Source organism: Mycobacterium hippophais (genome assembly GCF_027529605.1).
In the GTDB taxonomy this organism is placed as follows: Bacteria; Actinomycetota; Actinomycetes; order Mycobacteriales; family Mycobacteriaceae; genus Mycobacterium; species Mycobacterium arseniciresistens.
This window is the reverse complement of the sequence record NZ_JAPZPY010000005.1, coordinates 226944-319503: the sequence shown is the minus strand read 5'-3', so window position 1 is coordinate 319503 and position 92560 is coordinate 226944. Positions and strand designations below refer to the sequence as shown.

Below are 92560 nucleotides of genomic sequence, written 5' to 3'. Positions count from 1 at the left end.
ACTTCGGGCGCGGCGCAGCAGGGCGCGGCGCACCGGCGGCCACGCGACGAGCCGCTTCCGGCGACGCGGGCCTGGCAGCGGCGGGCGGCCGATTCGCCACCACGGTCCGGGTGACCGGCGCGGACGCGGGGAGCTGCGCGGCCGCGGGTGCGCCGGAGGCGGGGGCCGGAGCGACCGGAGCGGCCGGCGCGACGGGAGCCGTCGCCGCGGCGGGAGCGGTGCCTGCGCCGCCGCTACCCGAGGTGAACACCAGACCGGTGGCGGCAATCGCTGCGAAGCATGCGGCCCCGGCGAACAGCACCGCCGGCCGCCGGTACCACGCCATCGGCTCGGCCTCGACGGCGTCGTGACCGGAGTGGTCGAACAGCACATCGGGTCGCGCCATCCCGGTGTCGAACGGCTCCCGGTACATGCCGTGTTCGTCGGTGACGTCCTCGGCGACGGGTGTCGCCGCCGACCACGCCAGCGGGGCCACCGCCGCGGCCGAGACGGTGGCCATCCCGGTGGCGGTGGCCGCTACCGGCGCCGCGGCGGCCAGCACCGTGGCGGGCTCGCGGTCCGCAGCGCGGCGGGCCACCAGTGCGGCGCCGATCGCCGCGGCCAGCTCGGGGCGCGGCATCGTCGTCACCGGCAGCCGCAGTTCCTCGGAGAGTCGTTGCGTCACAAGCGGTATCCGGGCACCGCCGCCGACCGTCGCGACGGCGGCCAGTTGGGCCGGCGCCACCCGGTTGCGCTGCAGCAGGTCGAACACTGCCGCCATCAGGTGGTCGACCGGTTCGCGCATCAGCGACTCGACCTCCGCACGGGTCAGCCGCAGCGCCGCGTGCGGACCGGTCAGGCCCGTTGCGGTGTCGAAGGAAAGCCGCTCCTTGGCCAGCCGGCACTCGTCGCGCAGCGCGGTCAGCGAGGCGACCGCCGACGTGCCGGACTCCTCGGCGTCGATGTCGGCGAGCACGTGCGTCAGCACCGCCCGATCGATCGCGTCGCCGCCGAACTCGTCGCAGCGGACGCTGCTGCCGACCGGCGCGAAGCCCGCGCCGGCGTCGGCAACCGTCACCGTCGTGCCGGTGGCGCCGACGTCACACAGCAGCACCAGGCCGCGGGCGGGCAGGCCGGGCCGTGACTGCAGCGCCGTCAGCGCCGCGACGGCGTCGGACACCACGATGGCGTGCGGCATCCGGGCCTGCACGGCGTCCACCGCGGTGGCCGGCCAGTATGCGGGCACCGCTAGGCCGGTGACGTCGGCCCGGCCCGCCGACCGGACGAGCGCCGTCAGCGCAGTCACGGTCAGGTCCTCACCGCGGTGCGTGGATCCGTCGGGGGCGACGATGGGAACGGGATCGCCGACGCGCTCCACGAACGCCGACAGCACCAGGCCGCGTTCGTCGAGCGCAGCGTTCTCACCCGGCAGGCCCACCTCCGGCGGCCGGTGCCCGAACAGGGTCAGCACCGACCGGCGGACGACCGGGCGGTCGGCGGGCCCGGTCAGCGGCACGGCGACGAGGTTCGTGACGCCGACGGACAATCCCAGCAAGCTGCGCATACCTTCTATGTCGCCGCAGGGCCGCGATTCGTTAGGCGGGTGCGACGGCCGATCTCACGGGCTCAGCGGCCGCGCGCGGCGAACTCGGCGACCATGGCCTCGGCGCTGCGCACCGCGGCCCGGCAGGCCCTGGTGGTGAAGGGGTCGTTGAGGGGGTGATCGGCTCGGCGGCGCCAGCGCTGGGCGGCGGCGAATGCGGCCCGCGGGCCGTCGTAGGGGGTGTCGGGCTGCAGGCCCAGCCTGCTCGCGGCGTCGGTGCCCGACCCGCCGATGATGCGCCGCAGCGAGGCGATCTCGTCTTCGTTCAAGGTGGTTGGCCGCGAACGCAGTTGGCTCAGCAGCCGGAGTTCCTCGAAGGCGTGGGTGTCGGCGAGCAGCGGGTCGATGTCGGCGACGATGTAGGGCGTCGCGTAGATCGGGTGCTGCTCGACGAACCGGCGCAGTGACAGCAGCGCGGTGTGCGCCTTGAGCAGGTCGGAACGCTGGGCGAACTGCTGGTCGATGACGTCGCGCAACGCGACGAGACCGCTGCGCTCGAGCAGTTCGTCGGCCAGCGCCACCGAGTCGGTGACACCGGCCCGCAGCACCGCGATCGAGATCCGCACCCCGAACATCCCGAACCGGTTCAGCAACGCCGCGCGGGTGGCGGCGTCGACCGGCAGCGAGGAGTCCTCGCGCACGAAACGGTCCACCGACAGCATCGCCTTGGCCAGCTCGGCCGCGTCGACTCCGGCCAGCTTCTCCAGCGCCACGAACTCGCTCTGCCGCAGGGTCCGCGCGGTCAGTGCGAGCAGCCCGGACACGGGCACCACCGCCTGGCAGATGCCGGTCTTGTCCATCTCGGCGGTGAACCGACTGGCGACGTCCTTGGCCGACATCATCGCGTCGATGCGGCCCGCGCCGATCTCGTCGGCCCGCGACGCCACCCCGATCACACCGAGCGCGCCCGAGGAGCCGCCGACCAGCTCGCCGATCTGCTTGAGCAGCGCGATGTCGGCGGCGTTCAACGTGCGCAGCAGGAACACCACGGCGTCGACCCGCGGCACGCCGTCGTCGGGCACCAGCAGCCGCAGCGTGCGCTGCGAGACGTCGCGCGACAACGACGACGTCCCAGGGGTGTCGATGATCGTGGTGTCGATCAGTTCGGCGGCCGGCCACTCGACGTCGAGGTCCACCACGTCCTCGGGGTCGAGGCGGGCGAAGTCGAACGTCAGGCCCCGGTGGTCCGGCGAGCCCTGCGCGCCGCGGCCGATCGGCACGTTCGAACGCCGGCCGCCGCGATGGTTCGCGGTCACCTTCGGAGTGGGCCCGTGCCGGAACCAGGTGACGATCCGGGTGGCCTCGGTGGCGTCGGTGGGCGCGATGTCCTCCCCCACGAGCGCGTTGACCAGCGTGGATTTGCCCGCCTTCAACGTCCCGGCCAGGGCGATGCGGATCGGCTGAATGAGCCTGCGGCCGATCCGGTCGAGTTCGTTGTGCACGTCGGGACGGTCGCGGTACGCCGGATCGGCCCGGTAGGCGCTGATGGTGCCGCCCAGGATCGTCCGCACCTGATCGCTCGTGCTCATGTCGGCTGTCCAGCTTAGGCACCCGGCCGCCGCGCAGTGCAGGCGCGCGGCGATCGGGACGTTGCACACGCACAGACGCGGGGAAACACCTGATTTCAGCGGGTCGCCGCAGGAATAGCGTCGACTGCGATTCCGTCCGGCGGCGAGAGGGGCGACAGCCATGCGAACGACCCTGTGGTTCGCCGTCCTGGCAGTGGCGGCGTGCGGCGGTTGCGGCGGCGACGATTCGTCCAGGTCCGGAGCGACGCGGCCCCCGGCGTCGTCGCAGGAGCCGCCGTCGCAGCCCGGTGCGATTCCTGCCGGTGGGCTGTTCAGCGCGCCGCAGCCGTGGACCGCCGACGTCTCGGGACTGGCGCCGTCGGAGCGCAGCGGTGCGATCCTCTCGACGCTGACGCAGCTGGGCGGCTGGGGGAACGGGAACGTGCTGCAGACCGGCTTCTCCCTGCCGGTCTTCGCCGCCGACGCCACCACCCCGCGGATGCCCGTCGCCGGCACCGACGACTACTGCTTCGGTGGCCCGGACTGTGACGCCGTGCCCGCGGAGATGCCGGTGCCCGAGGACGCCAACATCGAGGGGTCGACCGACCTGACCTGTGACATCAGCGGCGAGACCGACGGCCAGGGCGACTGTCACCTGCTGGTCGTCGAATCCGACGAACGACGGCTCTATGAGGTGTACCAGGGCTCCAGCGACGGTGAGACACTTACGGCGACAGGGCTTTTCACGTGGAACCTGGACCAGGAGTACCCACCGGACCTGCGCGGCGCGCAGTGCACCAGCGCCGATGCCGCCGGTCTGCCGATCGCCGCGCTCACCCCGACGGCCGACGAGGTGGCCGCGGGTTCGGTCGTCCATGCGCTGCGCTTCATCCTGCCGAACGACCGGATGAAGGAAGGGGTCTACGTCGCGCCGGCCACTCATGCGGGTGGGCCGGAGAGCACCGAACCCGACGCCCCGCCCTACGGTGTGCGCTTCCGGCTGAAGCCCGACGTCGACGAATCGGGCTACTCCGACGGCGAACGGGTGATCCTGGCGGCGCTCAAGAAGCACGGCATGGTGCTCTCCGACGGCGGGGAGATCGCGCTGACCTTCGCCGACGACCGCACCGCCGGCGCCAGGTGGGCCGACCTCGGGGTGGACGCGCAATCGTTTCGCGGGCTGAGCGTCGACGACTTCGAGGTGGTGGACCTCGGGCCGGAGATACCGCTGACCTACGCCTGCGCGCGAACGCCCTGAGTAGCGGGAATCGGTGCGACGCTGAGTTTCTCGCAGTGGTCGAGGACCTGCCGCAGGATGTTGCGCCGGCGTTCGAGCTCCTTGACGCGGGCGTTGCGCTCGGTCTCCTCCATCTTGGCGGCGGCGAGCGTGGCCTGCAGTGACTCGTTGAGGGACCGGGTGGTCTGGTTGGCGATCTCCCGGTAGTGGTCGCGCAGCTGGCGCTGGATCCCCTTGAGCCGGTCACGCGATTCCTTGCCGACGACGAACGAAACGTCGTCGACGAATTTGCGCATGTTGATCTTGGCGTCGTTGCGGATCCGGAGCATGCGGTTCTCCATCTCCTCCTTGTAGGCCTTACGGCCGATCAGCGCGCCGGCGCCCAACGACAGCGGGTTGAGCATGCCGAGGCCGGCGAAGGAGGTGAGCATGCCGAACATCAGCACACCGCCGAATGATCCCCGCAGGCCGGAGACCACGCGGTCGCCGGCGCGGATCGGTTTGGCCTCCAAAGACGCCAGCGATTTGAATTCGCCGAAGCCGGCGCCCATGTCGCGTGCGTCGATGGTCGGCATCTTGATCGCGTCCAAACCGGCTTCCATGAACGTCCTGGCCACCTCGGCGGCGAGTGCCTCGGATCGCTGGTAGGCCCACACGAAGTTGTCACCGACGGCGGTGGCGACGGCGTTCTCCAGTTCGGACCCGATCTCCGCCCACTGCACGCTCGGGTCGCAGGAGTCGATGACCGACTCGGTGTACGCCACGATGTTGCGGAACCGGCCCCTCAGGTCGTGGTCGACGTCGGCGGTCAGGTCGTTGATGCCGTCGTTGAGCACCTGCTGCCACAGCGCCGTCTGCTGCAGCGCGTCCTGGGCCTCCTGCTTGCGCCGTTCCAGCTCCTCGGTCAGCCGGTCGCGGGCCTGCGGATCGTTGAACGCCGACAGTTCGGCGTCCAACCCCATCGCCAGATGCTCGGCGGCGGCGCGGATCTCACTCACCACATGGTCGCGCACCCGGTCGCTCTCGCGGCTGAGCACACGGTCGGACAGGAACTTCACGATCGCCGGGAAGTTGGACTCCTCGTTGAGTTCCTTGTCGTTGAGCTGGATGGCGTGGCTGCGCAACTGCGCCGACGCGGGGATCATCGGCGTCGAGATGCCCGCCCGCCGCAGGTGCACGGAGTTGGCATCGACGATCTGCCGCCAGTGCGGGTAGAGGTCGGTCTTGGACGCCACGATCACGGCCACCGGGCAGATCTCGACGGCCTGCCGGATGAACGTCATCTCGGGTTCGGTGAACTCCTGGCTGGTGTCGCTGACCATCAGCATCGCGTCGGCGTCGGGCAGCAACCCCAGCGTCGCCGACAGGTGCGGCTGACCGTAGCCGCCGACCCCGGGGGTGTCGATGAACGCCAACCCGCCCTTGAGCAGTGGGCTCGGGGCGGTCACCTCGACGCGCAGCACCTCGCGGCCGCCGGCCTGTGGCGCGCGGCGCAGGTCGTTGCGCAGGTCCGCGGGCGGGATCTCGACCAGTTCGGGCTCTTCGCCGTCGGGGTTGGCGACCACCAGGCGCGCGGAGGCCTGCTCGCCGTAGGACACGACGGTGGCCAGCACGGTGGACTCGTCGTCGCCCACCCGCGCCACCGGCATGTTGAGCAGCGAGTTGAGCAGAAAGCTCTTGCCCTGCTTGAGCTGACCGGCGATCACCACCCGGATCTGCGGGTCGGTGATGCGAGCCTTGGCGCGGGCCAACCGGTCGACCAGGTCACCACGCTCATAGGAGTCGGCGATCCTGCTGGTGTGGTCGATGAGTTCGACGATCACCTTGACCTTGCGCGGGTCGTTCGGTTGCGTCATGGCGCCCTTCTCACTCGGTCGATCTCACGGTAACGCGCGAACTGGCGGGGACCGGTTGCGGTCCCCGCCAGTTGCGTCACGCGGTCATGTCGATCAGAACGCGTCCAGATCGGTGTTGGTGTTGGTGGTGTTGCCGGAGGCGACGTCGGTGTCGAACCCGGTGGTGTTGTCCGAGAACAGCTCGGTGTTCGTCTCGTTGCCCGATCCGATCGCGGTCTCGTTGCCCGAGCCGATGTTCGACTCGTAGCTCGAGGAGTTGTCCTCGATCGAGCTCTCGGTGGACGTGTTGACCTCGGACTGCACCGACGTGCTGGTCGAGTTGTCCTCGACGTTGTCGCTGCCGAAGTCGCCGTCGATCTGCGTTCCGGTGTTGACGTCGTTGTCGGTGATGATGATTCCGCCACCGCTGCCGCCGTCGCCGCCGACCGCGTTGCCGCCGCCGATGCCGATCAGGCTGCCGCCGCCGTCGGCGCCGCCACCGTTGCCACCGCTGGTGTCGACGTCGTTGAGCACCGGTGCGTCGTTGTCGGCGATCAGGTCGCCGCCCGCGGTCTGCGAGTTGTCCTCGACCTCGTTGTCCTTGCCGACGACGACGTTCGAGCCGGAGCCGGCGAGGATGTCGCCGTTGTTCATCGTGTTGCCGTCGCCGAGCACCGCGCCGTCACCGCTGACGATGTCGCCGTCGTTGTCGCCGCCGACCACGACGCCGCCGTTGGTGGCGGTGTTGCTGGTCTTGTCACCCAGGGTGATGTCACCGAAGCCCAGGTTGAAGGCGCCGTTCTGGGCGTTGGCGCCGGCGTTCTGATCCGGGCTGGCGATCGGCACGTTGTTGCCGCTCAGCAGGTCCGTGTCGTTACGGCTGGCGAACTCGGTGGTCGGCGCGAACGACGTCTGCGGCGAGAACGGCGAGGCGAAGTTCGAGGCCAGCTGGTGGTGATCGGCGACCGCGCGCTGCAGGCCGACAATCGGGTCTCCGCCGCCGAGGGCGTAGCCGGCCGGGGCGGCGGTGGCTGCGACCGACGCGAGCTGCGCGGCGGTCACGTTCGGCAGGCCGGCGTCACGGAGCGCGCCGTCGGGGTCGGTGACGAAGCGGGCCGCCTCGACCGGGCTGCGGAACAGATCGAGGATGAAGTCGATGAGATTCATGGAACTGCCTTTCTGTTTCTTCCCGGTGAGCCCTCGCGGGCTTGGGAGGTGGTTCCCGCCGGTCCTTCCGGCGTTCTGACGACAACGTTATGGATTCCGGGACCGCCGGGGAACGGGGTCGCCTCCCATCCCCCAAAGGTGCCGTACCGGGGTCCCCGCATCAGCCCCATTAGGGGATTAGGGGGTATCCGGGGGGCAACGGAGACACTCGCCGATCGCTCCGTGTTTTCGCTGCTCAAACGACTTCACCCGCGCGGACAGCGGTCCACGCGGGTGAAGAGGAAGTGCTGCAGAGATCAGTTGAAGAGGTCGAAACTCTGGCCGTCGGCCCCGGGCACCTGATCGTCGGAGGGCGACTGCCCCCAATCGGCGGCGAAGTCGGCCGCGCTGTCCGACGGGGCGTCGGCGAAGGCCGTGTCGAACTGCGCGGCCGGGTCGCCGAGCGCGCTGTCGAGGTCGGCCAACGACGTGTCGGCCACCTGGACGACCGGTTCGTCGACCACGTCGGAGATCACGTTGGCGCCGTCGTCGATCGCGGTGCCTGCGCCCGGATCACCGAAGGCGTCGAACGCCGCGGTGGCGGCGCCGCTCGCCCAGACGTTGCCCGCCGTCTCGGCGCCAACGGCATCGAAGCCGCTGGCCGGACCGGTCATGGACAGTGATTCGGACACCACCGGGATGAGGTTGGCGACGTCGACACTCGTCACGTCGGGCAGGTTCGCCTCGGCGAGGGCACCGGCCGGGTCGGCGGTGTAGCGTGCCGCGGCGTCGGGGTCTCGCACCAGCGACATGACGAAGTCGAGAAGCGAGTTAGCCATGACAGCCCGTCCCCCTGATGATGGTGGTGTACTCCGGCGATTCGCCGATGTCCCACGATGCTATCGGCGCAGGCCCGCCCCGGGATCGGTGCCGAACCCAGCCCCACGGCGCGGCCGTTAGGGGGCGGCACGTTAGGGGATTGACGCCACTAGGGGGATGTTCCGAGGCCTCGGGGGCCCGAGCCGCTAAGGTGAACACCGGCCGAGACAGCAGGAGTGACAGTAATGACCGACTCGTTGGGGTTGTCGATCGGAATGACCAATCTCGTCGCGGCCCGCTTCGGCCGCGACCCCGTCATGCGCCGGTCGATCCTCACCGTTTTCGACGACCGCCCGGCCGAGGTGGGGCTCGCCGCCGAGAACCCGCCCCGCACCTCCGCCGGGATGGTGCTCAGCGGGTTCGTCGACCGCGTCGGCGATCCCGTGCCCCTGGTGGCGGCCGACGGTTCGGCCCACCGCGGCGAGCAGGTGCTGGCCGAGGCGCTGGACACGATGGCCCGCACCGCGGGCGGCGGCGCCCCGGTCGCGATCGCCGTCCCCGCGCACTGGGGTCCCGCCACCGTCGGAGCCCTGCGCGGGGCGCTGCGCAACCATCCGGGTCTCGCCTCCGACGGCGCCCCGGCCGCACTCATCCCCGACTCGGTGGCCGCCCTCGCCGCCCTGCAGGCCGCACCCGGCCTTCCCGATGCGGGCGTCGTCGTGCTGTGCGACTTCGGCGGCAGCGGCACCAGCATCACGCTGGCCGACGCGTCGTCCAACCTCGACGCCGTCGGCCAGACGGTCCGCCACGCCGAATTCTCCGGCGACGGTGTGGACCAGCTGCTGCTCAACCACGTCATCACCGGTATCGCCGACGCCAATGACGCCGACCCGGCCGGCACCGCGGCGGTCGGTTCGCTGGCCCGCCTGCGTGAGGCGTGCCGGCAGGCCAAGGAGCGGTTGTCCGCCGACACCGCGACGGTGGTGCCCGCCGAATTGCCGGGTGTCCGCACCGATATCCGGGTGACGCGCGCCGAACTCGAACAGCTCATCGCCGGTGGGCTCGCCGGTGTACTGGCCGCCGTCGACGACACGTTGCGGCGCAACAACATCGCGCCCGCCGACGTGTCGGCGGTGGCCACCGTCGGCGGCGGCGCCCACATCCCGCTGGTCACCCAGCAGCTGTCGGAGCGACTGCGCGCACCCGTCGTCACCACCCCGCAGTCGCAGCTCAACATCGCGGCGGGCGCAGCGCTGGTGGCCGGCCGCGGGCTCAGCGCCGAAGCGCCCACCGGCATGGCGCCCATCGCCCCCGACGCGCCGACCGGACTGGCCCCCGCCGCCGACGCGCCGACGGGCATGGCGCCTGCGGCGTGGGTGGCGGGAGCAGCGGGACTGGCGGCCGGCGAATCCGCCTCCGACGGGGCGTCGTCGGCGACGTTCCGCGCGCTGGCGTGGTCTCAGGACGACGCCCCGACCGACGAGCCGGTGCCCTATGCCGGCGAGGACTACACCGTCGACGCCGGCACCGGCGCCGCGCGGCCTCCGATCGCGTTCGCGCCCGGCGGCGAGGAGGCGCAGTATCCGCCGGAGCCGGAACCGCTGCCCTGGTACAAGCGCCCGCCGATCCTGTTCGGGGCCGCCGCGGTGGCGGCGCTGGCGGCGATCAGCGGCCTGGCGGTGACGCTGACCAGCACCACGGGCGATTCCAGCCCGGTCACCGAGACCAGCACCACCTATTCGATGGAGCCGTCGATCGCGCCGCTGCCGCCGCCGGTCACGACGGTCACCGTCGGGCCCGACGGCCGCGCCACCACGACGGTGAGCCAGCCTCCGCCCCCTCCTCCGCCGCCGCCGAGCTCCACGACCACCACGTCGCCGACGACCACCACATCGCCGACCACGACCACGACGACGACGACCACCACCCAGCCGACGACCACGACGACGCGGCCCACCACCACCCAGCCGACGACCACGGCGCCCCCGCCGCCCACGACCACGGTGGTTCCCGATCCGCCGGACCCGCCCGATCCGCCGGAGCCGCCGACCACCGTGATCGTGCCGGGCGACGGCGCCTGACCCGCCGATGCCCAATCCGGCGCCGGACCGCCTGACCGACGTCCCGCCGGCAGCGGGCGCATTCGTCACCGCGCTGCTCGCCGACCCCACCGCGCCGGCGAAGGTGCTGGTGTCCGGTGGCATCGGTACCGGCAAGAGCGCGGTCCTCACGGCCGTGCGGACCGCGCTGCGCGAGGCGGGCCGCACGGTGCTCACCCGGCCTCCCCGTCCAGATGACCCCGCCGACGCGGCCCTCGTCGTCGACGACGCGCACCTGCTCGGCGACGCAGAACTCGACCTGCTCGCCGACCGGGCGGCCGACCCCGCGGCCACGGTGGTGGTGTCGGCGGAGTCGCGACTGCGGCATGCCGCGCTGCAGTCCCTGAGCACCGCACTCGCCAGGGAGAACCCGGTGGTCGCGCTCGGCCCGCTCGGGCCGGCCGACGTGCACCGCGCCGCAGCAGCGGCACTCGGGGTGACGCCGCCGGTACAGCTGGTGCGGGCGCTGTCCGCCGCCACCGGCGGAGTGCCGTTCCTGCTGCGCGCGGCGCTGGCGGCCGACGGGCTCACCGCGGCGGCCACCGCGCCCGGCGCGATCCGAAGAGCCGGTGCGGTCGCGCTCACCGAGCGGCTGCGCCGCATCGACGGACCGGTCCTCGACACACTGCTGGTGTCGTCGCTGAGTGCGGACCTCGGGCCCGACGACGTGGCGGCGGCGCTGCGGGTCGGCCAGGCCGAGGCGCTCGACCTCGTCGACGGCGCCCGGGCCAGCGGCCTGATCGACCCGTCGCACCACCCGGCGTTCCTGCGTTCGGTCCATCACGGCGCGGCGCAGATCGCCGGCGCGGCCCGCCATCACGACATCGAGATCTCCCTGCTCGTCACCCAGCTCGAGATGTCTACGTTGACAGCAGATCTCGCGCTGCAACTGGCTGAGCACGGGCTGCGGGACGAACGGCTGGCGGCCGCGCTGACCGAACTGGCGGGCCGGGTCCGCGGCCAACCGGCCCGCGCCGCACGGCTGTACCGGGCGGCGACCGACGCCGGCGCCACGGCGCTGGACGCCCGGCTCGCCGACGCACTGGCGCTCACCGGCGACTGCGCCACCGCGGGTCGCCTCGCCGACGAGCTGCTGGCCTCCGACAACCCTGCCGAACGGGCCGCCGCGGTGCGTGTCGCGGCGAGCATCGCCGTGCACGACGGCGGCGCCGCGCAGGCCGCCGACCTGTTCCGCTGGCTCGGCCCCTACCCGGACGCCGTCGTCAGTGCGGCGGGCGCCGTCGTCGCGGTGGCCGCGGGCGATCCGGAAACGGCGCGCACGGTGCTCAGCGCCGACAGCGTCGGGCCGCCGACGTCGACGGCCAGGGCGGCGCGCAGCCTGGCGGAGGGTCTGATGCAGTCGCTGGACCAGCCGTATGCCGTCGCGGTGGCGCGGTTGAGTCAGGCGATCACGGCCGAGCGCGGTTCGCAGGAGGTCGCGCCCGACACCCCGGCCGCGCTGGTCACGCTGGCGGCGCTGCACGGCGGTGACCCGGTGCGGGCGCGCAGCGTGATCGGCCGGGCGGTCAGGGAGGCCGACGGCGCGGAGCACGTCGACGCTGAGATCTTCGTCACGCACCGACACCGGTTGCTGGCGGGGTGGGTGCGGATGCAGGACGGCCAGCTCGGCGCCGCGTCGGCGAGTGTGGCGGACACGGTGAACGCCGCTCTGCACCGCCGCGATGCGCTGTGGTCGGCGGCGCTGCAGACGGCGGTCGCCCGGCGCAGTGGTGACAGCGGCGCCATGCAGAAGCACTGGTATGCCGCGATGGAGGTGCTCGCCGAGTACTCGGTCGACCTGTTCGCGCTGCTCCCCCTTGGTGAGCTGTGGGTGGCGGCCGCCCGGATGCGTCAGGTGGACCGGTTGGCCCATCCGATGGCCGAGGCGTTCGCGCTGCTCGAGTCGCTCGGCAACCCGGTGCTGTGGTCGACCCCGCTGCACTGGGCCGGCGTGCACGCGGGCATCCTCGCCAACGCTCCGGGTGCGGTGGCCCCGCACGGCCAGGCCCTCACCGCCGCAGCCGCCGGCAGTGCCTTCGCGAAGTCGCTGGCCATGGCGGGCCGCACCTGGCTGCGGGTGCTGGCCAACCATGTCGACGCCGCCGAGGTGACCGCGGCGGCGCGGTCGCTGTCGCAGTTCGGGCTGACCTGGGACGCCACCCGGCTGGCCGGGCAGGCGGCGCTGCAGACGCCGGACGCCCGGGTGTCGCAGGCCATGCTGCAGCTGGCCCGCGACCTCAAGCAGTCGGTCGCGGGCGGCGACGTCGAGACCGGGGCCGCCGACCTGCCGCAACCGCTGCGCACACCGTCGCCGACGCCGGCATCGACGCCCGCGTCGTCGCGGCTCTCCGACCGGGAGCGGGAAGTCGCCGAACTCCTGCTGCTCGGCATGCCGTACCGCGACATCGGCGCCCAACTGTTCATCTCGGCGAAGACCGTCGAGCATCACGTCGCGAGGATCCGGCGCCGTCTCGGCGCCGAGTCGCGCTCGGAGATGCTGTCGATGTTGCGCGCCATGCTGGCGCCGCAGGGGTAACCGACCGACTAGTTAGGTCAACCTTCGTGGCGGTGCCCAGGGGCAGGGTGTCACTATGAGCAGGCACATAGCCTAAGTTACTGACGGGTAACATTACTTAAGTTACTGTCGGGTAACTTACCTAGCCGGGGAGGCGCAGCGTGGACACGCAGATGCTGATCAGGATCATCGCCGGGGTTCTGATGATCGCCGTCGTCGGCGCGCTCGCCGTGAAGCGATTCCTGTGGCTGACGAAGCTGATCCGGTCCGGACAGCCGACGAGCGAGGCGAACAACCGCAAGGACAACCTCAAGAAGCGCATCACCACGCAGTTCGAGGAGGTGTTCGGGCAGACCCGACTGCTCAAGTGGTCGATCCCCGGCATCGCGCACTTCTTCACGATGTGGGGCTTCTTCATCCTCGGCTCGGTCTACGTCGAGGCCTTCGGCCTGCTCGTCGATCACGACTTCCACATCCCGTTCGTCGGCCGCTGGGACGCGCTGGGCTTCCTGCAGGACTTCTTCGCCGTCATGGTGCTGGTGGGCATCGCGACCTTCGCCGTGATCCGCATCGTGCGCGAACCCAAGAAGCACGGCCGCGACTCGCGCTTCTACGGCTCGCACACCGGTGGCGCCTGGCTGATCCTGTTCATGATCTTCAACGTCATCTGGACCTACGCCCTCGTTCGCGGCGCGGCGGCCGTCGTCGGCAACCTGCCCTACGGCAACGGCGCGTTCTTCTCCCAGCTCATGGGCTGGATCATGCGCCCGCTCGGCGTCACCGCCAACGAGTGGATCGAGACGATCGCCCTGCTCGGGCACATCGCCGTCATGCTGGTGTTCCTGTTGATCGTGCTGCACTCCAAGCACCTGCACATCGGCCTGGCGCCCATCAACGTCACGTTCAAGAGGATGCCCAACGGCCTGGGCCCGCTGCTGCCGGTGGAGTCCAAGGGCGAGCCGGTCGACTTCGAGGATCCCGCCGAGGACGCCGTGCTCGGCCGCGGCAAGATCGAGGACTTCACCTGGAAGGGCTTCCTCGACTTCACCACCTGCACCGAGTGCGGCCGCTGCCAGTCCCAGTGCCCCGCCTGGAACACCGGTAAGCCGCTGTCGCCCAAGCTCGTGATCATGAACCTGCGCGACCACATGTTCGCCAAGGCGCCGTACTTCCTCGACGGCAAGGAGAGCCCGCTCGAGAACACCCCGGAGGGCGGCCTCGGCGAAGAGGCCCGCGGCGAGAAGCACAGCGAGGAACACTCCCACGAGCACGTTCCCGAATCCGGCTTCGAGCGCATCCCCGCCGACTCCCCGTTGCAGGCGACCCGTCCGCTGGTCGGCACGCTCGAGCAGGGCGGCGTCATCGACCCCGACGTGCTGTGGTCGTGCACCACCTGCGGTGCGTGCGTCGAGCAGTGCCCGGTCGACATCGAGCACATCGACCACATCGTCGACATGCGCCGCTACCAGGTGATGATGGAGTCGGAGTTCCCCGGCGAGCTCGGCGTGCTGTTCAAGAACCTGGAGAACAAGGGCAACCCCTGGGGGCAGAACTCCAAGGACCGCACCAACTGGATCGACGAGGTCGACTTCGACGTCCCGGTGTTCGGCAAGGACGTCGAGACCTTCAAGGGCTTCGAGTACCTGTTCTGGGTCGGTTGCGCCGGTGCCTACGAGGACCGGGCCAAGAAGACCACCAAGGCCGTCGCCGAACTGCTCGCCACCGCGGGAGTCAAGTTCCTCGTCCTCGGCGAGGGCGAGACCTGCAACGGCGACTCGGCCCGCCGCTCCGGTAACGAGTTCCTGTTCCAGCAGCTCGCCGCGCAGAACGTCGAGACGCTCGACGGCCTGTTCGAAGGCGTTGAGCGGGTCGACCGCAAGGTCGTCGTCACCTGCCCGCACTGCTTCAACACCCTGGGCCGCGAGTATCCGCAGCTCGGCGGCAACTACACCGTGCTGCACCACACCCAGCTGCTCAACCGGCTGGTCCGCGACAAGAAGCTCGTGCCCGTGACGCCGGTCGGCGGAGGCCAGGACGTCACCTACCACGACCCCTGCTACCTCGGCAGGCACAACAAGGAGTACAGCGCCCCCCGCGAGCTGGTCGGTGCCGCCGGCGCGAAGCTCACCGAGATGCCCCGGCACGCCGACCGCGGTCTGTGCTGCGGCGCCGGCGGCGCGCGGATGTGGATGGAAGAGCACATCGGCAAGCGGGTGAACACCGAGCGCACCGAGGAGGCCATCGACACCGGCGCATCGGCGATCGCCACCGGCTGCCCGTTCTGCCGCGTGATGATCACCGACGGTGTCGACGACGTCGCCGCCGCCAGGGACATCGAGAAGGTCGAGGTGCTCGACGTCGCGCAGCTGCTGCTCGGCTCGCTCGACAAGAGCTCGGTGACGCTGCCCGAGAAGGGCACCGCTGCCAAGGAGGCCGAGGAGCGCGCCGAGATCGCCGCGAAGACCGCCGCCGAGGCGCCCGCGGTCGAGGAGGACGAGGAAGCCGAGGAGACCGGCGCAGCGGCCGAGGCCGACGACGCCGCCGAGGCCAAGCCGGTGACGGGCCTCGGCCTGGCCGGTGGCGCCAAGCGGCCCGGGGCGAAGAAGCCCGGCGGCGATGACGAAGCCAAGCCGGAGGCGAAGACCGCGGCCGCGCCGGCCAAGGGCCTGGGCCTGGCCGGTGGCGCGAAGCGGCCGGGGGCCAAGAAGACCGCCGCGGCACCCGCAGAAGCCAAGGCCGACGCACCCGCCGCCGACAAGCCGGCCGCCGCACCGGTCAAGGGCCTCGGCCTCGCCGGCGGCGCCAAGCGACCCGGCGCCAAGAAGACCGCCGCGGCACCCACGGAAGCCAAGGCCGACGCACCCGCCGCCGACAAGCCGGCCGCCGCACCGGCCAAGGGCCTGGGCCTCGCCGGCGGCGCCAAGCGACCCGGCGCCAAGAAGACCGCCGCCGCACCCACGGAAAGCCCAGCGGCCAAGGCGGAACCGGTGGCCGAGGCGCCGGCAGAGGCCGAAGCTCGTGCCGCGCAGCAGCCCGAGGTGAAGGGCCTCGGCCTCGCCGCGGGCGCCCGCCGCCCGGGGGCGAAGAAGGCGCCGGCCAAGAAGGTGTCGCCGAACGAGGGCGAGCCGACGGTCGTGCAACCGGCCAACGTCGACCCGGATCAGGTGGAGGCCGGCACCGAGCCGGACGACACCGCCGATTCGGACCGTGGACTCGCCGAGCACGAGGCCGACGCCCGGCCCGAGCCCGAGGTCAAGGGTCTGGGCATCGCCGCGGGCGCCCGCCGCCCCGGCGCGAAGAAGGCGCCCGCCAAGAAGGCTGCTCCGAGCGCCCCGGAGTCGAAGCCCGAAGCGGCGCCCGAGCCGGAACCCGAGACCGCCCCCGAGCCGACGGAACAGGCGCCGACGGACGGCGAGGACGCCCCGGCACCCTCGCCGAACGGCTCCGGCAACGGGGAGGCCCGTGTCGTCGGCGACGAGCCACCGGTCAAGGGTCTTGGCATCGCCAAGGGCGCCCGCCGCCCCGGCCGGAGGTAGCGAGACAGCGAGCGAGAATCGTTCGCGCCCAATGCACACGAGCCGTTCTTCAGCTAATTGACGGCGGGTCCCCAGCCGTTCATACGTAGGCATTTCACTTTCGTCACCGACCGTGGCGAACGTCCGGTCTCCCGACCACCTCGAGGAGTGGGATGCTGGGCAGCCCGGACGACGGCGTTCCCGTACTGCGGACACCCGCAGCGCGTTGGCGAAGCATCATCCTGCCTGTGGTCATCCTGCTGGCGGTCGGGATCGTCGCCCTGCTGCTGACGGGTCGCGGGCAGCAGACGGAGATCCAGGGCGCGGGCTCCACCCTGGCGCAGCCGCTGATCGAGCGGTCCGCGACCGCCTTTCGCGACGCCCAGGCCGCCGACGACCCCGAGCGGCCCGGCGCGACGGGCAACGACTGGGTGCTCAACGGCAACGGCATCGACTACGAGCCCGTCGGATCGATGGGCGGCATCCAGCGACTGTCCGATCCCGAAATCGACTTCGCCGTCTCCGACTACCCGTTGACGGCTGACGGACTGAAACAACTCGCCGTCACGCAGTTCCCGATCGCACTGGGCGCCATCGCGGTGGTGCACAACGTCGAGCTGCCCGATGGTCGGGACCTGCGCCTGGACGCGGGCACCCTGGCCGCCATCTATCGCGGCGAGATCACCCGCTGGAACGACCGGAAGATAGCCGCACTGAATCCCGGTGTCGCGCTGCCAGACTCGGCGGTGGCCGTGGTGCACCGCAGCGACGGGTCGGGGTCGACCAAGGGGTTCACCGGCTACCTGAGCGCAGGCAGTCCGCAGTGGAAATCCGGACCCGGCACGGGCACCCTCATCGACTGGCCGACGGGCACCGGGGCGGAACGCACCGGCGGCATGATCGAGCAGGTGCGCGACAACGCCGGGTCCATCGGCTACGTCGAGTTCGGACAGGCGCAGCGCGCGGGTCTGGACGTGGTCGCACTGGCCAACGAGTCCGGGAACTACGTTCGCCCGAGCGCGGACGCGATCCTCGCGGCGGCCTCCTCCCACGACTGGAGCGGCAAGGACGATTACGCCGCCTCGCTGGGGACATCGGGCGCCACCTCGGCGTACCCGGCCACCGTCGGCATCTACGTGCTGGTCAAGCGCGATCCGGAATTCCAGCAGCAGACCGATCGCACCCTGGGGTACCTGCGCTTCCTTCTCAACGACTTCGGCAGCGGCACCGAGGAACTCGGCTATGTCCCGATGCCGGCCGCGGCCGCGGAGTCCATCGAGGACTACGTCGCGAAGACGGTCGCCAGCCCCGCCTGAACTCACACGTCATCCGAACCCCACCACCCCCACCCTGAGCAGCGTCAAGAAGGAACATCGTGGATGTCGACATCCTCAAGGAGATCATCGCGCCCGTCGTCGGCGGGCTCGGCATATTCCTGTTGGGCCTGGAGTTCATGGAACGGGGAATCCAGTCCCTGTCGGTGAACCGGATGCGTGACCTGCTGGGCAAGATGGCGGGCAATCCGGCGAAGGGCGTGGTCGCCGGGACGCTGATCACCGGGATCATCCAGTCGTCCACCGCGATGACCGTGATGACGGTCGGGCTGGTCAACTCCGGGGTGCTGGCGCTGCGCGGCGCCATCGGCGTGATCATGGGCGCCAACATCGGCACCACGCTGGGCAACGGCTTGATCGCCCTGCCGCTCGGCCCGCTGGGTCTGCTGTTCGCGGGCATCTTCGCCTCGATCTACGTCTTCTCGAAGTCGGACAGGGCACGCGCGATCGCGTTGTGCGGCATGGGCTTTGCGCTGGTGTTCTACGGACTCAACCTGATGACCGGCGGGCTCAAGCCATTGCGCGAGATGCCGCAGGTGATGAACGTCATCTCCAGCCTGGACGCGGGGTCGTTCGTCGGCGTCGTCTCCTGTGCCCTCATCGCGGCGCTGATCACCGCGCTGATCCACTCGTCGTCGGCGACGATCGGCATCGTGATGGGCCTTGGCGCCTCCGGCGTGCTGGAGTGGAAGACCGCGATCGCCTTCGCCATCGGCGCCGACCTCGGCACCACCATCACGTCGTGGATCGCCTCGCTGAACCTGTCCAGGAACGCAAAACGAACGGCTTACGCCCACATCGCCTTCAACTTCATCGGCGTCTGCGTCGTCCTCGTCCTGTTCTTCCCGGCCATCCAGGTACTGACCTGGGTGATGGGATTCTTCGGCGGCGACCCGGGAAGCCCGGTGGTCGTGGACGGGGAGGAGACGTTCCCGCTGGTGCCCGTCGCGGTCGGGCTGTTCTCGATCTTCTTCAACATCTTCAACGTCCTCATCCTGTTCCCGTTCGTCGGCACCTTCGAGCGGGTGCTGATGCGGATCGGACACAAGGGCGACGACGTCGAAGACTACTCGTTGCCGAAGTACCTGGACCGCAAGGCGCTCGACGACTTCAACCGCGCCGTGCCCGCCATGCGCCAGGAGGTGGCCCGCGCGCTGCAGGGAAGCAGACTGTTCCTCGACACCGCCCGTGGCAAGCAGACCGTGAAGAAGACCGCCGAGCACTCCGCGGCGATCGACGCGCTCAACCGCGAGATCCGGGTGTACTCGGCGCAGCTGTTCCACGGCAACCGCACCCGCGAGCAGATGGACCTCGTCGCCAGCATGATCGAGGAGGCCGACTTCACCGGCTCGCTCACGGAGTCGCTGCACCAGATCGCCAGGCGGATCCAGCGTGAGCCGTTCAGCCCCGCCAGTCGGGAGGTGCTCGACAAGGGGCTCGACCATCTCGACAAGAAGCTGTCGATGCTCGAGGGCGTGCCCGATGTCGACGGGCTCGCCGCCGCGGCCGGAGCGACCCTGGTCGACGCCCCGGAGTTCGAGGCGATGCGGTGGACGGTGATCGACGCCGAGGACATCCCGGCCGCCGAGAAGGGGGCGTTGCTCGCACTCCTCGGGTCGATGGAACGGGCGGAGGCGTTGATCGACCGGATCGCCCAGGAACGCGCCTCGGTGGACCGCGATCAGGCCAGCGTGCTCGCCCAGGCCTGACTGTCTGTGTGATTTGTGGAGTCGTAGCCGCGCTCACCGCACCGCGCTCACCGCGGCTGCGACTCCACAAAACGCGGCTGCGCTGCTGCTTCAGCAATTTCTAATTAGCTGGACGGCAATGCGACCATGGAGGACGTGACCAGCCAACAGGTGCCTGCCGAGAAGATGTGGCACACCAGCCACACGCCGCGGCAACGGACGTTCAATCAGTCCTCGAAGCTGCAGGACGTGCTCTACGAGATCCGTGGCCCGGTACACGAGCATGCCTCCCGGCTGGAGGCCGAGGGCCATCGCATCCTCAAGCTGAACATCGGCAACCCCGCCCCGTTCGGCTTCGAGGCGCCCGACGTCATCATGCGCGACATCATCGCGGCGCTGCCGTACGCGCAGGGCTACTCCGACTCCAAGGGCATCATGCCCGCGCGCCGGGCGGTGTTCACCCGCTACGAGCTGGTCGACGGCTTCCCGCGCTTCGACGTCGACGACGTCTACCTCGGCAACGGCGTCTCCGAGCTGATCACGATGACGCTGCAGGCACTGCTCGACAACGGCGACCAGGTGCTGATCCCGGCGCCCGACTATCCGCTGTGGACGGCGTCGACCTCGCTGGCCGGCGGCACCCCGGTGCACTACATCTGCGACGAGACCCAGGGCTGGCAGCCCGACATCGCCGACCTGGAGTCCAAGATCACCGACCGCACCAAGGCGCTGGTGGTCATCAACCCGAACAACCCGACCGGGGCGGTGTACAGCCGCGAGGTCCTCGAGCAGATGGCGGACCTGGCGCGCAGGCACCAGCTGCTGCTGCTGGCCGACGAGATCTACGACAAGATCCTCTACGACGACGCCGAGCACATCGCGATGGCCTCGGTGGCGCCGGACGTGCTGACACTGACGTTCAACGGGCTGTCGAAGGCCTACCGTGTCGCCGGCTACCGGGCGGGCTGGCTGGTGATCACCGGCCCGAAGGAGCACGCGGCCAGCTTCATCGAGGGCATCAGCCTGCTCGCCAACATGCGGCTGTGCCCGAATGTTCCCGCGCAGCACGCCATCCAGGTCGCCCTCGGTGGCCATCAGAGCATCGACGACCTGGTGCTGCCGGGCGGGCGACTGCTCGAGCAGCGTGATGTGGCGTGGGAGAAGCTCAACGAGATTCCCGGTGTGTCGTGCGTGAAGCCGCGGGGCGCGCTGTACACGTTCCCGCGCCTGGACCCCGAGGTGTACGACATCGTCGACGACGAGCAGTTGGTGCTCGACCTGCTGCTGCAGGAGAAGATCCTCGTCACCCAGGGCACCGGCTTCAACTGGCCGGCACCTGACCACCTGCGCATCGTGACGCTGCCGTGGGCGCGCGACCTGGCCAACGCGATCGACCGGCTGGGCAACTTCCTGGTGAGCTACCGGCAGTGAGTCGCCAGCACCGCCCTCTACCCTGACCGGGTGACGCACTCCCATGCCCACTCCCATTCCCTGAGCGGGCCCGCCCCGCTGGGCCCACTGGCGGCGAAGATCGTCGTCGGCCTGCTGATCGCGATCGGTGTCGCGGTGCTCGCGAGCGCGGCACTGCTGTGGCCCAGCCAGCAGAAGGTCGACATCCCGCTGCCCTTCCAGAACGCCCAGGGCGGCGCGGTGACCACCGAGAGCGGCCATGTGGTGTCCACCAGCCTCGGTACCTGCGGCAGCCCGTCGGCCGGCGCCGTGCTGACCGCCGATCCGGTGCCTGCGCAGGGCGAGGGCGCCGAATGCGTGCAGACCCTGGTGTCCATCGACTCGGGGCCGAACAAGGGCGCAGACACCCTGCTGGAGTTCAGTGGCGGCCCGGGCCAGCCGAATCTGATGGCCGGTGACGACATCCGCATCAGCCGCCAGGTCGACCAGGGCGGCACCACCACCTATTCGTTCTACGACTACGAGCGGGCGTGGCCGCTGTTCGGGATGGCGGCGGTGTTCGCCCTCGTCGTGGTCGCCGTCGCCCGGTGGCGCGGACTGCGGGCGCTGATCGGCATTGTGGTGGCCTTCGGGGTCCTGGTGGTGTTCCTGCTCCCCGCACTGCGCGACGGCGCGTCGGCGATCCCGGTCTCTCTGGTGGCGTCCGCGGCGATCCTGTACGCGGTCATCTACCTGGCCCACGGCGTCAGCCTGCGCACCAGCGCGGCACTGCTGGGCACCCTGGCGTCACTGCTGCTGGCGGCGCTGTTGTCCTGGCTGGCAATCGAACTCGCGCATCTGACCGGACTGTCGGAGGACCAGAACAACGAGGTGGCCGCCTACCTGGGCAACGTGTCGATCACCGGCCTGCTGCTGGCCGGCTTCATCATCGGTTCACTCGGCGTGCTCAACGACGTGACGGTGACGCAGGCGTCCACCGTGTTCGAGCTCGCCGAACTGGAGGGCGCCACCAGGCGCAAGATCTTCGTCGGCGCGATGCGGGTCGGTCGCGATCACATCGCCAGCACCGTCTACACGCTGGTGCTGGCGTATGCAGGCAGCGCGCTGCCGCTGCTGCTGTTGTTCAGCGTCGCCAATCGCGCCCTCGGCGACGTGCTGACCAGTGAGAGTGTCGCCATCGAGATCGCCCGCTCCGCGGTCGGCGGGATCGCGCTCGCGCTGTCGGTGCCGCTGACCACCGGCATCGCGGCCGTGCTGGCGACGCCTACCGCTCCAGCAGTTCCAGCAGGTAGGCGCCGTAGCCGGACTTGAGCAGTTCGCGGCCGCGGGCGGCGAGCCCGTCGTCGTCGATCAAGCCGAGGCGCCATGCGATCTCCTCGGGCACGCTGATCTTGAGGCCCTGGCGACGCTCGATGGTGCGGACGAAATCGCCGGCGTCGAGCAGCGAGTCGAAGGTGCCGGTGTCCAGCCATGCCGTGCCGCGCGCGAGCACCTCCACCGACAGCCTGCCCTGCTCCAGGTAGGTCTGGCTGACCTCGGTGATCTCGTACTCCCCGCGCGCCGACGGCTTCAGTGACCGGGCGATGTCGATGACGTCGTTGTCGTAGAAGTACAGCCCCGGAACGGCGTAGTGGGATTTCGGGGTGGCCGGCTTCTCCTCCAGGGAGAGCACGGCGCCGTTGTCGTCGAACTCCACCACGCCGTAATCCGACGGATTGGCCACCCAGTACGCGAAGATCGCCCCGCCCTTCACCCCGGCGAACCGGCTGAGGTTGGTGCCCAGGCCTGGACCGTAGAAGATGTTGTCGCCCAACACCAGTGCCACCGAGTCGGTGCCGATGTGCGACGCACCGATCACGAAGGCCTGGGCGAGGCCGTCGGGGCGGTCCTGCACGGCGTAGCTGATGTCGATCCCGAACGCGGAGCCGTCGCCGAGCAGGCGGTGGAAGGCGGACGCATCCGCGGCGGTGGTGATCACCAGGATGTCCCGGATGCCCGCCATCATCAGGGTGGACAGCGGGTAGTAGATCATCGGCTTGTCGTACACGGGCATGAGCTGCTTGCTCGCGCCCAGCGTGATCGGTTGCAGCCTGGTGCCCGATCCACCGGCCAGGATGATGCCCTTCACACGAAGCCCTTCCTAGCCGCTCAGATCCTCTTCGGTCAGCTCGGTGGCAGCCAGCGCCGACGCCAGGTCGTCGTGCCGGAACACCGACGTGACCTTGTCGTGGACCACGCGGAACGCCGACGCCGCGGCCCCGCTGCCCTGCGCCCCCGCGACCCGCTGTTCGACGACGACCACGCCGTCGCGCACGTAGAGCTTCCCGGGTTCGGCGGTGATGCCCGCCGATCGCGCCCAGTCGAGCAGCGCGGCGTGGCCCTGACGGGCGCCGCCGGCGTCGCCCACCTCGATGTCGTCGCTCGACAGCGCGACCAGGGTGTCGAAGTCCTGCTCGTTGAGCGCGTCGTGCCAGGCCAACACCGTCGCGATCTCGGAAGTGGTCATGCTCGCACGGTAGCCTACGGCGCGGCGCCGATGAACTCGTCGACCTGGCGCCCGGGCCGTCCCGTTCAGAACTGCGTGCGCTGCAACCAGGTGTCCCACACCGCGGTCTCGCCGAACACCTGGAGGCCGAGTTCGGTGGCCGTCCGGCGCCGCGTGACGGCCAGCAACAGGTCCCGGGCCGGACCACGCAGGGCCACATCGCCTTTGCCGTGACTGTGCGACCACGAGATGCCCTCGTCGTCGTGCACGACGGTCCACTCGCCGGTGACGCCGAGGCCGACGTCAGTGGCGTGCAGGTGCATCGTCTGCCCGCGGTCGAGCGCGTCGGTGATCAGCTTCGGGTTGGCCATCAGCTCCACCCATTCGCTGATCGCGTCGGCCGCGAGGTCGGCGGGCACCTCGAAGACGCCGCCGACGGCCAGTGCCGCGTCGGCCCGGTGCACGAGCACCTCGTGCAGGCGGCGCCGGATCCACCAGCCGGCCGGCCGCGGTCCGGCGAATGTCCACACCCTGGCACTGCCCACCCGGTCCACCGCGTCGACGATCAGCTGCGCACCGCCGTTGAGCCAGTCGAGTGCTGCGTCGGGATCGGCCGGCGGCTTTCCCTCGCGTACCTCGCGCGGGTCGAGGGCGGCGCTGCGCCGGTCGGCGATGATCTGTGCAGCCCAACGGTTTCCGCGGCCGACATGCCGGAACAGCTGCGTCAGGGTCCAGTCGGGACAGGTGGGCACCGGCGTGTCGGGATCGCCGGTGGCGATCAGCGTGCCGAATCCGTCGGTCTGCTCGAGCAGGGCGGCCCGGAAGTCCACGTCACGAACTTAGCGCCGCGCGCGCCGTGCCGAGTGCGATCGGCAGAGTCGACCACCCCCGCAGCACCCTGGTGTCGCGGCGACTGCCTTCGCCGGCCAGCCGCGCGCCGGGGAATCGCTCGAAGAACGTCCGCAGGCCGACCTCCCCCTCGACCCGGGCCAGGGCGGCGCCGAGGCAGAAGTGCCTGCCACCGGAGAACGACAGGTGCCTGCCCGCGTTGTCGCGCTCGATGTCGAATCGGTGTGGATCGGTGAACACCGCCGGGTCGCGGTTCGCCCCGGCCAGGTGCAGCACGATGGTCTCGCCGCGGCGCAGCGCGGTGCCCGCCACCTCGACGTCCCTGCGCGCGGACCTTGCCGTCATCTGCACCGGCGGGTCGAGCCGCAGGATCTCCTCCACCGCGGTCGGCCACAGTTCAGGGCGGGCGGCGAGGGTGTCGAGGTGCTCCGGCGTGTCCAGCAGCAGCCGGATGCCGTTGCCCAGCAGATTCACCGTCGTCTCGAAGCCCGCGGCCAGCACCAGACCGGCCAGCGCCTCGAGTTCGGGTTCACTGAGCCGGTTCTCGGCGTCGGCGGCCGCGCTGGCCCGGATCAGCTGGCTCATGAGGTCGTCGCCGGGGTTGCGGCGCAACTCCTTCAGGTGCTCGCGCAGCCAGGTGTTGAACCCGACGATGCCCTGGTGCACCTGCCGGTACTGCTGCCAGGACAGCCCGATGTCGAGGCTGGGCGCGCCCAGTTCGCCGAAGCGCAGGATCTGCGGCCGGTCGCGTTCGTGGACGCCGAGGATGTCGCTGATGACGGCGACCGGCAGCTGGGCGCAGTAGCGCTGCACCACGTCGACGACGTCGCTGCCGGAGCCGGCCAGGTCGTCGAGCAGTGCGTCGGCCCTCTGCTGCACCGAGTCCCGCAGGGCGGCAACTGCTCTGGCCGTGAACACCGACGACACCAGCTTGCGGCACCGGGTGTGGTCGGGCGGTTCGATCGACAGCAGGGACGGCGGCTGAATCGGGTGCATCAGCCCGGTCTCGGTCTTCCTGATGATCCACTGCTGCGGTGCGGGCAGATTGCTGCCCTGCGGCACGGTGCGGAAGTCGTCGTTGCGAAGGAGATCGGTGATGACGGCATGGTCGAACGTCAGCAGTGCGGCCCTGCCGCGGATGACGGGGCCCCTCGGCCGCAGTTCGTCGGCGAAGGCGGCCGGGTCCTCCCGGACGGTCGGGTCGGCGATCAGGCGGGCCTGTGGGTCGCCGCGCCGCGCCCCGAGCGTCGACAGCCCGCGGATCACGCCGTGCAGGGCCACCCACCGGATGCGTTGTCTTAGGTCGGCGCTCATGTGTCGAGTCCGAGCACGGGTCGCAGGTCGTCCAACCGGTCGAACAGATGCCAGATGTAGGACGACGTGCCGTTCTCACGGTGGGCGTGCAGGTCGGCCAGCGCCGGGTCGTCGCGATAGCTCTCGAAGGCCTCCCGGGAGTCCCACTCGACGAGGATCAGCACCGTGCGCGGCTCGAGGTCACCGATCATCGATTCCCGGAACTTCCCGAGCGCCAGCACCCGGCCACCGTGCGCGGCCACCTCCTGCGGGGAGCGCTTGGAGTAGGCCCGGTACTCGTCGGCGTTCGCGACGTCGAACAGGTTGAGCGCGTATACCGTCATACACCCCGACGCTACGCCGCGGGCGGTTCCGCGACGCGCCGGCCCAGCGCGTAGACCCGCCAGCCGGCGCCGCGCCACCGCTCCGAATCGAGGCAATTGCGGCCGTCGACAATGACTCTCGCCCGGACGGTGGCGGCCAGCTCGGCCGGGTCGAGCTCGACGAACTCGGGCCATTCCGTGAGGACCAGCACGGCGTCGGCGCGGTCGCAGGCCTCCACCACCGACGTCGAGTAGTTCAGTGTCGGGAACACCCGCTGCGAGTTCTCCATCGCCTTGGGGTCGTAGACGTTCACCGTCGCCCCGTTGAGCTGCAACAGGCCGGCGACGTTGAGCGCCGGGGAGTCGCGCACGTCGTCGGACTCCGGCTTGAAGGCCGCACCGAGGACGGCGACGTTGGCCCCGAGCAGTGAACCGCCGCACGCGGTTGTGGCGAGTTCCACCATCCGGGTGCGGCGCCGCATGTTGATGCTGTCCACCTCGCGCAGGAACGTCAGCGCGTGGTTGGCGCCCAGTTCGCCGGCGCGGGCCATGAAGGCGCGGATGTCCTTGGGTAGGCAGCCGCCGCCGAAACCCAGGCCGGCGTTGAGGAACCGGCGCCCGATGCGCGGGTCGTAGCCCAGCGCGTCGGCCAGCAGCGTGACGTCGCCGTCGACGGCCTCGCACACCTCGGAGATGGCGTTGATGAACGAGATCTTGGTGGCCAGAAAGGCGTTGGCCGACACCTTCACCAGTTCCGCGGTCTGCAGGTCGGTGAGCAGGAACGGCACGTCGTCAGCGAGGATCGGGCCGTAGAGCTGGCGCACCGCCGCTTCGGCCCGCACCGAATCACGTTGCACGCCAAGCACGATGCGGTCAGGGTGCAGGGTGTCCTGCACGGCGAAGCCTTCGCGGAGGAACTCGGGGTTCCAGGCCACCTCGACGTCGACACCGTCGGGGGCCAGGCCGCGGGCCCGCTCGGCGAGGTCGGCGGCGGTGCCCACCGGCACGGTCGACTTGCCGACGATCACCGCGGACCGGCGCAACCGCGGCACCAGGCTGTCGATGACGGCGTGGACGTGCCGCAGGTCGGCGCCGTACTCGCCCTTCTTCTGCGGGGTGCCGACGCCGAGGAAGTGCACGTCGGCGAAATCGGCGGCCAGCTCGTAGTCGGTGGTGAACTGCAGCCGGCCGGCCGCCAGGTTCTCGTTGAGCAGTTCCGCCAGTCCGGGCTCGTAGAACGGGATGTCGCCCGCCGCCAGCTTGGCCACCTTGCCGGGGTCGATGTCGACACCGATCACCTCGTGGCCGAGTGCCGCCATCCCGGCCGCATGGGTCGCGCCGAGGTATCCGGTGCCGAATACAGTGCATCGCATACTGCCTGGATATGCCGGTGCGATGAGCTGACTGCTACGCGACACTGAGCGGCAGCCCAACATCGGGTGACGAACAGACGGTGCCCGATCAGCCCAGGGACGGGAACGGCCAGAACGGCGAACCGCCGTTGCCGCCGGAGGATCCGCGGTCAGCGCCCGAGGACCCGCGGTCGCCGTCCGAGTCGCCGTAATCACCGCGGCCACGGGATCCGCTATCCCCGTAGTCACCCCGGCTGCCCGAGTCCGAGCCGGAGCCCGGGAACGGGAACGATGGCTGCCTCGGCGTCTGCGGGTACTGCGGATATTGCGGGTACTGCGGCTGCTGAGGCGTCTGCGGCCAGTCCGAGCCACCTCTCGGCGGATCGTCGTTCTGCCACGGGGGCGTCCACGGCGGCGTCCAGGGCGACTTGGGCGGGTCGTAGACACGCGGCGGCTGGAAGACCGGGTAGCGCGGGCGCGGATAGACGACGACGGGCGGCGGCAGCGCCGCCGGCGGCGCGATCACCGGTGCGGGGGCGGCCGGCGGCGGAGCGGGAGCGGGCGGCGGGGCCGCGGGCGCCGGTGCGGGTGGCGGGGCGGCGGGCTCGACGTACACCTGCCGTGGCGGGGCCTGCTGAACGGGCGCCTGCCGCACCACCTGCACGGGAGCCTTGATGACCTCCGGCGGCGGGGCGGCGGGCGGCGCCTGCACGGGCCGGACCTCTGGGACGGGGGCCGGCGCCGCTGGGGCCTGCGTGATGCTCGGGACGATCGCGCTCTGGGCGGGGCTGGGCCGCTGATCGGCGGTCGGCCGGATGCTGACGGCCAGTGAGATGGCCAGCGCCACCACACCCACCACGAACACCGATGTCAGGGCGCTGCCGACCAGCAGGAACGGCTTACGGCTCTCGTCGGCGGGCACATCGACGTCGGCGGCGACGAAGTCCTCGGGCGTCGGCGCCGGATCGCTGGCGGGCCGCATCTGGGTGGCGGCCGCGGCGAGCCCCACGTATGCGCTGCCCGCGGTGGTGCCGTCGTCGGGATCCTGCGAGTAGGCCAGTCCGACGGTGGACGCCTCGAGGGCGGGGGCGTGCGCCGATGCGAGCGCGGCGCCGCGGGCGAGTGCCAGGGCGGATTCGTCGGGTGCGCTGACGGGCAGCGACACGATGTGCTCGAGATGCGCCTTGACCGAGGTGACGTCGACGCCCGAGCCGACCACGAACATGCCGTCCGGCGCGGAGTCCTGCGCGTCGACCGCGGCGGCCATCTCGGTGAGCACGGCCATCGCGTCGTCGCTGTGCAGGCTGCGGCTGAGCACCTTCACGACCGAGCCGTCGTCGGTCTGCACGACGGACAGGGTTGCGGTGTCCCGGTCGATGAACAGCAGGGCGGTGGTCGCGTACCCGACCGCCCGGCCGACGGCCTGGGCGAGCGAGGCGGCGGCGTGTCCCTCGGACACCAGCATGACGTCGTCGATACCGCGGGCGGTCAGCGTTTCGCGCAGAACGGACGCCTCGGCGTGATCACTCCACGTGACGCCGGTCGACTTCAGGTAGTGGCCGCCCTCGGCCGCGCTCTCCTTGGTGCCGAGCACCGCGGCGACGACCTGGTCGGCCGCGCTCGACGTTGCTGAGCCCTCGGTTGCGGTGATGTCGAAGACGTCGTGGTCGACGATCGCGCCGTCGGCCTTCTCCCCTTCGACCAGCACCATGCGGACCGTCGTAGGTGTCATCGACACACCCAGTACGATGTCCACCAGATCCTCCAAAGTGTTTGCTACGCCTGCTCGTTCGCCGTTGCGCAATCGACCGTCACGAGTCTCCAACTAGAACTTCATCGTCGCGAGCAGCGGAGTCGTTACATCTCGACCGTTAGCTGTGCGCGGTGGAGCCCTGGCCGGATCGCGACGCACCGAATGCCCGCTGACGCCGGTACTTCGACCCTACTCGGATCAACGACAACGGGACATGTTCGGTTCATTCCCCCTGTCGTTGACTCAGCGGGGATCGGGGTGCTTGATGAAGTTCTGATATGACCGCGACGGGGTGGGGCCGCGCTGGCCCTGGTACTTGGAACCGGCCTTGCTGCTGCCGTAGGGGTGCTCGGCCGGACTGGTCAGCCGCAGTAGGCAGAGCTGGCCGATCTTCATGCCCGGCCACAAGGTGATCGGCAGGTTGGCCACGTTGGACAGCTCGAGGGTGATGTGGCCGCTGAAGCCGGGGTCGATGAAGCCGGCGGTGGAGTGGGTCAGCAGCCCGAGCCGGCCGAGCGACGACTTGCCTTCGAGGCGGCCGGCCAGGTTGTCGGGCAGCGTGCAGCGCTCCAGCGTCGACCCGAGGACGAACTCACCCGGGTGGAGGACGAACGGCTCCCCCTCCTTGGGTTCGACGAGCGTGGTGAGGTCGTCCTGGCGCAGCGCCGGGTCGATGTGGGTGTAACGGGTGTTGTTGAACACCCGGAAGAGGTTGTCGAGGCGCACGTCGACGCTCGAGGGCTGGACCAGGGTGTCGTCGAACGGATCGATGCCCATCCGGCCGGCGTTGATCTCGGCGCGGATGTCGCGATCGGAAAGGAGCACTCGCCGAGCGTATCGGCCCGTGGTGCTAACCTCACTAGCCACACCGCCGATGTAGTTCAATGGCAGAACATCAGCTTCCCAAGCTGAATACGCGGGTTCGATTCCCGTCATCGGCTCCACGAAATTTCAGTTCAGCCTCCCGCGAGGTGCCGCCGATCCTCACGCGTAGACCTTGGGGCGTGAGCCCGCCATCGAGCCCGCAATGCACTGCTCGTAGAGCTCGAGGTAGGCCGAGGCCATCACCTCCGGGGCGAACCGACGTTCCGCTACCGCGCAGCAGTGGGCGGGATCGAGCCTGTCGACATCGGCGACCAGCCGAGCCAGCGCCGCCTCATCACCGAAGTCTGCGAGCAATCCCGTGCCGGGTTCGACGAGTTCGGGCAGACAGCCGCGGCGGTAACCGACCACAGGTGTGCCTAGGGCCAGCGATTCGATGACCGCGGTACCCCCGGGTTCGTCCCAGCACACCGGAAACAACGTGGCGAGCGCGGTCGAGACGAGGTGGTCACGATCATCTCCGGTCACGTTCCCGATCCACCGAACCCGGTCACCGTCGACGTATGGGGCAACCTCGTCGCGCCAGTACCGAACGTCGGCATAGCGATCGGCGTTCGGCTCGGCGCTCAGCTGCTCCGGCGTGGTGAACGGCCCGATCGGCCCCGCCAGCACCAACTCCCACCCGAATCGCTGCGCCAGGCGCGCGGCGATGTGTTGCCCCTTCCGACTGTTGATCCGCGCGACCAGAACCAGATGGCCGTTCCCGGCTGAGGCGGGCCGACGTGTGGCGTGACGTGCGAGCGGAGTGGCCAGATGGACGTGCCCGACACTGTGGTGGCGAAGCGCATCGGGCGCGCGCTGCAATTGCTCGGCGGAGACACCGTTGACGTGAAACCGATCGTGCCTGCCGAATCCACGGTAGAAGGCGCGGTGCTTCGTCAGATCCCAGTGCAGGGTGTGGAGCACGGCCGGCCGGTCGGCGCCCATGGTCGCGAGCATGCTCGGGCCCAACACCTCCATGTGGTCGTGAACCAGGTCGATGTCCGAACGGCGCCGCAATTCGGCGGCGATGCGTTGCAAATGCGCTGCGGCGACACCGACTACGTCGTTGTAGGGCTCCGCGAGGTGGGCGAACTGCGGCTCGTCGAACACGTGGATCTGTTCGTCGACGTCGGTGGTGCTCTGCCCGACGGTGGCAAGGACGACACGCACGCCGCGTCGGCGTAGCTCCGGAATGAGCGTCGCGACGATGTTCTCGATTCCGCCGTAGCCGACCGGTGGAACCGTCAGCCACGGTCCGGCATTGATCAACACCGTCGGAGTCATGGCCGCTGATTCTCAAGCGGCCAGGAACGGGCGCCGGGAGCGGTGGCGAGCAGGTCGGCAACGGCGCGGACGTCAGCCAGGGGCGGTCTCTCCTCGACAGTGACGTCGGAGACCATCAGCTGGTGATGCACGGGTGTCGCCGTGTCGTGGCGAAACTGGGTGAGCCATCCCGATGCCGGCGCGTCGGTGACGCCGCGCTGCTCGCGCTGGAGCCGCACGCTGGCGGTGTGCAAGATCTGAGCCGCCATGCGCCCCAACGCTTCGATGTCGTGGTGACGATGAGTGCGCGTGCCCAGATCGACCTGGGCGAGCGCGTCGAGTCCGACGAGGTTGAGCAGATCCACCAGCATGGCGAACTCGACGCCGTAGCCAGTCGTGAACGGGACTTGTTCCAGTACGTCTCGATAACCCCCGTACTCGCCGGCCAGGGGCTGTACGAAGCCGGCCAACCGCGGCCAGAACATGTTGATGAGGGGCCGGGCGACGAGTTCGCTGACCCGACCGCCGCCGCCGGGGACCGTGACCTGATCGGTTGTCAGCGGGCGCAGGTAGTGCGCCTTGACGAACACCACGTCCGATTCACACAGCAGCGGGCCGAGCAGTCCGACGATGAAATGCGTCGTGAAGTCGCGCAAATCCGAATCGACGAAGAGCACGATGTCGCCGGTGCTGGCAGCCAGCCCCTTCCACAGCGCATCGCCCTTGCCGTCCATTCGCGGTTGGTCGGGCAGTATCTGGTCCTGGTGGAACACCGTTGCCCCGGCCGACGCCGCCCCTGCCGCCGTCGCGTCGCTGGATCGGGAGTCGATGACGATGAGCTCGTCGACCAGACTGACGTCCTCCATGAGCCGGCGCCGTATCTGCGCGACGATTCCCCCGACGGTCTGCTCCTCGTCGCGGGCGGGCAGCACGACGCTGATTCGTCTGGCGCCTTTGGCCCGCATGACCCGCTGCAGCGTCCACGACACCCCGCGACTGGACCGCCGCGGCAGCCACTCCCATACCTCTGGGTTCACCCCGGCCGGAATGTGTTCATCTCGTTCGCGCATGACAGGCGGGTTACCGTTTACACCGACGTCAAATCCACCCCTAAGGGTGGAGTGATGCCGGTTGGCTAGGGGTAATCGGCGTCGACGCCGACCCGGGAGGCTAGCTGTGGACCGCTGCAATGTCGGATTCGTGGGCGCCGGTGGTGTTGCCGTGCGCCACGCGCACCATCTCGCTCAACTGCGGGATGTACGCATCGTCGCCGTCACAGACCCGGTGCCGGCGGCCGCACAGTCGTTCGCCGACGTGACGGGCGCCGCCGTGGTGCCTGACCTGCAGGCACTACTGAACACGTCGCCGGATGCGGTGTATGTCTGTGTTCCCCCGCATGCCCACGGCGCGATCGAGGAACAGGTGCTCGGCGCAGGCATCGCGATGTTCGTCGAGAAGCCGCTGGCGCTGGACCTGCCGACCGCCGAGCGCATCGCCGACGCGGCGCGAATGGCCGGCGTCGTCACCGCGGTCGGTCATCACTGGCGGTATTCGGCGGCCGTCGACCTGGTCCGTGAACTACTCGACGGCCGACCTGTTCGGCTCGCGGTGGGGTCATGGATCGATCGCGTGCCCCCGGTGCCCTGGTGGAGCAGGCGGGCGATGTCGGGCGGTCAGATCGTCGAGCAGGCGGCGCATGTGCTGGATTTGATTCGGCTGTTCTGCGGCGACGTCGTCGAAGTCAACGCTTACGCCAACGCCACACCGCCGGGCGTGCCGGACGCCGATGTCGACGGAGCCACCGTCGCGATCCTGAGGTTCGATTCCGGAGCGGTGGGAACCGTCGCCGCCGCATGCTGCCTGGATTGGAAGCACCGGGCGGGACTCGAACTACATGCAGACGGCCTGTCGGTCACCGTTCATGAAGACGAAATCGTCGCGAGGACGGACCGAGGAGTCGTGCGGCGCAGTCTGCACCCCGATGACGCCAAGCGGGCGGCCGATCGTGCGTTCATCGACGCCGTGCTCGACAATGGCGCGGCGCGCGGCGGGATCCTGGTGGACTACGGCGAAGCGTTGCGTACCCATGAATTGGCCTGCGCCATAGCGGCTTCGGCAAGGGACTGCCGGACGGTGAAACTCCATGACTGACCGCAGACTCACGGTCGTGGTCGAGCGCTGCGGCGTGGTCACACTGCGCGATGAACCGCCACCGCCGCCGCTGCGGGATGGCCAATTCGACGTGGAGACCGTTTTCAGTGGACTGTCGGCCGGGACGGACCTCAGTTGGGTGAAGGGCACGAACCCCGCCCTGCACCGTAAGTGGGATCCCGAGCTCGGCCTGTTCGTGCCGGGCACCTCGGAGGTGGGATATCCGGTCGAGGGTTTCGGCTACATGCAGGTCGGCCGGGTCACCGGAAGCGCGACACCTGCCGTGCAGCCAGGTGACCTCGTCGCCATGACCTACGGGCACCGCAGCGCTTACCGCGCTGACGCGCTGACCGACCGTTTCGTCACACTGCCGAGTTCACTCGATCCGGTGCTGGGCATCTATGCCTCACACATGGGACCGATCTGCGCGAACGGGCTACTCCACGCTGCTGCGGACCTTCATGGCACCGATCTTCGCGGTCTCGCCGACGGCGTACGCGGTCGCCGGATCGCTGTCACCGGGGCCGGCGTCGTGGGTCTGCTGACCGCGCTGTTCGCCCGCCTGCACGGCGCAGAATCGGTCGTCCTCGTCGAGCCGACTCCGTCACGCCGCCAGGTCGCGGCCGAGCTCGGCCTGGAGGTCGTCGATCCGCACGGCGTCGATCCGGCCGTCCTGCTGAAGAGCCGATGGCGTCACGGTGCCGGGGACCGCGGAGCCGACGTCGTATTCCAATGTCGCGGTCAAGCCAGCGCGTTGGCTCTCGCCCTTCGCATGGTGCGTCCCCAGGGCACGGTCATCGACTTGGCGTTCTACCCGGGCGGAAGCGACGAAGTTCGACTGGGCGAGGAGTTCCACCACAACGGACTGAGCCTGCGCTGCGCTCAGATCGGACGGGTGCCGCGCGGGACCAGCCACCTGTGGGACCGCGAACGCCTCAGCACCGAGACGTTGGCGCTTCTGGCCGCCCACGGCAAGGACATCGCCAGGCATGTCATCACGGACTACACGCCGTTGTCCGAAGCGCCGGAGACCCTGGTTCGACTGGCCGACAGCCGACACGGCGGACTTCAACTCGTGTTCACCTGAACGGGCGCCGCACCTCGAGCCTTACCCCACGGATAGGAAATTGTTGCCGTCCCGCGGTGAACTCTGGCCTCCCGTCGATTACGGAGCCAACCCCGGTTCCGCGACCATTTCTTCATGGCTACAGCGACCCCGGCATCCACCGCCCCGATCTCCACGGGCGCCCCGAGGTCCGCGCGTCGCCGCCCGCGCACCGCCTGCACCGGGCGCCGACATCTGACCGAACGGACCGTCACCGTCTGTGGCGGCGTGCAGTTGGCGGTGCGGGACCAGGGACCCGCCGACGCCCACGCCACTGTCGTCCTCCTGCACGGTCTCTGCCTCGACAGGGACTCGTGGACCGGCCAGATCGATCACCTGACTCGGCAGTGGGGCGATCGTCTCCGGATCATCAGCTATGACCACCGCGGCCATGGCAAGTCGGATTCGGCCCCGAAGCGCACCTACACGGTCAGCCAACTCGCCGAAGACCTCGCCGGCGTGCTGACCGCCCTTCGCGTCACCGGCCCACTCACCCTCGCCGGACACTCGATGGGCGGGATGGTCGCCCTGGCCTACCTCGGCCGCCCTCCGGCTGATCGGCCCGTCGAGCCCACCGGACTGGTCCTCGCCGCGACGGCCGCCGGCCGGCTCACCGAGCGCGGCATCGCCCGCCTGCTGGCCAATCCGGCGACGAACGTCCTGTGCGGGCTGGCCGCCCTCACGCCGCACCGCGCCCTTTCCCTGCTCAGCAGGCCGCTCTACGCGGCTCTGGCGCTGCGGTGCGACGCCGACGCACGCTCGACACTCTCGAGGTTGTTCACCGAGACTTCGGCCGCAGCGACGACCCTCGACACCGCAATCGGGTTCCTGCCCGGCCTGCGGTCCTTCGACCAGCTCTCGACGCTCGGCTCGATCCGTGCCGAGACGATCGTCCTCAGCGGCGGCGCCGACGTGCTCACCCCGCCGTCCCACGCGCACGAGATGGCCGCCGCCATCCTCGGCGCCGCGCATGTGCACCTTTCAGACGCCGGACACATGCTCCTCGATGAGGCCGCGCACGCCGTCACTGCCGCCGTCAGCCGGACGATCGCCACGCGCATCGGCGCCCGCCCGCGATCCGTTTCAGTGAATCACATTCTCGGACAGCGGCATTCACAACTCGCCATGACGGCGTGATCGCCAAAAGCGCAGGGCTAGAAGACCCGGATCCAGTCGATCAGCATGTCAGCGGGGTAGTTGCCGCCTGCGGGTTCACGACCGCCGGAGCCGCCGACGGCGATGTTGAACACCGGGGCCATCGTGTAGCCCGGGTCGTTGAATGGATACTCCGGCAGCGAGTTCGACGGCACGGTGAAGAACGGCTGCATCCCGGGCTGATAGTCCTTCCAGAAGTACAAGCCGGCCGGCTGCCACGTCATGCGCCAGGTGTGCCATTCCCCGTCGACCGGATGCTTGTGCGTCTGGTACTGGGTCCCGTCCAGCCGCGCGTGCACGGTCGTGCCCGACGGCCAGTCCCGGTTGCCGTACCACTCCACGAGGTCGATCTCACCGCCGCGCACGGGGCTGTCGTTGATCAACCAGAAGGCCGGCCATGCCCCGTCGGTCAGGCAGTTGAGCTTGATGCGGGCTTCCCATGTGGTTCCGATGCCGCCGCGCCAGTTGCCGATGACCTTCGCGCTGGCGTACTTCTCCTGGATGTTCGCGCCCGGACCGCGGGTGGCCCGGATGACCAGGTTGCCCATCCCGTCCTGGAACACATGCTCCTGGTCAGTGACATAACGGCCCATGTTGAAGGGCTTGTCCCATTCGACGGGGTTCCGGATCGTCTCACGGGCCGGAACGATGAACCACGACGCCGGGTCGGGCGGCGCACCGGCCGGTCCGTTGAACTCGTCGGCGAACAAAAGCCCAGGTCCAGGCTCCGCGGCGGCAACGGGCAGCCCCGGCACACCGGGGGGCGGCCCGGGCGGCGCATCGCCGATCACCGGCTGAGCCCCAGCCTTGGGTAGGGGCAGGGCAGCAGCCGCCACCCCGAACCCCAACATCAACATTGCGCTTCGGCGATCCATACTCGACACCCCCAAACCGTAAACGGAACGGGCGCGATTCTGGGTGAGAACCCCGCCGAAGCCCTCGACGGGTCCGCGACAGCCGTCGGCGCGACGGCAGAATCTGCGATCACCCGCGGTTCGTGACCGGCTTAGGATCAGGGCACACGTTCGGCTGTCACGGGGAGATCGGTCATGGCGACACGGCGGTCCGTCCGCGCACTGGTGACGGCCGTGGCCGTGATGCTCGCGGTCACGCTCGGCGGCTGGTCACCTCCTGTCGCCCACGCCGACGAGGCCGCATGCCCCGCTCAGGTCGCCTCGCTGCAGGCGACCATGGCCAAGATCGACGAGCACAATGCGCGGGGACTGCCCGGCGGCGTGGGTCCGCCGGAGATCGTCGTCCCGTACAACCGTGAAGCCGACCAGCTCAATGCGGAGAAGGCCGCCAAACTCGGTCAGCTGCAGGCCTGTGCCGCGGTCACCGACAAACTTCGCGCCGGCGGACCCCCGACCAAACCGCTCAACAAGGGTGCGCTGGACAACATCGGCGTCGCCAAGACGAAGGTCCCCAGCGGATGGACCCCTCCCACGCCGCTTCCCACCCTCGGCACCCGGATCACGATCCCGCCCAACAGCCCGATCAAACCGCTGTGGGATGCGATCAACAAGCAGAAGAGTCCGGAGTATCCCTACCCGAACGTCTCACTGCAGGGCGCACCCCGGCCGGCGAGCGACGACAGGCACCCGTCGCAACCGGACCGGCCCATCGGCACGAATGCCAGAGGCGGACCGGCGGTCTCGGCCGATCACATCGTGCCCAAGGTCGAGATCATGTATCTGCCGCGGTTCATGGAACTGACGCCGGAGAACATGTGGCTCGTGCTCAACGCACCGGTGAATCTGCAGTGGCTACCCACAGTGGTGAATGCGAAGAACAAGAACTCGCGCTCGGCCGCCGACATGCAGGGTGTCGATCCGCAGTGGCAGGACGAGCAAGTCGCACTGCAGGACGAGAAACGCCGAGAACTGACCGAGTTGATCGCGCAACTGGCCGACAGCCAGCTGCCCTAGCGCGGGGAGACTCCATCGATGGCCGGAATCGACCACGAGGCCCTCGCGGCCGCGATGCCCTGGGAGACAGAGCCCTTCACGATCCTCGAGCCGGGGGAACAGACCCGCGCGGCGACCCCGCAGGCATGGTGGCCGATAGTCGAGTCCTCGGATCCCCAGGACCGCAGGCAGGCGGCGCTCGCCCTGTGGAACGACGACTTCCTGTCCCTGATACCGAATTTCGCGCAGGCACTGCATGACGACCTCGTCGACGTCCGCGTCGTCGCACATCCCTGGATCGGCGCTGCGTCACTCGACTACGTGGTGGCGGCGAGCGCCGGCGAGGGTTACGGCGTGTGGATGGGCGAGGATCCGGCCACGTTCGGCGACGACGATCCGCCGCTGTTCGACTCGCTGCCGCCGCCGGTGCAGACCTTCCTGCGCCGAGTTCACGCCGGTTTCACCACATGGGACCGGGAATCCTGCGGCCTCACCCCGCCCTCGATCATGAACACGCTGGCCGCGTACTGGGGTGACCCCGAGGACTCCGCCCGGATCGAGTGGTACGAGACGGAAGCGGAAGCGCCCGAGATGCGCCGGCTGCTGCGCGTCACCGGACGCGGTCCGCACGGGGATCTGCTGACGTCACCGGACCTGCCCGCCGACAGTGCGGTCACCTACTTCGAACCCGACTTCGAGCTGAAGCCGTTCGGCGAATCCCTCGACCTGTTCATGACCATGCCGTTGGAAGAGTGACGATGACATTCCCCGGACCGTGGCCCGGCCCCCAGCCTGATCCGTTCTCAGCACCACAGTTTCCGCCGCAGCAGCCACCGCCGCCGCAGCAGTGGGCAGGACCGCCGGGCTGGGGACCACCACCTCCCCCGCCGCAGTGGGGATCACCGGGCGTGCCGCCCTACGGCGGACCTCCCTACGGCGGGACTCCCTATGGCGGGCCGCCGCACGGCGGACCGCCGCCGAAGCGCTCGGGCCGCAAGTGGATCATCGCCGCGGTCGTCGGCGTGCTGGCCGTCGCAGGCGCCGCGGGTGGGATCTGGGGCTACCAGCATCATCAGAGCGAGAAGCAGCTGGCGGGCATCCGCGACACAGTCAGCCGATTCGCTGAAGCCTCCGACACCGCCGACACCGAGAAGATGTCGGCGCTCATGTGCGCCGCGGAGGCCGAACAGTTCGCCGACGGCATGGAGGGCACCGACGACGGCGGGCCCATCAAGGCCGGCGAGCGTCGTGCCGTGAACTTCGGCGCCATCTCGGTCGACGGCGACACCGCCACCGTCGAGGTCACCCGTCCGCCTTCGCCGCGGGTCACGCTCAAACTCCTGCGCGAGGGCGGTTCCTGGAAGTTGTGCAATCCCGCCTGATGCCGCGGCGACGAGGGGGCGCTTCGGCCTCGGGACACTGAGATCGCTCTCAGGTCCGTTGCTGTGTCGAGGATCACACCGCTGGCTCATCGCCATCGGCAGATCGTGTCGCGACCCAGAATGCACGTTCACATAACGGCCGAATCGTTAAACGATCGCCGGAGTCGCCGGCCTCGTCCGGCGGGTGATCGCAACCTCCGACCGTGAGGTTGTTAGGTTAGCTTAATTAGGCCAGGCTCGCCTAAATATGGTGCTCACGTGCCCTATTGCGGCGCGGGCGAGTTCGCTCAGACTACGGGCGGTGTGGCCGCCGCAGGGGGCTACCTCTCGCGGACCGGACACGGCCTACATTGACGCGGCTGGAAATTCCGCGTCAAGCGACACGGGCCGAAAGCAGCTAAGGCACTCACTGACAGTTTGTCTCAGGTTCCTCACAGACGATTTCCGAATCAAGATCGTCTTCGCAGGTGAGACGTAGGCATTGTTCCTCAGGTAACGCTCAGCTACTGTCCGTCTGCCTGATAAGGCAACCCTCAGTTACTTAGACCAGGAGACCAAGTGCAGCAAGCCCCTAGCCTCGACTCGGGCCGGCATCACGCCGATTCGCAGTCGCGCGTCAGCAAGTTCGTGGCCGCCGGTGTGGCGGTCGTCGGAGCCGGTGCCATCGCCGTGAGTCCGGTGTCACCCGTTACCGACGACATCAGGATCCAGGAGCGCGCAGTACAGCTCTCAGCGGTGGCGAACCCCATCACCGAGTACCAGAAGACCATTACCGCGGCGCTGGCCAATCTGAGTCTCATCAGCGCAGGAACTCAGGTCTCGTCGAACGCCCTGGGTCAGGCACTGACCAACCCCGCGCTCTACGAACAGCTGGCGACTTTCGTCGGTGGCAACATCCTCAATCCGCTTCCGTTGTTGACGGAGCTGGCCGAGTTCCAGGAGACCTACGGGGCGATCATCAGCACGGGCTTCGAAGGGTCGTCCGCCGCCACGCAGACAGCGCTGCAGAATCTGCCCACCGTCCTGCAGAACACGTTCAATTTCCTCGCCGCTGGTGAATTCGTCGAAGCGTTCAGCGAGCTCGACATCTATTTCCTCGTTCAGTTGCTCGAACGCCCGGCCAGGCCACTGTTCCCCGTGCTCGAGGTCCCCGGCGACTTCCTGGCGAGTCTTCCCGGCGGGCAGATCCCAGGCGCGCTGGTCGACTCACTGCTAGTCGGACGCGCCAGTGGTTATGCCAGGGCCTTGCTGGCGCCGGCGTTGACCCTGGGTCTCCAGACAGCAATCATCCTCGATGACGTGCGCGCCTCCCTGGAGGCGGGAGACACCGAACAGGCTCTCAGCGATCTGATCAACTTGCCTGGTAAGGCGCTCAATGCCTTCGTCAACGGGTTCGACCCCTCCGGCGAGGGGATCGGTTCGACGTGGCAGGGATTGCTCAGCGATCGGGGGCCCGTCGACTTCTTCACCGTCGACCTGCCCAACGCGATCGCCGCGGCGCTGAAGGTTCCGACGACGCCGGCGATCACCGGTCTCAACGCTCCATCGGTCGAGACTGCTCGCGTGGCGTCCGGTGAAGTGGCTTCGGCCGAGAACACCGTGACGCTGGCGATCGAACAGGCCCCCGACGTCAAGCCGGAGACTGCCCCCGCGGCCGCCCTCGGTACCCCGTCGACAGGCGCGACGACCGTCGATACGACCCCGTTGGTCAACACCGACGGCGCCACCGACGAGATCATCGAGGTCGGCGGCGAGGGCGAGGAAGCTCCTGCCTCGACCACGCCGGTCAAGAAGGGCTACCAGCCCGGTGACGGTATCAAGGCGCTGAAGAAGGCCGGTGACGACTTCAACAAGGGCGTCAAGAGCTTCACGGACTCGCTGAAGCCCAAGAAGAAGACGACCGAGTCGGAGGCCACGAAGGACGGCGCCGACGACAAGGCCAAGGCCGACACCGACACCAAGGACGACAAGCCGAAGTCCGACGACAACGACAAGAAGTCGGAGAGCTCCGAAAGCTGATTCGGAACCGGAAGTAGCGACGGCCCCCTCGGCGACGAGGGGGCCGTCGTGTTTCCGAGCGCAATGTCGATTCGGCGTCAGTCCAATGTCTATCGAATGTCTGCCGCCGACATCACGGTCAAAGAGAGCTATACAAGCAGGTGCCTATTCGGGCACCGCAATTTCGCGGACACCTGTGAGGGAGGGCACCGGTGAAACGCATAATTCTTGCAGCGATACTCGCGCTCATGATGCTCAGCGGCGCGGCATTCGTCGCACCGGCCGCGTCGCACGCCGCGCCCGGACCGGGTGGGTCCACCGTTCTCACACTGGCGCCGGCTTTCCGTGAACTACCGTCCAATTGGCTTCGCGGTGAGCTCTTCGCCGCACCCAATGTGAAGGTCAAGGTCCCGTACAACAACTTCCCAGGCGCCACCAACACCAACAAGGGCGCCGACAATCTCGACGAGGCATTGCGCTCGACGCCCGGACAGAAGATCGTGCTGGGCCACAGCCAGGGCGCGCAGGTCATCGACGCCTGGCTGCGGCGTTACGGGCCGACGAGCGCCGTGGATCCGGCGACGGTGCAGTTCGTACTCACCGGCGACCTGGAGAGCAAGTACAACGGGTGCGCCAATGTGCCCGACAGCGGATGTGTGGCCGCCTACGGCGGCAACAATTTTCCGGACGACACACCATTCACGGTCAAAGTGATCGCGCGTCAATACGACTATTACGCCGACTGCCCGAACGATTTGTCGAATGCGACGGCGAAGAAGAACCGCAGCGCCGCAACGGTGGTCGGCGGTAAAGGCGAGCTCGGTCAGGTGCACGGCGATTACAGCAAGATCGGCTTGAACGATCCCGCCAACAAGGTGTTCGTCGAGGGCAATGCGACCTACATCCTGGGCGCTCCGGCCACCTATTTCCTGCCGATGGTGACGCAGGAATGGACGCCGAACTCCCAGAAGGTCATCGACGACGCCCGCCTGCGTCCGATCGTCGAATCCGCCTACAGCCGGCCGATGGGCACACTGCCGGTGCCGCCGGCCGGGTCGTCCTGACCGACGGTCAGCGGAAGTACAGCTCGTCTCCGGTCGGGTAGCCACCGCCGGTGGTGGTGATGTGCACGTGGTCGAAGTGGCCGTATCCGCCGTTACGCACCCCACTCGGCGTGATGTAGCGCCCGCGCCAGATGGCGTCCTGCATGCCGAACCGCTCGGCGTTCTTCAGGACGAAGGCGACGATCTCGTTGCCGAGTGCGATGCCCTCGGCTGACATCGGGTTGGGGATCATCACGTCGAGCGCCAGACCGTCGGGATGCCAGCGCAACGCGTCGGACCGCACGCCGCCGATCTGGTTGATCTCCGGGAAGGCCGCGCTGATGCTGCGGGCAGCCAGGATGGTCTTGACTTGAAGACCGCTCTCGGGGGCGTCGCCGGCGTGCAGGATCCGCTCGGCCTTGGCGGTCTCGACGATCCGGTATCTCGACGCCGGGGGCGGCTGGACGGCTACGGGATCGGCGGACGCCGGCATCCACGCCAGCGCGGGTGCGGCCCCGGCGACGAGTTCCATTCCATACGGCGCAGCCGGCTCCGGGGCGGGAGCGACCTGAGCTTCGGGACGTTCGGCGTCGGGCGACAGATTGGCCCCCACGCCCATGAAGACGATGGCCGGTGAAGCGAATGCACCGAGGAGAACCGACACCCGTCGACGGTCGGCGGTCACCGAATGCCTTCCCACCCGATGCACGATAGATGCAAATTCCAGCAAATGTCACGGACGAGTCACGGAGTTGTCACGACAACGAATCGGACCTTTCGGATCATTCGACCGATTCGGAGCCATGCCTGCAGGTCACAGGCCCGGTCACACGCGGCCCCCTTGATCGCAGTCGACATTTCTCTCAATGAATTCTTAGTGCAGGCGGTGCGGGTAACGTCACGGAAGCCATGCGCCGATTCGTGTACATCGACGGACCCTCGGTCTGCTGGGAGGGGCAGCGGCTCGCGGCTGTCCGGCGGGGTTTCGCCTCCTCGCTGCACGACGCGATCAGTCGCGACATCGTCGACGGCGCCTGGAACCTCGACTACGGCCGACTGTACGAAGCGGTGTGCCCGCAGGCCGATCGCGGCGGGCACACCTCGCTCTTCGGCGTCCGGCCACACCAGGTCGACACGATCTGGTCCCTCGGCGGAGTGGACGCTGTCGTCTTCGATCGGGAGGCGCCGGGCGACACCGCCACGAAGTTCGACGTGATGATCGCGACGCAACTCGTCGAGCACTCCTTCACCGGGATGGAACCCGGCGACCGGGCGGTGGTGATCGCCGGCGACCGCGAGCTGACGCCGGCAGTGCAGTCGCTGTCGTCGCGCGGCTTCCCGACCACCGTCGCGTTCTGGGACCACGCCACGGCCCGGGAATTGAAGAGGGTCGCCGACGAGGTGGTCAGCCTCGACGCGGTGCTGGACCGCCTCAGCCGCGACGCGTGAGGACCTACACCGCCAGGCGTTCCACGCTGACGTCGCCCGATCGCAACAGTTCCGCGCTCGCATCGATGATCCGGAGCACCGTCCGGCGGTCGCACCCGAGCTGACGGGCGATGGCCTGCGGTGCGTGATCTCGCTCGTAGCTCAGGTGCAGCACGCCGGCGACATCGTCGGCGGACAGCCCCCTCAGGTCCTCGCGCGAGGCGATCGCCTCGGCCATCGACTCCCAGGGCTGGCGCGCCGCGATGCCGATGTCCGCCGACGCCTGCCCGACGGGCTCCTCGGCGAGTTCGGTCACGGTGGCGTCGGCCGCGACGGACGCGTGTTCGTAGTCGGTACCGGCGCCGCCGGCCTCCGGAGGCCCAGGGATGCGGCTGAGCAGGCTGAGCCCGTGCGTGGCCGCCAACAGGCTCACCGGCGCCACCACGGCGATCGCCGCCGCCACCCACGGGTTCATCGGCGCGCCTGCGGGGATCACGGCGTGCAGGGCGTTGGCGCCGACGCTCACGGCGGCCGCGCACGTCAACACGGTCCAGAAGTAGCGACGGCTGCGGGCCTGATCCTGATAGCCGGCCAGCACCACCACGGCCATCGTCGCCTGCAGGATCGTCCCGTCGACGATCAGCGGCCACAGCCAGGCGAGCTGCTCGGGGATACCGGCTCGCGCCGCCAGGTCACGCAGCGCGGCGAACGACAGGACGAAGCTCGCGACACCGATACCCGCGGTGATCACCACCGCCGCGGATCTGGTGAAGGTCAGTGACCGTCGTGACTGGCTCATGGCAGGCGATCCTGCCGAAGGCCACCGACAGACCCGCTACCCTCCCGGACCCTGCAACCGGTTGATGAGCGGCAGCCGCCCGATGATGCGGTCGCGAAGACGCGGCTCGGGCTGCTGGACCGGCGGCACGGTGCCCGCGCCGGGCGGCACATAGGCCGGGTTGCCCGGCACGAAGCCGGGCGGGGTGCCGTCGACCGCGGGGACCGGCGGGGTGGCCGGCGGGACGTAAGCCGGCGGCGCGGGAGGGACGTATGCCGGCACGACCGGTTCGGGCAAGCCCTGCGGTGCGGGGGCGGCGGCCGGTGGTTCCGGCGCGGGCGCCTCGGGTACCGGCACCGCCTCCACCGGTTCGACCGGCAGCACCTCGGGCGGCGGAGGTGGAGCCGCGGGCGGGTCGACGTCGACGGGCGGTGCGGCGGGCACCGGGCGCGGCGCCGGCTTCTGAGGACGCGGCGGCAGCTTCTCCACCGGGTCCTGCACCAGGGCCGCCTTCGCCGATTCTTCGGACGCGTTGGCCGTCTGCTCGTGCTCCGGCGTGGACTGAGGGGTGAGGGCGACCGACAGCGACACCACGAACGTGACCACCGCGGCGACGAGCACCCCGCCCAACGCGGCCACCCGCGGCGTGACGAACGGCTGCCTGCCTGCGGGAGTCGGCTCCGCAACGAAGCCGAGGTCGAGGTCGTAGGTGCTGCGGGCCGACGCGAGTGCCGCGCCACGGGCCATCGCCAGGTCGGCCTCGGCGGCGGAGATGACCGCGAGTCCCCCGGCGTCCAGCGATGCGACGACGTCGTCAAGATCGCCGGCCGAGCCGAGGACGTAGACGTCGGCCGGTTCGGACGGGCAGCTGTCGACCAGCGCGGTCAGCCAGTACGCCACCTCGGCGGCATCACCCGCGCCGAACCGTTCGATGACGTCGACCACCACCTCGTGGGCGTCGACGACCGCGGCCACGGCCGCGTCGGGTTCCACCACACACACGGCGATGTCCTCGAGGCCGGCGATGTCACCGATTCCCGTCGCCAAGGCGGCCGCCGCGTCCGACTCCGAGACCGCGATGACGTTGTCCGCACCCTTGTCGGCGAGGAGTTCGAGCACCGTCGAGGCCGCAGCCGTCGCGCTTCCGAGCCAGGTGACCCCGATCGCGCGTGGTCGCCGGCCGGGGACCGCGGCGAAGGGTCCCTCGCCGAGAACCGCGTCCACCAGGTCATTCAGGCCATTGTCGGCGCCGTTGAGTGCCAGGGTGCCCTTGTCGACCGTGGCGCCCTCGCCGGTCGCGCCTTCAACCAGCACGAAACGGATGGCAGCCGACGTTATCGAGAGGCCGAGTACTAGGTCCACTGATACGTTCCCGATCTGCTTGTCAGTCGGACCGAGGTTACCGCCGCCTACCCGGGTTGGTGCAATCTGCAACTTCGCCGAGCCTGCGACCTGCGGCGATGGGTGGCTACCCTGAGGGGATGAGGCTGCGGAAGGCGTTGGTGACGGTGTCGCTGATCCTGGTCGCCAAGGCCGTGCTGATCGGCTGGGTGGCCTGCGGCCGGGCGGAGATGATCGGCGCGCCGCCGCACTTCGAGGCCAGCGCCACGCTGGTGACAGCCACCACGTCGGCGACCGCCGCGGCCGACCCGCGCGCCGGCATCACACCTTGCTGAGGTCCGTTCGCATGGTCTTGACCTGGTAGTCGTCCCACGTCGAGATGTTCCAGTAGAGGTACTGCTGATCACTGGTCGAGACGTTGGCGGTGGACGACCAGGGGTGGATCATCGGCGCGTAGAGCCCCGGCATCTTCGCCGACGTCACCAGCGTCGTCGGCGCCGTCCATGGTCCCTCGGGCCGGTCCGCCTTGCGGATGACCACGTTGTTGTTCTGGTCCGTGTAGAGCATCACGTACTTCTTCTCGTACGCGTTGTACTGCACCGACATCTCGCCGACGGTGGGGTACGTGGTGTTCTTGACCAGACCGAACCACGACGTGGTGGTCGTTCCCGGCAGGATGGGTTTCGCCGCAGCGGGGTTGTTGTTCACCCACGACGAGCCGTTCCAGTACTGGTACTTGGTCTGGTCGAGGAGGTCCTTCTCGTTGACCCGAGACAGGTAGGCGGTGCCGCCCCGACCGGCCGGTGTGCCGAAGGCGTACACGTATCCGTCCGTCTTCGGTTCCCCGGTCACGGGATCGGTGACCGGCACCCCGGTGGCGTCGACGACGGCGCCCTTGACGTAGGCGAACTGCTGGAAGTTCTGGTTGCCCGAAACGAATGGCAGGGTCGATCGTCCCCAGGCGGCAGGCCGCACCGAGGATGCCGGAACGGTGCGCCAATTCTGGCCGTTGTCATCGGAATACGCGATCGCCGAGTAGTTCGTGGTCCACCGGCCCGGGGTGTCCCAGGACCGTACCGACATGAAGTTGATGTACTGCCTCGTCGCCCCGTTGACGCCGGCTCCGGGTACCGAGATCGCGGCGGTGGGGATGATCGTCACCTCGGGTCCGACGGCGTACCCGTACTTCCCGATGATCTCGCGCGAATAGTTGTTCACCGACATCGGCGATCCGCTGTAGGTGCCGGGATCGTGAATGATGCCGTCGTGGACGTACATTCCGTTGGACAGCGTGGTGTCATAGCTGCGGAACAGGGTGTTCATCCGCCACCCGGTCTGCCGCACCGGGTTGTCGCCGTAAAAGGTGTCGCCGAAGGCGATCAGCACCTGGTGTTCGTTGACCGGCGTGAGCGGGTTGTCGCGAATCCCGTTGTCCCACATGATGCCCAGATCCGTGCCGCCAATGCCGAACCTGTCGTAAGTCCTGTTGAAACTGTTGCGGCCGGTGACGGCGGTGATCAGATCGGTGTTGGCGCTGACCGGAACCGGTGTGACCACATTGCTGGTGGCGGGGTCCGGTGTGGCGACCAGCGCCGTGGTGGTGGTCGCGGCAGTCGTGACGGCGGCGCGCGTCGTCGTGGAGACAGCCGCCGTCGACGCCACCTGTTCGGTCTCCCGTCGCGCAGCCACCGCCATCAGCGCCCCGAGCGCCCACGGCGATGTCGGCGCGACCGGCATGTTGGACAGCGTTCCCAGGCCGAGTGCCGCGAGCACGCGGTTCACGATGCGCGTTGCGGGCGCCGGTGCAGGCACCGCAGTGGGCGCGGCCGCCGTCAAGGCAGAAGCGACCTGCCCACCGGCCGACGTCACCGACGACACCGCCGTGGTGACCGCCGTTGTGAAGGAACGGGTCTCGGTCACTGCGGCCAGTGTCTTGGTCTCCGGTTGCGGTCCGGTCGTGATCTTGTCGACGACGACCGCGCGTGTGGTCACCCTGGGACGCGCGGCCTCGACCTCGATCCTGGTGATGCGGTCGTCTCGTGCGGACGCCCGGGACCGGGCCGAGGACGACGACAGCGCAGGTGGCGCCTTGACTTCGCCTTCCACGACGGCCGGTTGAGCCGGTTCGCCGGTGATGACGCCGGCAGCCTCGGTGGCGTCGGGGTCACGCGCGTCCGTCTTGACGCGGTCCTCGACGGATGTCTCGCCGCCGACATTCCAGCGGCTCCTGGCGTCGGCACCCGCCGTCTTCAGCCTCTCCAGGCGCTTCTCCAAACGGGACTGCCATGGGGGTGACTTCTTCTTCCCGACAACCGATTTGGGCGTCTCGTCATCTGCAGGTGTCGACGCGTCCTTCGAGACGTCCTCGGACGCATCTTTGGTTGCGTCCTTGGTGCTGTCCTTGGTGGCGTCCTTGGATGAGTCCTGTGACGTGTTGTCGGAGGTGGACGTCTCCTCCGCCAATGCCACCCCGGCACCGCCGGACACCACGGCGATGCCGACGCCGAGCGCCACTGCCAGTCCGCCGACCCGACCCACGTACGCCGATGCACCCATTGATCCGCCTCGAAGCCATATCCCCCGACGGACAAGAGTTCCAGGCGGCACGCGGCCGCCCGTGGACTCAAGGTAGACCCCCGCAGCCGTGCCGGCGCCACTTTCGAGATAAATCGTCGCAGGCGTCAACACACCGTCATGGCCGGGGCTACTCCGCGCGGCTACGCACCAACGTCCAGTGATTGCCGTCGGAGTCGCGGCGGTACGACAATTCGTCGAGCACCCGGTGCGCGATCGCCAGGCCGCGGCCTCGCTCCGACAGGCCGTCGGGCATCTCGGCCTGCGACACGTCGACCGGGGCCGGCCGGCCGTCGTCGGTGAAGACGGCGCGCACCGACTCGGGCAGCACGTACACCTCCATCCGGAGGTGGACGGGCTTGCCGCCACCGGAATGTTCGATGATGTTGGCGCCGATCTCACCGACGGCGAGATCCATGTGCATGCGCACCACGTCCGGGATGTCGTGCGCGGACCACACGTCGTCGAGTGTCTGCTGGATGGCGTCCAGGGTCTCCGGCCCCGTTGTGGTGTGCAGCACGTAGGGCGTGTCAGGTGGCGCCATCGAACGCACCGTCTACCGAATCGTGGACGCGGAGAACCCGATTGAGGTTGGTCAATTCCAGAACGGTGACCACCTGCCGCGTCGGCGCTGCGATGCGCAGGTCACCTCCGGCCTGACGAGCCGCCTTCAGGCCGGAGATCAAGGCGCCCAGCCCCGACGAGTCGATGAACTCGGTTCCGCTGAGGTCGACAACCAGCCTCGAGCTTCCCGCCTCGACGAGTTCATGCAGCTGCCTGCGCAGGCCGGGAGCCGCGACCATGTTGAGTCGCCCCTCCGGTCTGATCACCGTGGCATCGGATGCCGTGGTGCGCGTGGGGTATTGGGTCATACCGCTCCTTCCGTTCGGTGTCCGCGGTAGCGAACGGCCTGGATGACGACGCTGAGTATCAGCAGGTCGAACAGCACCCAGAAGAGATTGACCCCGACGCCGAGCACGGAGATGGCGCCGTAGTACAGCTGGACGATCCCGATCACCGACGCGACGATCAGCATCGCCATCGCCGCCAGCTGCCACCTCACCAGGTGCCACGGCGTGGCATCAATGGCCTGACGGGTTTTGGGCGTCACGGCGAATCCGAGTGGGCGCCCGAAGTACACGTTGCGGAACGCGGTGACGCATGCCCGGATCCAGACCGGGAACAACGCCAGACTGTACTGCTGGCCCCGCCACGTGGGTGTGCCGCGGCTGATGATGATGAACATCAGCTGATTGAGGACCAGGAAAGGGATGAGCCGACCGAAGAAGTCCCAACTGTAGGCCTGCACCGGCATGATGCCGGAGATCAGGTAGATCGCGGGTGCTGCAATGTATGCCAAGGCGGCGAACCCGGCGAGGTAGCTGTACATCGTCGACCAGTACATGAGCTTCTGGCCCAGGCTGAGCCCCTTCTGCACGAACGGATTCTCGCGCAGCATCACCTGAATCGTGCCCTGCGCCCACCGCAGGCGCTGGGTCAGCATGGTGCCGGCGTCCTCGGGCGCCAGTCCCTCGCAGAGCTTCTCGTGGTGATAGGCCGATCGCCACCCCATCGAGTGCAGGCGCATGCACGTCGCCATGTCCTCGGTGACCGAGATGGTCGCCATCGGGAGCACCGGTTGCGCCTCGTCGTCACGGTCCACGTCGACGGCCCGGATCAGGGCGCGGATCGACTCGATCGCCCCGAGCGGGGACCACTCGCGGTCCGCCAGCGTGGCGAGCGCCTCGTCGTCGAAGACCAGATCGGCCGACGGACCATCGGCGTCAGCGCTCATGGCGGCGATCATCTCGAGATCTGCCCGCATCGCCATGATGTCGGAGTCCACCAGCGTGCGCGCCGCGGCGTCGACCCGCTGCTGGAACGTGAAGGTGATGTCCGCAAGGGGCCGCTTGTCGCGGAGCTCGCGGCGAGCGTCGCGGACCGCGTCGCGGACCGCGTCGAGCGCGGCCTGCGCCTCGCGTTCGTCGGATCCGATCTGGCCTGCGGTCTGTTTGAGGATCTTGTCGGCGGTGTAGAGCGCGCGTTTGATGCCCTCCTCGATCGCCCGCACATAGCCGCGAATGCCGAGTTGCATCAACGCTTCGCGGCGCAGCACCGCGTTCGATCCACAGAAGTACGCGGCGTTCCAGCCGTCCTTGCCCTGCTGGATCGGGCCGTAGAACAGCGGCGCCTGGCTGCCCAACGGGTCGCTCACGGGCACATTGTGGAAGAACTGTGGGGTCTGCACCAACGCCATGCAGGGATCCCGGAAGTAGCCGAGCGTCCTGTCGAGGATCTCCGGAACCGGTACCTGGTCCGCATCGAGCATCAGGATGAACTCGCCGTCCGTCTCGAACAACGCGTTGTTCAGGTTGCCCGCCTTGGCGTGGCGGGGCTTGTCCTGAGTCCAGTGCGCGGACCGCGTGATGTAGCCGACACCCTTCTCGGCAGCGGCGGCGGCCAGTTCACGGCGGTCGCCGTCGTCGAGGATCCAGGTGCTGTGCGGGTACCGGATGTCAAGCGCCGCTTGCGCGGTGGCCATCACCATCTCGATCGGTTCGTTGTAGGTGGTGATGAACACGTCCACGGTGGCGCCCTCAGGCGGCGGTTCAGGAGGATTCCGGCGGAGTGTCCGCCACATCGTCAAACCGAAGAGTTGGGAGTCGATCACGCTGTACGTCTCGGCCACCACCAACGGGACGGCGATCCACCATGCGGACCAGTTCACCGACGCGAGCCACCGCCACACGATGTAGTTGACGCCCAGTATCACCGTCAACAGGATCAGGGCGCGCAGCCACGGAGAGGGATATCGCCCGGCGGCGGCGTGAGGCAGCTGGTGTCTCACGGCAGCTCGCGCCGCACGGCCACCAGGGTCACGTCGTCCAGCGGCGGAGTCCTGGCATGCAGGCTGCGGGCGAAGTCACACAGTTCTCCCGGGTCGCGGTACTGAGAGATCAGCTGCAGCGCGGGCCGGACGTCACTGCCGTCGCCGACCAGGTCGAGGACGCCATCAGAAGCGATGACCAGGGTGTCACCGGGTTGCAGCGTCACCTCGCCGCGGGTCCAGCTGTATCCGGGCAGCACGCCGACGGGGAGGTCCGCGCTGTTGAGGGGTTCCACCCTGCCGTCGCCGCGGATCACCGCCGCGAAACCGTGTCCCGCGTCGACGAAGTCGACCCGCCCGCTGTCGATGTCGAGCTTGGCGTGGAAGAGGGTCACAAAGGTGTCGGTACTGTCCAAATCCTCACTCAATTGCGCCGCAATGGAATTCACCGTGTCTGCGACGTCGACGTCGGTCGCCGTGAGTCGGTCCACAGCGCGTGAGGCGGCTCGCAGGGACGAGCGCACACTAGCCGCGAGGATGGCCGCCCCCAGCCCCTTGCCCATCACGTCCGCGACGGTGAACATGGCGCCACCCTGGACGCGGTAGTGGTCGTAGAAGTCGCCGCCCACCGCATAGGCCGGCAGGCACATCGCACAGACCGAGTAACCCGGCAGGTCCCCCAGCGGCCGGGGCAGCAGTTGCCGCTGAACGGCCGACGCCCGCTCGAGGTCATCGGAGCTCTCCAGCTCGCGCTGCGCCCATGCGGCGAGCTCCTTGAAGGTCTGCAGTTCGGAGTCCGCCAGCGCCCGCGGCCGATTGTCGAAGATGCAGAAGGTGCCCACCGGATGACCGCCGGGGCCGTAGAGCGGGTAGCCCGCGTAGAACCGGATGCCGTCACCGCCGACGCCGGGCACACAGGCGAACTCGGTGTCGGCGGCGTCCTCGAGGATCAGCGCCGGCTCCTCCGGCTGCTGGTAGGTGCGGGCGATGGTGGCCTGACACACCGAGTTGCGCCGCGTCGTCTGGGCGCCCAGCGAGAGTCCGTCGGCCTGCTTGAACCACTGGCGGTCGCGATCGATCAGGTTCACCGATGCCATCGGCACGCCGAACACGCAGCGCGCCATCCTGGTGATGCGGGCGAACCGGTCTTCCGGCGGCGTGTCGAGGATGTGCAGTTGCTCGAGGGAACGCACCCTCTCGTTCTCCACCTCCGGAGGCAGCGCGTACCGCTGGCTCAACGTCTCGGTGTTCACGCCGCCGCCTCACTCAGCGATGCGCCCATCGCCGCGGCGGCGGCCGCGGTGCTGGTCAGTCGCCAATCGGTTTCCTTGTCGTGGTGGAACCAGATGAAGCCGGTCACCTGCGGCTCGCCGGCCATCATGCGCACGAGCTCGCCGATCCACTCGGCCTTGTCCCCGCCCGCTTCGGCGCAACCGACCTCGGTGACCAGGATGGGCTTGGTGTCGCAGAGCCGGCGGAGCTCGGCCAGCCCGCGCCCGAAGATCTCCGTCGGTCCGGTCCACCGGCTGCCGGGCAGGATGGTGCCCCAGTTGTAGCCGTCGATCCCGAGCACGTCGACGCACTCGTCGCCCGGGTACCAGCGGGTGAGCGAGTGTTCGTCGACCGGCCCCGCGTCGGGCGCCCACACCCATCGGACGTTGGTGGCGCCGCGCTCGTGGAAGAGGTGGTGGACATGCCGCCAGGCCGAGACGTAATCCTCGGCCGAGGTTCCCGCCCCGGCCGACCACGGATACCAGGTGCCATTGAATTCGTGCGCAAATCGGAGGAGAACGTCCCCGCGCGCACCGGCGAGTTCGTCAGCCCATTTCGAGAGGTACTCGTCGTAGCAACCGAATTTGATCTTGTCGACAATGGTGCCGGGCGGCTCCGCGGATTCGCCGCGCCACAGTCGGGGCTCCCAGGTGATGACAGGTTGGGCTGTCCGGCTGATCACCGCATCGATCTTCGGCGTCGGCGGTGGGGAGGCAAAATCCTCATACCAGAGCACGAATTCGGGAGCCATGCCCACCGCGTCACCCACCTCCGCGAGTTCGCGTGCGGCCAGCGGGCCTCCCTGCGTGCTGACCCCGAAACGCAACTTACCGGCCATTCGCCTCCCGCCGTCCAGCAAATTGCCCCGATTCAACCATAGGCACCGGCGCGGGATGACTGGGCCGGAACGATCGAAGTGGCTCGAGCACAGCGGTGTCGGTGCCGGCCACTAGCGTGACGACCATGCCGCACCCCATTCACCACGTCCTCGTGGAGTCGGCCGATCCCACGCAGCTGGTGCGGTTCTGGACGGCCCTGCTCGGCCTACCGGCGGGAGACGACACGTCGGTGTCCCTCGGCGACGGTGCGGCGCTGCGCTTCGCCGCCACGGAAGAACCGAAGCAGGTGAAGAACCGGATGCACCTCGACCTGGCCACCACCTCCGCCGAACACCAGGCCGACCTGGTTCGCATCGCCCGCGAGCTCGGCGCGCGGCCCGTCGACGTCGGCCAGACAGATGGACGTGCCCTGGGTGGTGCTGGCGGACCCCGGCGGCAACGAGTTCTGCGTGCTGGAACCGCGTGACGAGTACCGCGGCATCGGCCCTGTCGCCGCGGCCGTGTTCGATGCGCTCGATCCCCGTGCGCAAGCCGAGTTCTGGGCCGAGCTCACCGGGCTGCCCGTCACGCGGTCCCATCCGCAGTACGCGTCGCTGCGTCAGGACGGGCGGTTCTGGGTGGAGTTCATTCGCGTCGGCACACCCAAGCGGGTGCGCAACCGGGTGCACCTCGTTCTCGCGAGCGACGACACGGATCTGCCGCACACGGATCCGGAGGGCAACGAGATCCTCGGCTGCTGACGGGAGTCTCCAGTCGGTGCGGCGCGCGGCGCCTCAGGGACCGTACGGCGACTGCTGGTAGGGGTTCTGCGGCGCGTACGGGTTCTGGGGCTGATACGGATTCTGGGGCTGAGCCGGCACCTGGATCGGGATCGGCACCGGGACGAACGGCACCGTGACGTAGGTCGTCGTCATCGGGTTCGTGGTGGTGGTCCGTGTCGTCGTGGTGGTGGTCGGCGGTGTCGTGGTGGTCGTCGTCGTCGGGGTCGTCGTCGGGGTCGTCGTGGTGGTCGTGGTTGTGGTGGTGGTGGTCGTCGTGACGGGCTGCGTGGTCGGGGGCGGCGGAGGAGGCGGCGGCGCGGGCGGCTGCGTCGTGGGTGGCGGGGGTGGTGGCGGCGGAGGTTCGCTGACCACCGTGAGCGCCGGCGGCGGCGGAGGCTCGCTGGGGGGCGGCGGTGGCGCGCTGGCCGGCACCCGGGTCGTCTCCACCTGCGTGCTCGGCGTCGTGCTGCTGGAGCTGGTCAGCCCGTAGGCCACGCCGCCGACCGCGACCAGCGCCACCACCGCCGCGAGGCCGATCACGATCTGCGGCAGACCGAGCCACGGCCGGCGCTGTTCGATCGGTCCGGTGCCAGGCACGTACTGCACCGGCGGTCGCGCTCCGGTCGCGCCGCTCTCGAAGCCACTGTCGAAGCCACTGGAGTAGGGGCTGTCGTAGGCGTCGCCCCCGCTGTACGGCACGGGTTCGCCGGCACTGTCGTCGTCCTGCGACCAGGCGAGTGCCCGGAACGTCGCCGAACCGGGCGCATCGGCCGCGGCCTCCCCGATGACCGGCGGGACGACGACTGTCGGCGCCACGCCGGTCTGCGCATCCGATGTCGGTCCGTAGGCGGCGAACAGTGCGGCGCCCACCGCGGCGTCGAGGGCCGGCTGCGGCGTGGTGACCACCGGCGCCCGTGAGTACTCCGAGAGACGCTGGGTGATCAGCGGGATGCTCGCGCCGCCACCGATGGTGACGAGCGCGGAGACGTTCGCCCATCCGATCCTGTTGCGCGCCAGTGCATTGTCGAGTGCGGTGAGCACGCCGGTCAGCGGGAGGTCGGCCATGCCGTCGAGCTCTGCGCGGGTGACCCGCACCGTCGAGCCGTAGCCGGGCAGCTCGACCGGCAGCTCGGTCACGGTGACCGCCGACAGCCGCTCCTTGGCCGCCCGGCACTCGTCCCGCAACCGGCTCAGCGACCCGACGGCCGCCGTGCCGGCCGGGTCCGTGCCCCCCGCGGCCGCCACGCCGTCGAGCACGTGGGTGAGCAACGCCTGGTCCAGCTGGTCGCCGGAGAAGTCGGCGATCCGGGTGGTCTCGTCGATCGGCTCGAACAACGCGCCCGCGTCGGCCAGGGTGATGCTCGTGCCGCTGCCACCGAAGTCGAGCAGTGCCACCACGCCCTGCGACGGCAGCCCCGGCTGGGCGTTCAGCGCGGACAGCGACGCCACGGCGTCGGGCACCAGCCGCACCGGCGTGCCGCCGGGCGCGAACCGCGGGTTGGTGCGCAGCGCGCTGCGCAGGGCCCACAGTGTGGAGGCGCCCCAGTGCGCGGGGACGGCGATCGAGAGTTCCGGCGATCCGGTCGCTCCGGCGACGTCGACCATCGCGTCGAGCGCCTCGACGAGCAGGGCTTCGGCCTTGTAGGACGAGCCGTCGGCGGCCACCAGCGGCACCGGATCACCGACCCGCTCGACGAAGCCGCTGAGCACCACGCCCGGTCCGGCCACACCGTGCTCGACCGCTGAGCCGACCTGCGGCGTGCGGTCGCCGAACAGGGTCAGCACCGAACGGCGCGTCACGGGTCGGTCGCCGACTCGCGCCGCAACCAGGTTGGTGGTGCCGATCGACAACCCCAGGGGGTCGCTCATAACGCCCCACACCCTAGCCCCTCGGATCCGGTTCGGCCGTCAGACACTCCGCGCTGAGCTGCGCCAACCGCGTTCGGCCAGCAGGGTTTTGACGTCCCCAGCAACCCTCTACCCGCCGTGTCACCGGTAATTGACGCGCGTGCGGCAACCGATCCGCGGCCGGGACGGGCGCGTTTGGCCGCAGCGCCGCTGGGTATCTCACGTCCATGACGTCACTCTGGCTCGCCGACCGCGTGCAACAGGCAGCACACCCCTCGTCGGTGTCCTCCGACTTCGACCGCAACGCCGACGTCGTGGTGGTCGGTGCCGGCATCACCGGCCTCACCACGGCCGTACTGCTGGCGCGCGCCGGCCGCAACGTCCTGGTGCTCGAGGCGTTGACCGTCGGGGCGGGCACCACCGGGAACACCACCGCGAAGATCAGCCTGCTACAGGGCAGCAAGATGTCGAAGATCGTCGGCAAGCACGGGCCGAAGATCGCGAAGATGTACGCCCAGGGCAATCGCGAGGGGCAGGAATGGCTGCTCGGATACTGCGAGGCCCGCGGCATCTCGGTGCAGCGCGAGGACGCCTACACCTACGCCCAGACCGAGAAGGGCGTCAGTTCCGCGCGTCAGGAACTCGAGGCCTGTCAGGCCGCCGGGCTGGCCGCGGACTGGGTCGACGACGCCGACGTGCCGTTCGAGTTCAACGGCGGTGTGCGCCTTGCCAATCAGGCCCAGTTCGACCCGATGCCGTATTTGGACAGCCTCGTCGTCGAACTCGACGAACGCGGCGGCCGGCTGGTGCAGAGCACGCGGGTGCAGCGGGTGTCCGGGCACGGTGACGGCCTCGCACTGAGCGTACGCACATCGGCGGGTGAGGAATTCGACGTGCACGCCAAGCAGTGTGTGCTGGCGACCGGCATCCCGATCCTCGACCGGGGCGGATTCTTCGCCCGGCTCAAGCCGCAGCGGTCCTACTGCATGGCCTACAAGGTGCCCGGCACCCTCACCCGCGGGATGTACCTCTCGGTGGACTCGCCCACCCGGTCGGTGCGCTATGCGCCCTCCCCCGATGGCGACCGCCTGGTCGTCGGCGGGGCCGGCCATCCCGTCGGCCGCGAGAAGAGCCCATCGTCCTCGGTGCAGGAACTCGACTCCTGGGCCAAGCAGCACTACCCGGGCGCGATGCAGACCCACTACTGGTCCGCGCAGGACTACACGCCCGCCGACGAGTTGCCCTACGTCGGACCGATCCTGCCCGGCGACGACAAGATCTTCGTGGCAACGGGATTCGACAAATGGGGGATGACGAACGGGGTCGCCGCGGCGCTGGCGCTGTCCGGACGCATCCTCGGTGGCCGGATGGACTGGGCGGATGCCTTCGCCAGTTGGAGCCCCCACGAGCTGTCCGGGATCCCGAAGGCGTTGCAGGCCAACCTCGAGGTCGGCTTCAATCTGGCCAAGGGCTGGATCACGCCGGTCACCCGGATGGGGGACCGCTCGCCGGAATCCGGCGGAGTGGTGAGCGGACCGCCGTGGGACCTGGAAGCCAGGTGCCGGGTGAACGGGGTCGAGCACCGGGTGTCGCCGGTGTGCCCGCACCTTGGCGGCATCGTCAACTGGAACGACGCCGACGAGGCGTGGGAATGCCCGCTGCACGGGTCGCGGTTCGCGCCGGACGGCACGCTGTTGGAGGGTCCTGCGACCAGGGGGCTGACTGCATCCGTACAGTCAGCCCATGGGTGACATCGACGACATCAAGCAGGTCAAGTACCGCTATCTGCGGGCGCTGGACACCAAGGACTGGGAAACGTTCGCCGGCACTCTCACCGAGGACGTCGCCGGTGATTACGGCGAATCCCTCGGCGAGGACCACCGTTTCACCGACCGCGACGGTCTGGTCGAGTTCATGCGCACGTCGCTGGGGCCGGAGATCGTCACCGAACACCGCGTCAGCCACCCGGAGATCACGGTCGACGGAGACGAGGCGTCGGGCACCTGGTATCTGCAGGACCGGGTGATCGCGGCCGACTTCAACTTCATGCTCATCGGGGCGGCGTTCTACCGCGATCGCTACCGCCGCACGCCCGACGGCTGGAAGATCAGCGCCACCGGCTACGACCGCACCTATGACGCGAGCATGTCGCTGGAGAACCTCAACTTCAAGCTCAAGAAGGGCCGCGCGCTGCATCTGTAGACAGCGGTCGCCGGATGCCCTACTGGGCGATGGCGATCAGCGCGCCGGGGCGCAGCCAGCGCATGATCCGCACCAGCGTCGCGTCGTCGATGGCGACGCAGCCCGCGGTGGGCCCGCCGTCGGTGCTGTGCAGGAAGAACGCGCCGCCGTTGCCGGGCACGCGGGCCTTGTTGACGCCCATCACCACGGCGTGTGCGTACTGCGGGATCTGGAGATTCTCGGTGCCGCTGGCCAACGATGTGTTGAACGGGCAGCGGTCCTTCTTGCACACCTGCATCGTGTTGTAGGTGGGGCTCTTCATGTCGCCGTCCCACCAGTGATCCGGTCCGACCTGGACGTACTTCAGCCCCCCGCCCGGATTCGGTTCGGTGCCGAAGGCGAAGTCCAGGGTGAACACCCCCATCGGCGTCTTCATCTGTCCGTCGTGGGTCTGCGGAGCCATTCCGTTGGCGCCGATGAACGCCGGGATTCCGACACCGACCGGCTGCCAGCCCGCGGCGGTGCGCTCGTAGACGTCCATCTTCGCCTTCGAACCACCAACGCCGACAACGGATATCACCTGGGTGGCGGCGCCGACGGAGCGGGCGAACCACGGCGCCGCCGCTGTTGCGGGCGCCGCCGGGAACACCGAGAGCACGGCCGCCGCACAGAGCAGTATCGACAACCGGCGCACACACCCATCGTCGACGCCGCTGCTCTCGGTCCTGTCAACGTTCGGACACGATCAGGTCGCAACCGCCTGATCGGCGAACAGATCCGCCAGCCACGCCGACCACTTCGGCTGTTCGGCCGCGGCCGCGTCGCCGGCCCCGGCACCGTAGAAGTAGATGGTGATCATCATCCGGCCGTGGTCGCCGGCGGTGAAGCCGCCGAACACGGCGAGGCCCGCCGCGGGCTGCTCGAGCCGGACGATCACGTCGCGCAGCGCCGCATCCTGGTGGACGAGATCGACCACACCTGCCAATGTCGGTGCCGCCCCGGTGGTCTGGCAGCGATCGCCGACATCGGTGGCCGAAAGGCTGAGGGCGTCGGTCAACCGCCGGTAGGCCGGACGGATGTCGCCGGTGAACGGCACCATCGCGTGCACCGCTGCGGCGGGCGCTCCGGCGAAGTGCTGCAGGTAGCGGCGGAGCACCTCGAAGAATCCGGGCCAGCCCTGCTCGAAGGTCTCCAGTTCGTCGTCCCAGTCGTCCTTCTCGGTGAAGAGGCTGTGCACCATCCGGATCACGCAGCGGTCACCCGAGCGGGCGGTCACCGTGATCTCGGTGGCCAGCGGGCCGGGCGAGACGGTCGAACTCCAGTCGCGCTCCTCGTAGGTGAAGCGGTACGGCGGTTCCCAGCCGGTCACGGTCCCGCGCTGGGTGAGGCCGCCACCGAAGTCGAATTCGATGTCCCCGCCCTGCTTCTCCTCGATGGTGGTGGGAGTGAACCAGGCGCTGTTGCCGGGCCCGGTCGCGATGGCCTCCCACACCTGTTCAGGGGTGCCGGGGACGAGCAGTTCCATCTCGACCCAGCGGCGGCCGGAATCGTCACTTCTCACGGGCATGGGAATTCTCCTCTTTCGGTGCGGGATAGGCGGTGAGCAGCACCCGGTGGGTGCGGCCGCGTGGATCGGTCTCGTCGTGGTAGCGCGCCACCAGGGTGGCGACGGCGGCGGACACCTCCTCGGTGAACGCCGCCCGGTCTGCGGGCGAGCGGAACCGGATCGCGGTGTCGATCGTCATTGTCGCCAGGCGCTTGTCGGCGGCACGGGCGGACCGCCACAGGTCGCCGACCTCACGGACGGTGCGTGCGGCGACGGCGATCAGATATCCGGCGGAGAGCCGGTCGGCCGCACGGTCGGGGTCCGCGGCGACGGGGCCGAGGGCGCCGGGCGAGACCACGTAGGACGAGGCGGTGGCGATCATCAGGCGTTCGGTCAGCCCACCCCAGCGGCGTTCGCCCGCGGGGGTGACCAACCGGTGCTCCTGCAGCGCCTTGAGGTGGTAGTTGACCTTCTGCCGGGTGATGCCCACCCGGGTGGCCAGCGTCGCCGCGGAGGCGGGTTCGGTGAGTTCGGCGAGCAGCCGGCTGCGGATCGGGTCGAGCGCGCTGACGGCCGCGGCCGGGTCCGCGATCACCTCGACGTCCAACATGTCCGCCAGCCTGCCCTTGACAGGTTTTGTTGTCAAGGGCAGCGGCTACGTTGAAGCCATGGAACTGCCGCTCCGCCGCCGCCGCGAAGGCCTCCGCCAGATCGGCCGTGGCCTGGGGACACTCGACCGCGAGGTCTTCGAGGCCATCGCCGAATCCCCCAGCCCGCTGCTCGATGCCGTGATGCCGCGGCTGACGCGGGCGGCGGACCATTCGAAGCTCTGGTTCGCGCTCGCCGCCGCCATCGGGGCGTTCGGGAGCACTTCGGCGAAACGCGGCGCCGCCCGCGGGCTGCTCACGCTCGGCGTGACCAGCCTGGTGACCAACCAGGGCGCGAAGAAAATCTGGAAGCGGGCCCGCCCCAACTACATCGTGGTGCCCCTGGCCCGGCGGTCCAGGCGGTTCCCGACGTCGAACTCGCTGCCCTCGGGTCATTCAGCCAGCGCGGCGGCCTTCGCGGTCGGCGTCGGCCTGGAGAGCCCACCGGTCGGGCTGGGACTCGCGCTGCTCGCCGGCCTCGTCGGCATGTCGCGCATCGCGGTCGGAGCGCACTACCCGGGCGACGTGCTGGCCGGGCTGGGCCTCGGGGCCGGCCTCGCCGTCCTCGGCGGGCGCATCGTGCCGACCGCGGTCCCGACGAAGATGCCGACGGCCGCACCGCTGCGCGTGCACACCGATCCGCGTCCCGACGGCGCCGGGGTGGTGCTGGTGATCAACCCGGCGTCCGGCAGCGGGACGGGAGCCCGGGTGGTCGACGAGGTCCGCGAAGCACTCCCCCAGACCAAGATCGTCGAACTCAGCGGTGACGAGGAGCTGAAGACGGTGCTGCGGTCGGCCGCCGAGAGCGCCGAGGTGCTGGCCGTCGGCGGAGGTGACGGGACGGTGGCGTGCGCAGCCGAGATCGCCGTCGAACTCGGGATGCCGCTCGCGGTGTTCCCCGGCGGGACCTTCAACCACTTCGCCAGGGACATCGGCTGCGACACCGTCGCCAAGACGATCGACACCATCCAGCGAGGCACCGTCTCGTGTGTCGACCTGGTGTGCTTGAACGACAAGGACATCGTGATCAACACGGCCAGCATCGGGGCGTACCCGATGTTCGTCCAGACCCGGGAGAAGCTGGAGCACCGCATCGGCAAACCGCTCGCCGGCGTCTACGCGATGTTCTACACGCTGCGTCGGGGCGTGCCCGTGCGCATCGAGTACGACAACCACACATTGCAGACATCGCTGTTCTTCCTGGGCAACTCGACATACCTGCCGTCGGGCTTCGCACCCGCCCGGCGGCACAAGATGGACGACGGCCTGATGGACGTGCGGATCCTGGAGACCGGCCGGCCCTTCAGCCGGTTGCGGATCCTGGCGGCGCTGATGCTCGGCCGGCTCACCCGCAGCCCGCTCTACCACGAGATGCGGGTGCCCGAGTTCAGCTTCACCGCGGTGGACGGACCGACGGAGCTGGCGCGCGACGGCGAGATCGGAACCGTCTACGACGAGGCGAGTTTCAGCGTTCGCTACCGGGCGCTGCAGGTGTTTCGTCCGCTGCCCTGACCCGCGGCGGCACAAGGAGCAGGCACAGCACGAACCAGGCGTAACCCAGGGCCCACCCGGCGAGCACGTCGGACGGGTGGTGGACGTTGAGCACCACGCGAGCGGCGCCGATGGTCAGCACGATCAGGCCGCCGAACACCGCCAGCGAAATGTGCAGCCGCGGCCGCACCGAGGGCCAGACGATGGTGAGCACCGCGAGCACGATGGCCATCAGCCCGAGCGCATGCCCGGAGGGGAACGACGTGGAGTGCGCGGCGACCAAGGCACCCGATGGCCGCGGGCGATCGGCCGCGGCCTTCGCCAGCTCGGTGACGAGACCGCTCAACACGACGGATCCCACCAGGAAGACGGCGAGGCGATGGCGCCGCCGCACGAATGCCCACACGATCACGAACACCGACAGAATCCGGATCATCACGGGATTGACCACCGTGCAGTACACGTCCCAGCCGGTCACCCAGGCGGGGTGCGCCGCGCCGAACCTGTACAGCGGGTCGAGCGCGGCCGAATCCATGGCGCCCTGCCAGTGCCAGCCCTGCGTGAAGCCCAGCCACAACGCCGCACAACCGGCGACGGCCACCAGGGCCGAACCGATGAGCAGCCTGCGTCTGTTCATCTCAACAGCTGTATCACGCGGCACGCTCAGCTACCTTTTGATCATGGCGCTGCTTCGCAAGTTGTTCCGCATCGGCAAACTTCCCGACGACATGCGCGCGCAGGTCGAGGCCGAGGGCGTCATCTTCTGCGCCGAATTCCTCGGCGCGGTGGTGCGGTTCACCGGTCGGGTGCCGGGCCGGCGATCGGTCGGGCTGGTGCGCGGCTACGGCGGCGCACTCGCGCTGACCAACCAACGCGTCATCGCGACGCTGTCGGCCATCCCGGGCAAGGCCGGGCGGTCGGTCGACCAGCCGTGGACCGCCGCGCAGAACGGCATGGTCGCGGGCACCCTGTCCGAAACGGGCCTGCTTCTCGACATACCCGACCTCGCCGTCGTCCACCCCGAGTTCTCCGGCCGGTTCTCGTTGACCTACAAGACCGCGCTGACCGCCGACGTGCTCAGCCGAATCCCCACCAGAACCATCGGTTTCGATGTGCCACCCAAGTTCGTCTACAGCGCTCTCGGCATTCCCCGCGGCTGAGCTACCGTGCAGAGATGGCCGTATTCGTCCGCAAGCTGCTCCGCATCGGAAAACTGCCGGGTGAACTGCGCTCGCAGGTCGAGTCCGAGGGGGTGCTCCTGATCGCCGAGTACGTCCCGGTGACGCGGCGTTTCAACGGGTCGATCCCGGGCAACCGCGCCACCGGCAGCGTCGCCAGCTACACGGGCTCGCTCGCCCTGACCGACCAACGGGTGCTGGCGACACTCTCGACGGTGCCCAAGCTCGCGGGCCGCACCATCGACCAGCCGTGGTCGGCGCCGCAGACCGGCGCCGTGACCGCCCAGATCTCGGAATCGGGCCTGAAACTCGACGTCGACATCGCGGCCGTCGACGCCCGCTGCGAGGGCAGCCTGTCGCTGTACTACAAGCAGGACATCCCCGGCGAGGTGCTGGAGCGCCTGCCCGCGCGGACACTGGCCTTCGACGTGCCGCCGGAGTGGGTGTTCCGGGCGGTCGGTGTGCCCTACCACCCCTGAGACGCAACGCTGGGGATGACGGCGGGGTCGTCGTTTGGCGCGCAGGGCCCGGGGTATGACGCGGGCACCCCCCGTCAAATCCCTTAGGAGTTCACATGGCCCGCGCCACGCTCTCGCACCAACTTCACGATCTCGGCCTGGCGGCCTGGTTCGGCGGCACCCTCGCCAACGCCGTCGCTCTCAATGCCGCCGCCTCGGCCGGCGGTGACCCGTCCCGGGTCGGCGCCGTCGCCAATGCCGGTTGGGACCGCTGGACCCCGGTCAATGCGGCCGCGATCGGCGTCCATCTCGCCGGCGCCGTCGGCCTGCTCAAGCATGACCTCGGCCGGATGCGGGCCCAGCAGGGCGTACCGTCCATGGCCGCCACGAAGATCGCCCTGACCGCTGCGGCGCTCGGCGTCACGGGCTACAGCAGGGTGCTCGGCAAGAAGGTCTCCGAGCACCGCGCGGTCCCGGCCGCCGACGGCACCACTCCCGCCGCGGCCACCCCGCCTGACGTCGCCGCGGCACAGAAGCAGCTGAAGATCCTGCAGTGGGCGGTACCCGCACTCACCGGCGGCATCCTCGCGATCGGCTCCTACGCGGCGGAGCAGTACCGCCCCGAGGAGGTCTCCAAGGGAGTGCTGCAGCGGCTGCTGCCCTGATCACGGCAGGGCGTTCTCGGCCACTTCCTCCTCGGACGCGCCGACCTGCCGCGGGCTCGGCCAGCGTTGCGGCACCGGCCGTCTGCGGACGTTCTGCGGCCACCAGAACCAGCGCCCGAGCAGCGCCGCCAGCGACGGTGTCATCAGCGACCGCACCACCAGGGTGTCGAAGAGCAACCCGAGGCCGATGGTGGTGCCGACCTGGCCGATGACGATCAGCTCGCTGCTCGCCATGGACATCATCGTGAAGGCGAACACCAGTCCCGCGGCGGTCACCACCGAGCCCGTTCCGGCCATCGACCGAATGATGCCGGTGCTCAGTCCGGCGTGGATCTCCTCCCTCATCCGGGACACCAGCAGCAGGTTGTAGTCCGCGCCGACCGCCAGCAGCACGATGACCGACATCGGCAGCACCATCCAGTGCAGCGGTATCCCGATCAGGTGCTGCCACAACAACACTGACAGGCCGAATGAGGCGCCGAGGCTGAGCACCACGGTGCCGACGATCACCGCTGCGGCCGCGACGGCCCTGGTGAGCACCACCATGATCAGGAAGATCAGGATCAGCGCCGCGATGGCGGCGATCAGCAGGTCGTAGTCGGCGCCCTGCTGCATGTCCTTGAACATCGCTGCGCTGCCACCGATGTAAACCGTCGAGCCCTCCAGCGGGGTGCCCTTGATCGCGTCCGCCGCCGCGATGCGCAGCGGCTCGATGTGCGACGTGCCATCCTCGGTCAGCGGATCGCCCTGATGGAAGACGGTGAACCGGACGGCGTGGCCGTCGGGCGAGAGGAACAGCTTGATGCCGCGCTGGAAGTCGGCCGTCTCGAACGCCTCCGGCGGCAGGTAGAAGTTCTCGTCGTTCTGGGCGGCGTCGAACGCCTTACCCATCGCGGTGGCGTCCTCCTGCGTGGCCATGTTCTGGTCCTGCTGCGCCTTCTGCGCCTGATACTGGTTGAGCATCATCTGCTTCTGGTTCTTCATCGTCTGGATCATCGCCGGCATCAGCGCCGCCAGTTGCGGTGTCAGATCAGCGAGCTGCTCGATGTCGGGCACCAGCTCCTGGAAGTCGTCGGAGAGCGCGCCGATGCCGTCGAGGCTGTCGAAGATCGACCGCAGCGACCAGCAGATCGGAATGTCGAAACAGTGTGGCTCCCAGTAGAAGTAGTTGCGGATCGGGCGGAAGAAGTCGTCGAAGTCGGCCAGGTGGTCGCGCACCTCGGCGACGGTGAGGGAGGTGTTGTTGAACTTGTCGGCCATCCGCCGGGTGACGTCGGCCATCTGCAGCGTGATGGACTGCATCTTCTCCATGGAGTCGATGGTCACCTGCATCTCATCGGCCTGCTTCAAGGTGTTCTCCAGCACCCGCTGCTGGTAGTCGTTGTTCATGAGTTGCCCTGTGCCGCTTTGGCTCATGGTGTAAGCCAGCGACGCGTGCTCCACCGGCTTGCCGTCCGGGCGGGTGATCGTCTGCACCTGCGCGATGCCGTGCACGCGGACCATCGCCTTGGCGATCTTGTCGATCACCAGGAAGTCGGCGGGGTTGCGCAGGTCGTGGTCGGCCTCGACCATCACCAGTTCGGGATTCATCTTCGCTTCGGAGAAGTGCCGGTTGGCCGCCGCGTAACCGATGTTGGCTGGCACGTCGTCGGGCTGGAAGATCCGGTCGTTGTAGGTGGTGTGGTAGCCGGGCAGGGTCAGCAGTCCGACCAGCGCCAGCACGACCGCCATCACCAACACCGCGCCGGGCCACCGCACGGTGGCGGCGCCGACCCTGCGCCATCCGCGCGAACGTCCCCACCGCCTCGGCTCCAGCACGCGACCGAACCGGCTCGTGATCGAGATCAGTGCCGGCCCGAGGGTGAGCGCCGCGGCGACGACGATCGCCATGCCGATGGACAGCGGGATGCCCATGGTCTGGAAGTAGGGCAGCCGGGTGAAGTGCAGGCAGAGCGTCGCTCCGGCGATCGTCAGTCCGGACGCCAGCACGACGTGGGCCGTGCCGTGGAACATGGTGTAGTACGCCGACTCCCGGTCCTCGCCGGACCGCCGGGCCTCCTGGTAGCGGCCGATCAGGAAGATCGCGTAGTCGGTGGCGGCGGCGATCGCCAGCGTCACCACCATGTTGGTCGAGAAGGTGGTCAACCCGAACACGTCGTGGTAGCCGAGGAAGGCGACGATGCCTCGGGCCGACAGCAGGCCGATGACCACCATCACCATCGTGACGAGCATGGTGACCACCGACCGGTAGACCAGCAGCAGCATCACGATGATGACGGCGAAGGTCAGCGCCTCGATGGTCTTCATGCTGGCGTCGCCGACGGCGTTCTGATCCGTGGTGGTGGCCGCCGGACCCGTCACGTAGGCCTGCACGCCGGGCGGCGGCTGCACGCCGGCGACGATGGCGCGCACCGCCTCCACCGACTCGTTGGCCAGCGCCTCGCCCTGATCGCCTGCGATGTACACCTGCACGTATGCGGCCTTGCCGTCGACACTCTGCGCGCCCGCCGCGGTCAGCGTGTCGCCCCAGAAGTCCTGGACGTGCTGGACGTGGGTGGTGTCGGCACGCAACTGACGGATCATCTCGTCGTAGAAGATGTGCGCGTCCGCGCCCAGCGGATCGTCGCCCTCCAGGACGATCATCACGTTGCTGTTGGTGTCGTACTCACCGAACACCTCGCCGACCCGCTTGGTCGCGACCAGCGCCGGAGCGTCGTTGGGGCTCATCGACACCGCGCGCAGCTTGCCCACCTCTTCGAGCTGGGGCACCACGGTGTTGAGCAGGCCGACGATGACCACCCAGGCCAGCACGATCGGGACGGCGAAGGTGCGGATGAATCTCGCCACCCGTGGTCGCGCGGGGTTGCTCATGCCGCCTTCACCAAGCAGTACGTCGCGGCATTCACTCCCTGAGCCGTCCTTTCGTCCTTCACTTCGTCGTCGACGAGGACGCGGCAACCGATCGACTCGCCGTCGCCCTGGGCCAGGATGTTCGGCGTCACCGAGGGCACCGTCGTCTCGAGCCGCAGGGTCCACGGCAGGGTCACCTCGCCGGTCCGCTGCGGCAGCCCGTCGAGGTCGGTGTAGTTGATCACCGCGGTGCCGCCCGAGCCGAAGACCTCGTAGATCACGACCTTGGGGTTGAAGTTGTCCGCCGTGTCGGTGCCGACCGGTGTCACCACCGCGCCGTCCGACCCGAACACCGATCGCAGGTGGGCCACGCTGACGACGCCGACCGCGATGGCGACCACGAACAGGAGGGGCAACCAGACGCGTTTGAGCATCACGAAGACTGCGGTCACGTCGACCCTTTCGCGGTGATGGCTGCCGCAGGCGACCTGGCGGCGGTTGATCTAGAAGGGCAATCTAAGCCGCTAAGTGGATAGCGTCAATCCACTTATGGACGCCCGTTACGCAGATCACTAAACTGGCCGTGATGATTGACAAACCATGCCGAGGGCTGCGCAAGGACGCCGAACGCAATCGGCAGCGCGTGCTCGAGGCCGCGCGCGAACTGTTCGCGGCGAAGGGCATGGAGGCCACCCTCAACGACGTCGCCCAGCACGCGAACGTCGGCGTCGGCACCGTGTACCGACGGTTCGCGACCAAAGAGGAACTCGTCGACGCGATCTTCGAACACGGCATCCAGCAGGTCGTCGCCCTCGCGGAAGCGGCGTTGCAGCAAGAGGATTCGTGGGACGGCTTCGTGTGGTTCGTCGAGCAGCTCTGCGAACTCACCGCCACCGACCGAGGCCTGCGTCAGATGGTCTACAGCACCGCCTACGGCGGGTACGGCGTCGACTGCGCCCGCGAGCGGATCGCCCCGCTGACGTCGAAACTGGTCGAGCGGGCACGCGACGACGGCCACCTGCGGGCCGACATCGAGCCCACCGACGTGCCCTGCCTCGGACTGCTGGCGGGCACCGTGGGCGAGTGGGCCGGGCACGTCGAGCCCGGACTGTGGCGGCGGTACGTGGCGCTGCTGCTCGACGGCATGCGCCGGCGCGACGGGCAGCAACCCCTCGACGTCGAGCCGCTGGACGAGAAACAGATGGACGCCGCGATGCACGGCTGGCGCCCCGCGGGCTGACCGTCGGGCCCGTTCGTGGTGTGACTGGAGTGATCCCTGTGAAATCTGGGTATAAAATCAAGATCCAGCCAACCAAGGAGCAGCCGTGTCCGTCGAGAGCCGGTTCGCGCGACGGGCGACATCGGTCGCCACGTCGGTGACCGCACTCGCCGTCCTCGCGATGCCCGCCGCCCCGTCTGCGTCCGCCGCCCCGAAGTGTTCCGACATCGAGGTGATCTTCGCGCGCGGCACCGATGAGCCGCCCGGGCTCGGCGTCGTCGGAAAGGCACTGGTCAGCGCGCTGCGTCCGATGGTCAAGGGCAAGTCCATCGGCACCTACGCTGTCGAATACCCGGCGTCGTGGGACTTCGTCCAGGTGGCCGCCGGCGCCAATGACGCCAGCCGCCGCGCCCAGTCCACGGCGGCGAAGTGTCCCGACACGAAGATCGTCCTCGGCGGCTACTCGCAGGGCGCGGCGGTCATCGATGTCGTGGCCACGTCGCCGATCGCGGGGCTCGGCTACAGCGCGCCGCTTCCCGCCGCGGTCGTCCCGCACATCGCCGCGGTCACCGTCTTCGGCAATCCCTCGGCGCGGGTGGGCCAGCCGCTGACGCGGATGAGCCCGGTGTTCGGCGCCCGCACCGCCGACTTGTGCAACACCAACGACCCGATCTGCTCGCTCGGTCAGGATTTCGACGCGCACGTCCGCTATCCGCAATCCGGTCTGGTCAAACTGGCCGCACAGTGGGTGACACGCCACGTGCAGCCGAGCGCCGGCCCCGCACCGTCCAAGAGGTAGCGCCTCCGCGGCGCACCGACGCGCGCCGCGTGTGGAATCTTTGGATGAGGCAAAGGGTTGCGCATCGACACCGGACGCTGTGCGGTGACAGCACACCAGCGAGAGGAGCCCGGTGACTGAGCCACGCCGCGACAGCACCCGTCGAGACAACGTCCTGATCGTGCACTGGCACGACCTGGGCCGGTATCTCGGCGTCTACGGCCACTCCGACGTCACCAGCCCTCGCCTGGACGACTTCGCCGCCGAGAGCATCCTGCTGACCCGCGCCCACGCCACCGCACCGCTGTGCTCGCCGTCGCGCGGGTCGCTGTTCACCGGCCGCTACCCGCAGACCAACGGCCTCGTCGGGCTGGCCCACCACGGCTGGGAGTACCGCTCAGGCATCCGCACCCTGCCGCACATCCTTGCTGAAACCGGCTATCACACAGCCCTTTTCGGCATGCAGCACGAGACCTCCTTTCCTGCCAGGCTCGGGTTCACCGAGTTCGACGTGTCCAACTCGTTCTGTGAGTACGTGGTCGAGCACGCCTCCGCCTGGCTGCGGCAGTCGCCGCACCGGCCGTTCCTGCTCACCGCGGGGTTCTTCGAGACGCACCGGCCGTATCCGCACGACCGGTACACCCCCGCCGACCCCGACACTGTCTCGGTGCCGGGATTTCTGCCCGAGAACGACGAGGTCCGCCAGGACCTCGCCGACTTCTACGGTTCGGTCACCGTGGCCGACGCCGCGGTCGGCCGGCTGCTCGACACCCTGCAGGAGACCGGGCTGGACCGCAGCACCTGGGTGGTGTTCATGACCGACCACGGGCCCGCCCTGCCGCGCGCCAAGTCGACGCTCTACGACGCGGGCACCGGCATCGCCATGATCATCCGGCCGCCCCGCGACGCGGGCATCGCGCCGACGGCCTATGACGACCTGTTCAGCGGTGTCGACCTGGTACCGACGCTGCTCGACCTGCTCGGGATCGAGGTGCCCGCGGACGTCGACGGCATGAGCCACGCGGCGAACCTCCTCGCGCCGCCGGCGGACGGCGCGCAGACCCGCACCCACCTCTTCTCCACGAAGACCTACCACGACTCGTTCGACCCCATCCGCGCGATCAGGACCAAGGAGTACTGCTACATCGAGAACTACGCCTCGCGGCCGCTGCTCGACCTTCCGTGGGACATCGCCGCCAGCGCACCGGGCCGGGCGGTGGCGCCGTTGGTGAATTCAGAACGGCCGCAACGCGAGCTGTACGACCTGCGCACCGACCCCGCGGAGCAGGACAACCTGCTCGGCCCCGACGCGACCGCGGAGGCCGAGGCAGTGGCGGACGACCTCGCCCTGGTACTGCACGAGTGGCGACAGAAGACCAACGACGTGATTCCCTCCGATTTCGCGGGTACCCGGATCTCCGAGCGCTTCACCGAGACCTACCTGCGCATCCACGGCGGAAAGATCACCAGCAGGTCGGCACTCGCGGCCGAGCGCGGCATCGAAGATCAGCACAGCGCCACACAAGAGTCAGGATCACCGTGATTCAAATAGGCCGTTCGGCAACGGAATACGACGCCGGTTAGGCTCTCGCGCATGCCTGCCCATCCGACGGCGTATCTCGTGCTGGCGTCCCAGCGTAGCGGCAGCACGCTGCTCGTCGAGTCGCTGCGGGCGACCGGCGTCGCCGGCGAACCCCAAGAGTTTTTCCAGTATCTGCCCCGCACCAGCCAGGCACCCCAGCCCCGCGAGTGGTTCGCCGACGTCACCGACGAATCGATCCTGCGGTTGCTCGACCCGCTGGACGCCGGCACGCCGGACCTGGCGCCTGCCACGATCTGGCGGGATTACATCCGCACGGTCGGACGCACCCCCAACGGCGTCTGGGGCGGGAAGCTGATGTGGAACCAGACGCCGCTGCTGCTGGACCGCGCCAAGGATCTGCCCGACCGGTCCGGCGACGGCCTGCTCGCGGCGATCCGCGACGTGGTCGGCTCCGATCCGCTGCTGGTGCACGTGTACCGGCCCGACGTCATCTCCCAGGCGGTGTCGTTCTGGCGGGCGGTGCAGACCAGGGTCTGGCGCGGCAGGCCCGATCCGGTGCGGGACGCCCGCGCCGAGTACCACGCCGGCGCGATCGCCCATGTCGTCAGGATGCTGCGCGCCCAGGAGGAGGGCTGGCACGCCTGGTTCGCCGAGGAGAACGTCGACTACGTCGACGTGCCGTACCCGGTGCTGTGGCGCAACCTCACCCAGGTCGTCGGCGACGTCCTGGAACGACTCGGCCTCGACCCCCGGCTGGCGCCGTCGCCGGTGCTCGAACGGCAGGCCGATCAGCGCTCCGACGAATGGGTCGACCGCTACAAGGCCGATGCGCAGAGAGAAGGACTCCCGACATGACAGCCACCATCGAGGACCTCCGGGTCGACGAACTCCGCCTGCTCGAGGCCGAGGCCGTCCACATCATCCGGGAGGTCGTCGCCGAACTGCAGCGGCCGGTGCTGCTGTTCTCGGCGGGCAAGGACTCCATCGTGCTGCTGCGGCTGGCGGAGAAGGCGTTCCGGCCGTCGCCGCTGCCGTTCCCGATCATGCACGTCGACACGGGCCACAACTTCGACGAGGTCATCGAGTTCCGCGACCGCCGGACCACCGGCCAGGGCCACAAGCTGATCGTCGCGTCGGTACAGGAGTCGATCGACAACGGCCGGGTGCCCGATCCGGGTCCGGGCGCCTCGCGTAATCGGCAGCAGACCCGCACGCTGCTCGACGCGCTGGAGGCCGGTGGCTTCGACGCGGCCTTCGGCGGCGCCCGGCGCGACGAGGAGCGGGCCCGCGCCAAGGAGCGCATCCTGAGCTTCCGCGACGAGTTCGGGCAGTGGGACCCCCGCGCACAGCGCCCGGAGCCGTGGTCGCTCTACAACGGCCGCATCAAGAAGGGCGAGCAGGTCCGGGTCTTCCCACTGAGCAACTGGACCGAGATCGACATCTGGCGCTACATCCAGCTGGAGAACCTCGAGCTGCCCTCGATCTACTTCGCCCACGAGCGGGAGGTGGTCGCCCGCGACGGCATCCTGCTGGCGGTGTCGGAGTACGTGCAGCCCCAGGGCGACGAGACCTCCGCGGTCGAATGGGTGCGCTACCGCACCGTCGGCGACCTGACGATCACCGGTGCGGTGCGCTCGCGCGCCGTCGACATCGAGAAGGTGATCGAGGAGATCTCCGCGGCCACCGTCTCCGAGCGCGGCGAGACCCGCGCCGACGACCGCACCTCGGTGGCCGCCATGGAGGACCGCAAGCGAGAGGGTTATTTCTGATGACCAGCGTTGTGTCCGCACCGACCACCCCGGTCACCCGCCAGCTGCTGCGGATCACCACCGCCGGATCGGTGGACGACGGCAAGAGCACGCTGATCGGTCGGCTGCTGCACGACACCGACAGCCTCCCGCTCGACCATCTGGAGGCCGTCAAGGACGAAGAGGGCATCGCCGACCTGGCGGCGCTGTCCGACGGGCTGCGCGCCGAGCGCGAGCAGGGCATCACGATCGACGTCGCGTACCGGTTCTTCTCCACCGAGACCCGCAGCTACATCCTGGCCGACACCCCCGGCCACGAGCGCTACACCCGCAACATGTTCACCGGCGCGTCCAATGCCCACGCCGCTGTGCTGCTGGTGGACGCCCGCGCCGGTGTGCTGCGCCAGACCAACCGGCACGCCCGCATCGCGAAGCTGCTCGGCATCAAGCACTTCGTGGCGACGGTCAACAAGATCGACCTGGTGGACTTCGACCGCAACCGCTTCGAGGAGGTGCGCGAGGAGCTGCATCAGGTGGCGGCCCGCCTCGGCGGCCTCGAGGTCACGGTCATCCCGATCGCCGCGAAGCTCGGCGACAACGTGGTGCACCGCTCGGACAACACGCCCTGGTACGAGGGACCGACACTGCTGGAGTACCTCGAGAACGTCGAACTCGTTGCGCCGCAACCGGAGGCGAGCAAGCTGCGGCTGCCCGTGCAGTGGGTGTCGCGGCCGACCGCCGAGCAGCGCCGCCGCTACACCGGCCGGCTGGCGGCGGGCACGCTGAGTGTCGGTGACACCGTCGTGAGCCTGCCGTCGGGCACCAGGTCGACGGTCACGGTGGTCGACACCCTCGACGACGACCGGCCGGTGGCCGTCGCACCGCTGTCGGTGTCGATCGAGCTGGCCGACGACATCGACGTCGGCCGCGGCGACGTCTTCGTCAGCGGCGAGGAGGACGCCACCCTGCCGGTGCTGGCCCGTGAGGTCGACGGCACGGTGTGCTGGTTCCGCGACACCCCGCTGCGGGCGGGCGACCGGCTGGCGTTCAAGCAGGGCACCCGGACGGTGCGGGCCACCGTGCAGGCCCTGCACAGCCGGCTGGACCCAGAGACGCTCGAGGAGGTCGACAACCCGGTCGAGTTGTCGCTCAACGACATCGGCTCGGTCACGCTGCGCACCAGCTCGATCGTGGTGGCCGATGCCTACGCCGACAACCGGGACAGCGGCGCCTTCATCCTGATCGACGAGACGACGAACGACACCGTCGGCGCCGGCACCATCACCGAGCCGCGGGAGGTCAAGCCCGGCGAGCAGACGCGCAACGACATCCGTTGGCATCCGTCGTCTCTCGACCGCGCCCACCGGTGGACGGCCACCGGGCAGCGCGGCGCCACGATCTGGTTCACCGGGCTGCCCGCGTCGGGCAAGTCGACGATCGCGGTGGCGGTGGAGCGGGCCCTGGTCGAGTCGGGTCAGGTCGCCTACCTGCTCGACGGCGACAACATCCGGCACGGGCTGTCCGATGATCTGGGCTTCTCCGCCGGTGACCGCGCCGAGAACATCCGTCGGGTCGGGCATCTCACCCGGCTGTTCGCCGACGCCGGCGTGGTGGCGCTTGCGTCGCTGGTGTCGCCGCTGAAGTCCGACCGCGACATCGCCCGCGCGCTCAACGACGCGGCGAAGCTGCCGTTCATCGAGGTGTACGTGTCGACGCCGGCCGCGGAGTGCGAGAAGCGCGATCCGAAGGGCCTCTACAAGCGGGCCCGCGCCGGAGAGCTCACGGGCCTCACGGGTGTCGACGCGCCCTACGAGGCGCCGGAGGACGCGGATCTGGTGCTCGACACCACCGGCGCCGACATCGACAGTCTGGTCGCCCAGGTCATCGACCTGCTGAACCAGAAGCGCTAGCCGACCCTGGCCACCACGAACACCCGGCGGAACGGGAAGAACGTCCGGCCGTCGGGCGTGGCCGGGTAGGCCTCGTCTAGCAGTGGGATCAGTTCGGTGCGGAAGCGCTGCCACTGATCGTCGTCGAGGCGGCTGCGCACCGGGGTCAGCGCGGTGCCGGTGATCCACTCGAGCACCGGGTGTTCGCCGGTCAACTCGTGCAGGTACGTGGTCTCCCATGCGTCGACGGTGCACCCCGCCTCGGTCAGCAGTTCGGCGTAGCCCGCGGGTGCGTCGACCACCTTTCCGACGCGGAACGGTATGTCATTCAACAGGTCCCGCCATTCGGCGCTGCTCGCGAGGTCGCGCACCGCGACGTGTGACGGCGCGTCGAAGTTGCCGGGCACCTGGAAGGCGATCCACGCGCCCGCGGCCAGCGCGCGCGTCCAGGACACCAGCACGTCCCGGTGTTCGGGCACCCACTGCAGGGTGGCGTTGCTCACCACGACATCGGTGTCCGGCGCCGGCGTCCATGCACGCACATCGCCCACCCGGGCATCGACGCCGCGCTCACGGGCGGCGTCCACCATCTGCTGCGAGCTGTCCCAGGCCTCGATCACCGCGCCGGGCCACCGCTCGGCCAGGGTGACCGTGAGATTCCCCGGCCCGCAGCCCAGGTCGACGACCCGGCGGGGATCCTGTGCACCCACCCGCGCGAGCAGGTCGAAGAACGGCCGCCCGCGGTGGTCGGCGAAGGCCAGGTAGGTGTCGGGATTCCACATGTCCGCCAGTCTCGCACTTCGCTAGCATCGGAAGCCGTGGAGCCGTCCAGCGCCGACCCGGTCGATCCGCCCATCCCCGTCCCCGACGTGCCCGGTGGCGACGCCGGCGCCCGGGGGCTGCCCCGTCGGGAGGATCTCACCGTTCGCCAGCGGCTGATCGTCGACTCGTCGGCCGCCGCGGACATCGCACTGCGCACCGGTCTGGCGTCGATGGTCGGCGCGGCGATGCTGCCGTCGGTGATCGGATCGCTGTTCCGCCCCGAACGGGCCGGCATCGAGCAGGAACACCTGCGGTTCTACGGCGAGCTGGCGGCGGCCCGCGATCCCGCGGTGTCGTTCCCCGCTCCCAAGGAGCCGCCGCGGATCTCCTCGCGTCCGGCCGATCCCGTCGCCGAGTGGATCGCACACGGGCGGGTGCACAACATCAGGTTCAGGAGCAGCTTCGAGGCGGTGAACCCGGCGCTGCGGGAGCGGTGCAGCGGCTTCGAGCGCAACAACGTGGTGCGCGCGCAGCACTGGCGCCACGACGACGGTCCGCACCCGACGCTGTGCGTGATCCACGGCTTCCTCGGCTCCGCGTACCTCGCCAACGGCCTGTTCCTGTCGCTGCCCTGGTTCTACCGGTCCGGTTACGACGTGCTGCTCTACACCTTGCCGTTCCACGGCCGACGGGCCGAGAAGTGGTCGCCGTTCAGCGGTTACGGCTACTTCGCGGGCGGCGCCGCCGGATTCGCCGAGGCGATGGCCCAGGCGGTGTACGACTTCCGCTCGCTGCTGGACTATCTCGAGTTCACCGGTGTCGACCGCATCGCGCTGACCGGTATCTCTCTTGGCGGCTACACCTCCGCGCTCATCGCATCGGTCGACGAGCGGATCCAGGTGGTGATCCCGAACGTTCCCGTCGTGACGCCCGATCGCACGGTCGACGAGTGGTTCCCGGCCAACAAGCTGGTCGCCCTCAATCGCGCTGTCGCACAGACCGACCCGCAGATCGCGGAGGCCGCCACCCGGTACTCCTCGCCGCTGAACTACCGCCCGCTGGTGCCGAGGGAACGCCGGCTCATCATCACCGGGCTCGGCGACCGGCTCGCTCCGCCGGAGCAGGCCGAGATGCTATGGGAGCACTGGGATCGCTGTGCGTTCCACTGGTTCCCCGGCAACCACCTGCTGCACGTCAGCCAGCCGGACTACCTGCGCCGGATGACCCGCTTCATGAGCGGCTACATGCTGGCCTGAGCGGCAACGGCGTCCTGCGTCACGGGTTCCCGGCGGTCCGGCTGTTGTGTCGGCCACCACAGCTGGTCGAGCACACCGTCGGGCAGCGCCGTCGGATCGCCCTCGAGCCGCTCGTCGGACGCCGGCGCAAGCGCCTCCAGCGCCGGGCGGTGCCGCCCACGCTGCGGGGTGAGGCCGGCGGCGGGTGCTCCGGCGCCGGGCCGCTCCGCCGTGCGGACCGCGCACCCGACGGCGATGCTCCTGCGCGCCGCCGTGCCGGTGATCTCCAGCGCGGTCCAGGTGTCCGCTGACAGCGCGGGGACGGCGGCGAGTGTCTCGGACAGGTTGTCCTTCACCGCGACCCGGTACGCGGCGACGAATCCGGCCTCGTCCCGGACGCCCCGCCACGTCTCCTTCGCGCCCGGTGGGACGGGGGTGTCGGCCCGCTCCTCCGCCGTCACGTTCCAGCCGGCCTCGCGAAGGTGGTCGGTCAGCCGGCGGCCGGCGATCTGCGCCGTCTCGTGCAGTGGGATGCTCGTCGACCGGGCCTGCAGCGCGGCCAGGTTGTCCGCCGCTCCCAGCGTCAGGCTCACCCACGTGGTGCGGGTGCCGCCGGCGTCGTGGCTGACGACTTTCACCTTGTGGGCGCGGATCCCGTAGCGCTCGACGTAGCCGGCGATTAGCGGCAGCGGCACTGCCCGCTGTTCCGAAGGGTCCAACCGCAGCACCACGGTCGCGTAGGCCGCCGGCCTGCCGGACCCCTTGGCGTGCCGCTTGCCGTGGTTGCGGCGCCACACCGCGAGCCGCCGGCTGACCATCGTCGTGGCGAAGAGCCCACGCCACCAGGCGAACACGACGATCAGCACCGCGGCGGCAACGCCGAGCACCCACCAGTCGAGGGTGGTCTGCCACGGGTAGGCCAGCGCCGCCGCCACGACGACGAGTGCCGCCAGGGTGATCCGAACCGTCATGCGGGGTCCTTTCGTCGGTCAGAGCCGATCACCACGACCGCCAGCACGATCAGCGCGAGCGCGCCCGCACCGGCGAACGCCACGATCCTCGGGGTGTCGTCCTCGGCGGGTGGTTCCGGTGGCGCGGCCACCGGCTTGCTGGAAGCGGCTTTCGCCGTTGCGGTTTCGGGCACATCCCAGGTCAGCGCCGCAACGGGGTCGACGCTGCCGGCGCCGACCACACTCGACGGAGTGCGCGGGCCGCCGTGGGCGGTGGTGGTCAGCCTGCGGACCACCTGCTCGGCCGACAGCTGCGGATACCTGCTGCGGACCAGCGCCGCGACGCCCGACACGTAGGCCGCCGCGTAACTGGTGCCCTTGATCGGGTTGTACTCCTGCCGCTCGTTGGGCAGACCGTTCGCCAGACCGCCGCCGGGGGCGTTGCTCACCGAGGTGATGCTCTCGCCGGGCGCCGCGATGCCGACCCACGGGCCGGCCATCGTGAAGTCCGACGGTTGCCCGCCGGGGGTCAGTGATCCGACCGACAGGACGTAGGGCTGCCACCACGAGGGGATCGAGACCGAGGTGACCCCGGCCCAGTTCCTCGGGTCCGCGGGATTGCCCGCGTCGGCAACAGGATTCGACTCGCATGCCGTCCCGGTGGTCAGTCCGCCGCGCTGGTTCCCCGCGGCCGCCACGACGACCGCGTCCTTCTCGACGGCGGCGTACCGCAGCGCGGCGCCGAGTTCCGCCTGGTCGACCGACCTGTCCGCCGGAAGGCAGGTGACCACCGAGATGTTGATGACGCGGGCGCCGAGATCGGCGGCGCGCACCACCGCCCGGGCCAGACTCGTCACGTCGCCCGCCGCCCGCGCGGTGGCCTGGTCCTCGCCCGGGTTCCGCGGGGAGAACGCCGCGGAGTTCTGCCGGATGGACAGGATCCGCGCGTTCGGCGCCACCCCGGAGAAACCGTCGGCGCCCGGCTTGCCCGCGATCAGGCCGGCCACCAGGGTGCCGTGCCCGTCACAGTCGGTCAGGCCGTCGGTCGACTGCACGAAGTCCCCGCCGGGCTCCACGTCGGGCAGCCTCGGGCCGGGTTGCACGCCGGTGTCGATGACCGCGACGGTCTGCCCCTCGCCCCGGCTGTGCTCCCAGGCGCCGGCCAGGTCGAGCGCGACGGTGTTCGGGCTGACCGCACCCGGGTCGCTGCCGCCGATCACGCCGCTCGTCACGCATTCGGTGCGCTGTTCCATCGGCTGCGCCGGTCCGGCGCTGCCGGACGGCGGCGGCAGCAGCGGGTCGACCTCGGGCGGGCTGACGGCGGAGGCAGGCGGACTGCTGATCAGCAGCACCGTGCACGTCGCGGTCAGCGACGCCAAGACCTTGTGCATCACCGAGGCATCACCGTTCGAGGACCCAGGTGAACAGCCCGACCAGGTAGGCCATCACCGGGATCAGCGATGCGTCGACGGCGGCCGCGGCGAAGCCCACCAGGCGCCGCATCGGCAGCGAATAGCTCTCCGGCGAGGCGACCTTCGGGTTGAGCGCGACGATCACCCACACCGCGACCAGCACGGCCAGTGCGAGCAGCGTCCACCACGCCGCCTGGTAGCGCTCGGTCACCGCGAACGTGACAAGCAGCGCGGTGGCCACCAGGTAGGAATGACCGAGCAGCCACGCCTTGCAGAGCGCCGAATCCCACACGCGGGCACGCAGAGTGGCGCCGGCGGCAGCTGCCGCGACGACGTACCACGCCCACGGCGAGGCGTCCGACGGTGCGACCAGGAACAGCGAACCGGTGACTGCCAGCAGCACACCGGCCGCGATGAAGCCGACCTGATGGGACTGGCTGATCCGCACCCGTCGCGGCAGGTCCTCGAGGACGCGCAGGGGCTGGGCGGACGGCGTCGGGTCCCCGGGTGCGGGAATGACCGGCAACGGGAACCGGGCCAGCGTCGCGGAGAGTTGCGCGGCCTGCACGGTGACCAGCAGCCCGATCACGATCAGCAGGCAGCCGATCTTCACCGGGTTCAGCTGCCAGAAGATCGCCGCGCCGGAAGCCAGCAGGACGCCGAGGCCGACGGTCGCCGTCGCGGTGAACAGGCCGATGGCGCGCGCCCCGGTGGTGAGGCTGATGACCGACCAGGCGGCCACGCCCGCAGCGCCGAGCAGAATCTGAGGTGCGCCGAATTCACCGGGTACGGCCAGCGTGAACGCGGCTGCCACCGGCGCCAGCGCCACCACGGACAGCGCAGTGCCCAGCCGGGCGGCGGCCGGTCGGGCGAGCAGCGCAGCCAGCGCGGTGGCCAGGGCCAGTCCGCAGACGGTGAAGAGTCCGACCAGTTCGTCGGTGACCACCCGGTGCGTCACGGACAGGGCCGTGGCAATGAGCACCAGACCGAGCACCGCAAGCGTCGCGCCGCGCTGGATCTGGGCGATGCCCCACGGCTTCGCCCGTGCCGCCGAGAAGATGACGGCGGCGTCGGCGATGTCCTCGACGATGCGCGGCGCCGGTGTGCCCGCCGGGACCGGCTGCAGCGCAAGGAGATCACCATCGACGACGCCGACAGTGTCCAGTGTGGCGTCCAGGCTGAACGGCGCCCCTCCGATGGGCGCCAGGCTCAGCCGCACCGGGTCGGGCACCTCGGTATCGTCTGAACCGCCTGCCGGCAGCACCAGGCGCTGGACCGCGGGCAGGATCTCGCGCAGCGGCAGGTCGGCAGGGAGCGCGACCTCGGTCAGCCGGCCCCCGTCGTCGCCAGCCGCGAGGACGGCCACGCGCACGATCGGCATCACAGTGTTGTCGGACATTGCTCGTTTCTCGGATCTCTCGTTGTGTCTTCGGTTGTCTCCGCGTCGAAGTCGCGGGTGAGGTTGAGGTCGGGGAACCACGGTCCGCTGGGCAGCGAACCGGTCAGCCGCTCCACGGCGGCGGCGATCGCGAACGGGTTGCCCGGGGCGAAGGTGGAGACCCATTCCCCGTCGAACGCCTTGGCCGGGCTGACCAGCACCCGGCCGGCGACGGTGTCGACGATGCTCACGCCGACGCTGGTGGTGACGCGGTGGCCGTCACGGTGCTCGCCCGCGACGATCTCCACATACGTTCTGGTGTCGGCGAAGGCGGCCTCCACGACCGGCCGGGCGGACGCCGGGATCCCGAGGAAGTCCAGCACCTCCGCCAGTGGCACACCGTCGCGGATCTGCTGATCGGAGCGGGCGCCCAGCGCAGCCGGCAGGGCGAACTCGTCGAAGTGGGCGGGTTTGCGCCCCGACAGTCCGACGGCCAGCACCGGAACCAGCGCATGCGGGTGGTCGATCGCCATCTCCGTGAACGTCACGAGGTGGGCGTTGCGCAGGACCACCACGGTGCGGCCCTCGCGGCGCGCGATCACACCGCGCAGCAGATCGCCCGGCCCGGAGACGAAGCGCAGATCGAGCCACTGCTCGGCGCGCGTCGTCACCCGGACCCACTGTGCCACCGCGGGATCGATCATCCCGTCGGCGTTCATCACCCCGAGTGCGGTCAACTCGGCGGTGCGTTCGGCGACGAACTGGCCCCGTTGAGACATGTCGCTGTACGGCGGCGTGATCGCCAACACCCACGGAAAGGAACCCGCACCGAGGGTGTCGGCGACGAACCACGCCTGCTCGACGGTCAGTTCGACGGCGTTAGGACTCACTGAGCCTGACGCCGGCCCCGGATTGCCAGCGGTGGCTCATGCCCCCCACTTGGCGCCTTCGGCCATGTCGCGCGCGTTCATCGACGCGGTGTTCATCTCGTGGGTCGACGCCATCGCCCGGTAGGCGCGCACCAACTCCTCGAGCGCCATGTTCCACTGCGCCTGCCACGCCTGGTACGTCATACCCGTGTCGCCCTGCCACGCACCGGCCAGCGCTGCCTGCTCGCTGGCGATGTCCGCGCCCACCGCGTGCATCGCACCGGCATAGGTCGACATCTCTCCGGCGTGAGCCATCATCGCCGGGTAGTTGTACATGATCTGAGACATCACAAACCCTTTCGTTCGCCTTTGAATCCGGTCAGATCGCGGTGTAGGTCGACGCGGCCGCGGCGTCCTCGGCCACGTAGGTGCCTGCGGCGTCGCCCAGGTTCACCTGTGCGATGTCCAGCAGTGCGTTCACCTTGGCCGACACCTCGATGAACCGCATGTGCGCGGCCTGGAACGCCGCCGACGACTCACCCATGTGAAACGCCTGCGCCGACGTCGCCGCCTGCTCGGCCTGCGCCATGGTCGAACGCATCAGCGCCGTCTTGGCGCCGAACGCGGCCTCAGAGGCCACCAACTGCGGAATGTGCGCATCCAACATGCTCATCTATTGCTTCCCTTCACCCTTGTTCGTTCGAAACAGACTGTCCCCCAGCACGTCGCTCAGTTGCGCGATCCCCCCTCCGGGCCGTCCTGCTCGGACTCCCACGACGTGGGCAGCATCGGCACCACCGGGCCCCCGTCGAACGCATCGGTGGACACCGTCGTCAGCCCCGCAGCGGCGGCATCGGAGCGGCCCGCGGTACCGCTGAACCCCATCGGCCCGCCACCGCGGGTCGACGCACTCACCCGCGGCTCATCGGCCGCCGGCGTCTCGCCGTCGGGCTCGTCCTCGTAGTCCATGTAGGCATCGGCGTATCCGCGCCCCTTGACCTCGGCGACCTTCTTGCGCCGCCGTTTCCGCCGCTCCGCGGCCGACAGCGCCGCAGCCGCGGCCGCGGCGGGGATTCCGGACGCCGGCGCCTTGGCACTCGAACCCTCCCGGAACGTGGGGGAGAACCCCTCCTCCGGGTCAGACCCCGCCACGGCGTACGGCGCGATCGGCGCCGCCGCGGGGGCGGCGGCCCCCGTGGACGGTGCGGCCGTCCCGCCGGTGCCCGCACCACCACCGGCGGTCGCGGACACGCTGCCGGGCGGAAGGCCGGCCGCGGTGAAGGATCCGGGCTGGTCGGCCCGGGCCGGGACCTGCGCGGCGGGCGCGGCAGGCGTTTCGGCGGGCACATCGGCCGGCGGCGCAGGCAACTGCTTGAGGTACTGCAGCACGCCGCCAATGATCGCCAGCGTCAGCGCCAGAAGCGGCTGGATCAGCAGCTGCGGGTAGGTCAGCGAGGCCCCGATCCACGAGATGGCCTGATAGGCCACGGCGAACAGGAAGGGACCCCAGGTCTGCAGCGCCGCAGCCGGATTGGTGAGGAAGTCGGTGATCAGCTGGATCGTGTTGCCGATCGGATCCCGCAGGAAGTCCGCGATCTCCTGACCACCGGGGAAGATGTTCAGCAGATCCGAGAGCCAGTCCGAATTGTTCAGCGCCGACCCGGATTCGGTCGCCTGGGCCTGGGCGCCGGTCTGCTGCAGGCTCGCCATCGCGGTGCCGGCCTCGCCGACGCCGGGGGTGAGGATGAACGGCGAGGGCAGCGAGGCCGGTGTGCTGGCCATCGCCGCGCCGGCCATCGCCTGGTAGGTGCTCATCGCGGTCGCGGCCTGGATCCACATCCGCACGTAGTCGGCTTCGTTGATCGCGATCGGAATGGTGTTCAGGCCGAGGAAGTTCGTCGCCACCAGTACGCCGTGCACCACATGGTTGGTGACGAGCTCCGGCATCGTCGGCGTCATCGCCAGCGCCGTCGTGTACGCCGCCGCCGCCGTCGTGTGCTGCGCCGCCGTCACGGAGCTGTTGGCGCTCTGCTGGGCCAGCCACGCCAGGTAGGGCTGATGGGACGCCACGTATTGCTCGGCGCTCGGACCCTGCCACGACCCCGCCTGCACCGCGCCGAGCAACGCCGTCAACTCCGCTGCGGCCGAGGCGTACTCGGCGCTCAACGACTGCCATGCCCCCGCAGCGGCCAGCAGCGATCCGGGGCCCGGACCACTGCTCAGCAGCGTCGAATGCACCTCGGGCGGCAGGGCCATGAAGATGGGGGCGGTCATCTCAGCCGCCGCGTGCGATCAGGTACGACGACGCCGCCATCGCGTCACCGGTGGCGTAGCTGACGCCCGACTCGCCCACTCCCATACCGGAGCGGCCGAGCTCTTCGACGCCGAGCGCGGCGGTCGCGGCGTGCTGGTTGCCGTGCGCGCTGAAGCCCGCCGCGGTCTGCAGCGACACCACATCGGCTCCTGGCGGCAGCACCGCGGTCACCGCGGGTGCGGCCGCGGCGTGCGCCGCCGCCAGCCGTGCGGTCAGACCCTCGACCGCGGCACTGGCCGCGGTCAGTCCCTCGGGAACGACACGAAGCGTCATCAGCTGTATTCCTTTCCGTTGCTGTCCGTCCCTCGGCCGCCCTGGGTGGCGGCCTCGCCGACGAGTGGATTGACGAGCTGCACGAATGTCGGGAGGTCGCCGTCGTCCAGCAACATGCCGCGGCCCGCGGGCAGCCGGTTGAACCTGTGGCCGCGAATCTTACCGCTGTCCTGCGGATTACCGGACAGCAACAGCGTCGTCGCCTGCAGGTCGTTGAGCCTGCGCAGCAACGGCGCCGTCATGATCGCGTGCGCCGAACCGGTCGCCCGCGCCGTGACGATCACCCGCAGGCCGAGGTCACCGGCCTGGCCGAGCAGGCCGAGCAGCGGCGTCCACGGCCGCTGGCCGACGTAGGGTCCGCTGACCGCCGGGCTGTCTGGGATCTGGTCGACGTCGTCGATGATCAGGTAGTGCGTGTGACCCTGATATCCCCAGCTGCTCAACTGCTGGGGCGTGAGACCTGCGGGCGGGCGGCGCTTCTCGATCAGCGCGGCGAGTCCGAGCATCGCCGGGGTGATCCGGTCGATGTTCGGCGTGTACTCGTTGTCCGGGAACAGCGGCTCGTCGACGAGGTGCAGCCGCCGGTCGATCACCGTGAACGCGACGTCGTCCTGCCGCGAGTTCTCCCGGACGGTGCGGATCAGGTGCCGCAGCAGGGTGGTCTTGCCCGCCCTTGCGTCACCGAAGACCATGAGCAGCGGATTGCGCTCGAAGTCCAGCGTGACCGGCGCGAGGTCCTGTTCCCGCTGGCCGATGACCACCCGTTCGGGCGGCATGTACAGCGGGGCAAGCACTTCGGGTCGCAGGTCGGTCGGCAGCAGCCGCACCCGCGGCGCCGTGACGTCCGGGTGCCGGTTGTTGATCGCACGGATCACATCCAGCGGCGGGGCGGCGATCAGGAAGTGCTCGGCCGCCATAGTCAGGCCGCGACCGGGCTGATCGGCCGGCACGCTCTCGGCGGGCCTGCGCAGTCCGCCGACGATCCGCACGTTGCTGTCGCGGGCGTCGTGCAGCTTGAGTTCCAGTCGAAGGCCGAGCCCGTCGCGCATGTTCAACGGCACCTCCAGCCAGTTCGGCGTGGTGATCACGACGTGGATGCCGTAGGCCAGTCCACTGTTCACCAACTCGGTGACCCTGGCGAGCAGCGGGTTCCGGGTGTTGAAGGTGTCGGTGTCGTCCCGGCTGAACGCGTACAGGTTGTCGATCACCAGGAACACTTCGCCGTAACCGTCTGCGATGTCTTCTGACCGGGACACCGCACCACGCTCCTGGCGTGCCCGCAGCAGCTGCTCCAGCTCGCCGAAGGTGCGCCGGATGCGTTCGGGCTCCAGCGGAGTGGCGACGCTGCCCACATGGGCGAGCTCGGCCATCGGACGCAGCTGCCCGCCGCCGTAATCCAGGCAGTAGAACGTCACGTCGCGCGGTGAGTGCAGCGCGGCGGCCGACAGCATGAACGTCTGCAGCGCCGTCGACTTGCCCGACTTGGGCCCACCGTGGATCACCATGTTCCCGGCTGCCGAGTTGGCGTCGAACATCAGTGCGTCGCGCCGCATCTCGAATGGCCGGTCGATCTCGCCCAGCGGCCAGCGCCACTGCCGGGCGTTCACTCCGGACCGCTGGAGCAGGTCGAGCAGCGGGATCGAGTCCTCCAGCGGGGGCAGCCACAGCGGCGGCGCCTTCGGGCCGTACTGCGCCAGTTGCTCACCGATCGTGGCGATCAGCTTGCGCGGCGGCAGCACCTCGACGTCGGCGTCCGCGGACGGGATGATGGTGTCGGGCTCGGGCTCGACCCGCGTCGCGGTGAACTCCTGCGGCTGCGGCAGCGCCCGCACCACGATGGCCTTCTCCACCCGCGGCGGCTCGTAGATGCCGTCGACGTAGGTGCTGCGGAACTTGACCGGCACCGCGCCGGGGGCGGGCACCAGGAAGCCCTCGCCCTTGTGTTCGCGGCCCGATTCGATGTGGTACGCGTCCTCCACCCCGATGATCTGGCGGGAAACGCTGGGGCTGGCCACCTTCAGGCCGATGCGGTACGACGTGTTCTTGTCGATGTCCTTGATGCGGCCCACATCCAGGGTCTGCGACGCGAACAGGATGTGGATCCGGAACGACCGGCCCTTGCGGGCGACGTAGTCGAACAGGTCAGCGTACTCGGGGTGGTCGGCGAGCATCAGCGTGAACTCGTCGGCCACCACGAACAGCGTCGGCATCGGCGGCAGGTCGTGCCCGGCTGCGATGGCGGCCTCGTACTCGGTGACGGAGTTGAACGCGCTGCCCTGCACGCGCCTGCCGGACTCCTTGAGCAGCTGCTCGCGCCGGGCCACCTCTCCGCGCAGGGTGTCGGCGAACCGGTCGGCCAGCGACTTCTTCTCGGCCATGTTCGAGATGACGGCGACGACCTGCGGGAAGTCGCGGAAGATGTCGGCGCCCGCCTCGCCCTTGAAGTCGGCGTAGATGACGATCAGCCGTTCGGCCGAGTGAGTGGTCAACAGCGACAACAGGATCGACATCAGGGTCTGCGACTTGCCCGAACCGGTCATGCCGATCATCAGGCCGTGCGGGCCCATGCCGCCCTCGGCCTCGTCCTTGAGGTCGAAGTACAGCGGTTCGCCGGTGGCGGTGACACCGATCGGCACCCGCAGTTCGTCGTCGCGGTGGCGCGGCGCCCACAACGCGGCCACGTCGAGTGCGGACGCGTCGGGGATGCCCAGCAGCGTGGTGAACGTCGAGCCACCCGTGGTCGTCGACCGGGCGTGGTTGGGATTGGAGTCCCAGCGGGACAGCCGCCGCGCGATGTGGCGGCAGTCGTCGGCGCCGATGCCGTCGGCGACGTCTACGTAGGGCTGCCAGCCGCCGCTCTGCCACCGTTCGATCCGGCCGTCGGCGACCTTCAGGATCGGCCGCTCGGGGTCCGGGTACTGCTCACGGTTCGGCGGCGTGGTGGTGCGGTGGATGACGGTGACGCCGGCCAGGCCGGGCCGGCGCACGATCGCGTCGAGGTCGGCCTCCGGATCGTCGACCACGACCAGCAGGTGCTTGAGCGCACCATCGTTGCTGCCCGGGAACGCATCCCGGCCGGCCAGTGCCGGGCCGAGCAGCTGCCGCAGTTCGCCCGCGGTGGTGGTCAGGTAGCGCGCCGGGCCGACGCCGTCGGTCTCACCCGGGACGTCGACGTGCGGCAGCCACTTCAGCCAGGACCAGTCGTCGCCGTCCACATCGGGCGACACGAGGGCGACCCCGAGCACGGCCGGATCGTGCCAGGTGACCGCCTGGGCCAGCCATGCGCGCACCGCGGCGCGCACGTCGTCGGCCTCACCGAACACCGTGATGCGGGCCAGCTTGGCGATGTCGATGCCCGCCGGGGCGTCGCGGACCGTGCGCTGCACGTCGAGCAGCCCACGCAGCGTGCTGTGCGACACCGGCTCCAGGTCGATCTCGTCGGCGGTGTCCTTCACCCGCAGTGTCGCGTTGAGCGGCGTGTCGTGCAGGCCCGCCCGCAGCACCAGGAAGTCGTTGTCCCGCGGATCGCGCTCCCACTGCCTGCGGGTGCCGGGGATGGTGGCCAGCACCTCGGGGTCGGGATGCGACCACTCAAGTGCCGCACGCTGTTCGGCGGCGTGTGCGCGGACGTTGTCGCGGACCACCGACAGGTAGCGCAGGTAGTCGGCGCGTTCGGCGTCGACCTCCTCGGTGCGCATCTTGTTGTCCGAGCCGCGGTAGAGCGCAGTGGCGGCCAGCAGCAGCACGAACGGGAAGAACAGGATCTGCGGCGAGATCAGCCGCATGCCGGTCGCGACGAGCGCGACGATCATGCCGACGATCAGGATCACGATCAGGTACGGCAGCACCCGGCGCAGCAGCGACGGTGGCACCAGCCGCGGCAGTTCGGGCGGCGGTTCGATCGTGATGGTGCCCTTGCGGGTGGTCGGCTGCGGAAGCCGCCGGTGGGCCTCGAAGATCAAGCGGCTCATCGGTTCTCCAGTCGCGCGGGGCTCGGGTCGGGCAGCAGGGTGTCGTGCGCGAGCAGCGCGTCACTGCGGGACAGGGTCGGGCCCGCGGCGAACTGCGCCAGGACGGACCACGGGACGGGCAACGGCGGGGAGCTCAGGCCCAGCGCGGCGACGGCGTCGTCGTCGGCGCCGGTGTCGATGCCGTAGCGGACGCCGGTGTCACTGATCCAGAACAGGGACCCAGCGGTCGGTGAGCCAGGGGCCTGCCCGACGGTCTGCACGAAGTATCCGCTGCCGGGGGCGATCGCCACCCGGTTCGCCGTCGTGCCACTGCCCGCGCCGACCAGGGTGAGCGTGCGCTGGTTCTCGGGCAGCGGCAGGGTGGCACCGGACAGCAGGGCCAGCGAACTCTCTGCGGCGCCTTCCGGTTTCGTCCACCGCGCGCAGGTGACGGGGTCGGCGGAGGTGTCCACCAGGTCGACGGTGGAGTCGGGGTACGCGGCGGTGTCGATGCCGCGTGCGACCGGCATGCGGGCCACCTCGTCGGCGCCCAGCCTCGGCGCCTGGGCCAGGCCGTAGGAGTTGGTGTTGCGCAGGATGCCCGCCAGCACCGGCGACACCGGCTGAAGGCCGTCGGACAGCACGGCGTAGTAGCGGATCGAGTTGTCCGCATCGAACGCCGCGACCACGGCGCCGACGGGGACCTGGGACGACAGCGGGAACTGCGGCGGCGCACCGGCGCCCGCGATCGGCGGCGGGGCGAGCGCCGGAGCCTCGGGGATGGCGTTGAACAGGCCCGCGGCGATCGGGCGCGGCGAGGGGATGTCGCCGCCGAAGCCGAGTGCGTCGGTCACGGCCCGGTTGGCCAGGTCGACCGGGCTGCGCCTGCCGTCCCACAGCAGCCAGGTGCCTGCGTTGGTGCCCTCGGTGTCCTGCACCAGCACGGCCTGGTCCGCAGGCAGCGTCGCCGCGCGCTCACCGCCCGACCCGGTGGCGCCGGCGATCACGGTGACGCCGGTGTCCGGTCCCGCGACCGCGTCGCACACGGTCCAGTCCGCGTCCGCGTCGGTGCTCTGCACCATGCGTTCCGGTGCGCCGGGGATGCCGATCAGGTTGCCGCGGGGGAACTGGTCGATCTCACTGGTCTTGACGGTGGTCGGGTTGTCCGCACGGCCAGCGATGAGGCGGGCCGACGTCAGGTTGAGCACCGGGTGCAGCTGCTCGCCGACCTTGACGTAGAGCGCGGCCGTCGAGCGGTCGGCGAGGATCGAGTCCGTGCCCGCCGACCCGGACGGCCGGATGAAGGAGAACAGGAAGCAGCCGATCAGGCCGGTGACCACGATGAGGGCGCCGGTGATCACGGCGCGGCTCTGGGTGCGCAGCGGGTCGACCAGCATGCGGGTGTCGTGCAGCGCGACGCCGGAGGCGATGCGGCGCATGACGAATCGCCAGCCGGACACCTGATGGCGGGTGACGAAGCCGCGGCGGTACTCGACGCGGTCGGGATTCTCGTTGGCCGGGGTCCGGGAGGTGAAGGAGCGCCGGTCCTCAGGAGAGGTCATGCCTGCACCGACAGTTCCGGCACGGTCAGGCCGAGGCCCTTGAGCAGCGGCACGGCGGAGCTACGCACATCGTCGGCGGTGATGGTCATCAATTCCTCGTCGGTGAAGTCGTCGGCGTCGGAGTGGTCGAGGCGGTACTCCCGCTCCTCCTCCGAACGCTCGACCAGGTTGCGCACGAAACGGCCGTTGCCTGCGATGTCGAGGCTGCGCCGGTCCACACCGTTGCCGTCGGGCGTGGTGGACCGCGCGAGCTTCTCGAACAGGTCCTCCATGTGGTCGTGCGCCGCCTTCTCGAACACGCTGTCGCGCTTCTCGGCCATCCGCATGGCGATCTCGACGAGCTCGGCGCCCGAGTAGGACGGGAAGTCGATGCTGCGGGTGAAGCGGGAACGCAGGCCCTCGTTGGTGTCGAGGAAGTTGTCGAGGTCCTTGCGGTAGCCGGCGACGATCACCACGAGCCGGTCGCGGTCGTTCTCCATCCGGGCCAGCAGCGTGTCGATCGCGACGAGCCCGAAGTCGTTCTTGGCGCCGGTGGACACCAGAGCGTAGGCCTCGTCGAGGAACAGCACGCCGTCGAGCGCACTGTCGATGATCGCGTTGGTCTTGGCTTCGGTCTCACCGATGTGCTGGCCGATGAGGTCGGCGCGGTGCACCTCGCGGACGGTCTCCTTGCGCAGCAGGCCGAGTCCGCAGTAGATCTTGGCGACCACCCGGGCGATGGTCGTCTTACCGGTTCCGGGTGGGCCGGCGAACACCAGGTGATTGGTGCGCTGGGCGACGGTGAGCCCGCGCTCCTGGCGGCGCAGCGACATGGCCACCGAGCTCTTCAGCCGGGCGACCTGGTACTTGACCTCCTCGAGGCCGATGAACTCCGCGAGTTCGGCCTCGGCCTCGACCAGCAGGTGCGACTTGCGGTCCTGGGCGCCCGGGTCGATGAAGTCGGCCTCGCCGGGTTCGGTGGCCGGATCCCACGGGTTGCTGCGCGCCTCGATCCGGGCGGCGGTGGTGGTCGGGATGCCAAATGTCTTGTCCGTCAGCGCCGTTTCGACCTGCGCGTTCTCCGGGTTCGCGGCGTAGAGCTCCTGCAGCACGTCGGCGGCGTCCTCGTCCTCCCCCTCGGCGCGCAGCACCAGCGCCTTGGCCAGCGCGCCGTCCACGGCGGCCACCGCGACGGGTCCCGCCGGCTGCTCGAGATAGGACAACGCCGGGGAGAACATGCCGATCCGGGCCAGCGAGATGCCCAGCGCGATCCGCGCGGCGTGCGAGAACGTCTCGTCCTGTGTGGTGTCGTTGACCACCGGGGTCAGCAGCCGCACCACGTCGGACCAGCGTTCGGCCCGGTAGTTGATCGCCACCCGCACCCATCGGGCCTGCACCCAGCCCGGCCGGCGGTCGAGCAGTTCGCCCACCAGCTCGTCGGCGTCGGCGTACGCCTCGTTGTCGGCCAGCGTTGCCGCCCATGCCAATTGGAAGTCGTCAGGGTCCGAGGCCCGGAACTGCAGGTACAGGCCGGTGTCATAGGTGAACGCCAGCGCGCCGGGCGCGAGGTCGATCTCGCGCTGCAGCAGACCCGCCGAGCGCCTGGTGCGCCAGATGGATTCGATGACATGCCCGGAGACGTCGCCCGCGGCGGCGAGGCCGGTCCAGGCATCGCAGTGGTCGTGCGCGACATGGGCGAGCGCGGCGAAGCCCGACCGCGCTGCGGTCAGGTCTGCGGGACGTTGTCGATCGTTGACCGAGAGGCCGAGCGCCCGGCAGCAGGTGGCGAACCGGCTGACCACGTCGCGGTCGATTCGGGGCGCTCCGTGCGAGAGAGCGGCAAGCGTGTCATTACCCATGTCTGTGCACGGGAAGCGAATCCCGTCACCGGGCAGCCCCCGTTTTCTCCCCTTATGTAGGCAAAGCTAACTTTTGCTGAAGTTAGCATTACCTAGCCTCACTGTCGAGACTCACGGTCTCGCCCGAAAACGTGAGCCCGGTCACCGCTTGACGGCGCTGACCAGGGAGATTGTCTGGAACATCGGACCGGCGTCGGTGTCGGCCGCCGGCACCGGCCGGCGGACTTGCCGCAGGTAGTCGGCGAGACGGGTGGTGTCGGCGGTCCATCCGCGGGCCGTGAACCAGTCCTGGGCGGCCGCGTGCTGCTCGTTGTAGATCAGCGTGAAGAACGCGTTGTCCCCGCCCGCCGCCCGCTCCTCGGCACGCTTTGCCTCGAACACCGCCGGCGGCATCGGCGTCGCCTCCTCGACCGCGACGCGGCTGCCCGCCGCGGCGAGCGTGTCGATGCCGGAGAACAACTGGTCCTGCGCGGTGGCGGGCAGGTACATCAGCAGCCCTTCGGCGAGCCACGCCGACGGCGCCGCGGGGTCGAACCCGCCCTCTGTCAGCGCGGCAGGCCAGTCGTCGCGCAGGTCGACCGCCACCTCGCGGCGGTCGGCGCGCGGGGCGTCACCGTGGGCCGCGAGGACCTCCCGCTTGAACTGCAACACCTGCGGCTGGTCGAGCTCGTAGACGACGGTGCCGTCCCGCCACGGCAGCCGGTAGGCCCGCGAGTCCAGGCCCGCCGCGACCAGGACCACCTGTCGCACACCGGCTTCGGCGGCGGCGGTGAAGTAGGTGTCGAAGTAGCGGGTGCGAGCGCCCTGGAAGTCGACGAACGCTGCGCCGAACTCCGAGGCGAGCGGGTGGTCGGGCGCCGTGCCGTCCAGCAGGGCGGACCAGTCACCACCCGCCGCGCGGCAGAACACCTCGGCGTAGGGATCGACGGCGAGCGGCACGGCCTTCTGCGCCTCCAGCGCCCGCGACGCGGCGACGAACAGCGCCGTGGAGCCGACGGAGGTGGTGATGTCCCAGGAGTCGTCGTCGGTGCGCACGCGGGTGAGGCTACGCCGCTTTTTCAAACGCCGAGACTACGGTTGTTGACACGTTTTCCACCGATTCCCGTCAACAACCGTAGTCTCGGCGCACGTGGCTGCTCCGTGGAACGTCAACATCCACTACGACGCGACCATCGACCGGTGTGTGCCGCCCGACGCGGCGTCGGTGCTCGACGTGGGCTGCGGCGACGGGTTCCTCGCCGCCCGGTTGGCGCGGCGGGTGCCGCGGGTGGTGGCGGTGGACGTCGACGCCCCGGTACTGCAGAGGGCTCGTGAGCGCTTCCCCGACGCACCTGTCGACTGGGTGCACGGCGACGTGCTCACGATGGACGGGCTGGGCCGTTTCGACGCGGTGGTGTCCAACGCCGCGCTGCACCACCTCCCGGACACCCAAGCCGCACTGCGGCGACTGCGGTCGCTGGTCGCGCCGGGCGGGACCCTTGCTGTCGGGGCGCTCGCCCGACCCGGATGGCGTCACCTGCCCTGGGCGGTGCGGAGTTTCGTGGCGACGGGCGCAATGCTCCTGGTCCGCACGAAGTGGGAGCACACCGCACCGATCGTGTGGCCGCCGCGCGATGACGTTCACACGCTCAGGCGCCACGTCGCCGAGGAACTGCCAGGGGCGACAGTGCGGCTGCTGATGATGGGTCGGGGGCTGATCCGCTGGCGGGCGCCGTCGTGACGCGCCCGGCCCGCCGCGACTAGACCAGCGGCTTGCCGGTGCGGATGCGCCGGTCGAGGTCCTTGAGCAGCACGTTGAACGGGAACTGCCGGATGAAGCCCGGCGCCAGGTCGTTCGCTGTCCGCAGTGCGGTCATCAGGCGGTCGAACCGGCGCTGGTGTCCGGCGTCCCACGGCAACCGCATCTCCTCGCGGAATCGTTGCGGCAGAAAGCCGGTGGTGATCAGCAGGTTGGCCGCGTCGAGACGGCGCTGGACGGCGCGCGGCAGCCGAACCCCGCGGATGCGGCCCGCGGCGATGGGGAACAGGTACTCGCGCACCGTGTCGTCGATGTGGACCTGGTCGAGCGACTCCTGCCAATACTTGTCGAACGCCGCACGGTCGGCCGGCCACATCTCGAGTGGCACCTGCAGCGTCGTGCCCAGCGTCGCACTGTCGCGGTAGTGCTCGTCGGCGGTCTCGTCGTCCATCTCGCCGATGAAGATGCGCTGGATGTCGACGCCGCCCTTGTACAGGCACGCGGCCACCCACAGCTGCAGATCCTTGTCGAACGCGTGGTACTTCACCGGGCTCTCGTCGGTCGAGTACACCTGCGCGTGCGCCGTGTTCACCGCGCGCCGGTAGGCCGCCTTCTGCGCGTCGGTGCCGCGGGTCGCGACGGCCAGGTAGGTGAACGTGGTGCGGGCGCGCTTGATCGGGTGCAGGTCGATGCGGCCGCTGTCGACGCGGCTCTCGTAGACGCCGTAGCCGACGCCGGGCCGGGCCAGCTGCATGATCACGTTGGCTGGGCCTGCCAGCAGCGCCACACCCATCAGGCCGTCGTCCC

80 protein-coding genes and 1 tRNA gene (1 of these 81 running past the window's edge) are annotated in these 92560 nt (G+C 69.5%); 35 read left to right on the top strand and 46 right to left on the bottom strand.

Annotation, left to right across the window (positions count from 1 at the left end):
- The coding region (locus O6P37_RS14650; protein WP_269894755.1) for an Hsp70 family protein at nucleotides 1-1534 on the bottom strand (1534 nt) is incomplete at its 3' end.
- A 71-nt stretch (nucleotides 1535-1605) separates the two neighbouring features.
- The gene (locus tag O6P37_RS14645; RefSeq protein ID WP_269894754.1) at nucleotides 1606-3111 is read right to left on the bottom strand and encodes a dynamin-like GTPase family protein; all 1506 of its coding nucleotides are present in this window, start codon (nucleotides 3109-3111) and stop codon (nucleotides 1606-1608) included.
- A gap of 160 nt (nucleotides 3112-3271) precedes the next feature.
- Here O6P37_RS14645 and O6P37_RS14640 point away from each other — a divergent pair, with 160 nt between their 5' ends.
- The gene (locus O6P37_RS14640; protein ID WP_269894753.1) at nucleotides 3272-4348 is read left to right on the top strand and encodes a hypothetical protein; all 1077 of its coding nucleotides are present in this window, start codon (nucleotides 3272-3274) and stop codon (nucleotides 4346-4348) included.
- Here the strand turns inward: O6P37_RS14640 and O6P37_RS14635 are convergent.
- The 3 genes from O6P37_RS14635 to O6P37_RS14625 form a co-directional block, all read right to left on the bottom strand.
- Nucleotides 4324-6183, bottom strand: coding sequence for a dynamin-like GTPase family protein (locus O6P37_RS14635; protein WP_269894752.1), 1860 nt, complete (start codon nucleotides 6181-6183; stop codon nucleotides 4324-4326). The two genes, O6P37_RS14640 and O6P37_RS14635, sit on opposite strands and share 25 nt — an antisense overlap.
- Nucleotides 6184-6276: 93 nt before the next feature.
- Entirely contained in the window at nucleotides 6277-7329 is a 1053-nt protein-coding gene (locus O6P37_RS14630) for an IniB N-terminal domain-containing protein (protein ID WP_269894751.1), read from the bottom strand.
- Nucleotides 7330-7625: 296 nt separating this feature from the next.
- Nucleotides 7626-8147 (bottom strand): Rv0340 family IniB-related protein, encoded by a 522-nt coding sequence (locus O6P37_RS14625; protein WP_269894750.1) that lies wholly within the window; start codon nucleotides 8145-8147, stop codon nucleotides 7626-7628.
- Between the two features lie 225 nt (nucleotides 8148-8372).
- Here O6P37_RS14625 and O6P37_RS14620 point away from each other — a divergent pair, with 225 nt between their 5' ends.
- The 7 genes from O6P37_RS14620 to O6P37_RS14590 all read left to right on the top strand — a co-directional run bounded on the left by O6P37_RS14620 (nucleotide 8373) and on the right by O6P37_RS14590 (nucleotide 21999).
- Entirely contained in the window at nucleotides 8373-10208 is a 1836-nt protein-coding gene (locus tag O6P37_RS14620) for an Hsp70 family protein (protein WP_269894749.1), read from the top strand.
- Nucleotides 10209-10215: 7 nt separating this feature from the next.
- The gene (gene iniR / locus O6P37_RS14615; RefSeq protein WP_269894748.1) at nucleotides 10216-12762 is read left to right on the top strand and encodes an isoniazid response ATPase/transcriptional regulator IniR; all 2547 of its coding nucleotides are present in this window, start codon (nucleotides 10216-10218) and stop codon (nucleotides 12760-12762) included.
- A gap of 140 nt (nucleotides 12763-12902) precedes the next feature.
- The gene (locus O6P37_RS14610; protein WP_269894747.1) at nucleotides 12903-16277 is read left to right on the top strand and encodes a heterodisulfide reductase-related iron-sulfur binding cluster; all 3375 of its coding nucleotides are present in this window, start codon (nucleotides 12903-12905) and stop codon (nucleotides 16275-16277) included.
- Between the two features lie 152 nt (nucleotides 16278-16429).
- On the top strand, nucleotides 16430-17572 hold the full coding sequence (gene pstS / locus O6P37_RS14605) for a phosphate ABC transporter substrate-binding protein PstS (protein ID WP_269894746.1): 1143 nt from the start codon (nucleotides 16430-16432) through the stop codon (nucleotides 17570-17572).
- A gap of 59 nt (nucleotides 17573-17631) precedes the next feature.
- Nucleotides 17632-19299: a Na/Pi cotransporter family protein gene (locus tag O6P37_RS14600; protein ID WP_269894745.1), complete on the top strand. Its 1668-nt coding sequence runs from the start codon at nucleotides 17632-17634 to the stop codon at nucleotides 19297-19299.
- Nucleotides 19300-19425: 126 nt separating this feature from the next.
- On the top strand, nucleotides 19426-20709 hold the full coding sequence (locus tag O6P37_RS14595; RefSeq protein ID WP_408633172.1) for a pyridoxal phosphate-dependent aminotransferase: 1284 nt from the start codon (nucleotides 19426-19428) through the stop codon (nucleotides 20707-20709).
- 30 nt (nucleotides 20710-20739) lie between these two features.
- A complete protein-coding gene (locus O6P37_RS14590; protein ID WP_269894744.1) occupies nucleotides 20740-21999 on the top strand; it encodes a YibE/F family protein in 1260 nt (419 codons plus the stop codon).
- Here the strand turns inward: O6P37_RS14590 and rfbA are convergent.
- From rfbA to dcd, 8 genes are all read right to left on the bottom strand, one after another.
- Nucleotides 21953-22816, bottom strand: coding sequence for a glucose-1-phosphate thymidylyltransferase RfbA (gene rfbA, locus O6P37_RS14585; RefSeq protein WP_269894743.1), 864 nt, complete (start codon nucleotides 22814-22816; stop codon nucleotides 21953-21955). The two genes, O6P37_RS14590 and rfbA, sit on opposite strands and share 47 nt — an antisense overlap.
- 12 nt (nucleotides 22817-22828) lie before the next feature.
- Nucleotides 22829-23194 (bottom strand): nuclear transport factor 2 family protein, encoded by a 366-nt coding sequence (locus O6P37_RS14580; protein ID WP_269894742.1) that lies wholly within the window; start codon nucleotides 23192-23194, stop codon nucleotides 22829-22831.
- 65 nt (nucleotides 23195-23259) lie between these two features.
- A complete protein-coding gene (locus tag O6P37_RS14575; protein WP_269894741.1) occupies nucleotides 23260-24003 on the bottom strand; it encodes a maleylpyruvate isomerase family mycothiol-dependent enzyme in 744 nt (247 codons plus the stop codon).
- A gap of 1 nt (nucleotide 24004) precedes the next feature.
- Nucleotides 24005-25336, bottom strand: a complete 1332-nt coding sequence (locus O6P37_RS14570; protein WP_269894740.1) for a cytochrome P450 — start codon at nucleotides 25334-25336, stop codon at nucleotides 24005-24007.
- Nucleotides 25333-25659 (bottom strand): DUF1330 domain-containing protein, encoded by a 327-nt coding sequence (locus O6P37_RS14565; protein WP_269894739.1) that lies wholly within the window; start codon nucleotides 25657-25659, stop codon nucleotides 25333-25335. Before O6P37_RS14565 ends, O6P37_RS14570 begins: the two co-directional genes overlap by 4 nt.
- A gap of 11 nt (nucleotides 25660-25670) precedes the next feature.
- A complete protein-coding gene (locus O6P37_RS14560; RefSeq protein WP_269894738.1) occupies nucleotides 25671-27011 on the bottom strand; it encodes a UDP-glucose dehydrogenase family protein in 1341 nt (446 codons plus the stop codon).
- 88 nt (nucleotides 27012-27099) lie between these two features.
- Complete coding sequence (locus tag O6P37_RS14555) at nucleotides 27100-28746, bottom strand: DUF7159 family protein (RefSeq protein WP_269894737.1); 1647 nt, start codon at nucleotides 28744-28746, stop codon at nucleotides 27100-27102.
- Between the two features lie 240 nt (nucleotides 28747-28986).
- On the bottom strand, nucleotides 28987-29568 hold the full coding sequence (dcd, locus tag O6P37_RS14550) for a dCTP deaminase (protein ID WP_269894736.1): 582 nt from the start codon (nucleotides 29566-29568) through the stop codon (nucleotides 28987-28989).
- 45 nt (nucleotides 29569-29613) lie between these two features.
- On the opposite strand from dcd, the gene O6P37_RS14545 reads away from it, so the two are divergent.
- Nucleotides 29614-29687 (top strand) — tRNA-Gly (locus O6P37_RS14545).
- A gap of 40 nt (nucleotides 29688-29727) precedes the next feature.
- Here the strand turns inward: O6P37_RS14545 and O6P37_RS14540 are convergent.
- Both O6P37_RS14540 and O6P37_RS14535 read right to left on the bottom strand, forming a co-directional pair.
- The gene (locus O6P37_RS14540; protein ID WP_269894735.1) at nucleotides 29728-30891 is read right to left on the bottom strand and encodes a glycosyltransferase; all 1164 of its coding nucleotides are present in this window, start codon (nucleotides 30889-30891) and stop codon (nucleotides 29728-29730) included.
- On the bottom strand, nucleotides 30888-31940 hold the full coding sequence (locus tag O6P37_RS14535) for a glucosyl-3-phosphoglycerate synthase (RefSeq protein WP_269894734.1): 1053 nt from the start codon (nucleotides 31938-31940) through the stop codon (nucleotides 30888-30890). The genes O6P37_RS14540 and O6P37_RS14535 overlap by 4 nt, the downstream gene beginning before the upstream one ends.
- A gap of 106 nt (nucleotides 31941-32046) precedes the next feature.
- Between O6P37_RS14535 and O6P37_RS14530 the strand changes: the two genes are divergently transcribed.
- From O6P37_RS14530 to O6P37_RS14520, 3 genes are all read left to right on the top strand, one after another.
- Nucleotides 32047-33021 carry a Gfo/Idh/MocA family protein gene (locus tag O6P37_RS14530; RefSeq protein ID WP_269894733.1) on the top strand — a complete coding sequence of 325 codons (975 nt, stop codon included), beginning with the start codon at nucleotides 32047-32049 and terminating at the stop codon, nucleotides 33019-33021.
- Complete coding sequence (locus tag O6P37_RS14525) at nucleotides 33014-34108, top strand: zinc-dependent alcohol dehydrogenase (protein WP_269894732.1); 1095 nt, start codon at nucleotides 33014-33016, stop codon at nucleotides 34106-34108. Before O6P37_RS14530 ends, O6P37_RS14525 begins: the two co-directional genes overlap by 8 nt.
- Nucleotides 34109-34222: 114 nt before the next feature.
- A complete protein-coding gene (locus O6P37_RS14520; protein ID WP_269894731.1) occupies nucleotides 34223-35263 on the top strand; it encodes an alpha/beta fold hydrolase in 1041 nt (346 codons plus the stop codon).
- 17 nt (nucleotides 35264-35280) lie between these two features.
- Here O6P37_RS14520 and O6P37_RS14515 read toward each other — a convergent pair whose 3' ends face one another.
- Entirely contained in the window at nucleotides 35281-36156 is an 876-nt protein-coding gene (locus tag O6P37_RS14515; RefSeq protein WP_269894730.1) for a glycoside hydrolase family 16 protein, read from the bottom strand.
- A 174-nt stretch (nucleotides 36157-36330) separates the two neighbouring features.
- Between O6P37_RS14515 and O6P37_RS14510 the strand changes: the two genes are divergently transcribed.
- From O6P37_RS14510 to O6P37_RS14490, 5 genes are all read left to right on the top strand, one after another.
- Nucleotides 36331-37209, top strand: a complete 879-nt coding sequence (locus O6P37_RS14510) for a hypothetical protein (protein WP_269894729.1) — start codon at nucleotides 36331-36333, stop codon at nucleotides 37207-37209.
- 18 nt (nucleotides 37210-37227) lie between these two features.
- Nucleotides 37228-37944 carry a hypothetical protein gene (locus O6P37_RS14505; RefSeq protein ID WP_269894728.1) on the top strand — a complete coding sequence of 239 codons (717 nt, stop codon included), beginning with the start codon at nucleotides 37228-37230 and terminating at the stop codon, nucleotides 37942-37944.
- A 2-nt stretch (nucleotides 37945-37946) separates the two neighbouring features.
- A complete protein-coding gene (locus O6P37_RS14500; RefSeq protein WP_269894727.1) occupies nucleotides 37947-38570 on the top strand; it encodes an Rv0361 family membrane protein in 624 nt (207 codons plus the stop codon).
- Nucleotides 38571-39128: 558 nt separating this feature from the next.
- On the top strand, nucleotides 39129-40589 hold the full coding sequence (locus tag O6P37_RS14495) for a hypothetical protein (protein ID WP_269894726.1): 1461 nt from the start codon (nucleotides 39129-39131) through the stop codon (nucleotides 40587-40589).
- 227 nt (nucleotides 40590-40816) lie between these two features.
- On the top strand, nucleotides 40817-41632 hold the full coding sequence (locus O6P37_RS14490; protein WP_269894725.1) for a PE-PPE domain-containing protein: 816 nt from the start codon (nucleotides 40817-40819) through the stop codon (nucleotides 41630-41632).
- A 7-nt stretch (nucleotides 41633-41639) separates the two neighbouring features.
- Here O6P37_RS14490 and O6P37_RS14485 read toward each other — a convergent pair whose 3' ends face one another.
- Nucleotides 41640-42311: a hypothetical protein gene (locus O6P37_RS14485; protein WP_269894724.1), complete on the bottom strand. Its 672-nt coding sequence runs from the start codon at nucleotides 42309-42311 to the stop codon at nucleotides 41640-41642.
- Nucleotides 42312-42520: 209 nt separating this feature from the next.
- On the opposite strand from O6P37_RS14485, the gene O6P37_RS14480 reads away from it, so the two are divergent.
- Nucleotides 42521-43060 carry an NYN domain-containing protein gene (locus O6P37_RS14480; RefSeq protein ID WP_269894723.1) on the top strand — a complete coding sequence of 180 codons (540 nt, stop codon included), beginning with the start codon at nucleotides 42521-42523 and terminating at the stop codon, nucleotides 43058-43060.
- A gap of 4 nt (nucleotides 43061-43064) precedes the next feature.
- Here O6P37_RS14480 and O6P37_RS14475 read toward each other — a convergent pair whose 3' ends face one another.
- Together O6P37_RS14475 and O6P37_RS14470 are read right to left on the bottom strand one after the other, a co-directional pair.
- Complete coding sequence (locus O6P37_RS14475; protein ID WP_269894722.1) at nucleotides 43065-43838, bottom strand: DUF2637 domain-containing protein; 774 nt, start codon at nucleotides 43836-43838, stop codon at nucleotides 43065-43067.
- Between the two features lie 36 nt (nucleotides 43839-43874).
- The gene (locus O6P37_RS14470) at nucleotides 43875-45179 is read right to left on the bottom strand and encodes a DUF7159 family protein (protein ID WP_269894721.1); all 1305 of its coding nucleotides are present in this window, start codon (nucleotides 45177-45179) and stop codon (nucleotides 43875-43877) included.
- 119 nt (nucleotides 45180-45298) lie between these two features.
- Between O6P37_RS14470 and O6P37_RS14465 the strand changes: the two genes are divergently transcribed.
- Nucleotides 45299-45493 (top strand): hypothetical protein, encoded by a 195-nt coding sequence (locus O6P37_RS14465; protein ID WP_269894720.1) that lies wholly within the window; start codon nucleotides 45299-45301, stop codon nucleotides 45491-45493.
- Here the strand turns inward: O6P37_RS14465 and O6P37_RS14460 are convergent.
- The 6 genes from O6P37_RS14460 to O6P37_RS14435 form a co-directional block, all read right to left on the bottom strand.
- Nucleotides 45480-47714, bottom strand: coding sequence for a DUF4185 domain-containing protein (locus O6P37_RS14460; RefSeq protein WP_269894719.1), 2235 nt, complete (start codon nucleotides 47712-47714; stop codon nucleotides 45480-45482). The two genes, O6P37_RS14465 and O6P37_RS14460, sit on opposite strands and share 14 nt — an antisense overlap.
- A 148-nt stretch (nucleotides 47715-47862) precedes the next feature.
- Nucleotides 47863-48276 (bottom strand): ATP-binding protein, encoded by a 414-nt coding sequence (locus O6P37_RS14455; RefSeq protein WP_269894718.1) that lies wholly within the window; start codon nucleotides 48274-48276, stop codon nucleotides 47863-47865.
- Nucleotides 48263-48604 (bottom strand): STAS domain-containing protein, encoded by a 342-nt coding sequence (locus tag O6P37_RS14450; RefSeq protein WP_269894717.1) that lies wholly within the window; start codon nucleotides 48602-48604, stop codon nucleotides 48263-48265. Before O6P37_RS14450 ends, O6P37_RS14455 begins: the two co-directional genes overlap by 14 nt.
- Nucleotides 48601-50580: a glycosyltransferase gene (locus O6P37_RS14445; RefSeq protein ID WP_269894716.1), complete on the bottom strand. Its 1980-nt coding sequence runs from the start codon at nucleotides 50578-50580 to the stop codon at nucleotides 48601-48603. Before O6P37_RS14445 ends, O6P37_RS14450 begins: the two co-directional genes overlap by 4 nt.
- Nucleotides 50577-51812, bottom strand: a complete 1236-nt coding sequence (locus O6P37_RS14440) for a GAF domain-containing SpoIIE family protein phosphatase (protein WP_269894715.1) — start codon at nucleotides 51810-51812, stop codon at nucleotides 50577-50579. The genes O6P37_RS14445 and O6P37_RS14440 overlap by 4 nt, the downstream gene beginning before the upstream one ends.
- Nucleotides 51809-52669, bottom strand: a complete 861-nt coding sequence (locus O6P37_RS14435; RefSeq protein ID WP_269894714.1) for a glycoside hydrolase family 26 protein — start codon at nucleotides 52667-52669, stop codon at nucleotides 51809-51811. Before O6P37_RS14435 ends, O6P37_RS14440 begins: the two co-directional genes overlap by 4 nt.
- Before the next feature lie 125 nt (nucleotides 52670-52794).
- Between O6P37_RS14435 and O6P37_RS14430 the strand changes: the two genes are divergently transcribed.
- Together O6P37_RS14430 and O6P37_RS14425 are read left to right on the top strand one after the other, a co-directional pair.
- Nucleotides 52795-53136 carry a VOC family protein gene (locus tag O6P37_RS14430; protein ID WP_269894713.1) on the top strand — a complete coding sequence of 114 codons (342 nt, stop codon included), beginning with the start codon at nucleotides 52795-52797 and terminating at the stop codon, nucleotides 53134-53136.
- The gene (locus O6P37_RS14425; protein WP_269894712.1) at nucleotides 53120-53410 is read left to right on the top strand and encodes a VOC family protein; all 291 of its coding nucleotides are present in this window, start codon (nucleotides 53120-53122) and stop codon (nucleotides 53408-53410) included. The genes O6P37_RS14430 and O6P37_RS14425 overlap by 17 nt, the downstream gene beginning before the upstream one ends.
- Before the next feature lie 33 nt (nucleotides 53411-53443).
- On the opposite strand, the gene O6P37_RS14420 is transcribed toward O6P37_RS14425, so the two are convergent.
- Nucleotides 53444-55300 (bottom strand): Hsp70 family protein, encoded by a 1857-nt coding sequence (locus tag O6P37_RS14420; RefSeq protein WP_269894711.1) that lies wholly within the window; start codon nucleotides 55298-55300, stop codon nucleotides 53444-53446.
- Nucleotides 55301-55506: 206 nt separating this feature from the next.
- Here O6P37_RS14420 and O6P37_RS14415 point away from each other — a divergent pair, with 206 nt between their 5' ends.
- Together O6P37_RS14415 and O6P37_RS14410 are read left to right on the top strand one after the other, a co-directional pair.
- Complete coding sequence (locus O6P37_RS14415; protein ID WP_269894710.1) at nucleotides 55507-57030, top strand: FAD-dependent oxidoreductase; 1524 nt, start codon at nucleotides 55507-55509, stop codon at nucleotides 57028-57030.
- On the top strand, nucleotides 57023-57481 hold the full coding sequence (locus O6P37_RS14410) for a nuclear transport factor 2 family protein (RefSeq protein WP_269894709.1): 459 nt from the start codon (nucleotides 57023-57025) through the stop codon (nucleotides 57479-57481). Before O6P37_RS14415 ends, O6P37_RS14410 begins: the two co-directional genes overlap by 8 nt.
- Before the next feature lie 19 nt (nucleotides 57482-57500).
- Here the strand turns inward: O6P37_RS14410 and O6P37_RS14405 are convergent, their stop codons facing one another.
- The 3 genes from O6P37_RS14405 to O6P37_RS14395 are packed head-to-tail and all read right to left on the bottom strand — an operon-like array spanning nucleotide 57501 to nucleotide 59616.
- The gene (locus O6P37_RS14405) at nucleotides 57501-58154 is read right to left on the bottom strand and encodes a L,D-transpeptidase family protein (protein ID WP_269894708.1); all 654 of its coding nucleotides are present in this window, start codon (nucleotides 58152-58154) and stop codon (nucleotides 57501-57503) included.
- Nucleotides 58155-58205: 51 nt separating this feature from the next.
- Entirely contained in the window at nucleotides 58206-59027 is an 822-nt protein-coding gene (locus O6P37_RS14400; RefSeq protein ID WP_269894707.1) for an SRPBCC family protein, read from the bottom strand.
- Nucleotides 59011-59616: a winged helix-turn-helix domain-containing protein gene (locus O6P37_RS14395; protein WP_408633174.1), complete on the bottom strand. Its 606-nt coding sequence runs from the start codon at nucleotides 59614-59616 to the stop codon at nucleotides 59011-59013. Before O6P37_RS14395 ends, O6P37_RS14400 begins: the two co-directional genes overlap by 17 nt.
- Before the next feature lie 58 nt (nucleotides 59617-59674).
- Between O6P37_RS14395 and O6P37_RS14390 the strand changes: the two genes are divergently transcribed.
- A complete protein-coding gene (locus O6P37_RS14390) occupies nucleotides 59675-61165 on the top strand; it encodes a bifunctional phosphatase PAP2/diacylglycerol kinase family protein (protein ID WP_269894705.1) in 1491 nt (496 codons plus the stop codon).
- Here the strand turns inward: O6P37_RS14390 and O6P37_RS14385 are convergent.
- Entirely contained in the window at nucleotides 61119-61781 is a 663-nt protein-coding gene (locus O6P37_RS14385) for a phosphatase PAP2 family protein (protein ID WP_269894704.1), read from the bottom strand. The two genes, O6P37_RS14390 and O6P37_RS14385, sit on opposite strands and share 47 nt — an antisense overlap.
- A 43-nt stretch (nucleotides 61782-61824) precedes the next feature.
- Here O6P37_RS14385 and O6P37_RS14380 point away from each other — a divergent pair, with 43 nt between their 5' ends.
- From O6P37_RS14380 to O6P37_RS14370, 3 genes are all read left to right on the top strand, one after another.
- Nucleotides 61825-62304: a hypothetical protein gene (locus O6P37_RS14380; RefSeq protein WP_332909791.1), complete on the top strand. Its 480-nt coding sequence runs from the start codon at nucleotides 61825-61827 to the stop codon at nucleotides 62302-62304.
- A 14-nt stretch (nucleotides 62305-62318) separates the two neighbouring features.
- A complete protein-coding gene (locus O6P37_RS14375) occupies nucleotides 62319-62801 on the top strand; it encodes a hypothetical protein (protein ID WP_269894703.1) in 483 nt (160 codons plus the stop codon).
- Between the two features lie 95 nt (nucleotides 62802-62896).
- Complete coding sequence (locus tag O6P37_RS14370) at nucleotides 62897-63445, top strand: hypothetical protein (protein WP_264011227.1); 549 nt, start codon at nucleotides 62897-62899, stop codon at nucleotides 63443-63445.
- Here the strand turns inward: O6P37_RS14370 and O6P37_RS14365 are convergent, their stop codons facing one another.
- A complete protein-coding gene (locus tag O6P37_RS14365) occupies nucleotides 63446-66316 on the bottom strand; it encodes an MMPL/RND family transporter (protein WP_269894702.1) in 2871 nt (956 codons plus the stop codon).
- Nucleotides 66313-66729 (bottom strand): MmpS family transport accessory protein, encoded by a 417-nt coding sequence (locus O6P37_RS14360; RefSeq protein WP_269894771.1) that lies wholly within the window; start codon nucleotides 66727-66729, stop codon nucleotides 66313-66315. The genes O6P37_RS14365 and O6P37_RS14360 overlap by 4 nt, the downstream gene beginning before the upstream one ends.
- A gap of 152 nt (nucleotides 66730-66881) precedes the next feature.
- Here O6P37_RS14360 and O6P37_RS14355 point away from each other — a divergent pair, with 152 nt between their 5' ends.
- From O6P37_RS14355 to cysC, 6 genes are all read left to right on the top strand, one after another.
- The gene (locus tag O6P37_RS14355) at nucleotides 66882-67535 is read left to right on the top strand and encodes a TetR/AcrR family transcriptional regulator (protein WP_269894701.1); all 654 of its coding nucleotides are present in this window, start codon (nucleotides 66882-66884) and stop codon (nucleotides 67533-67535) included.
- A gap of 160 nt (nucleotides 67536-67695) precedes the next feature.
- Nucleotides 67696-68313 (top strand): cutinase family protein, encoded by a 618-nt coding sequence (locus O6P37_RS14350; protein ID WP_269894770.1) that lies wholly within the window; start codon nucleotides 67696-67698, stop codon nucleotides 68311-68313.
- Nucleotides 68314-68425: 112 nt separating this feature from the next.
- On the top strand, nucleotides 68426-69835 hold the full coding sequence (locus tag O6P37_RS14345) for a sulfatase family protein (RefSeq protein ID WP_269894700.1): 1410 nt from the start codon (nucleotides 68426-68428) through the stop codon (nucleotides 69833-69835).
- Between the two features lie 51 nt (nucleotides 69836-69886).
- Entirely contained in the window at nucleotides 69887-70690 is an 804-nt protein-coding gene (gene stf0, locus O6P37_RS14340) for a trehalose 2-sulfotransferase (RefSeq protein ID WP_269894699.1), read from the top strand.
- Complete coding sequence (cysD, locus tag O6P37_RS14335; protein WP_269894698.1) at nucleotides 70687-71604, top strand: sulfate adenylyltransferase subunit CysD; 918 nt, start codon at nucleotides 70687-70689, stop codon at nucleotides 71602-71604. The genes stf0 and cysD overlap by 4 nt, the downstream gene beginning before the upstream one ends.
- Nucleotides 71604-73493, top strand: a complete 1890-nt coding sequence (gene cysC, locus O6P37_RS14330) for an adenylyl-sulfate kinase (RefSeq protein WP_269894697.1) — start codon at nucleotides 71604-71606, stop codon at nucleotides 73491-73493. The genes cysD and cysC overlap by 1 nt, the downstream gene beginning before the upstream one ends.
- On the opposite strand, the gene O6P37_RS14325 is transcribed toward cysC, so the two are convergent.
- Nucleotides 73490-74254: a trans-aconitate 2-methyltransferase gene (locus tag O6P37_RS14325; protein WP_269894696.1), complete on the bottom strand. Its 765-nt coding sequence runs from the start codon at nucleotides 74252-74254 to the stop codon at nucleotides 73490-73492. The two genes, cysC and O6P37_RS14325, sit on opposite strands and share 4 nt — an antisense overlap.
- 36 nt (nucleotides 74255-74290) lie before the next feature.
- On the opposite strand from O6P37_RS14325, the gene O6P37_RS14320 reads away from it, so the two are divergent.
- A complete protein-coding gene (locus O6P37_RS14320; protein ID WP_269894695.1) occupies nucleotides 74291-75490 on the top strand; it encodes an alpha/beta hydrolase family protein in 1200 nt (399 codons plus the stop codon).
- On the opposite strand, the gene eccE is transcribed toward O6P37_RS14320, so the two are convergent.
- The 12 genes from eccE to O6P37_RS14260 form a co-directional block, all read right to left on the bottom strand.
- Nucleotides 75475-76440: a type VII secretion protein EccE gene (gene eccE, locus O6P37_RS14315; protein WP_269894694.1), complete on the bottom strand. Its 966-nt coding sequence runs from the start codon at nucleotides 76438-76440 to the stop codon at nucleotides 75475-75477. The genes O6P37_RS14320 and eccE overlap by 16 nt on opposite strands.
- Nucleotides 76437-77810 carry a type VII secretion-associated serine protease mycosin gene (gene mycP / locus O6P37_RS14310; RefSeq protein ID WP_269894693.1) on the bottom strand — a complete coding sequence of 458 codons (1374 nt, stop codon included), beginning with the start codon at nucleotides 77808-77810 and terminating at the stop codon, nucleotides 76437-76439. The genes eccE and mycP overlap by 4 nt, the downstream gene beginning before the upstream one ends.
- 10 nt (nucleotides 77811-77820) lie before the next feature.
- On the bottom strand, nucleotides 77821-79230 hold the full coding sequence (eccD, locus tag O6P37_RS14305) for a type VII secretion integral membrane protein EccD (protein WP_269894692.1): 1410 nt from the start codon (nucleotides 79228-79230) through the stop codon (nucleotides 77821-77823).
- The gene (locus O6P37_RS14300) at nucleotides 79212-80099 is read right to left on the bottom strand and encodes an ESX secretion-associated protein EspG (protein ID WP_269894691.1); all 888 of its coding nucleotides are present in this window, start codon (nucleotides 80097-80099) and stop codon (nucleotides 79212-79214) included. Before O6P37_RS14300 ends, eccD begins: the two co-directional genes overlap by 19 nt.
- Before the next feature lie 36 nt (nucleotides 80100-80135).
- Nucleotides 80136-80426 carry a WXG100 family type VII secretion target gene (locus O6P37_RS14295; protein ID WP_264011214.1) on the bottom strand — a complete coding sequence of 97 codons (291 nt, stop codon included), beginning with the start codon at nucleotides 80424-80426 and terminating at the stop codon, nucleotides 80136-80138.
- A 31-nt stretch (nucleotides 80427-80457) separates the two neighbouring features.
- Nucleotides 80458-80751 (bottom strand): type VII secretion protein EsxS, encoded by a 294-nt coding sequence (locus tag O6P37_RS14290; RefSeq protein ID WP_264011213.1) that lies wholly within the window; start codon nucleotides 80749-80751, stop codon nucleotides 80458-80460.
- A gap of 56 nt (nucleotides 80752-80807) precedes the next feature.
- Nucleotides 80808-82352: a PPE family protein gene (locus O6P37_RS14285; RefSeq protein WP_269894690.1), complete on the bottom strand. Its 1545-nt coding sequence runs from the start codon at nucleotides 82350-82352 to the stop codon at nucleotides 80808-80810.
- A 1-nt stretch (nucleotide 82353) separates the two neighbouring features.
- Entirely contained in the window at nucleotides 82354-82665 is a 312-nt protein-coding gene (locus O6P37_RS14280) for a PE family protein (protein ID WP_264014717.1), read from the bottom strand.
- Entirely contained in the window at nucleotides 82665-86636 is a 3972-nt protein-coding gene (gene eccCa, locus O6P37_RS14275) for a type VII secretion protein EccCa (protein ID WP_269894689.1), read from the bottom strand. Before eccCa ends, O6P37_RS14280 begins: the two co-directional genes overlap by 1 nt.
- Entirely contained in the window at nucleotides 86633-88177 is a 1545-nt protein-coding gene (gene eccB / locus O6P37_RS14270; RefSeq protein ID WP_269894688.1) for a type VII secretion protein EccB, read from the bottom strand. The genes eccCa and eccB overlap by 4 nt, the downstream gene beginning before the upstream one ends.
- On the bottom strand, nucleotides 88174-90015 hold the full coding sequence (gene eccA, locus O6P37_RS14265) for a type VII secretion AAA-ATPase EccA (RefSeq protein ID WP_269894687.1): 1842 nt from the start codon (nucleotides 90013-90015) through the stop codon (nucleotides 88174-88176). The genes eccB and eccA overlap by 4 nt, the downstream gene beginning before the upstream one ends.
- Before the next feature lie 141 nt (nucleotides 90016-90156).
- On the bottom strand, nucleotides 90157-91050 hold the full coding sequence (locus O6P37_RS14260; protein ID WP_269894686.1) for a class I SAM-dependent methyltransferase: 894 nt from the start codon (nucleotides 91048-91050) through the stop codon (nucleotides 90157-90159).
- 94 nt (nucleotides 91051-91144) lie between these two features.
- Between O6P37_RS14260 and O6P37_RS14255 the strand changes: the two genes are divergently transcribed.
- A complete protein-coding gene (locus O6P37_RS14255) occupies nucleotides 91145-91735 on the top strand; it encodes a class I SAM-dependent methyltransferase (protein ID WP_269894685.1) in 591 nt (196 codons plus the stop codon).
- Nucleotides 91736-91754: 19 nt separating this feature from the next.
- On the opposite strand, the gene O6P37_RS14250 is transcribed toward O6P37_RS14255, so the two are convergent.
- Nucleotides 91755-92560, bottom strand: partial view of an oxygenase MpaB family protein gene (locus O6P37_RS14250; RefSeq protein WP_269894684.1) — the 3' portion only. Its footprint extends 106 nt past the window's final position; only the last 806 of its 912 coding nucleotides appear in the window; its start codon lies beyond the right edge, outside the window; its stop codon occupies nucleotides 91755-91757.

What these genes read in the sequence shown, in the direction of transcription:
- O6P37_RS14505 (WP_269894728.1), top strand. Translation starts at nt 37,228, where the DNA reads ATGGCCGGAATCGACCACGAGGCCCTCGCGGCCGCGATGCCCTGGGAG.
- O6P37_RS14450 (WP_269894717.1), bottom strand. Translation starts at nt 48,604, where the DNA reads ATGACCCAATACCCCACGCGCACCACGGCATCCGATGCCACGGTGATC.
- O6P37_RS14375 (WP_269894703.1), top strand. Translation starts at nt 62,319, where the DNA reads ATGGCCGTATTCGTCCGCAAGCTGCTCCGCATCGGAAAACTGCCGGGT.
- O6P37_RS14455 (WP_269894718.1), bottom strand. Translation starts at nt 48,276, where the DNA reads ATGGCGCCACCTGACACGCCCTACGTGCTGCACACCACAACGGGGCCG.
- eccE (WP_269894694.1), bottom strand. Translation starts at nt 76,440, where the DNA reads ATGACGGTTCGGATCACCCTGGCGGCACTCGTCGTCGTGGCGGCGGCG.
- O6P37_RS14490 (WP_269894725.1), top strand. Translation starts at nt 40,817, where the DNA reads ATGATGCTCAGCGGCGCGGCATTCGTCGCACCGGCCGCGTCGCACGCC.
- O6P37_RS14630 (WP_269894751.1), bottom strand. Translation starts at nt 7,329, where the DNA reads ATGAATCTCATCGACTTCATCCTCGATCTGTTCCGCAGCCCGGTCGAG.
- O6P37_RS14420 (WP_269894711.1), bottom strand. Translation starts at nt 55,300, where the DNA reads ATGAGCGACCCCCTGGGGTTGTCGATCGGCACCACCAACCTGGTTGCG.
- O6P37_RS14480 (WP_269894723.1), top strand. Translation starts at nt 42,521, where the DNA reads ATGCGCCGATTCGTGTACATCGACGGACCCTCGGTCTGCTGGGAGGGG.
- O6P37_RS14560 (WP_269894738.1), bottom strand. Translation starts at nt 27,011, where the DNA reads ATGCGATGCACTGTATTCGGCACCGGATACCTCGGCGCGACCCATGCG.
- cysD (WP_269894698.1), top strand. Translation starts at nt 70,687, where the DNA reads ATGACAGCCACCATCGAGGACCTCCGGGTCGACGAACTCCGCCTGCTC.
- O6P37_RS14400 (WP_269894707.1), bottom strand. Translation starts at nt 59,027, where the DNA reads ATGCCCGTGAGAAGTGACGATTCCGGCCGCCGCTGGGTCGAGATGGAA.
- O6P37_RS14460 (WP_269894719.1), bottom strand. Translation starts at nt 47,714, where the DNA reads ATGGGTGCATCGGCGTACGTGGGTCGGGTCGGCGGACTGGCAGTGGCG.
- O6P37_RS14565 (WP_269894739.1), bottom strand. Translation starts at nt 25,659, where the DNA reads ATGACGGTATACGCGCTCAACCTGTTCGACGTCGCGAACGCCGACGAG.
- O6P37_RS14280 (WP_264014717.1), bottom strand. Translation starts at nt 82,665, where the DNA reads ATGACGCTTCGTGTCGTTCCCGAGGGACTGACCGCGGCCAGTGCCGCG.
- O6P37_RS14395 (WP_408633174.1), bottom strand. Translation starts at nt 59,616, where the DNA reads ATGTTGGACGTCGAGGTGATCGCGGACCCGGCCGCGGCCGTCAGCGCG.
- O6P37_RS14510 (WP_269894729.1), top strand. Translation starts at nt 36,331, where the DNA reads ATGGCGACACGGCGGTCCGTCCGCGCACTGGTGACGGCCGTGGCCGTG.
- mycP (WP_269894693.1), bottom strand. Translation starts at nt 77,810, where the DNA reads ATGCACAAGGTCTTGGCGTCGCTGACCGCGACGTGCACGGTGCTGCTG.
- O6P37_RS14625 (WP_269894750.1), bottom strand. Translation starts at nt 8,147, where the DNA reads ATGGCTAACTCGCTTCTCGACTTCGTCATGTCGCTGGTGCGAGACCCC.
- O6P37_RS14290 (WP_264011213.1), bottom strand. Translation starts at nt 80,751, where the DNA reads ATGAGCATGTTGGATGCGCACATTCCGCAGTTGGTGGCCTCTGAGGCC.
- eccB (WP_269894688.1), bottom strand. Translation starts at nt 88,177, where the DNA reads ATGACCTCTCCTGAGGACCGGCGCTCCTTCACCTCCCGGACCCCGGCC.
- eccCa (WP_269894689.1), bottom strand. Translation starts at nt 86,636, where the DNA reads ATGAGCCGCTTGATCTTCGAGGCCCACCGGCGGCTTCCGCAGCCGACC.
- O6P37_RS14525 (WP_269894732.1), top strand. Translation starts at nt 33,014, where the DNA reads ATGACTGACCGCAGACTCACGGTCGTGGTCGAGCGCTGCGGCGTGGTC.
- O6P37_RS14580 (WP_269894742.1), bottom strand. Translation starts at nt 23,194, where the DNA reads ATGACCACTTCCGAGATCGCGACGGTGTTGGCCTGGCACGACGCGCTC.
- O6P37_RS14360 (WP_269894771.1), bottom strand. Translation starts at nt 66,729, where the DNA reads ATGCTCAAACGCGTCTGGTTGCCCCTCCTGTTCGTGGTCGCCATCGCG.
- O6P37_RS14285 (WP_269894690.1), bottom strand. Translation starts at nt 82,352, where the DNA reads ATGACCGCCCCCATCTTCATGGCCCTGCCGCCCGAGGTGCATTCGACG.
- O6P37_RS14415 (WP_269894710.1), top strand. Translation starts at nt 55,507, where the DNA reads ATGACGTCACTCTGGCTCGCCGACCGCGTGCAACAGGCAGCACACCCC.
- O6P37_RS14350 (WP_269894770.1), top strand. Translation starts at nt 67,696, where the DNA reads ATGCCCGCCGCCCCGTCTGCGTCCGCCGCCCCGAAGTGTTCCGACATC.
- O6P37_RS14540 (WP_269894735.1), bottom strand. Translation starts at nt 30,891, where the DNA reads ATGACTCCGACGGTGTTGATCAATGCCGGACCGTGGCTGACGGTTCCA.
- O6P37_RS14295 (WP_264011214.1), bottom strand. Translation starts at nt 80,426, where the DNA reads ATGTCTCAGATCATGTACAACTACCCGGCGATGATGGCTCACGCCGGA.
- eccD (WP_269894692.1), bottom strand. Translation starts at nt 79,230, where the DNA reads ATGTCCGACAACACTGTGATGCCGATCGTGCGCGTGGCCGTCCTCGCG.
- O6P37_RS14570 (WP_269894740.1), bottom strand. Translation starts at nt 25,336, where the DNA reads ATGAGCGCCGACCTAAGACAACGCATCCGGTGGGTGGCCCTGCACGGC.
- O6P37_RS14535 (WP_269894734.1), bottom strand. Translation starts at nt 31,940, where the DNA reads ATGCGCGAACGAGATGAACACATTCCGGCCGGGGTGAACCCAGAGGTA.
- stf0 (WP_269894699.1), top strand. Translation starts at nt 69,887, where the DNA reads ATGCCTGCCCATCCGACGGCGTATCTCGTGCTGGCGTCCCAGCGTAGC.
- O6P37_RS14385 (WP_269894704.1), bottom strand. Translation starts at nt 61,781, where the DNA reads ATGAACAGACGCAGGCTGCTCATCGGTTCGGCCCTGGTGGCCGTCGCC.
- O6P37_RS14325 (WP_269894696.1), bottom strand. Translation starts at nt 74,254, where the DNA reads ATGTGGAATCCCGACACCTACCTGGCCTTCGCCGACCACCGCGGGCGG.
- O6P37_RS14435 (WP_269894714.1), bottom strand. Translation starts at nt 52,669, where the DNA reads ATGGCCGGTAAGTTGCGTTTCGGGGTCAGCACGCAGGGAGGCCCGCTG.
- O6P37_RS14430 (WP_269894713.1), top strand. Translation starts at nt 52,795, where the DNA reads ATGCCGCACCCCATTCACCACGTCCTCGTGGAGTCGGCCGATCCCACG.
- O6P37_RS14465 (WP_269894720.1), top strand. Translation starts at nt 45,299, where the DNA reads ATGAGGCTGCGGAAGGCGTTGGTGACGGTGTCGCTGATCCTGGTCGCC.
- O6P37_RS14500 (WP_269894727.1), top strand. Translation starts at nt 37,947, where the DNA reads ATGACATTCCCCGGACCGTGGCCCGGCCCCCAGCCTGATCCGTTCTCA.
- O6P37_RS14475 (WP_269894722.1), bottom strand. Translation starts at nt 43,838, where the DNA reads ATGAGCCAGTCACGACGGTCACTGACCTTCACCAGATCCGCGGCGGTG.
- O6P37_RS14370 (WP_264011227.1), top strand. Translation starts at nt 62,897, where the DNA reads ATGGCCCGCGCCACGCTCTCGCACCAACTTCACGATCTCGGCCTGGCG.
- O6P37_RS14365 (WP_269894702.1), bottom strand. Translation starts at nt 66,316, where the DNA reads ATGAGCAACCCCGCGCGACCACGGGTGGCGAGATTCATCCGCACCTTC.
- O6P37_RS14520 (WP_269894731.1), top strand. Translation starts at nt 34,223, where the DNA reads ATGGCTACAGCGACCCCGGCATCCACCGCCCCGATCTCCACGGGCGCC.
- pstS (WP_269894746.1), top strand. Translation starts at nt 16,430, where the DNA reads ATGCTGGGCAGCCCGGACGACGGCGTTCCCGTACTGCGGACACCCGCA.
- eccA (WP_269894687.1), bottom strand. Translation starts at nt 90,015, where the DNA reads ATGGGTAATGACACGCTTGCCGCTCTCTCGCACGGAGCGCCCCGAATC.
- O6P37_RS14380 (WP_332909791.1), top strand. Translation starts at nt 61,825, where the DNA reads ATGGCGCTGCTTCGCAAGTTGTTCCGCATCGGCAAACTTCCCGACGAC.
- O6P37_RS14595 (WP_408633172.1), top strand. Translation starts at nt 19,426, where the DNA reads ATGGAGGACGTGACCAGCCAACAGGTGCCTGCCGAGAAGATGTGGCAC.
- O6P37_RS14645 (WP_269894754.1), bottom strand. Translation starts at nt 3,111, where the DNA reads ATGAGCACGAGCGATCAGGTGCGGACGATCCTGGGCGGCACCATCAGC.
- O6P37_RS14640 (WP_269894753.1), top strand. Translation starts at nt 3,272, where the DNA reads ATGCGAACGACCCTGTGGTTCGCCGTCCTGGCAGTGGCGGCGTGCGGC.
- O6P37_RS14410 (WP_269894709.1), top strand. Translation starts at nt 57,023, where the DNA reads ATGGGTGACATCGACGACATCAAGCAGGTCAAGTACCGCTATCTGCGG.
- O6P37_RS14390 (WP_269894705.1), top strand. Translation starts at nt 59,675, where the DNA reads ATGGAACTGCCGCTCCGCCGCCGCCGCGAAGGCCTCCGCCAGATCGGC.
- cysC (WP_269894697.1), top strand. Translation starts at nt 71,604, where the DNA reads ATGACCAGCGTTGTGTCCGCACCGACCACCCCGGTCACCCGCCAGCTG.
- O6P37_RS14515 (WP_269894730.1), bottom strand. Translation starts at nt 36,156, where the DNA reads ATGGATCGCCGAAGCGCAATGTTGATGTTGGGGTTCGGGGTGGCGGCT.
- O6P37_RS14355 (WP_269894701.1), top strand. Translation starts at nt 66,882, where the DNA reads ATGATTGACAAACCATGCCGAGGGCTGCGCAAGGACGCCGAACGCAAT.
- iniR (WP_269894748.1), top strand. Translation starts at nt 10,216, where the DNA reads ATGCCCAATCCGGCGCCGGACCGCCTGACCGACGTCCCGCCGGCAGCG.
- O6P37_RS14620 (WP_269894749.1), top strand. Translation starts at nt 8,373, where the DNA reads ATGACCGACTCGTTGGGGTTGTCGATCGGAATGACCAATCTCGTCGCG.
- O6P37_RS14635 (WP_269894752.1), bottom strand. Translation starts at nt 6,183, where the DNA reads ATGACGCAACCGAACGACCCGCGCAAGGTCAAGGTGATCGTCGAACTC.